The organism is Ruegeria sp. TM1040 (assembly GCF_000014065.1).
Taxonomy (GTDB): domain Bacteria; phylum Pseudomonadota; class Alphaproteobacteria; order Rhodobacterales; family Rhodobacteraceae; genus Epibacterium.
Map to the genome: position 1 here is coordinate 881002 of NC_008044.1, position 115343 is coordinate 996344.

At 61.4% G+C, this 115343-nt stretch carries 97 protein-coding genes and 5 tRNA genes (2 of these 102 only partly in view); 61 read left to right on the forward strand and 41 right to left on the reverse strand.

The genetic code is table 11. The annotated features are described in order from the left end of the window. The 3 genes in view from TM1040_RS08500 to TM1040_RS08510 are tightly spaced (at most 4 nt apart) and all read right to left on the reverse strand, a layout consistent with a single transcriptional unit that may run on beyond the window. Positions 1-653, reverse strand: partial view of an ABC transporter permease gene (locus TM1040_RS08500; RefSeq protein ID WP_011538181.1) — the 5' portion only. The gene continues 148 nt to the left of window position 1, outside the view; only the first 653 of its 801 coding nucleotides appear in the window; its start codon is at positions 651-653; its stop codon lies off the left edge, out of view. Further along, positions 646-1578 (reverse strand): ABC transporter permease, encoded by a 933-nt coding sequence (locus TM1040_RS08505; protein ID WP_011538182.1) that lies wholly within the window; start codon positions 1576-1578, stop codon positions 646-648. The genes TM1040_RS08500 and TM1040_RS08505 overlap by 8 nt, the downstream gene beginning before the upstream one ends. Before the next feature lie 4 nt (positions 1579-1582). Continuing rightward, positions 1583-2662 (reverse strand): ABC transporter ATP-binding protein, encoded by a 1080-nt coding sequence (locus tag TM1040_RS08510; RefSeq protein WP_044026699.1) that lies wholly within the window; start codon positions 2660-2662, stop codon positions 1583-1585. A gap of 590 nt (positions 2663-3252) precedes the next feature. On the opposite strand from TM1040_RS08510, the gene TM1040_RS08515 reads away from it, so the two are divergent. The 3 genes from TM1040_RS08515 (at position 3253) to TM1040_RS08530 (ending at position 13844) form a co-directional block, all read left to right on the forward strand. Beyond that, positions 3253-6036, forward strand: coding sequence for a methyl-accepting chemotaxis protein (locus tag TM1040_RS08515; RefSeq protein ID WP_011538184.1), 2784 nt, complete (start codon positions 3253-3255; stop codon positions 6034-6036). Positions 6037-7174: 1138 nt separating this feature from the next. Then, complete coding sequence (locus TM1040_RS08525; RefSeq protein WP_254658862.1) at positions 7175-8965, forward strand: C1 family peptidase; 1791 nt, start codon at positions 7175-7177, stop codon at positions 8963-8965. A 133-nt stretch (positions 8966-9098) separates the two neighbouring features. Beyond that, a complete protein-coding gene (locus TM1040_RS08530; RefSeq protein WP_254658863.1) occupies positions 9099-13844 on the forward strand; it encodes an OmpA family protein in 4746 nt (1581 codons plus the stop codon). A 42-nt stretch (positions 13845-13886) separates the two neighbouring features. Here the strand turns inward: TM1040_RS08530 and TM1040_RS08535 are convergent, their stop codons facing one another. Further along, the gene (locus TM1040_RS08535) at positions 13887-14774 is read right to left on the reverse strand and encodes a LysR substrate-binding domain-containing protein (RefSeq protein ID WP_011538189.1); all 888 of its coding nucleotides are present in this window, start codon (positions 14772-14774) and stop codon (positions 13887-13889) included. A 116-nt stretch (positions 14775-14890) separates the two neighbouring features. On the opposite strand from TM1040_RS08535, the gene TM1040_RS08540 reads away from it, so the two are divergent. Genes TM1040_RS08540 through TM1040_RS08550 form a run of 3 tightly spaced genes read left to right on the forward strand, consistent with a single transcriptional unit; the run spans position 14891 to position 19154 of the window. After that, entirely contained in the window at positions 14891-16501 is a 1611-nt protein-coding gene (locus TM1040_RS08540; RefSeq protein ID WP_011538190.1) for a GMC family oxidoreductase, read from the forward strand. Continuing rightward, entirely contained in the window at positions 16498-17673 is a 1176-nt protein-coding gene (locus TM1040_RS08545; RefSeq protein ID WP_011538191.1) for a mandelate racemase/muconate lactonizing enzyme family protein, read from the forward strand. Before TM1040_RS08540 ends, TM1040_RS08545 begins: the two co-directional genes overlap by 4 nt. Continuing rightward, complete coding sequence (locus TM1040_RS08550) at positions 17670-19154, forward strand: aldehyde dehydrogenase family protein (protein ID WP_011538192.1); 1485 nt, start codon at positions 17670-17672, stop codon at positions 19152-19154. The genes TM1040_RS08545 and TM1040_RS08550 overlap by 4 nt, the downstream gene beginning before the upstream one ends. Before the next feature lie 223 nt (positions 19155-19377). Here TM1040_RS08550 and TM1040_RS08555 read toward each other — a convergent pair whose 3' ends face one another. Then, complete coding sequence (locus TM1040_RS08555) at positions 19378-20286, reverse strand: LysR substrate-binding domain-containing protein (protein ID WP_011538193.1); 909 nt, start codon at positions 20284-20286, stop codon at positions 19378-19380. Between the two features lie 145 nt (positions 20287-20431). Here TM1040_RS08555 and ugpB point away from each other — a divergent pair, with 145 nt between their 5' ends. The 13 genes from ugpB (at position 20432) to TM1040_RS08620 (ending at position 30306) form a co-directional block, all read left to right on the forward strand. Beyond that, positions 20432-21736, forward strand: a complete 1305-nt coding sequence (gene ugpB / locus TM1040_RS08560) for a sn-glycerol-3-phosphate ABC transporter substrate-binding protein UgpB (protein ID WP_011538194.1) — start codon at positions 20432-20434, stop codon at positions 21734-21736. Positions 21737-21827: 91 nt separating this feature from the next. Next, positions 21828-22709: a sn-glycerol-3-phosphate ABC transporter permease UgpA gene (gene ugpA / locus TM1040_RS08565; RefSeq protein ID WP_011538195.1), complete on the forward strand. Its 882-nt coding sequence runs from the start codon at positions 21828-21830 to the stop codon at positions 22707-22709. Further along, a complete protein-coding gene (gene ugpE / locus TM1040_RS08570; RefSeq protein WP_011538196.1) occupies positions 22709-23560 on the forward strand; it encodes a sn-glycerol-3-phosphate ABC transporter permease UgpE in 852 nt (283 codons plus the stop codon). The genes ugpA and ugpE overlap by 1 nt, the downstream gene beginning before the upstream one ends. 8 nt (positions 23561-23568) lie before the next feature. Then, positions 23569-24624, forward strand: a complete 1056-nt coding sequence (locus tag TM1040_RS08575; RefSeq protein ID WP_011538197.1) for a sn-glycerol-3-phosphate import ATP-binding protein UgpC — start codon at positions 23569-23571, stop codon at positions 24622-24624. After that, complete coding sequence (locus tag TM1040_RS08580; protein WP_011538198.1) at positions 24621-25568, forward strand: glycerophosphodiester phosphodiesterase family protein; 948 nt, start codon at positions 24621-24623, stop codon at positions 25566-25568. The genes TM1040_RS08575 and TM1040_RS08580 overlap by 4 nt, the downstream gene beginning before the upstream one ends. Positions 25569-25571: 3 nt before the next feature. After that, the gene (locus TM1040_RS08585) at positions 25572-26492 is read left to right on the forward strand and encodes an HAD-IIA family hydrolase (protein ID WP_011538199.1); all 921 of its coding nucleotides are present in this window, start codon (positions 25572-25574) and stop codon (positions 26490-26492) included. Positions 26493-26550: 58 nt separating this feature from the next. Beyond that, entirely contained in the window at positions 26551-28197 is a 1647-nt protein-coding gene (locus TM1040_RS08590; RefSeq protein ID WP_011538200.1) for a Na/Pi cotransporter family protein, read from the forward strand. 72 nt (positions 28198-28269) lie between these two features. Next, positions 28270-28845, forward strand: coding sequence for a histidine phosphatase family protein (locus TM1040_RS08595; RefSeq protein WP_011538201.1), 576 nt, complete (start codon positions 28270-28272; stop codon positions 28843-28845). 78 nt (positions 28846-28923) lie between these two features. Then, a tRNA-Val gene (locus TM1040_RS08600) sits at positions 28924-28999 on the forward strand. A gap of 353 nt (positions 29000-29352) precedes the next feature. Beyond that, positions 29353-29429, forward strand: a tRNA-Asp gene (locus TM1040_RS08605). A gap of 82 nt (positions 29430-29511) precedes the next feature. Continuing rightward, positions 29512-29588 (forward strand) — tRNA-Asp (locus tag TM1040_RS08610). 83 nt (positions 29589-29671) lie between these two features. Continuing rightward, a tRNA-Asp gene (locus TM1040_RS08615) sits at positions 29672-29748 on the forward strand. A gap of 147 nt (positions 29749-29895) precedes the next feature. Next, entirely contained in the window at positions 29896-30306 is a 411-nt protein-coding gene (locus tag TM1040_RS08620; RefSeq protein ID WP_011538203.1) for an acyl-CoA thioesterase, read from the forward strand. An 83-nt stretch (positions 30307-30389) separates the two neighbouring features. Here TM1040_RS08620 and TM1040_RS08625 read toward each other — a convergent pair whose 3' ends face one another. Continuing rightward, on the reverse strand, positions 30390-31781 hold the full coding sequence (locus tag TM1040_RS08625; RefSeq protein WP_011538204.1) for a dipeptidase: 1392 nt from the start codon (positions 31779-31781) through the stop codon (positions 30390-30392). Between the two features lie 485 nt (positions 31782-32266). Here TM1040_RS08625 and hemA point away from each other — a divergent pair, with 485 nt between their 5' ends. The 3 genes from hemA (at position 32267) to ispG (ending at position 36090) form a co-directional block, all read left to right on the forward strand. After that, on the forward strand, positions 32267-33490 hold the full coding sequence (gene hemA / locus TM1040_RS08630) for a 5-aminolevulinate synthase (protein WP_044027051.1): 1224 nt from the start codon (positions 32267-32269) through the stop codon (positions 33488-33490). A gap of 128 nt (positions 33491-33618) precedes the next feature. Then, positions 33619-34836 carry a helix-turn-helix domain-containing protein gene (locus tag TM1040_RS08635; RefSeq protein WP_011538206.1) on the forward strand — a complete coding sequence of 406 codons (1218 nt, stop codon included), beginning with the start codon at positions 33619-33621 and terminating at the stop codon, positions 34834-34836. Positions 34837-34956: 120 nt separating this feature from the next. After that, positions 34957-36090, forward strand: a complete 1134-nt coding sequence (ispG, locus tag TM1040_RS08640) for a flavodoxin-dependent (E)-4-hydroxy-3-methylbut-2-enyl-diphosphate synthase (RefSeq protein ID WP_011538207.1) — start codon at positions 34957-34959, stop codon at positions 36088-36090. A gap of 76 nt (positions 36091-36166) precedes the next feature. On the opposite strand, the gene TM1040_RS08645 is transcribed toward ispG, so the two are convergent. Together TM1040_RS08645 and TM1040_RS08650 are read right to left on the reverse strand one after the other, a co-directional pair. Then, positions 36167-36931, reverse strand: coding sequence for a DsbA family protein (locus tag TM1040_RS08645; RefSeq protein WP_011538208.1), 765 nt, complete (start codon positions 36929-36931; stop codon positions 36167-36169). Further along, positions 36928-38373 (reverse strand): M48 family metalloprotease, encoded by a 1446-nt coding sequence (locus tag TM1040_RS08650; RefSeq protein WP_044026701.1) that lies wholly within the window; start codon positions 38371-38373, stop codon positions 36928-36930. Before TM1040_RS08650 ends, TM1040_RS08645 begins: the two co-directional genes overlap by 4 nt. Here TM1040_RS08650 and TM1040_RS08655 point away from each other — a divergent pair. From TM1040_RS08655 to prfB, 4 genes are all read left to right on the forward strand, one after another. Beyond that, a complete protein-coding gene (locus TM1040_RS08655; protein WP_011538210.1) occupies positions 38372-39517 on the forward strand; it encodes a pyridoxal phosphate-dependent aminotransferase in 1146 nt (381 codons plus the stop codon). The two genes, TM1040_RS08650 and TM1040_RS08655, sit on opposite strands and share 2 nt — an antisense overlap. Then, complete coding sequence (locus tag TM1040_RS08660) at positions 39517-40755, forward strand: N-acetylmuramoyl-L-alanine amidase (RefSeq protein ID WP_011538211.1); 1239 nt, start codon at positions 39517-39519, stop codon at positions 40753-40755. The genes TM1040_RS08655 and TM1040_RS08660 overlap by 1 nt, the downstream gene beginning before the upstream one ends. A 386-nt stretch (positions 40756-41141) precedes the next feature. Further along, entirely contained in the window at positions 41142-43649 is a 2508-nt protein-coding gene (locus tag TM1040_RS08665; protein WP_011538212.1) for a penicillin-binding protein 1A, read from the forward strand. Positions 43650-43762: 113 nt separating this feature from the next. Next, on the forward strand, positions 43763-44887 hold the full coding sequence (prfB, locus tag TM1040_RS08670) for a peptide chain release factor 2 (protein ID WP_011538213.1): 1125 nt from the start codon (positions 43763-43765) through the stop codon (positions 44885-44887). Positions 44888-45007: 120 nt separating this feature from the next. On the opposite strand, the gene TM1040_RS08675 is transcribed toward prfB, so the two are convergent. After that, the gene (locus TM1040_RS08675; protein ID WP_044027052.1) at positions 45008-46297 is read right to left on the reverse strand and encodes an MFS transporter; all 1290 of its coding nucleotides are present in this window, start codon (positions 46295-46297) and stop codon (positions 45008-45010) included. 181 nt (positions 46298-46478) lie between these two features. Between TM1040_RS08675 and TM1040_RS08680 the strand changes: the two genes are divergently transcribed. Continuing rightward, positions 46479-47858, forward strand: coding sequence for an amidase (locus TM1040_RS08680; RefSeq protein ID WP_011538215.1), 1380 nt, complete (start codon positions 46479-46481; stop codon positions 47856-47858). A 54-nt stretch (positions 47859-47912) separates the two neighbouring features. Next, positions 47913-48722 (forward strand): DUF2189 domain-containing protein, encoded by an 810-nt coding sequence (locus TM1040_RS08685; RefSeq protein WP_011538216.1) that lies wholly within the window; start codon positions 47913-47915, stop codon positions 48720-48722. Here the strand turns inward: TM1040_RS08685 and TM1040_RS08690 are convergent. Further along, entirely contained in the window at positions 48715-49476 is a 762-nt protein-coding gene (locus tag TM1040_RS08690; RefSeq protein ID WP_044026702.1) for a helix-turn-helix domain-containing protein, read from the reverse strand. The two genes, TM1040_RS08685 and TM1040_RS08690, sit on opposite strands and share 8 nt — an antisense overlap. Before the next feature lie 233 nt (positions 49477-49709). On the opposite strand from TM1040_RS08690, the gene TM1040_RS08695 reads away from it, so the two are divergent. Continuing rightward, the gene (locus tag TM1040_RS08695) at positions 49710-50129 is read left to right on the forward strand and encodes a hypothetical protein (protein WP_011538218.1); all 420 of its coding nucleotides are present in this window, start codon (positions 49710-49712) and stop codon (positions 50127-50129) included. A 186-nt stretch (positions 50130-50315) separates the two neighbouring features. On the opposite strand, the gene ilvN is transcribed toward TM1040_RS08695, so the two are convergent. The 4 genes from ilvN to TM1040_RS08715 all read right to left on the reverse strand — a co-directional run bounded on the left by ilvN (position 50316) and on the right by TM1040_RS08715 (position 55439). After that, positions 50316-50876, reverse strand: a complete 561-nt coding sequence (ilvN, locus tag TM1040_RS08700; protein WP_011538219.1) for an acetolactate synthase small subunit — start codon at positions 50874-50876, stop codon at positions 50316-50318. 65 nt (positions 50877-50941) lie between these two features. After that, on the reverse strand, positions 50942-52693 hold the full coding sequence (locus TM1040_RS08705) for an acetolactate synthase 3 large subunit (protein ID WP_011538220.1): 1752 nt from the start codon (positions 52691-52693) through the stop codon (positions 50942-50944). A gap of 599 nt (positions 52694-53292) precedes the next feature. Next, positions 53293-53937: a response regulator transcription factor gene (locus TM1040_RS08710; protein WP_044027054.1), complete on the reverse strand. Its 645-nt coding sequence runs from the start codon at positions 53935-53937 to the stop codon at positions 53293-53295. Positions 53938-54014: 77 nt separating this feature from the next. Further along, on the reverse strand, positions 54015-55439 hold the full coding sequence (locus tag TM1040_RS08715; RefSeq protein WP_011538222.1) for a cache domain-containing protein: 1425 nt from the start codon (positions 55437-55439) through the stop codon (positions 54015-54017). A gap of 296 nt (positions 55440-55735) precedes the next feature. Between TM1040_RS08715 and TM1040_RS08720 the strand changes: the two genes are divergently transcribed. The 3 genes from TM1040_RS08720 to TM1040_RS08730 all read left to right on the forward strand — a co-directional run bounded on the left by TM1040_RS08720 (position 55736) and on the right by TM1040_RS08730 (position 60277). Continuing rightward, positions 55736-56821, forward strand: a complete 1086-nt coding sequence (locus TM1040_RS08720; protein WP_011538223.1) for a TRAP transporter substrate-binding protein — start codon at positions 55736-55738, stop codon at positions 56819-56821. A 137-nt stretch (positions 56822-56958) separates the two neighbouring features. Next, positions 56959-57906 carry a TRAP transporter small permease subunit gene (locus TM1040_RS08725; RefSeq protein ID WP_011538224.1) on the forward strand — a complete coding sequence of 316 codons (948 nt, stop codon included), beginning with the start codon at positions 56959-56961 and terminating at the stop codon, positions 57904-57906. Positions 57907-57922: 16 nt separating this feature from the next. Beyond that, positions 57923-60277 (forward strand): TRAP transporter large permease, encoded by a 2355-nt coding sequence (locus TM1040_RS08730; RefSeq protein ID WP_011538225.1) that lies wholly within the window; start codon positions 57923-57925, stop codon positions 60275-60277. A gap of 213 nt (positions 60278-60490) precedes the next feature. Here the strand turns inward: TM1040_RS08730 and TM1040_RS08735 are convergent, their stop codons facing one another. The 4 genes from TM1040_RS08735 to TM1040_RS08750 form a co-directional block, all read right to left on the reverse strand. After that, complete coding sequence (locus tag TM1040_RS08735) at positions 60491-60874, reverse strand: VOC family protein (protein ID WP_011538226.1); 384 nt, start codon at positions 60872-60874, stop codon at positions 60491-60493. Positions 60875-60879: 5 nt separating this feature from the next. Next, the gene (locus TM1040_RS08740; protein WP_011538227.1) at positions 60880-61704 is read right to left on the reverse strand and encodes an arginyltransferase; all 825 of its coding nucleotides are present in this window, start codon (positions 61702-61704) and stop codon (positions 60880-60882) included. Between the two features lie 173 nt (positions 61705-61877). Then, complete coding sequence (locus tag TM1040_RS08745) at positions 61878-62309, reverse strand: RDD family protein (RefSeq protein ID WP_011538228.1); 432 nt, start codon at positions 62307-62309, stop codon at positions 61878-61880. Between the two features lie 68 nt (positions 62310-62377). Beyond that, on the reverse strand, positions 62378-62833 hold the full coding sequence (locus tag TM1040_RS08750) for a DUF2852 domain-containing protein (protein WP_011538229.1): 456 nt from the start codon (positions 62831-62833) through the stop codon (positions 62378-62380). Between the two features lie 624 nt (positions 62834-63457). Between TM1040_RS08750 and TM1040_RS08755 the strand changes: the two genes are divergently transcribed. The 5 genes from TM1040_RS08755 to TM1040_RS08770 all read left to right on the forward strand — a co-directional run bounded on the left by TM1040_RS08755 (position 63458) and on the right by TM1040_RS08770 (position 68804). Continuing rightward, on the forward strand, positions 63458-66316 hold the full coding sequence (locus TM1040_RS08755) for a glutamine-synthetase adenylyltransferase (protein ID WP_011538230.1): 2859 nt from the start codon (positions 63458-63460) through the stop codon (positions 66314-66316). Further along, positions 66288-66593 (forward strand): hypothetical protein, encoded by a 306-nt coding sequence (locus TM1040_RS08760; protein ID WP_044026703.1) that lies wholly within the window; start codon positions 66288-66290, stop codon positions 66591-66593. Before TM1040_RS08755 ends, TM1040_RS08760 begins: the two co-directional genes overlap by 29 nt. A gap of 196 nt (positions 66594-66789) precedes the next feature. Further along, the gene (locus TM1040_RS20255; RefSeq protein ID WP_166485537.1) at positions 66790-66930 is read left to right on the forward strand and encodes a hypothetical protein; all 141 of its coding nucleotides are present in this window, start codon (positions 66790-66792) and stop codon (positions 66928-66930) included. A 105-nt stretch (positions 66931-67035) separates the two neighbouring features. Next, positions 67036-68253, forward strand: a complete 1218-nt coding sequence (locus TM1040_RS08765) for an RSP_2647 family RNA methyltransferase (RefSeq protein ID WP_011538232.1) — start codon at positions 67036-67038, stop codon at positions 68251-68253. Between the two features lie 11 nt (positions 68254-68264). Then, positions 68265-68804 carry an RSP_2648 family PIN domain-containing protein gene (locus TM1040_RS08770; protein WP_011538233.1) on the forward strand — a complete coding sequence of 180 codons (540 nt, stop codon included), beginning with the start codon at positions 68265-68267 and terminating at the stop codon, positions 68802-68804. 105 nt (positions 68805-68909) lie between these two features. Here TM1040_RS08770 and TM1040_RS08775 read toward each other — a convergent pair whose 3' ends face one another. The 6 genes from TM1040_RS08775 to TM1040_RS08800 form a co-directional block, all read right to left on the reverse strand. After that, positions 68910-69896: an LLM class flavin-dependent oxidoreductase gene (locus TM1040_RS08775; RefSeq protein WP_011538234.1), complete on the reverse strand. Its 987-nt coding sequence runs from the start codon at positions 69894-69896 to the stop codon at positions 68910-68912. 88 nt (positions 69897-69984) lie between these two features. Beyond that, on the reverse strand, positions 69985-70671 hold the full coding sequence (locus TM1040_RS08780) for a M48 family metallopeptidase (RefSeq protein ID WP_011538235.1): 687 nt from the start codon (positions 70669-70671) through the stop codon (positions 69985-69987). Positions 70672-71011: 340 nt separating this feature from the next. After that, positions 71012-72196: a vWA domain-containing protein gene (locus TM1040_RS08785; protein WP_011538236.1), complete on the reverse strand. Its 1185-nt coding sequence runs from the start codon at positions 72194-72196 to the stop codon at positions 71012-71014. A gap of 31 nt (positions 72197-72227) precedes the next feature. Beyond that, positions 72228-72395 carry a hypothetical protein gene (locus TM1040_RS20120; RefSeq protein ID WP_011538237.1) on the reverse strand — a complete coding sequence of 56 codons (168 nt, stop codon included), beginning with the start codon at positions 72393-72395 and terminating at the stop codon, positions 72228-72230. A gap of 106 nt (positions 72396-72501) precedes the next feature. Further along, positions 72502-73923 (reverse strand): DUF2927 domain-containing protein, encoded by a 1422-nt coding sequence (locus tag TM1040_RS08795; protein ID WP_254658864.1) that lies wholly within the window; start codon positions 73921-73923, stop codon positions 72502-72504. 150 nt (positions 73924-74073) lie between these two features. Then, positions 74074-74913, reverse strand: a complete 840-nt coding sequence (locus TM1040_RS08800) for an AAA family ATPase (RefSeq protein WP_011538239.1) — start codon at positions 74911-74913, stop codon at positions 74074-74076. A gap of 187 nt (positions 74914-75100) precedes the next feature. Here TM1040_RS08800 and dksA point away from each other — a divergent pair, with 187 nt between their 5' ends. The 3 genes from dksA (at position 75101) to TM1040_RS20260 (ending at position 77052) form a co-directional block, all read left to right on the forward strand. Next, positions 75101-75523, forward strand: a complete 423-nt coding sequence (gene dksA / locus TM1040_RS08805; RefSeq protein ID WP_005634254.1) for an RNA polymerase-binding protein DksA — start codon at positions 75101-75103, stop codon at positions 75521-75523. Between the two features lie 92 nt (positions 75524-75615). Continuing rightward, positions 75616-76785, forward strand: a complete 1170-nt coding sequence (locus TM1040_RS08810; protein WP_011538241.1) for an FAD-dependent oxidoreductase — start codon at positions 75616-75618, stop codon at positions 76783-76785. A gap of 93 nt (positions 76786-76878) precedes the next feature. Continuing rightward, positions 76879-77052, forward strand: coding sequence for a hypothetical protein (locus TM1040_RS20260; RefSeq protein WP_166485538.1), 174 nt, complete (start codon positions 76879-76881; stop codon positions 77050-77052). A gap of 35 nt (positions 77053-77087) precedes the next feature. Here TM1040_RS20260 and xth read toward each other — a convergent pair whose 3' ends face one another. Continuing rightward, entirely contained in the window at positions 77088-77894 is an 807-nt protein-coding gene (gene xth, locus TM1040_RS08815) for an exodeoxyribonuclease III (RefSeq protein ID WP_011538242.1), read from the reverse strand. A 453-nt stretch (positions 77895-78347) separates the two neighbouring features. On the opposite strand from xth, the gene TM1040_RS08820 reads away from it, so the two are divergent. The 3 genes from TM1040_RS08820 (at position 78348) to TM1040_RS08830 (ending at position 80714) form a co-directional block, all read left to right on the forward strand. Continuing rightward, complete coding sequence (locus TM1040_RS08820) at positions 78348-78563, forward strand: hypothetical protein (protein WP_044026705.1); 216 nt, start codon at positions 78348-78350, stop codon at positions 78561-78563. Between the two features lie 88 nt (positions 78564-78651). Beyond that, on the forward strand, positions 78652-79716 hold the full coding sequence (locus tag TM1040_RS08825) for a DUF6902 family protein (protein ID WP_011538244.1): 1065 nt from the start codon (positions 78652-78654) through the stop codon (positions 79714-79716). Further along, the gene (locus TM1040_RS08830) at positions 79713-80714 is read left to right on the forward strand and encodes a DMT family transporter (RefSeq protein WP_011538245.1); all 1002 of its coding nucleotides are present in this window, start codon (positions 79713-79715) and stop codon (positions 80712-80714) included. The genes TM1040_RS08825 and TM1040_RS08830 overlap by 4 nt, the downstream gene beginning before the upstream one ends. Before the next feature lie 193 nt (positions 80715-80907). On the opposite strand, the gene TM1040_RS08835 is transcribed toward TM1040_RS08830, so the two are convergent. Next, on the reverse strand, positions 80908-81231 hold the full coding sequence (locus TM1040_RS08835; protein ID WP_011538246.1) for a HesB/IscA family protein: 324 nt from the start codon (positions 81229-81231) through the stop codon (positions 80908-80910). 90 nt (positions 81232-81321) lie between these two features. On the opposite strand from TM1040_RS08835, the gene TM1040_RS08840 reads away from it, so the two are divergent. The 7 genes from TM1040_RS08840 to TM1040_RS08870 all read left to right on the forward strand — a co-directional run bounded on the left by TM1040_RS08840 (position 81322) and on the right by TM1040_RS08870 (position 88845). Next, complete coding sequence (locus TM1040_RS08840) at positions 81322-82464, forward strand: deoxyguanosinetriphosphate triphosphohydrolase (protein WP_011538247.1); 1143 nt, start codon at positions 81322-81324, stop codon at positions 82462-82464. Positions 82465-82638: 174 nt separating this feature from the next. Continuing rightward, on the forward strand, positions 82639-84381 hold the full coding sequence (gene argS, locus TM1040_RS08845; protein WP_011538248.1) for an arginine--tRNA ligase: 1743 nt from the start codon (positions 82639-82641) through the stop codon (positions 84379-84381). Between the two features lie 110 nt (positions 84382-84491). Further along, entirely contained in the window at positions 84492-85826 is a 1335-nt protein-coding gene (locus tag TM1040_RS08850) for an SPOR domain-containing protein (protein ID WP_049763262.1), read from the forward strand. Beyond that, positions 85826-86887 (forward strand): glycoside hydrolase family 3 N-terminal domain-containing protein, encoded by a 1062-nt coding sequence (locus TM1040_RS08855; RefSeq protein ID WP_011538250.1) that lies wholly within the window; start codon positions 85826-85828, stop codon positions 86885-86887. Before TM1040_RS08850 ends, TM1040_RS08855 begins: the two co-directional genes overlap by 1 nt. After that, positions 86880-87677, forward strand: a complete 798-nt coding sequence (locus TM1040_RS08860; RefSeq protein ID WP_011538251.1) for a segregation and condensation protein A — start codon at positions 86880-86882, stop codon at positions 87675-87677. The genes TM1040_RS08855 and TM1040_RS08860 overlap by 8 nt, the downstream gene beginning before the upstream one ends. After that, positions 87677-88357, forward strand: a complete 681-nt coding sequence (gene scpB, locus TM1040_RS08865) for an SMC-Scp complex subunit ScpB (RefSeq protein ID WP_011538252.1) — start codon at positions 87677-87679, stop codon at positions 88355-88357. Before TM1040_RS08860 ends, scpB begins: the two co-directional genes overlap by 1 nt. A 191-nt stretch (positions 88358-88548) precedes the next feature. Continuing rightward, complete coding sequence (locus TM1040_RS08870) at positions 88549-88845, forward strand: hypothetical protein (protein ID WP_254658866.1); 297 nt, start codon at positions 88549-88551, stop codon at positions 88843-88845. On the opposite strand, the gene TM1040_RS08875 is transcribed toward TM1040_RS08870, so the two are convergent. Continuing rightward, entirely contained in the window at positions 88799-89998 is a 1200-nt protein-coding gene (locus TM1040_RS08875; RefSeq protein ID WP_011538254.1) for an MFS transporter, read from the reverse strand. The genes TM1040_RS08870 and TM1040_RS08875 overlap by 47 nt on opposite strands. A gap of 86 nt (positions 89999-90084) precedes the next feature. Between TM1040_RS08875 and TM1040_RS08880 the strand changes: the two genes are divergently transcribed. After that, positions 90085-90609, forward strand: a complete 525-nt coding sequence (locus TM1040_RS08880) for an Lrp/AsnC family transcriptional regulator (protein WP_044026706.1) — start codon at positions 90085-90087, stop codon at positions 90607-90609. Positions 90610-90616: 7 nt separating this feature from the next. Here the strand turns inward: TM1040_RS08880 and TM1040_RS08885 are convergent, their stop codons facing one another. The 8 genes from TM1040_RS08885 to TM1040_RS08920 form a co-directional block, all read right to left on the reverse strand. Continuing rightward, positions 90617-91696, reverse strand: a complete 1080-nt coding sequence (locus TM1040_RS08885) for a 2'-deoxycytidine 5'-triphosphate deaminase (RefSeq protein ID WP_011538256.1) — start codon at positions 91694-91696, stop codon at positions 90617-90619. 165 nt (positions 91697-91861) lie between these two features. Continuing rightward, positions 91862-91938 (reverse strand) — tRNA-Pro (locus TM1040_RS08890). A 101-nt stretch (positions 91939-92039) separates the two neighbouring features. Next, positions 92040-94520 carry a MerR family transcriptional regulator gene (locus TM1040_RS20415; protein WP_085978760.1) on the reverse strand — a complete coding sequence of 827 codons (2481 nt, stop codon included), beginning with the start codon at positions 94518-94520 and terminating at the stop codon, positions 92040-92042. Positions 94521-94621: 101 nt separating this feature from the next. After that, complete coding sequence (gene ihfA, locus TM1040_RS08900) at positions 94622-94924, reverse strand: integration host factor subunit alpha (protein WP_005623412.1); 303 nt, start codon at positions 94922-94924, stop codon at positions 94622-94624. Between the two features lie 87 nt (positions 94925-95011). Beyond that, the gene (locus TM1040_RS08905; RefSeq protein WP_011538258.1) at positions 95012-95983 is read right to left on the reverse strand and encodes a beta-ketoacyl-ACP synthase III; all 972 of its coding nucleotides are present in this window, start codon (positions 95981-95983) and stop codon (positions 95012-95014) included. Between the two features lie 15 nt (positions 95984-95998). Next, complete coding sequence (gene plsX, locus TM1040_RS08910; protein ID WP_011538259.1) at positions 95999-97126, reverse strand: phosphate acyltransferase PlsX; 1128 nt, start codon at positions 97124-97126, stop codon at positions 95999-96001. Positions 97127-97167: 41 nt separating this feature from the next. Beyond that, positions 97168-97374: a 50S ribosomal protein L32 gene (gene rpmF / locus TM1040_RS08915; RefSeq protein WP_005623419.1), complete on the reverse strand. Its 207-nt coding sequence runs from the start codon at positions 97372-97374 to the stop codon at positions 97168-97170. Between the two features lie 290 nt (positions 97375-97664). Next, entirely contained in the window at positions 97665-98213 is a 549-nt protein-coding gene (locus tag TM1040_RS08920; protein ID WP_011538260.1) for a YceD family protein, read from the reverse strand. Between the two features lie 86 nt (positions 98214-98299). Here TM1040_RS08920 and TM1040_RS08925 point away from each other — a divergent pair, with 86 nt between their 5' ends. The 3 genes from TM1040_RS08925 (at position 98300) to TM1040_RS08935 (ending at position 101578) form a co-directional block, all read left to right on the forward strand. Next, positions 98300-98767 carry an outer membrane protein assembly factor BamE gene (locus TM1040_RS08925; RefSeq protein WP_011538261.1) on the forward strand — a complete coding sequence of 156 codons (468 nt, stop codon included), beginning with the start codon at positions 98300-98302 and terminating at the stop codon, positions 98765-98767. A 157-nt stretch (positions 98768-98924) separates the two neighbouring features. Further along, a complete protein-coding gene (locus TM1040_RS08930) occupies positions 98925-99701 on the forward strand; it encodes a GNAT family N-acetyltransferase (RefSeq protein ID WP_011538262.1) in 777 nt (258 codons plus the stop codon). 62 nt (positions 99702-99763) lie between these two features. Continuing rightward, on the forward strand, positions 99764-101578 hold the full coding sequence (locus TM1040_RS08935; protein WP_044026707.1) for an ABC-F family ATP-binding cassette domain-containing protein: 1815 nt from the start codon (positions 99764-99766) through the stop codon (positions 101576-101578). A 183-nt stretch (positions 101579-101761) separates the two neighbouring features. Here the strand turns inward: TM1040_RS08935 and TM1040_RS08940 are convergent, their stop codons facing one another. After that, entirely contained in the window at positions 101762-102517 is a 756-nt protein-coding gene (locus TM1040_RS08940; protein ID WP_011538264.1) for an SDR family NAD(P)-dependent oxidoreductase, read from the reverse strand. A 151-nt stretch (positions 102518-102668) separates the two neighbouring features. Further along, positions 102669-103592, reverse strand: coding sequence for a GNAT family N-acetyltransferase (locus TM1040_RS08945; protein WP_011538265.1), 924 nt, complete (start codon positions 103590-103592; stop codon positions 102669-102671). Positions 103593-103637: 45 nt separating this feature from the next. Here TM1040_RS08945 and TM1040_RS20270 point away from each other — a divergent pair, with 45 nt between their 5' ends. After that, positions 103638-103775, forward strand: a complete 138-nt coding sequence (locus TM1040_RS20270; RefSeq protein ID WP_166485539.1) for a hypothetical protein — start codon at positions 103638-103640, stop codon at positions 103773-103775. A gap of 112 nt (positions 103776-103887) precedes the next feature. Here the strand turns inward: TM1040_RS20270 and tyrS are convergent, their stop codons facing one another. Further along, a complete protein-coding gene (gene tyrS, locus TM1040_RS08950; protein WP_011538266.1) occupies positions 103888-105141 on the reverse strand; it encodes a tyrosine--tRNA ligase in 1254 nt (417 codons plus the stop codon). A 143-nt stretch (positions 105142-105284) separates the two neighbouring features. Here tyrS and TM1040_RS08955 point away from each other — a divergent pair, with 143 nt between their 5' ends. Continuing rightward, on the forward strand, positions 105285-106412 hold the full coding sequence (locus TM1040_RS08955; protein ID WP_011538267.1) for an anhydro-N-acetylmuramic acid kinase: 1128 nt from the start codon (positions 105285-105287) through the stop codon (positions 106410-106412). Positions 106413-106583: 171 nt separating this feature from the next. Here TM1040_RS08955 and TM1040_RS08960 read toward each other — a convergent pair whose 3' ends face one another. Next, positions 106584-107054, reverse strand: a complete 471-nt coding sequence (locus TM1040_RS08960) for a cupin domain-containing protein (protein WP_011538268.1) — start codon at positions 107052-107054, stop codon at positions 106584-106586. Between the two features lie 67 nt (positions 107055-107121). Between TM1040_RS08960 and TM1040_RS08965 the strand changes: the two genes are divergently transcribed. Beyond that, positions 107122-108540: a protein adenylyltransferase SelO gene (locus tag TM1040_RS08965; RefSeq protein WP_011538269.1), complete on the forward strand. Its 1419-nt coding sequence runs from the start codon at positions 107122-107124 to the stop codon at positions 108538-108540. Between the two features lie 254 nt (positions 108541-108794). On the opposite strand, the gene TM1040_RS08970 is transcribed toward TM1040_RS08965, so the two are convergent. Next, complete coding sequence (locus tag TM1040_RS08970) at positions 108795-110132, reverse strand: DEAD/DEAH box helicase (protein WP_011538270.1); 1338 nt, start codon at positions 110130-110132, stop codon at positions 108795-108797. 430 nt (positions 110133-110562) lie between these two features. Here TM1040_RS08970 and TM1040_RS08975 point away from each other — a divergent pair, with 430 nt between their 5' ends. Together TM1040_RS08975 and TM1040_RS08980 are read left to right on the forward strand one after the other, a co-directional pair. Further along, entirely contained in the window at positions 110563-110979 is a 417-nt protein-coding gene (locus tag TM1040_RS08975) for a Fur family transcriptional regulator (protein WP_011538271.1), read from the forward strand. Between the two features lie 159 nt (positions 110980-111138). After that, entirely contained in the window at positions 111139-112032 is an 894-nt protein-coding gene (locus TM1040_RS08980) for a DMT family transporter (RefSeq protein ID WP_011538272.1), read from the forward strand. A gap of 2 nt (positions 112033-112034) precedes the next feature. Here the strand turns inward: TM1040_RS08980 and TM1040_RS08985 are convergent, their stop codons facing one another. Next, positions 112035-113273: an MFS transporter gene (locus TM1040_RS08985; protein WP_011538273.1), complete on the reverse strand. Its 1239-nt coding sequence runs from the start codon at positions 113271-113273 to the stop codon at positions 112035-112037. A 246-nt stretch (positions 113274-113519) separates the two neighbouring features. On the opposite strand from TM1040_RS08985, the gene eno reads away from it, so the two are divergent. Further along, a complete protein-coding gene (gene eno / locus TM1040_RS08990; protein ID WP_011538274.1) occupies positions 113520-114797 on the forward strand; it encodes a phosphopyruvate hydratase in 1278 nt (425 codons plus the stop codon). Positions 114798-114922: 125 nt separating this feature from the next. Next, on the forward strand, positions 114923-115343 hold the 5' portion of the coding sequence (locus TM1040_RS08995; RefSeq protein ID WP_011538275.1) for a GNAT family N-acetyltransferase. It continues 191 nt past the right edge of the window; 421 of the gene's 612 nt are visible here — the first part of the coding sequence; it begins with the start codon at positions 114923-114925; its stop codon lies beyond the right edge, outside the window.

Sequence of the window (115343 nt, forward strand, 5' to 3'; positions counted from 1 at the left end):
GATTTGACGAACTCGGTGATCACCACGTCATCAAGAGAGATCACGAAGGCCAGCATCGCTCCGGCGAGAATTCCAGGCCAGAGCTGGGGCAGGGTGATGTGGCGAAAGACCTGAAACGGTGTGCCATACAGATCAGCGCCCGCGTGTTCGAGGCTCAGATCCATGCCCTGCAATCGCGCACGCACCGGCATATAGGCAAAGGGAATGCAAAAGGCCGAATGTGCGAGGATCAGGTAGCCAAGCCCGGTATAGCCGGTAAAGGATTTGATGCTGGCAAACACAATGAGGAGCGAGACCGCGGTGACGATCTCTGGCACCATCAACGGTTGATTGACCATTGCAAAGACCACGGTCTGCCCGCGCCAGGGCTTGCTGCGGGTGGTGGCCAGTGCCGCTAGAACCGCTGCGGTGGTTGCGACACCCGACGCGCAGGTCGCAAGGATCAGAGAGCGGATCGTGGCATCCTTGACCTGTTCGTTATCCCAGGCCGACGCGTACCAGCGCCAGGAAAACCCTTCCCAGATTGCGATGGAGTCGCCAGCGTTAAAGGAATAGGCGACTAGAAGTAGAATCGGCAGGTACAGCAGCACAAAGCAGGCGATGGCGATGGCTGTGAAGCCCGTCTGGCGGCGAACATCAAATCCTTTAGACATCGCTTTCGCCCTCCCGCCCGATGGCGCGCACGTAGAACACCAGCGCCACCATCACCACCGCCAAAAGCGTCAGCGCCAGCGCGGCGCCAAGGGGCCAGTTGCGCAACTGCCCAAACTGCAGCTCAATGAGGTTGCCCAGCATCAGCTGCTTGCCGCCGCCCAGCACGCGTGGGGTGACATAGGCGCCAAGGCAGGGCACAAAGACAAGAATGGAGCCAGCCACAACGCCAGGTTTCACCAAGGGGAAGATGATGCGCCGCAGTACGTCCAGTCGGCTGGCATAGAGGTCATAGCCCGCCTCCACCAAATCGAAACCGAGCCGCTCCATCGAGGCATAGATGGGCAGGATCATCAGCGGCAGATAGACATAGGTCATCCCGATCAGAACCGAAAACTCTGTGAACAGCATCTGGATCGGCTCATCAATGAGCCCGCTGGCCATCAACAGCGTGTTGATGGTGCCTTGGTTGCGAATGAGCTCCATGATCGCAAAGGTTCGGATCAACAGATTGGTCCAGAAAGGGATCATGATCAGCAGCATCCACATGTCCCGGCGGTGCTGAGGGCGCGTGGCGATGAAATAGGCGGTGGGAAAGCCCACGATCAGACAGAGAAACGCCGTCATCAGCGAGAGCTTGATAGAGCGCCAGAACACCAGAAGATGCGCGTCCGCCAGTTGCAGCTCTTCGGTGAAAAAGTCCCGCTCGGCCACCACGTTGAACCAGGGCTCCAACGTAAAGCGCCATTCAACACCGCCGTAATCACCGGGGGTGAGGAATGAGTAGATCACCACCACCAGCAATGGCCCACTTGCGGCAAGGCTGAGGATTACAAGTGCAGGTGTGAGCAGCAACCACCGGCTGCGCCGCTCGCGCCGGGCGCGCGGATCGGGGTGGGGCGGGGCAGTGAGAGCGGGATCCTGCATGGGCTCAATCCTTCAGGATCTGCGCGGTGTCAGGCGCAAAGCACACCCCCACCGTGTCATTGATCGCCAAGGTCTGCGTTTGTCCCGGCTGGTTTTGCCGCCGCAGGATAAAAGTGCCGCCCCCTTCCATTGTGACGTGATAGTGGGTGTCGGTGCCGAAATAGACCACGTTGTCCAAGGTTCCGATCAACAGCGCGTCTGTACGTTCGCAAAGCCTCGCATGTTCAGGGCGCACCGCCAATGTCACCGCCTGTCCTGCGGAATGGGCGCCCCCTTCCGGAGCCTTGGCCAGGATTTCCTCACCCGATGCGAGCCGGACCAAGGCCCCGCTTTCGGTGGAAGATACCATCTGGGCTTTCAGAAAATTGGTGTCGCCGATGAAGTCGGCCACGAACCGCTCGGCCGGATGATCGTAGATGTCCCGCGGCCCGCCGATCTGCCGGATGGTGCCCGCATTCATCACCGCGATGCGGTCCGACATCGTCAGCGCTTCTTCCTGGTCATGGGTGACAAAGACAAAAGTGATGCCGGTTTCATGCTGAAGCCGTTTGAGTTCGAGCTGCATTTCCTTGCGCAGTTTGAAGTCGAGTGCGGAGAGAGGCTCGTCCAGCAACAGGACCTTGGGGCGCGGCGCGAGGGCACGGGCCAGCGCCACGCGCTGTTGCTGACCACCGGAAATCTGCGCGGTTTTCCGGTCGGCCATCGCCGTCATCTGCACCAGCTCCAGCATCTCCGAGACGGTTGCGGCAATTTCCGCCTTCGGTCGCTTAAGCATCTGAAGTCCAAAGGCGATATTCTCTGAAACGGTCATATGCGGAAACAGCGCATAGGATTGAAACACCGTATTGACTGGGCGCTGATGCGGGGGGTGTCGCAAAAGGTCTTTGCCGTCGAGCATCAATTGACCACGAGTGGGATCCAGAAACCCGGCAATCATGCGCAACAGCGTTGTTTTTCCGCAGCCGGAAGGACCAAGGAGCGTAAAAAATTCATTGGATTGAATGGTGAGAGAAACATCATCCAATGCGGTGAAAGCCTCTGCGCCTTCGCCAAATATCTTGGTTAGGCCATCAATTTTGATCATGCAAACGTCTCTTGTTGGCCGCAAGGACGTCATTCACGCCCTTTGAAGCCTGAAATATTTCAAAATGAACGCCGAGGGCGTCTTACGGCTCCTCTTGGCATCTGCTCTTCCAGCTTGCATTTTGATCAAATTGGGAGTCAATGATTTTTATATTTTACCGCAAAACCCGCAGGAAGGCCCAATCCGGACACGCTTGATGCTGCAATGAGAAGGCCTGCGACCAAAGCCCTGAATAAGTGCCTCCTAAAAGCGTCGCGTGTATTCCATCACAGGTGTAAAAAGATGTCGGCTTTGGATCGTAGATTAGCCTGCCAAATTTGAGAGTGAACCATAAGCGCTTCGCAACGCTAGGATAAAAAAACTCTGATTCCGGGTTTTTATATTGCTGATTTATTAGTCATTAAGCGCTGTGGCGCAGGGTTTCTGATGAGCAAGTGAAACCTCAGCTGCGAATCCGGGAACGGTCGGTCAAAGAACCGATGGCCTAAGGTCCGGGCCTTCGGCCTTCGTTGCGGGCACACAGTCAGTTTTCATGTTCAGTCACATCAAGGCGCGTCGCGCGCCGTTTGGTCAAAAAGTGAAGTGTGAAAATGTCTGATCCGTCTGAAGTCCAATCAAGACCTCGCCGCAAATTTGGTATTTTCCGCAGTGTGCGCTCTAAACTCAGTGCTGTCTTGGTGCTTCTGGCCGCGGGCATTACCCTATTTGGTTATATCACTTATGGGCTGCTCATGCAGGTCTCCGGGCATATTACCGAACTGAATGACGAAAACCTTCCCGACCTCGAAGTCTCGCAAGACATCACCCTTGCGGCCGATATGGCCAAAGACAGCATGATTACCATGCTGGTGGTGGATAATGCCGCGGGCATCGATCAGGCCATGGGCGAGGTGGACGCCGCGCGCACGGCGCTGGGCAGTGCGATTGCAGAGCTCAACGACGATATCGAACCCCAGTTTTCCGCAAGCCTTGATGAGGTGTCTCAGGCTCTTGCGGATCTTGCCGAGGCCCGCAGGGTCACTTTCGCAAGTGATGACCAGATTGAGGCCAGAGTACGCGACATGCAAAGCATCATCAGCGAACTCAGCGTCGTCATGGCGGAACTGTCGCGCTCTGCCGCCATCGAATTGCGACAGGGCGCCGAGGCGACAGATCAGAAAATTGACAATACGGTCACGCGCCTGGTCGAGGTGGATTTTTACAATCAATCGCTCCTGCTGGAGGCCCAGGCCGAACTCAATCTGCTGACCGGCGCCGCCGTGTCGGCCGGAGGGACCAAAGACCCCGAGACCCTGGCCCAGATAGAGGCCATGGCTGAAAAATCGCGCGACCGTCTCTTGGAAATCACCGACATTATCAGCGAACGCGCTCCCGAGATTTTTGACACCTCACTCCTGATTACGGCTGTGTTTACGCTCGAGACGGTGCTGGCGCAGAGCCTGTTTCCCTCCGAAACCCTGCGCAAGGCTGCATTGAGCGCCCGCGCCGACACAGCAAAAGCCATTGATACGGCAATCAACGCCCAGATGCGCAGTTTGCTGGCATCGGTTAACGCGGCGAAGGATGCGAACGGCGATGCGCTCGAGTTGCTGCTCACCAATGAGGTGGGCTTTCTGCGAGAGCTGGTTGAGATCGGGATCGCGATCAACATGTTCCAGGTTGCCGCTCTTGATGCGGCTACTTCCGATGACGAAGCCAGCGTAAGTGACGCCGAGAAGGGAATGGTTGAAGCAGGCGCCCTTTTTGCAAAGTATCAGGATTTTCGCGATGGGCGGGTTGTCGAGTTCCTCTCGCGCCTGAGCGATCTGAATGATCCCGAAACGGGCCTCGCAGCTCTTCAGATCAAAGGCATCAAAGCTGCAGAAGCATCAGACGCGGCCACCCTCAATGCACGCACTTCGGTCGAGGCGATCTCCCAGCGCGCTGCGGAGTTCACCGCCAGCACACTCAGTGAAATCGATGTGATGACGGATGAAATCTTTGATGAAGTCGAGTTGATGGTGCGGGACCTAGTTGTCTCAGCCGCTGTTGCAGGCGTGTGTTTCCTTGCGATATTTTCCGTTATTCAGCTTCTGATCCTGCGTCCGTTGAACCGGATCAGTGCGAGCACGGAACGGCTTGCGGAGGGGGATCGCAGCCCTGTCACCGGGTTTGAACGCACCAGTACAGAGATTTACCGGATCGCGCGCTCGCTGTCGGTGTTCCGCGATGGGATCGTCGAAAAAGAAGAGCTCGAAGAGATGGCGGCCGCCGAACGGCAGGAGCGCGAACGGGTGCAGGCCAAGGCGGTCGAGGCGCTGGGCACGGGGCTGGAGCGGCTCTCCAGCGGGGATCTGACCGGCCACATCCACGAAGAACTCGGCGAGGGCTATGACCGGCTGCGGCTCGACTTCAACCGCACCCTCGACACCTTGAATGACACCGTCGGCCAGGTGATCGACACCTCTGCCTCCATTCGCAACGGCGCCTCGGAAATCAGCCAGGCCTCGCAGGACCTGTCGCATCGCACCGAAAGCCAGGCCGCGACGCTCGAAGAGACCGCCGCCGCATTGGATGAGATGACGGCCAGCGTGACCTCTGCCGCGGAAGGCGCGCGCGATGTGGAACGCACCTCGAACGAGGCGCGCAGCGAGGCCGAAGCCAGTGGCGATATCGTGCGCAGCGCTGTTTCGGCGATGACCGAGATCGAACAGAGTTCGGGCAAGATCGCGCAGATCATCTCGGTGATTGACGATATCGCCTTTCAGACTAACCTCTTGGCACTCAATGCCGGTGTCGAGGCGGCCCGGGCCGGGGAGGCGGGGCGTGGCTTTGCGGTTGTGGCCTCCGAGGTGCGGGGCCTTGCGCAGCGCTCTTCGGATGCGGCGCTGGAAATCAAGAATCTGATCAGCGACAGCTCGAAACAGGTGGAGCGTGGTGTTGATCTTGTGGGCAAGGCCGGTGAGGCGCTGGACAACATCCTGAACCGCGTGAGTCATGTCTCCGAGCTGATTTCCGGGATCGCCACCGGTGCGCAGGAGCAATCCACGGGGCTCTTGGAAATCAACACGGGTATGAACCAGCTGGATCAGGTGACCCAGCAAAACGCTGCCATGGTCGAGGAGGCCACTGCGGCGAGCCAGCTCCTGAACACGGATGCGGAGACGCTTGCGGATCTGGTGGCCCGGTTCCAGACGGCAAATACGGCGCGGACCCCTGCCGCGGGCGCTGGGGATGTGGGCGAGGACGCCGGATCAGAGGCGCTTGCTCCCACAAGCTGGGGCGATGCACAGGACATCGAGTGGGAGGCCACCGAGGTCGAAGAGCCCTTTGTCCCGGAGCAGACAGACTGGTCCGACTTTGATGGCGACGACACTCAGGCAACCGGGACGTAAAAGACCCTTTGAGGGCCTGACTCGGGTTGCGCCGGGTGCTCGAATGCGTCGACCCTATTGGGCATTTTGAAACGCGCGTAGCTGATCAAAGTTTGAGGAATGTGATGCAACAGCGCCTCAGCGCGAGGTGACTTGGCGCAGACGGGCAACGTGATGCCCATCGTTCAAAACTCTGCATCATTGCGTCACTTCAGGTGAACCAACCAGATACTCCAAGTGCCGGATGCTGATACTTTTCGCGATTTTCTTTGAGAACAAGACACGAGGAATACGTAAGCCTATCCTCGCGTCATTGGGCCGCCAGCGACACACATGGTGTTTTCGAACCATGATGCGATCTTTAATGCTCACCTTGGGCCCATTGGTGCGAGGAAATTCACTGATCATAGGAACCTCGAAGCGCAGGCCTATGGAAGTCAAAGGTGTTGGGGCATCGTCTGGGTCGCGAAGCTGAGCCGCTGCAAGAGGTGCGCGGTAGACACCAGAGAATCGACCAAAGATTTCTTTCTAAGAATTGTCCATTGGCTTTGCTTCGTTTGCCCCCGCTTGGGGGGGCGAAAGCAACTCGGGCATTTCGCATTTGCCGCGCAGAGGCGCGTTAGCAATCCAGTCTTTGTCTCGGCTCAGACCAGGTCGGTTCTGAGCGTTTCCGAATTGGTGGAAAGGCTTCAGTTTGGTACTGCGACGTGAAGCTGTGCCCGAGGTCCCGAGCCTTGCGAACTCCGTGGCAAGCCGAAACGGATTGTCTGTATGGACGCCATCAAGTTTCCCAACCGCAGGGCGCGCAGCTTCGCATCACGCGGTATCGCGTTGTTCCTCATATCTTCGGCCAGGTGAGGCAAGGCGTGCAAATTCTTGACCTGACGTAACAGAGCCGTAAGGATAGAAAGCTGGGACGACGCAAAGATACACAAACGGGGGATGGTTTATGGCGATTGTCGATCGGGGTGCATCCAAAGCGGCCGGGTAGAATATACAGTCCGGCGCTTGCCTGTCGTTTCAGGGTGCAAGCGCCATTTTGGTTTCATCCATCACGTTTTTGCTCCCCAGCACCTGTTCTACTCATCCCTTTCTCGCACGCTGGGCTACGTCGCCTATGGCGGTCTGAGCCCGAGACGCTCAATTTGGAAGGCAAATTTTGGTTTCTTCTTCGACGATCCGGGGCCTTGGTCGTACCGCGCAATCTGCGGCGGTTTGTCTGTCGCTTGGCCTGGCCACCTGTGGGCTCATGTCTTTGGGTCTATCCGCGCTGGCCCCATCGAAAGCGCAGGCACAGACCTATAGTCTGGGTGCTGTCGCCGATCCAGAGGTCTATGCGGCGGTGCCAAAGTCCGCACCGCTTGCGCGGGGCGATTATCTGAGCGCCCCACCTCAGCTGTCGCTCAAACGATTTGTACCCCCGGTGGGCGATCAGGGCCAGCAGGGCAGCTGTGTGGGCTGGGCCACCGCTTATGCGGCGCGCACCTTGCTCAAGGCCAAGGATCTCGAGGTTGAGAACACTGATCGGCTGCGCGACCTGGTGCTGTCGCCGTCTTATGTGTTCAACCAGATCCACCAGCCTGGCTGCAACGGGTCTTATGTCGCAGAGGCGTTGACGCTGATGCAGCGGCAGGGCGTGTCGCTCTTGCGCGACTTTCCCTATGATCAATATTCCTGCACGGCACAGCCTTCGGCGAGCCTGCGCGACAAAGCGAGCCAGTTCCGGATCAAAGGCTATTCACGCCTCTGGGGGGGCTATGGCCGCAACAAGCACGTCGCAACCCGGCGCGCGCTGGCCAATGGCAATCCGGTTGTGATCGTCATGGGGGTGGGCGACGGGTTCATGCGCCACAGCGGCAGTGGCATCTGGGAGCCAACCTCTACTGAATGGAGTGAGCTGCGCAGCAACACGCTGGGGGCGCATGCGATGACCGTGGTGGGGTATGATGACACCCGCGGTGGCGGCGCTTTCGAAGTGGTCAATTCCTGGAGTGCGGGATGGGGCAACCGCGGCTATTTCTGGATTTCATACGAGGATTTCAACGCTTTCGTCTATGAGGGCTATGAGGTGCTGCCGCCCGATCCACCTCCGCCGCCTCGGGTGGTCGATATGGCGGGCAGCGCACGGGTGCTGCATCTCTCGGGCAATGAGCTGGACGTGACGCGCAGCGAAGGCGGTTACAAAATCCGCAAACCCCTGCCATCGGGCACGCGCTTTCGGGTCGAGGCCTCAAGCAAATTCAACGGCGCACTATATGTGATCGGGGGCGATTCCAGCGGCGACTATGTGAGCCTGTTTCCCCGCGGCGACCGGGTGACGCCCTATACCCATGGCGGAACCACGATGCTGTTGCCGGGGCCGACAGAGCAGCATTTCACCCGGCTCAATGACACGGTTGGAACCGATTACTATGTCTTGCTTTACGCGCAGGAGCCGCTCGATCCGGAAACCATTGCGATGCGTATGGCGCGCGGATCCGGCAGCGTGGAGGCACGGCTGCGCAGTGCGCTTGGCAACCGTCTCGTGCCACAAGATGAGATGGAGTTGCTCGCGTCAGGCATCGGTTTCGAAGCCGCAAGTGGAGAGGCGGATGTGGCGGCTCTGGTCCTGAGCATCGACCACATTGCCCCGGATCCCGCGCAAGCCGATCGCGAGGCGCCACTGATTGTGCTCACCAACCCGGCGCCCGAGGCCTTTGACAGCGCGGATGCGGTGATCCCCGTGCAAAGCCGTCTTTTCCGCCTCGAGGGCATGGCGCAGGATGAAAGCGAGATTGCTTCGCTGCGTGTCAACGGATCTCTGAGCAGCCGCTATTCCTCGCGCGGACCGTTTCGCGCCGAGATCGAGCTCCCCGAAGGGCCCGGTCCCCATTCCATCGAAATTGAAACACGCGACGCAGCGGGCAATGCCGCGCGCCGGAGTTTTCAATTCAGCCTGACTTTCAACTGATCCTTACAGGAGACGTTCCGTGATCCGAACTGCCCTATTCCGAGCCATACTTTTGCTGACCTTACCCCTATCGTGGGGGGGCTCCGTGCAGGCGCTGGAGTGCCGATATTGCGAAGGGAAGGATCTTGGCGCATTGATCGAGCTGTCCGTCTCGCGCGACAGTGGCGCCTTGCGGGCGCAGATCCGGGGCTGGATTGCCGAGAAACACCCCGATACCCCGGCTGGGTATGTGGCGCGGGCCTGGGCGTTGGATCAGAGCGGCGGGGATCTCAAAGACGTCGAACAACTTTACAAAGAGGGCATCAGGCGCGACCCCTCGCTCGGTCTTGGTTTTACCAACCTCGGCTACACGCTTGAGCGCCAGAAACGCTATGAAGAGGCATTCGACTACTACTTGGAAGGGGCCAAAGCCTGGCCGCATCACGCGTTTTTTGTGCAATACGCCTTTTTTAACCTCAAGAACCGTCAAGGCGAGGCGGCGGCGCTTGATTGGCTTGCAACCTACGAACGTACCGGGCCAGCGCAGGATTGGGTCTATGATTATGTGCGCGGGGTTCTGGCACGCAGCAACGGGGATCGCCGTGCGGCAGACCGCTACTTTGAGCAGGCCCTGCGCCGCTCGACGCAGCCGGATGCTTTGACCGCATGGCTCGACAATCGTCTGCGCGTGCTGAGCGCGGAGCGGGCCGATCGCAATACCCGTCTCAATACCATTCGTGAGGCAATCGACTGGGCCAATACCAACCGCAGCGATGGCGCGCTGCGCCATATCGGAAAGATCCTTTGGGAAGATTTCAACCTGCCGCGGGACGCCCATAGCCTGTTTCGTGCAGCCTATCAGATGAACCCATCGCCCGAGGCTGCGCATGATGCCTTTGGTTCGATCGGCAATGACGACTTTGACGCGGGGATTGCGGTCCTGAACCAGGGGCTTCGGGATTTTCCCAACAACTATCATGTCTTGATCGCCGCCAACTGGGCGTGGAGCGAATTCAAGTTCGATCCCCAAAAGGCCGAGGGCTATGGGATGCGCGCGATCGAGATGGCGCCAACGCAGGGGGAGTTGGACAATGCGATCAACCAATATGCCCGCTTTGCCAATGAATCCGCGCAATATGACAAAGCAGTTCCGGTCTTTGAGAAATACCTCTCCTCGGTGAATGGCAGGGCCTATCGCAACATTCTGGGCGATTACGTCGACAACCGTGTCCACGCGCGTGATTTCGATCAGGCCAACCGGCTCTTGCAGCGCGCCAAGGACTATGGCGGCTTTTCGGAAAACTGGATTGCGGGGCGCGAGAACCGTATCCGAAATGCGTTGCGGCTTCAGGGGCAGCGGGATCGCTTTTTTGCAGAGAATCCCTTTCTCAAGGACTGGGAGCAGCGCTTTGGCGACAGCTTGCGTGTGACGGTGGAGTTCGCCACCGGAAAAGCGGATATTCGCGAGGCAGGCCTTGGTGTGCTGCGCGAGGCCGCCGATGCGCTGAAAGCGCGCGGTGCAGAGAACTACGTATTTCTCATTGAGGGCCATACCGACAGCACCGGCAGCGACAAGATCAACCTGCCGCTGAGCGACGCACGCGCCAAATCGGTTGAGCGCTATTTTGTCGAGAATGCGGGCATTGCGCCGGAGCGGTTGCAAACCGTTGGATATGGTCCGCGCATCCCGCTTGCGACCAACGCGACAGAGGGCGGCAAGCAGATCAACCGTCGGGTTGAAATCCGTCCCTACGGCAATATCTCGGCGCCGCAGATCTCGACCTCAGGCTGGCTTGATGCGCGGTCGCTTACGCTGAGCCCGGATGGCCGGTTTGCAGTGACCGGCAATACGCCGGCACAGGTCTGGGACCTGGAACGCATGCTTCGGGTTCACCAGCTGCCTATTGGTGGCAGCTCGCGCGAAATCTCGCCCAATGGGCGCTATATCGCGGTCAAATCGTCCTTTGTCGGGGTGACGGGGGTCACGGACAATCTGCTTTATATCTACGATATGCGCACCGGGCTCATGCACAGCCAATTGCCCAACGCGCTCGAGATTGATGAAATCTCCTGGTCACCCTTTTCGGATGCGGTGGCCTTTAGTGATCGCAACGGCTACCTGCGGGTCTATGACATGGCCACGCGCCAGTTTCGCGCGGTCACCAAGATGGGCACCATTCGGGGATCCGAGCAAATCATCTGGACCGGGGATGGCGCGCATATCGTGACCAAGTCGCCGCGCACGTCAACGGCGGTGGTCCGCGATGCGCAATCGTTGCGGCCCGTCACCACCCTGCGCAACGCGGGCCGCGTGCATGGGTTCGCGAACACACCGGATGGGAAGTATCTGGTGGGCATGAACAACAGTTATGAGCTGATCGTCTGGGCAACTGCAGATTGGCGCGAGGTCGCGCGCAAGCGGATGCCTGCGATGACTTTCAATCTCATTGCGCATCCCACAGAGCCCAAGGTTATGATCGCCGATACCTTCACCAACACCACCCGGCTGGCGCTCGTGGATGTGCCGAGCCTCAAGGTGACCGCCACATTTGAGGGCGACCCGGAAAAGATTCACTATGGTGGCTTCACGCCGGACGGGCAGCATTACGTCACTACGCTGGATGATCAGATTGTCTATCTCGACACCCAGAACCTGCGTGTTGATCAACGCAAGGACGGCGCGGCGCACAAGGGCCGTGGCCTCACCATGGTGCCCTCACAGGATCTGGTGCTCTCACGTGACAGCGAAGGCACAAGCGTCTGGAACATCAAGACCGGCCGCCGCGTGCACCGGATCGAAGGGGAGGTATACCAGACCTGGAAGCCGCTCAGTGCGGATGGCTCGGTTCTGTTTACGTTCGACGAAGATGGGCGGATGCTGCGCTTTGACACCACCACCTTCCGCAGCGAGGTGGTGAAGCAGATCGACGGCACGCCCTACAGCATGCGTGAAAACGACACCCACATTGCTGTGGGGACCGTGCCGCAAGGGGAGGGGCCGTTCCAGCGCCCGGTCTCCAACATCTATGTGATCGAGAAGGCAACGCTCAATGTGGTGATGCAGAAGCGCTTTGACATCGTGTCAGAGCCTGTGCGCTACAATGATATCTATGATCCGGCCGTCTATGTCCGCCTGTCGGACGATGGCAAGCTGGCGGTGACCTCGTCCTGGATGGCTGGGTTCAAGCAGGGCACCACCAATGGCCGCGTGGTCACCATCTATGATCCCCAGCGCAACAGCGAAGTGACCAGTTTTCAGGCGGAGGCGCGGTTCTTCCAGATGGACTGGGCCGAGGGGGGCGAGGCGCTCAAGTTCCGAGGCAAGGGCCGCTGGTATTTGCATGATCCCAACACTGGCAAGAACACGGGCCGCGAGACACCCAGTGCCAATTACGAAATCGCGCTTGCCGACGGCCGTACGCTGGAGTGGTTCTGGGATCATGTGGCGCTCGACGGCAAGGAGCTGACCTTTCCGCATAACCTGCGCCATCTGGAAACCCACGAAGATCGCAATCTGGCAATCGGTCTCACCACGGGCAACGAGCTGATCTTTATTGATCTGAACCAAATGCAACAGGCGCTGACCATTGCACCGCGCAAGAACGGCGAATGGATCGCCTATACCCCGGACGGGCGCTACACAGCGTCGCTGGCGGGCACCGAGGATGTCTATTGGTCACTTGGTGACAACTACCTTCCGTTCTCGGCGCTTTCGGAGAACTATGAGCGCCCCGGCCTGATCCGCAACCTGTTGGAGGCCATCGCTCAGGGCGAGGCGCTGCCGGATGATGGTGTGGACGTGGATGCCGATGTGTTTGAGGCGCCCTATGCGGTCCGATTGATCTCGCCTCAGCGCAGCACGACAGAGGAAGAGACCTTTGTGGTCGAACTTGAGGTGGTCAAGGACAGTGTGGACCTCGCAGACCCCGAGATCGAATATACGCTCAACGGGCGCCGGGTTCTGAAATCTCGCGGGTTTGAGGAAGAGGCGTTCTTTGACGGGCAGGAGACCGTGGGTTTCAGTCGTCGCTTTGACCTCAATCCGGGTCGCAACGTGATCGAGGCCTCGCTGGTATGGCGCGATGCGCGCATCCAGACGCAGACGCTCGAAATCATGCGCGAAGGCGGCGAGGCCCCGGACGAGAAACCCTCTGGCCAAACGCTCTGGTTCTTTGGGGTTGGTGTCTCGGACTACGAACGCTCAAGCCAGAACCTCAACTTTGCCGACCGCGACGCAACCGAGCTGGCCAAGCTGATGGAAGCGCAGGAGGGCAGGCTGTTTAACAGGGTCGAGACCAAGGTTCTGACCGACGCCGAGGCCACAGAACGCAACGTCCGTATCCAGATGAACGAGTTTCTCGATCAATCCTCAGATGATGATGTCGTGGTGCTGTTTCTGGCCGGGCATGGCGTGGTCGACGAGGAGCAGGAGCTCTACTTCATGACCCACGAGGGCGATTTGGCCAAACCCTATACCGGCATGAGCGTGGACCGGTTCCGCGACTACCTCGAGAACCGCCCGCTCAATCAGAATGCGCTGATGTTGCTCGACATCTGCCACTCTGGCGCGGGCAGCGAGCGGGTGGTGGCCGAGGATGCGGTGCAAAACCTCACAAAGGGCACAGGTGCCGTAGTGTTTGCCTCTTCCTCCGGCTCAGAGCTCAGCTTTGAAGACGAGAGCTTTGGCGGCGGACACGGCGCCTTTACGGCGGCACTTCTCGAGGGGCTGCGTGGTCTTGCAGACAACCGTGTCGGGGATCGTAACGGGTTCAATTCTCTGCAGGAACTGGTGCTGTTTACCTCCTCGCGGGTGCCGGAGCTGACCGAGGGCCAGCAACGCCCACAGATCCCGGCGCTTTCGCTCAACGTGGACTATCCGCTGAGTGTTGCGACAAATTGATGAAGCCAGATCTCTCCCGGTGCGCCTCTGCGCCGGGGGAGATCAACAGCCTGTTTGCGCGGCCTCCTGCAAGAGCCAGTCTTTGAGCGCCGCGACTTCCGGGCGAAAGTGATTGCGGGCCTCCGGCTGCACGATGTAGTGCCCCTCGCGCGCGGGCAGGGCGAGGTCCGTCGCCTCCACCAAGGCACCGCTCTCCAGATAGCGCTGGGCAAAGACACGGGCGATCAGCGCAACGCCCATGCCACGCGTGGCGAGCTCAAGCGCGATCAGCGATTGGTCGACCTTCAACGCCGGCCCAGAAGAGGGAGGTGCGAGCCCATGCAGGGCAAAGAAGTGATGCCATGTGTCGGTGACGCCAATCACCTCAATCAGCGGGCAGGACGCAATCGCCTGCGGATCGGGGCCGGGATGCAGCGCAGGCGCACAGACAGCGAGCACCTCGTGATGCATCAGACGCGTCACCTCGCCATCTGACCAACTGCCATTGCCATAGCGAATGTCGATGTCGATCTGCAGCGCCTCTGGGGTCTCACCCCAAAGCGCCGAGAGCACCCGCAGGCGGCAGTCCGGGTGCTGCGCCTGAAAACGCGAAAGCCGCGGCGCAAGCCACAGCATGTTGAGCGAACTCAGGCACCTGAGCGTGATTTCTTGCGCAGCACTCTTGCCAAAGAGGTTCGACGTGGTGGCCTCCAGATCGCCAAATGCCTTGCTCACCACGGGCAGGTAAGCCTGTCCCAGCCGTGTCAGGAATAGCGATTTTTGCTTTCTCACAAAGAGCTTGTGGCCGAGCGTCGCCTCAAGTCCACGCACCTGGTAGCTGACTGCAGAGGGCGTCAGCCCAAGCTCCTGGGCGGCGAGGGTGAAGTTTCCAAGCCGGGCGCTGGCATCAAAAGCGCGCAGCCATGGCAGAGGGGGCAATTCCTGATACATGGTTTTGCTCTACACCAATCTGCGAATATTTTTAAGGTTACGGCGAATTATTTTTCGTTATGGGGATTGGAGCCGGAGCTGTAACGCTGGCGCGATGAATGGAGACCAACATCGCGATGCGTGACTTTGACTATATCATTGTGGGAGCCGGATCCGCGGGCTGTGTGCTGGCCGAGCGCCTGAGCGCCAATGGCCGCCATAGTGTGCTTGTGCTGGAGGCCGGAGGTCGCCCGCGCACACCATGGATCGCGTTGCCGCTTGGCTACGGCAAGACCTTCTATGACCCGGCGGTGAACTGGAAATATCAGACTGAACCCGAAGAGACACTGGGCGGACGCGCCGGATATTGGCCGCGTGGCAAGGTCGTGGGGGGATCGGGTGCGATCAATGCGCTTGTCTACGCCCGTGGCCTGGCGCGCGATTTCGACGATTGGGAAGAGGCGGGCGCGACGGGCTGGAACTGGGACGCGGTCCAGAAAACCTATGAGCGCCTTGAGAGCCGCTTTGATGTCGATGGCACCCGCACCGGCGAGGGGCCGATTCACGTTCAGGATGTCTCGGACCAGATCCACCGGGCCAACCGGCATTTCTTTGCCGCAGCGAAAGAGCTGGGTCTGCCACGGACACCCGATATGAACGGTATCACCCCCGAAGGCGCGGGCGTCTACCGGATCAACACCAGCGGTGGGCGCAGGATGCATTCGGCGCGCGCCTGTTTGGCTCCTGCGCTCCGGCGCGCAAATGTGACGCTGATGACGGGCGTTCTGGTGGAGCGGATCGGCTTTGAGGGAAAGCGGGCCACCTCCGTCGAGGTGGTCCACAAGGGGCGCGCGCAGTCCTTGCAGGCCGGGCGAGAGATCATTCTCGCGGCAGGGGCTGTAAATTCACCGCGCATCTTGCAACTCTCGGGGCTTGGCCCCGCGGAGCTGCTGCGTGAGCATGGGATCGCGCCGCTGATGGATGCGCCTCATGTAGGTGGCAACCTGCAGGATCATCTGGGCATAAACTATTATTTCCGTGCCACCGAACCCACGCTCAACAACGTGCTGAGGCCGCTCCATGGCAAGATCCGCGCAGCGCTGCAATATGCGCTCACGCGGCGCGGGCCGCTCGCGCTCTCGGTCAACCAATGTGGTGGATTTTTTCGCTCGGATGCGGGGCAGCGGGCGGCTGATCAGCAGCTTTACTTCAACCCCGTGACCTATACCACCACACCGGACGGCAAACGCACGGTGGTGCAGCCCGACCCCTTTGCGGGCTTTATCCTTGGGTTTCAGCCCACCCGGCCCATCAGCCGGGGGCGAATCGACATTTCCGCCGCCGACGCGCTTGCGCCGCCCCGGATCAGGCCGGACTCGCTGGCTGCTCAGGAAGATCAGGCGCAGGTGATCGCAGGCGGGCTGCTCTGTCAGAAGATCGCCAAGACCGAGGCGCTCAGCCGCTTGATCGCCGCGCCCATGGGCGAGGATCTGCGCGAGATGACACCGGAGCAGATCCTAGCGGACTTTCGCGAGCGCTGCGGCACCGTGTTTCACCCGGTCGGCACCTGTCGCATGGGTGCAGACAGCACCAAGTCCGTGGTTTGCCCTCGGCTCAAGGTGCATGGGGTCGCGGGGCTGCGGGTCGTTGATGCCTCGGTCTTCCCGAATATCACCTCGGGCAACACCAACGCCCCAACCATGATGCTTGCCACCCGCGCGGCCGGTCTCATTCTGGAGGACGCATGAGCACGCCTTATTCCACGTCCGGCGCAATGCCGGTGACACATGCGCGCGGTGCCGACGACACTGGCCCGCGCATCAGCAAGATCGAAACCTTCTGCACGCCGCTCATTGGCTTTGTGCGGGTGACTGCGGAGGATGGCAGCCAAGGCTGGGGGCAGGTCTCCACCTACAACAGCGATCTGACCTCGGAGATCCTGCATCGGCAGGTCGCGCCCTGGGCACTCGGGCGGGGTATGGATGCGCTGGAAGAGGTGATTGCCGAAATTCCCCTGCGCGAACATAAATTCCCCGGCACCTATCTGCGCCGCGCCATGGCCGGTCTCGACACCGCCGTGTGGGACTGGCGCGGCAAAGCTCAGGGCAAGCCGGTGGCAGAGCTTTTGGGTGGGTCTGCAGGGCCGGTCCGGGCGTATGCCTCCTCCATGCGCCGCGACATCACCCCAGAGGCCGAGGCCGAGCGTATGCAGAGGCTGCGCGACGCGCATGGGTTTGACGCCTTCAAAGTCCGTGTAGGGGCTGAATGCGGTCAGGACCGTGACGAATGGGAGGGTCGCACCGAGGCGATCATTCCCGCCATGTGCAAGGCGATGGGAGCGCAAGCTGCCTTGCTGGTCGACGGCAATTCTGGCTTCAGCCCCGCCCGCGCGATCGAGGTCGGCAGAATGCTGGAGGCCAACGGATACGAGCATTTTGAAGAACCCTGTCCCTATTGGGAGCAGGAGCAGACCCGCGAGGTCACCCAAGCGCTTGGGATCGATGTGGCGGGGGGCGAGCAGGACTGCGATCTGCAGCACTGGAAGCGTATGATCGAGAACCGTGTGGTCGACATCATCCAACCGGATATCCTCTATCTCGGCGGGATGGTGCGCAGCATGGAAGTGGCCCGCATGGGCCATGCGGCAGGGCTGCCCTGTACGCCCCATGCGGCGAATCTTTCGCTGGTGACGCTCTTCACCATGCACCTGATGCGTGCGCTGCCCAATCCCGGTCGCTATCTGGAGTTCTCCATCGAAGGCGACGACTACTATCCCTGGCAGCGCACCTTGTTCGCAAATGATCCCTTTCAGATCACCAATGGCCAGGCGCTTGTCACCGACGCCCCCGGTTGGGGCGTGGAGATTTGCCCCGAGTGGCTGGCCAAATCCACCTACAAATGCAGCGAGGACGACCAATGAGCGTTGACGCCTTAATCTCTACCTATTTCGCCAACGGGCGCCTGTCGGATCTGCCGCGCGATCACTTTATCGACGGTCGCCTTGTTCCGGCTGAAACCGGCAACCGGATGGAGAGCTTTGATCCCGGCAGAGCCACCGCCTTTGGGGATTTTGCCGCTGGCACCGCTGTGGATGTGGACCGAGCGGTCAGCAGCGCTGTGGCGGGGTTTGCAATCTGGCGCGACACCGCGCCGGCGACGCGCTGTGCGGTGTTGATGGAGGCCGCACGCCTGATGCGCGCCGAAGCTGACTGGCTGGCTGTAATCGAGAGCCTTGATAGCGGCAAAACGCTGGCCGAAGCCTACGGCGACGTGCAGGGCTCGGCGCGGCTCTTTGAGTATTATGCCGGCGCGGCAGACAAGCTCGATGGGCGCAGCGTGAACCTCGGCAATGACAACGCGGCCTTCACCCTGCGCGAACCAGTCGGTGTCACGGCGCATATCGTGCCGTGGAACTATCCCACCTCGACGCTGGTGCGCGGGATCGCGCCGGCGCTTGCAGCGGGGTGTTCGGCGGTGGTGAAACCGGCCGAAACCACGCCCTATACGGCACTGATGATCGCAGAGCTGTTGATCCGCGCCGGGCTGCCTGCGGGCGTGGTGAATGTTGTGACCGGCACCGGACCGGAAGCAGGCGCGCCCTTGGTGCGCGATCCCCGGGTGCGCCATGTGACCTTTACCGGTTCGGTGCAGACCGGCGTTGGCGTGATGCAGGCCGTCGCCCCCAATGTCACCGGACTGACGCTGGAACTCGGCGGCAAATCCCCGTTGGTGGCCTTTGCAGATGCAGATGCCGAGAAAGTGGCCGAGGGCGCGCTCTGGGCGATCTTTTCCAACGCGGGGCAGATCTGTTCGGCGGGTTCACGGCTGGTGGTTCACCGCGACCTCCATGCGCAGGTGCTCGAACGTCTGGTGAAGAAGGCCACGACCCTGCGGTTCGGTCATGGGCTGCACAACCCGGATATGGGGGCACTCAACTCCGAACGCCATCAGGCGGCAATCAGCGGCCACGTTGAGCGCGCGCGCGCCCGAGGCGTCGAAATCCTTTGCGGCGGTCAGGCAACCACAGACCCTGCCACGGGCAAGGGTTGGTTCTTTGAACCGACAATTCTGGACGCGCTCTCTGCGGATGACCCGGCCATCCAGCAGGAAATCTTCGGTCCCGTGCTCGGCGTGCAGGTTTTCGACGACGAAGACGAAGCACTTGCTCTGGCCAATGGTACAGAGTTTGCGCTGGCGGCGGGGGTCTACACCAAGGACACTTCAACCGCCCTGCGCATGGCGCGCCGCATTGATGCGGGGCAGGTGACGGTGAACGACTATTGGGCAGGGGGCATCGAACTGCCCTTCGGCGGCAATCGCAAGTCTGGCTTTGGTCGCGAAAAAGGGCTGGAAGGTGTTGATGCCTACACCCGCGCCAAGGCAATCACCCTCGCGGTATAACGCCCCTCTGCGCCCCGCTCGCCATGTGGGTGGGGCGCAACGCCGCTTTGAGTTCCATTACGTCTGCGGCGCACTGGCACATGTCCCAACTTATGTTTCGGGGGAAATAGGCCCGCGTGCGACGGCATGTCCGGCGCCGAGGCCCGAGATGACAGGCCTCCCCCGGTTTCTCACACCACAATCGCGACCACTTAGACAGTCTCTAGTCGCATGCCTCCCGCGCCTATTTCGGTGCGGGCGAGGCCAGCACCGGGGAGAGGCTTTCGACAAAGACATCCATAAAATCACGCACCACGCGCGGCACGCTGACGGCGCTGGGGAAGAGGATCGACAACCGGTGGTGGATCTTTGGCTCGAAAGGTTTGATCACAATCCCTCTGTCGCGAAACCCCTCAGCGTCCAGCGCACTCACCACCGAGGCCCCCACGCCCTCGCGCACCATGAGGCAGGCAGTGGTAAACTGGCGCACCTCAATGAGGCTGTTCATCTCCGTTTCATATTCCGCAAAGGCCCGGGACAGACGACGATAAAAGCCGCTGTCGCGCCGGGTATGAATGAGTTTTTCACCGGCCAGATCGCGCGGGGTGATGATGGTCTTGTGCTCGAGCGGATGCCTTGGAGGCAGGATGCAGGCCGAACGCACAAAGAGATCAATGCTCTCGGTGGCGGGGTGGCCGGCAAAGTCATCCGTTATACCACAGTCATATTGCTCTCCTATGATCCACTCCAGGATGCGCTCGGGGCGGTCGGGTTCCAGCGCCACGGTGACGCCGGGGCGTTCCTTCATAAACTGGGCAAGAACCTGAGGCAGATGAGAGGTGGCAAATCCCGGCAGGCAGGCAATCCGCATGTGCCCGCCCGTGCGTTCCTTCAGATCGCGGCGCAGATCTTCTAGGTGATCAAGCCCTGCGAGAATCCGGCGCACCTCGGTCAGAAGATGGCGAGAATCGCTTGTCGGTTCGAGGATGCCGCGGCGGCGCTGGAACAATTCCAGGTCCATGGACGCGGAAAAATCCGAAATCAGGCGACTCACTGCAGGCTGCGAGACGCCAAGCGCCTCTGCCGCCTTGGTGATGCTGCCGGTTTCCGCAACGGCCCTGAAAGCCTGAAGCTGGCGGAGTTTAAACTGCACTGTTGCGTCCTTCCTGCGGTGAATTTTCCGAGCCTGATGACAGTATTTATAATATACTGTTATGTCACTGTTGTGAAACTTTCACTTGAATTATGACGCATCCTGTCAAATGCTGCCCCTCGAACGACCTTTGGAGGAGATAACAATGGGTGTTTCAAAAATTGCACTGAGCTGCGCACTGGCGACCGCTCTGACCGCCGGGGCCGCCTGGGCCGAGACCGAAATCCAGTGGTGGCACGCCATGGGCGGCGCCAATGGCGAGCGCATCGACAAGATGGCGGCAGACTTCAACGCCAGCCAGTCCGAGTATAAAATCGTGCCCACCTACAAGGGCAACTACACTGAAACCATGACCGCCGCCGTGGCCGCGTTCCGCGCGGGTGAGCAGCCGCACCTTGTACAGGTGTTCGAAGTGGGCACCGCCACCATGATGGCTGCCAAAGGGGCGATCTACCCCATCGAGCAGATGATGTCCGATGCGGGCGAAGCCTTTGACAAATCCGACTATCTGCCCGCGGTGATTTCTTATTACCAGACCCCCGAGGGGGAACTGCTGTCGATGCCGTTCAACAGCTCGACACCGGTTCTGTGGTACAATGCCGATGCCTTCAAATCCGCAGGCGTCGATGTCCCGGAAACCTGGGATGACGTGAAATCCGCTGCTCAGGCGCTGGTCGACAACGGCATGGAGTGCGGCCTGTCCTTCGGTTGGCAGTCCTGGGTGATGGTTGAGAACTTCTCGGCTTGGCACAACATCGAGATGGGCACCAAGGAAAACGGCTTTGCCGGGTTCGACACCGAGTTCACCTTCAACAACGAGCAGGTTGCGGCCCGCCTCGAGGACATCGCCTCCATGAGCGAGGGCAACCTCTTCAAATATGGCGGTCGTCGCGGCGACAGCCTGCCGCTGTTCACCAACGGTGAATGCGGGATGTGGATGAATTCCTCGGCCTATTACGGCTCCATGGTCGAGCAGGCAGAGTTCGAATTCGGCCAGACCATGCTGCCGCTCGACACCTCGGTTGCGGACGCGCCTCAGAACTCCATCATCGGCGGTGCGACCCTCTGGGCGCTGGCCGGTCACGAGGCCGAGGAATACAAGGGTCTGGCGCAGTTCATGACCTATCTTTCCTCGCCCGAAGTTCAGGCATGGTGGCACCAGGAAACCGGCTATGTGCCGATCACCACTGCCGCGTATGAGCTGAGCAAGGAGCAGGGTTTCTATGACGAAAACCCCGGCACCGACACCGCGATCAAGCAGCTGAGCCTGAACGCGCCGACGCCGAACTCCCGCGGGATCCGCTTTGGCAACTTCGTGCAGGTGCGTGACGTGATCAACGAAGAGCTCGAAGCGCTCTGGGCTGGTGACAAGACCGCCTCCGAAGCCCTCGATGCCGCCGTTGAGCGTGGTAACGCGCTGCTGCGCAAATTCGAGCGCTCCGCGAAGTAATCGCCCAAAGGCTCTACCCGGTCTCGCAGCATTTGCGGGGCCGGGTAGGGCCGTTTTCTATCCTTTTTCTAGAAAGGACCATGAGGCGCCTATGCTGAAACGCGTCCATTTCCCATCTTCCCTGCTGCCCTACCTACTGGTCGCGCCTCAAATCGCGATCACTTTGGTGTTTTTCATCTGGCCCGCCGCACAGGCGGTCTATCAGTCGTTCCTCATCGAGGATGCCTTTGGTTTGTCGACCGAATTCGTTTGGTTGGAGAACTTCGAGCTGTTGTTTGAGGACGATATCTACCTGGCCACCTTTGGCCGGACGATCTTCTTTTCCGCTGCCGTAGCGATCCTGTCTATGTCGCTGGCCCTGATTCTTGCGGGCTTCGCGGACCGGGTGGTGCGCGGCGCGACGGCCTATCGCACACTCCTGATCTGGCCCTACGCCGTGGCGCCGGTTCTGGCGGGTGCGCTTTGGGTGTTCATGTTCAACCCGACGCTGGGGATCTTCCCCTATATCCTTGATTTTGTCGGCGTGGACTGGAACCACTATCTCAACGGCAATCAGGCGATGGCTCTGGTGGTCTTTGCCTCCGCTTGGAAGCAGATCGCCTATAACTTCCTGTTCTATCTTGCGGCGATGCAGGCCATTCCGCGCTCGGTGATCGAGGCGGCGGCGATTGATGGGGCAGGCCCGATCCGCCGGTTCAAGGATTTCATCTTCCCGCTGGTGTCTCCGACCACCTTCTTCCTGTTGGTCATCAACGCGGTCTACGCCTTCTTTGACACCTTCGGCATTATCCACGCGGTGACGCAGGGCGGTCCCGCAAATTCCACCACGATCCTTGTTTACAAGGTGTTCAACGACGGCTTTGTCGGGCTTGATCTTGGCGGCTCTGCCGCACAATCGGTGATCCTGATGGTGCTGGTCATTGCCATGACCGTGGTCCAGTTCCGCTTTGTCGAGAGAAGGGTGCAGTACTGATGGTTGAAAATAGACCCATCCTGAACATCGTCAGCCACATTATCCTGATCCTCGGCATCGCGATCGTGGCGCTGCCCATCTGGATTACCTTTGTGGCCGCCACCCATGATGCGGTGCGCATGACACAGGCACCTATTCCGCTTTTGCCGGGCAGCTACTTCTGGGAAAACTTCAAGCAGACGCTGTTTGGCTCGGGGCTTTCGGGCACCGAGATCGCCCCGGTCTGGCGGATGTTGTTGAACTCTCTGGCGATGGCGATGCTGATCTCTCTGGGCAAGATCGCGATCTCGCTCATCTCGGCCTTTGCCATCGTCTACTTCAAGTTCCCCTTCCGCATGGGGTTCTTCTGGCTGATCTTCATCACGCTGATGCTGCCGGTCGAGGTGCGTATCCTGCCAACATTCGAGGTGGTCGCGGATCTTGGCATGCTCAACAGCTACTGGGGTCTTTCGATCCCGCTGATTGCCTCCGCCACGGCGACCTTCATGTTCCGGCAGGTGTTCCTGACGATCCCTGATGAAATGCTCGAGAGCGCGCGCATTGATGGCGCTGGGCCGATGCGGTTCTTCTGGGACATCGTGATCCCACTCAGCCGCACCAATATCGCGGCGCTCTTCGTGATCTTGTTCATCTACGGCTGGAACCAGTATCTCTGGCCCTTGCTGATCACCACCGACACTGACATGACCACCATCGTCATGAGCATCAAACAGATGCTGGAGGCCGCAGAGCAATCTCCGCAATGGAACATCATCATGATGACGGCTCTTTTGGCGATGATCCCGCCGGTCTTCGTCGTGATCGCAATGCAGAAGCTCTTTGTTCAGGGCCTCACCGAGACAGATAAATAGGCATCCCCATGGCAAGCATTACTCTCAAGGATCTTGTGAAATCCTACGGTGACACCGAGGTCCTCCATCACATCGACGGTGAAATCAACGATGGCGAGTTCATCGTGATCGTCGGCCCGTCGGGCTGCGGTAAATCCACCCTCCTGCGCATGATCGCAGGGCTTGAGACCGTCACCTCTGGCGACATCAAGATCTGCGACCGGGTGGTCAATGATCTGGAACCCGCCAACCGCGACATTGCGATGGTGTTTCAGAACTACGCGCTTTATCCGCATATGTCGGTGCGCGAAAACATGGGCTACGGTCTCAAGATCCGTGGCAACAGCAAGGCGGACATCAACCGCCGCGTCGAAGAAGCCGCCGAGATCCTCGAGATCGGGCAGTATCTCGACCGCAAGCCGCGCCAGCTCTCGGGCGGGCAGCGACAGCGTGTGGCGATGGGACGCGCCATTGTGCGCGACCCGCAGGTGTTCCTGTTTGACGAACCCTTGTCGAACCTCGACGCCAAGCTACGGGTGCAGATGCGTCTTGAGATCCGCAAACTGCAGCAGCGCCTCGGCGTGACCTCGATCTATGTGACTCACGATCAGGTCGAGGCCATGACGCTTGGCGATCGGCTGATGGTGCTCAATGGCGGCTATGTCGAACAGTTCGGCACCCCGATTGAGCTTTATGACCGTCCCGCGACGCTCTTTGTGGCTGGGTTCATCGGCTCACCTTCTATGAACTTCCTGCCTGCTGAGATCGACGCCGGCATGGTCACGCTCGAGAATGGAGCGCGGCTTGCGGGCGGCGGGTCGGCCGCGGGCAAGGTGACATTGGGTTTGCGCCCGGAGCATCTTGTGGCAGATGATAACGGCCCCGTTGAGGTCAACGTGCAACTCTGCGAGCAACTCGGCGCGATCACGCTTCTGCATGGCCACCTCAATGGCACCGATACAGAATGCGTCGCCAGCATGCCCGGTCATGTAACAGCCGCCCCTGGCACCCTGATGCGGTTTTCAATCGCGCCGGAGAACCTGCATATGTTTGATCCCCAGACCGGCAAGCGGGTGGCGGAATGACCGCCTTTCCCCAGGTCGACGCCTATCGCGGCGGCGCGGGGCTGATCCGTGTGATCGGCCACCGCGGCGCGCGCGGTGTCATGCCCGAAAACACTCTGGAAGGGTTTCGTTTCACTTTCGACATCGGCGTCGATGTGCTGGAGTTCGACGTCGTGATGTCATCCGATGGCGTGCCGGTCATCACCCACAACCACGCCTTGTTGCCGTCAGCGGTGCGGGACGGGCAGGGGGCTTGGCTGCAACGCGAAGACATTAAGGTTGCGGATCTTACCCTGAAAGAGCTGCGCGATCTGGATGTGGGCGGGCTTGATAGCCGCTCCGACTATGGACGCCGCTTTCCGGATCAGGCCTTCTTGAGTGGCGCGGTGATGCCCACGCTCGCAGAGCTCTGTGCCCTCGTCCAAGAGCCGCAATACGCCCATGTCTCTCTGCTTCTGGAGCTGAAAACAGACCTCAGTGATCCCGACATCGACGCCTTGCGGAGCGCACAGGTTGCTGCCGTCGTGGATGTGGTGCGCGCGCATGGTCTGACGGGACGGACGGCACTCCACAGCTTTGACTGGGCGCTCCTTGATGAGTGTCGCCGCCAAGCGCCAGAGATGCCGACCTCCTATCTATCTGAGGCGCCGCGCGGAGAGGGGGCCAGCTGCCAGCCGGACGGTGTCACCAAGGCAGGCAACCTGCCAGAGGTGGTGGCCAAGGCCGGAGGGCAGATGTGGTGTCCCTGGTTTGAGGACGTCACCCCCGAGCTGTTGGACGAGGCGCGCGCCTTGTCGCTGCCGGTTGTTGTCTGGACGGTCAACGAGGTGGACGACATTGTGGCCATGATCGAGGCCGGTGTTGATGGCATCGTGACCGATTATCCGGGCCGTGTGCAGCGCCTGCTGCTCGAGCGCGGCCTTGGTTGGAGCGCGCGAGTGTCGACCCCGCCGGTCGCGGTCTGATCCATGGCAGGCCAAAGTACAGATATCGGCACTGACTGGGCGTTTCAGCGCTATGAGAGCGTGCGTGCAACCCTGCCCGAGGCCAGTTTTGCGGCGGCCTCACGGCGGGGAGGAGATCTTGGCGACACCGTCGGAGATTTTGACGCCTATATCCTCGATGCCTTTGGGGTTTTGAACCGGGGCGAGACCGCAATTGCGGGCGCGGTGGAGCGCATGGCAGCACTCAGGGCGCTTGGTAAAAGGCTGGTGGTGCTGACCAATGCGGCAAGCTACACGCGCGCAGAGGTGCTGGCGAAATATCACCGGCTTGGCTTTGACTTCGACGCGTCAGAAGTGGTCTCAAGCCGCGATGTGGCCTTTGCCGGTCTGCCCGCACTCCCGGCCGGCGCATTTTGGGCCGCCGCTGCCGCAGCAGGTGATGATTTCAGTGATGCCCCCAGCGGCGCTGAAATCGCGCATCTGGCAGAGCGGCCGGAGCTCTTGCAAAGCGCGGGTGGCTTTCTGCTGCTGTCCTCTGCACGCTGGAGCGCGGCCGAAACAGACGCGCTCACCGAGGCATTGTTGGCGTCTCCGCGTCCTCTGGTGGTCGCAAACCCCGATCTCGTCGCCCCGCGCGAGGATGGCCTTTCGATGGAGCCGGGCCTGATCGCGCAGGAGCTGACCGAGCGCACCGGTCAGCCTGCAGCGTTTTTTGGCAAACCCTTTGGCAACGCCTTTGACGCGGCACTCGCGCGGCTCTCTGGCATTGAGCGCACGCGTATTGCAATGGTCGGCGATACGCTGCACACGGATGTTCTGGGAGGCGCGGCTGCAGGGATCGGCTCCATCCTGATCACCGATCACGGCCTTTTTAAGGGCCATGATGTCGCGCCATACATCGAAAAGAGCGCAATTCGACCGAGTTGGATCGTCTCGACAACATAAACTCGTCGAAAAATACGTTGGGCTGTGACCCAACCCAGAACGAGGACGGAAGACAGGATTGACGGCATTTTTGATTCAGATCGCGGGCGCTGCGGCGCTATTGTTGTGGGCGGTGCGTCTGGTGCGCACCGGCGTGGAGCGAGCTTTTGCCACACAGCTGAGACAGGGGCTAAGGCGCGCCTCTGACAATCGCCTGCTGGCCGCTTTTTCGGGGCTGGTGTCGGCGATGATGCTGCAGAGCTCCACCGCCGTGGCCATGCTGGTATCGAACTTTGCCAGCAAGGGCGCGCTCAGTATCGCGGTTGGGATTGCCATGTTGCTCGGGGCGGATCTTGGCTCTGCCCTTGTGGCGCAGATCCTTCTGGCCCGTCCGGGCATTCTGGTGCCTGCGCTCCTTCTGGTGGGGGTGGCGCTGTTCCTGCGCAGCGAACAGCGTAAACTGCGCCAGACCGGGCGTATCCTGATCGGGCTTGCGCTGATTTTTGTCTCGCTCGACATGCTGCGCACCGCCACAGCACCAATCATCGAGAGCAAGGGCGCTGTCGCGGTACTGGGGTATCTCGATTCCGACCTTTTCACGGCCTTTATTCTCGGGGCGATCTTTGCCTGGGTGGTGCACTCCAGCGTTGCGGCGATCTTGTTGTTTGTCACCATGGTCGCCCAGGGCGCGCTGCCGCCGATGGCGGCGATGGCGATGGTGCTTGGCGCCAACCTTGGCGGCGCCATGATCGCCTTTGTGCTGACGCTTGCTGCCGATGTGCGCGCGCGGCGTATCGTGAGCGCCAATCTCGTCTTGCGAGGCGGCGGAGCGCTTGCGGTGCTCTTGGCGCTGAACCTGAACCTTCTGGACCCCACGTGGCTCGGGCAGGCGGCTGCCGCTCAAGTGATGGGGCTGCATCTGGTCTTCAATCTTGTGCTCTGTCTGCTGGCGCTGCCCTTTGTGGGGCTCATCGCCCGCATGAGCGAGCGGGTGATGCGCGACCCCAATGTGCAATCTCTGGGGCGCGGGATGACGGCCTTGGACCCCGCCGCGCTCGAGGACCCGCCGCGTGCGCTGAACTGTGCCGCGCGCGAGCTGTTGCGCATGGGTGAAGTCATCGAGAAAATGCTGGTTGCGGCCATGGGGCTCTATGAAGTCTGGGATGACCGCGTCGCCGAGGCGATCCGTGACGAGGATAAGGCACTGCGGCAGATGCATCTCGACCTCAAGCTCTATCTGGCGGGGATGAACCGTCACAAGCTGGATGACAGCGCCGTCAATGGCGCGATCGAGGCATCGCTCATGGCCGCCAACCTGGAGGCGGCCGCCGATCAGGTGGCCCGCAAAATGACCGATCTGGCGCGCAAGCTCTCGCTTGAAGGGATCAGCTTTTCCAAGAGTGGCCAGCAGGAAATCAACGATTTCATGGACCGCATTCAAGCCAATGTTCAACTCGCGCTAACGGTCATGATGACCCGCAACCCCGATGATGCGCGCGAGCTGGTGGCCGAAAAGGAAAGCATCCGAACCGCCGAACAAAAACTGCAGAGCAAACACCTGTCGCGCCTTCGCGAAGGCGTCAGCGAAAGCATCGAGACCAGCGCAATCCATCAGGAAACCTTGCGCATTCTCAAACAGGTCAATACCTCTTTTGCGATGGCAGGGTATCCGATCCTCGACGAATCCGGTGATCTGCTGTCCAGTCGCCTGTCCTCGCAGGGCTGACCTGTCTGCAGCCGCCTGCCTCCTGTTCCCTCTGATGCGGGAGCGGGCGAATTTCTATAGCAAGGTATTGAAATGAAAGACTTCCCAAAGATCTGGTTCCTGCGCCATGGCCAGACCGAATGGAACGCAGAGCGTCGGGTGCAGGGGCAGTTGGAATCGGATCTGACGGAGCTCGGTATCACGCATGCTCACCGCCAGGCCGAGCTCATGACACCGATCCTGCAGGCGCATCAGCCGCCTTGCTTTGTTTCGCCGCTGCGCCGGGCACAGCACACAGCCCGTATCGCGCTTTCAGGGCGGGGTTATGAGACTGAGCCAGCCCTCGCAGAAGTGCACGCAGGCCGGTTCCAGGGCCTTACCATTGACGAGATCGCGGCGCAGTTTCCGCAGGTCGATGCCCAGGCCATGACGCATCTCGACCTCTTCTGCGCGGCCCCCGAAGGCGAGGGATATGCGTCCCTGCATGATCGGGTGCTTGCCCTGTTGCGGCGCCTCGAGCAGCCAACCGTTCTGGTGGCGCATGGGCTCTTGGGGCAGGTGGTGCGGGGCCTCATCTGCGGACTTGAGCGGGACGAGATGGCAGCTCTCCCCAATGAGCAGGGCTGCGTCTATGTGCTTGAACAGGGGCAGGAAACGGTCCTGCGTTAGGGGCGGGCACTTTTTCTCAAAAAACCTCGCGATGCCCTCTTGCACTTTCTTTCAGCATTCTCTAAATCCCCGCTCACCGGGTCGTTAGCTCAGTTGGTAGAGCGCTTCGTTTACACCGAAGATGTCGGGAGTTCGAGCCTCTCACGACCCACCATTCCTACCTTTCATTGATGCGCTCTATACCGAAGTATCGCTTCGATGTTGTGACGTGCGAAGTGCGCACTTGCGAGCCGCTGTAGAGGTGGGTCCGCAGTTCCGTCGAGGCCGGCTCCAGCATATGTTCGATGTTTTTGCCATCACCACGCGGGTAGGGCGGCAGAGTTTCAGGTGTCCTCATCAGGTGCACGGCTTCGAGCGCGGTATTTGCAATTCTTTTCAGGCGCTTATTTCCTTTCGTCATTTTTTTCAGTGGAAAGCTCGGAAAATGGCATTTCTGCGCTTGACGCCCCCCGCGACCTGCGAATATTACACCCCAACGTTCAGACACGGCGCTGGACGCAACAGCAAGCGGTTGTAGCTCAGTTGGTTAGAGTACCGGCCTGTCACGCCGGGGGTCGCGGGTTCGAGCCCCGTCAACCGCGCCACTGTTGCCCTGCCTGAAGGGCCTCGCAAGAGGGTCAGGACCGTCCCGGAGGGAACGCGCTGGCAAAGGTCAGCATTGAAAGTGCGGTTGTAGCTCAGTTGGTTAGAGTACCGGCCTGTCACGCCGGGGGTCGCGGGTTCGAGCCCCGTCAACCGCGCCACTTTCACCCCGCCTGGGGGCCTTGCAAGAGGAACAGGACCGTCCCGGAAGGGAGTCGCTGGCCGAGGTCAGCACTGAAAATGCGCGGTTGTAGCTCAGTTGGTTAGAGTACCGGCCTGTCACGCCGGGGGTCGCGGGTTCGAGCCCCGTCAACCGCGCCACTTTCACCCCTTTCCAATTCTCTGTTGCTAGAATTCCGGCGGCGCAAGAGAGCGCCGTGAACCGGTTTTGTCTTTCCCCATGTACGGTCTGGCGGCACAGTGACCTAAGCCCCCTGTGATCCTTCCCGAACAGACGAGAGTCCGCCGATGTCCACATCTCAACCAGATACTGCCCCGCAAAATCCGCCCGAGACCCAACCGACAATCCGCGTCATCGCGATGCCCACGGACACCAACCCGGCGGGTGATATCTTTGGTGGCTGGCTCATGAGCCAGATGGATCTTGCGGCAGGCACCATCGCGGCAAGGGTATCCAAGGGGCGGGCTTCAACCGTCTCGGTCGAGGAGATTCAGTTTCATCGCCCCGTTCTGGTGGGCGACGAGGTCTCGCTATATGCGGAGATGCTGAAAATCGGGCGCACCTCGATGCGCATCCGTGTGCGCGCCTGGCGTCGCGCCCGCCATCAGGAAGAAACCCAGCAGGTGACAGAAGCGATCTTCACCTTCGTGGCGCTGGACGACCATGCGCGGCCGAGGCCGGTGCTGCGCGAGGCGTAAAACGACACAGCCCCCGCAGAGGCTGCGAGGGCTGGTCTGATCGTTTCGGGGAGAGGGCAGGGCGCCACTGCGCCCTGAGCCCCTCAGGCTTTGCTCAGGGCGTCCAGCACCCGCGCCCAAGAGCGGATCCCCTTGTGGAAGCTCTCGAGGTCGTATTTCTCATTGGGGGAGTGGATCGCGTCATCCTCATTGGCAAAGCCAATCAGCATCGCGTCCATGCCGAGGATCGATTTGAAATAGCCCGCCACCGGAATCGACCCGCCCATGCCGGAGAACACCGCCTCGCGGTTCCATTCCTCGGTCAAAGCGCCGCGCGCGGCCTCGAACTCGGGCCGGGTGGTGTCGATCACATAGGCGGGTGCGCCATCCAGATCGAGGTCCCATTTCACGGTGCAATCCGTAGGCAGGCGGTCTTCGACATGTTTGCGAATCTTCTGGCGCAGATCGGCAGGGTCCATGTCGCCCACCAGGCGGCAGGTGATCTTGCAATGCGCCTCTGAGGGAATCACCGTCTTGGTGCCTGCGCCCTGATAGCCGCCCCAAAGCCCGTTGATCTCGAGGGTCGGACGCGCCCATTGCTGCTCCAGGGTGGAGTATTTCTTTTCGCCATGCGCCTCGGTGTAGCCCGCGTTGGAGAGATAGTCCTTCTCGTCAAAGCCACAGCCTTCCCACTGTCGCAGGATATCCGCCGGCACCTCCGGCACGCCCTCGTAAAAGCCCTCCACGGCCACAGCGCCGGTGTCGGGGTCATGGAAGGATGCAATGATGTGGGAGATCTCGCGCAGCGGGTTCAGACCAGGGCCACCATAGTGCCCCGAATGCAGGTCGATCTTGGGGCCGATCAGGGTGAATTCATCCTTCATCATGCCGCGCAGCTGCGACGCCACCGAAGGCACCCCGCGCGCCACCATAGACGTGTCGCAGATCAGCGCGATATCGGCAGAGAGCTCTTCTTTGGCGGCCTCGAGGAACGGAATGAGCGAGGGCGACCCTGATTCCTCTTCGCCCTCGAAGAAAAAGGTGATGCGGCAGGGCAGGGTGCCATGCACCGCCTGCCACGCCCGGCAGGCTTCTACAAAGGTCATCAACTGACCCTTGTCATCCGATGCACCGCGGCCGCGGATCACCGTGCCATTGGGCGTTTCTTCAAGCTGAGGCTCAAAGGGTGGCGTGTTCCAGAGGTTCAGCGGATCGACGGGCTGCACATCATAATGGCCGTAAAACAGCAGATGCGGGCCTTTGGTGTTTTCCTCGCCCACATGGCCCACCACCATCGGATGGCCGGGTGTTTCGCGCTTCTCAGCCTTGATGCCGATGGAGTTCAGATCCTTGACCAACCAATCCGCAGCGGCGTCGCAGTCGGCCTTGTAGGCGGGATCAGTGGAAATGGAGGGAATGCGCAACAGTTCCAGCAGCCGGTCGGTGGCGGCGGAAACATCGGAATCGATTTTGTCGAGAACAGGGGTAAGGGACATGGGTCTCTCCTGAAATAGTGCCGTGTTGCCCTTGGGCCGTGATGAGCTTCAACAGGGCAGGGCGGGTCCGTGGCGGAGCCTAACAGCGCTGCATGACAAGGGCCAGTCGCACGATTGTATTAGAACATCACCCGCCCGGATGAGGCGCACGCCGGGCCTGTGTGCCTGCTGAAGCCGTTTCAGAACAAAGGTTTCCGATCCGCCACATTCCCTCTGGCCCTGCGGCGTTTTGCGCAGGGGGGGGCATGTCTGCTTTGATGCTGCCGCGCTTGCCTGAATTTCAGAATGCTTCTAAAAGCATCGAAAGGTTTATTTGACCTGTATCAAGGATGATGGGTGGCGTGACACTCTATCACGTTGATCAGGACAAGGGTGCCGGTTAGACACCGCGAGATAGATCGCGGGTGTGGATGCTCCACGGGGCAGGTCGGGATCAAGACGCAGCCAAGCCGGACTGGCATCGGCACAAAGCTATGGAGATGACGGTGGACTATACCGCACAACTCGACGCAGCGATTGAACGCCTTCACGAAGAAGGCCGCTACCGGACGTTCATTGATATCGAGCGTCGCCGGGGGCAGTTTCCGCATGCGGTCTGGACCCGTCCCGATGGCAGCGAACAGGACATCACCGTCTGGTGCGGCAACGACTATCTCGGCATGGGGCAGCACCCGGTTGTGCTGAAGGCGATGCGCGATGCAATTGATGCCACTGGTGCGGGCTCTGGCGGGACGCGCAATATCTCCGGCACCACTGTCTATCACAAAGAACTCGAGAGCGAGCTTGCCGATCTGCACGGCAAGGAAGCGGCGCTTTTGTTCACCTCCGCCTACATTGCCAACGATGCCACGCTGTCGACCCTGCCGAAACTGCTGCCGGGTCTCATTATCTATTCCGACGCTTTGAACCACGCGTCCATGATCGAGGGTGTGCGCCGAAATGGCGGGGCCAAGCGAGTCTTTCGCCATAATGATGTCGCCCACCTGCGCGAACTCCTCGAGGCTGACGATCCCGCCGCGCCCAAGCTCATCGCATTTGAGAGCGTCTACTCGATGGATGGCGACTTTGGCCCGATTGCGGAAATCTGCGATCTCGCCGATGAATTCAACGCGCTGACCTATATCGACGAAGTCCACGCCGTCGGCATGTATGGCCCTCGCGGCGGTGGCGTCACAGAGCGTGACAACCTCGCCCATCGTATCGACATCATCAACGGCACGCTCGCCAAGGCCTATGGCGTCATGGGCGGCTATATCGCCGCCTCTGCCAAGATGTGCGATGCGATCCGGTCCTATGCGCCGGGCTTTATCTTCACCACCTCGCTTGCGCCTTCGATTGCGGCCGGGGCCGCGGCCTCCGTGCGTCATCTCAAGACAGCGCAGGACCTGCGCGATAAGCATCAGGAGCAGGCGCGCTATCTCAAAACCCGCCTCAAGATGATGGGACTGCCCGTGATCGATCACGGCAGCCACATCGTTCCGGTGATCGTTGGCGATCCGGTTCATACCAAGAAACTGTCGGATATGTTGCTCTCGGACTTTGGTATCTATGTGCAGCCGATCAACTTCCCGACCGTGCCGCGTGGTACAGAGCGCCTACGATTCACGCCATCGCCAGTGCATGGGCCCAGCGAAATGGACCATTTGATCCGCGCAATGGATAAGCTTTGGTCGCATTGTGCGCTGAATCGCGCCGAATTGGCCGGATAAGCCCAAGCTAAGTGTTCATTAAACGGAATTGTGTTATTCTTTCATCAATGAAACCACGCTGACGAATCGGGAATCGGTTTGTACGGTGCGGATGTCGCAAAACGGCAGGACTTGATGGGACAGCAGGCATGATCGGGCGCCTTACGCAGCGCACTTTTGGACGTCGTGATGAAACCCCGGAACCGCCACGCGGTTTCGATGATTTCGAGTTGCGTCTTGGCGATATGATGCGCGGCGAACGCGCTACCATGGGCAAGTCGCTCCTGGATGTACAGCGCGAGCTACGGATCAAAGCCTCCTACATCGATGCCATTGAAAACTGTGACCCTTCGGTCTTTGACACGCCCGGTTTTATTGCCGGGTATGTGCGCTCTTATGCGCGCTACCTCAACATGGACCCCGAAAAGGCCTTTGGTGCCTTCTGCGCCGAGAGCGGTTTTTCCGTGGCCCACGGCATGTCATCTGAGGCCTCCGTACGCAAACCCCGCGATATATCCGCCTCCAGCAGCAAAGGTCTCGGGGGCGATGCATTCAGCAATTCCGCCACGCCATTTGTCCCGGTGTCTGACGGTGTCTTTAGCCAGATCGACCCGCGCGCGGTGGGCTCCGTCCTCGTGCTGGCCAGCGTCATTGGCGGGCTTGCCTTTGGCGGCTGGAAGATCCTGCACGAGGTGCAGCAGGTCACATTCGCCCCGGTCGAGCAAACACCGGAGGTGCTTGCGGAGCTGGACCCGCTCGAAACCGCATCTCTCGTCGCATCGGACCTGACCGAGGACCCCGCAAGCGAGGCTTTGGATCGCCTTTACCGCCCTCAGGCGCTGGATGTGCCGGTTCTGGTCGCCCGCGATGCGCCCATCTCGACGCTTGATCCGCGCGCGCATGGGAATTTCGCAGGCTTCGAACAGCCTGGTATTTCATTGGCAGATGCCATGGTGCCCGCAAACGAACAAACCGACCTCGCAGTGCCGCAGGTGCTCGAAGCGCGCGCCCCTTCGGTCGAGATGATCGCCGTGCGCCCCTCCTGGGTGCAAGTCAAGGCCGCCGATGGATCGGTGATCTTCGAGACGATCATGGAGCCGGGGCAAACCTTTGACGTGCCTCTCACCGAAGACGCCCCGCGTCTGCGCACCGGCGAAAGCAGCGCGATCTATTTCGCGGTGAATGGCGAACACTACGGCCCGGTGGGCGGTCGCGGTCAGGTCACCAAGGATGTGGAACTCTCGCCAGATGCGCTCAGCGGCCGCTTTGAGATCGCCGATCTGGAGGCCGAGCAGAACCAGGCGCTTGCCACCATGGTCGCCCAGTTGCGCGCCACGCAACAGACCCCGGTAGACAGCGCCGACTGACGAGACGGCAGAGGACGCGCTCAAAACACCCATGGATTCGCAGAACGCCCCGGACAGCCATTGCAGGCTCCGGGGCGTCGGCCTATCTAAGGGGCAAGCGACACGCAGGACGAGGCAGCCATGTCCATGAATCATATCCGCCCTTGGCGGAACATCGAACGCCGCAAGAGCCGCCAGATCCATGTGGGCAATGTGCCCGTAGGGGGGGATGCGCCAATTGCGGTGCAGACCATGACCAACACGTTGACCACCGACATCAAAGGCACCATCGCACAGGTGCAGGCCGCCGCCGATGCGGGCGCCGATATAGTGCGTGTCTCGGTCCCGGACGAGGCCTCTGCCCGCGCGCTCAAGGAGATCGTGCGGGAAAGCCCGGTGCCGATCGTGGCCGATATTCATTTCCACTACAAACGTGGCATCGAGGCCGCCGAGGCCGGTGCCGCCTGCCTGCGCATCAATCCCGGAAACATCGGCGACGAAAAACGCGTGGCCGAGGTGATCAAGGCCGCCCGCGACCACAATTGCTCGATCCGTATTGGCGTCAATGCTGGCAGCCTCGAAAAACACCTCCTCGAAAAATACGGCGAGCCTTGCCCGGACGCGATGGTCGAATCCGGCCTTGATCACATCAAGATCCTTCAGGACCACGACTTTCATGAATTCAAGATCTCGGTCAAAGCCTCCGACGTCTTCATGTCTGCCGCCGCTTATCAGATGCTTGCGGATGCGACCGACGCCCCCATCCACCTCGGCATCACCGAGGCTGGTGGGCTGATGTCCGGCACGATCAAGTCTGCGATCGGCCTCGGACAGCTCTTGTGGATGGGCATTGGCGACACCCTGCGCGTAAGCCTTTCCGCCGATCCGGTTGAAGAGGTCAAAGTAGGCTTTGAGATCCTCAAATCCCTCGGCCTGCGTCACCGGGGCGTCAATATCATCTCCTGCCCGAGCTGCGCGCGTCAGGGGTTTGACGTTATCAAAACGGTCGAAACCCTCGAAGAGCGCCTCGAACACATCAAAACCCCCATGAGCCTCTCGATCATCGGCTGCGTTGTGAATGGTCCGGGCGAGGCTTTGATGACCGATGTCGGCTTCACCGGTGGCGGCGCGGGCTCCGGCATGGTGTATCTTGCGGGCAAGGCCAGCCACAAGATGTCCAACGACCAGATGATCGATCACATCGTCGAAGAGGTCGAGAAAAAAGCCGCCGCTCTCGACGCGCAAGCGGCTGAGGACATGAAAGCGGCGGAATAACCCCGCCTTCATCTTCTTGGAAATATCCCGGGGGAGGCCCCGAAGGGGCCGGGGGCAGCGCCCCCGGTACGGGCGCTCAGCTGCGCCCGGCGCGTATGTCCTCCACCATGATCTGCAACTGATCTGCGGGCAGGTAGCCGCGCAGCATCTCGTCTTCCAGAACAAAGGTGGGCGTGCCAGAAATGGACAGCGTCTGCGCCAGGCTGCGCGTGCGCTGGATCTGCTCTGTCACTTTTGCGTCGTTCATCTTGGCGAGGATTGCATCCGCGTCAAGCGACAGCCCCTCCGCCATACGACGCAACGCCACCTCATTGGGCTCGCCCTGAAACGCGATCAGCGTGTCATGCACGCTCTTGTAAGCGTCATCACCAGCCACAAGTTTGGTGGCAATCGCAAACCGGGATGAGAGCACAGACGCCTCGCCGAGGATTGGGAACTCTTTGATGACAAAACGAATATTCTTATCCGCCGCCAAAAGAGCCTCGATTTCGGGCACCGCCTTGCGGCAATAGCCACAGCGGTAATCCATGAATTCAACCAGCGTCACATCGCCTTCGGGGTTGCCGCCCACCCAGGAATAGCCATCGTTCTGGATTTCCTGCAGGTTGGCGCCCACCAGCGCGTCATCGCGCGCGGCCTCGGCCTGTTGCTGCTGTTGTTCGAGGACGTCCACCGCCTCCAGGATCACCTGCGGGTTCTCCAGGAGATAGCTGCGCACGGCATCGCCAAAGGCGGCCTTTTCGCTGTCGGACATGTCGTTGAGGTCAAGCGCCCGCGCTGCCGGAGCAGAGAGAGAGAGCGCGCAGGCCGCGATCAGGGCCATGCGTGTCGGGGCAATCATTTTTGGTTCCTTTTCTCGTCTTGTTCAAAGGCAATTAGAACATCCTGGGCCCGGCGCCAGGCCGGGGACCCTTTGGCCAGAAGGCCGGTTGCGCGTTTGGCATGTGGTCCTGCATCCTTGAGACGCCCCTGAAGCGCATAGCGCTCGGCGGTCACAAGCGCAGCCATGCCGGTCTGATTGGTTTGCGCATAGGCCAGCGACATATCGCGCAAGAGGGTTGCATTGCGAAAATCAAGGCCTCGGGCCTTTTCCATCGTCTTGAGGGCGGCGCGGGGATTGCCCGCTGCCAGCTGCGCGCGCCCGAGGCTTGCGAGGATCAAAGGCTCGTTTGGGGAGAGGCTGGCGGCTGTGCCAAAGGCCGAGACTGCAGCGCCCCAGCGGCGGTTTTCATAGAGGATCTGACCCCAGAGCTCGTGGTAATAGGCGTCCTTCGGGCGTGTGGCCAAAAGCGCCTGCATTTCCTTTTGCGCGCGGGAGAAACTGTTTTGCCGGTGATGCGCCACCGCAAGACGCATGCGTTTGACATCCGCATACCCTTCGGAGGCGACCCGTCGCTTGGTCCAGCTTGGCGCGCGCGTAAAGGCAGAAAGCTTGCCCTGCACCCGCGCCAGCCAATAGGCGGCGGCAGGGTCGGAGGCCGCCGCGGCGCCCGCGCTGGCCACATAGGCTTCTGCGGCGCGCATCCGGTCGCGTGTCAGCGGGTGCGAGCGCATATAAGGATCTTGCGAACCTGTGCTCAGGACCTCTTGGCCAGCAAAAATCCTGTGCAGTTCCACCATGCCCTTGGGATTGACCCCGGCGGCTGTCATGAACCCGATGGCGGAGCGGTCGGCAGAGGCTTCTTCGGCGCGGGTGTGCGACAGGAAATTGCGCAGCGCCGAGGATTGCACCCCAAAGGCCACGCCCGCGCCTGCCTTGCCGCCCCCTGCGGCCGATGCCAGCAGCCCGAGCGCAACCCCAAGGCCTGCGGCCGTGCTCGCAGAGCGCATGTTCTGCACCCGCCGCCCGATGTGGCCATTGGCGATATGGGCCGCTTCATGGGCGATCAGCGCCTGCAGCATCTCTGGGCTCTCGGCCTTCAGGATCAGACCGTAGTTGATAAAGATCGCCCGGTGGTCGATCACGAAGGCATTGAAACTGCTGTCATTCACCACAAGGATGCGCACCCGTCGCGGGCTCAGACCGGCGGCGGTTAGAATGGGGCGCGCAAGCTCCGTCAGCCCGTGTTCGATATCGGCGTCGCGCAGAAGGCGAATGGATTGCGCCTGCGCCGCGATCGGCGCAAAGGCCAGCACGGCGGCAAGACATGCTGCCAGCACCGGCCCACGGCCGCACCCTCTGCCCACCGCTGCGGCCAGAAGACGAAACAGACGTGCGCACGGGATTGACGCCAGAGAGAATACGCGCTCAAAACTCATGGCCGCACCATGGGAGATCAACATGCGAAACTCAAGCCGGTCCAAGGTCGATCCCTTCATTGTGATGGATGTGATGGAGGCCGCCCGCAAGGCGGAAGAGCAGGGCCGTCATATCATCCATATGGAAGTGGGCCAGCCCTCCACGGGCGCGCCCGAGGCCGCACGGCGGGCCCTTGCCGATGCGCTCGAGAGAGATTCCATGGGATATACTGTCGCGCTGGGTTTGCCCGCGCTGCGCAAACGCATCGCCGCGCTTTACGGGGAGTGGTACAACGTCGACCTCAACCCCGAGCGCGTAGTGATCACGCCCGGCTCTTCGGGGGCGTTCATCCTGAGTTTCACCGCGCTTTTTGACAGCGGGGACCGCGTGGGCATCGGCGCGCCGGGCTATCCTTCCTATCGCCAGATCCTGAGCGCCCTGGGCATGCAGCCCGTGGATATCCAGACCGCGCCCGAGCACCGCCTGCAGCCGGTCGCCGCCGACATTCGCGACCAGAACCTTGCCGGTCTCATGGTGGCAAGCCCCGCCAACCCCACCGGGACAATGCTCGACAAACCGGCGCTCTCGGCGCTGATGGAGGCGGCGCAGGCCGAGGGCGCGAGTTTTATTTCCGACGAGATCTACCACGGCATCGAATATGAGGCCAAAGCGGTCACCGCGCTTGAGATTTCGGATGAATGCTATGTCATCAACTCCTTTTCCAAGTATTTCTCGATGACCGGCTGGCGCGTGGGCTGGATGGTGGTTCCCGAGGATCACATCCGCACGGTGGAGCGGATCGCTCAGAACATGTTTATCTGCGCACCCCATGCCAGTCAGGTGGCGGCGCTGGCCGCAATGGATTGCCGCGATGAGCTGGAAGCGAACCTCGCGGTCTATGCCCGGAACCGCGCCCTGATGCTCGAGGGGTTGCCGAAGGCAGGGTTTAGCAAGATCGCACCTCCGGATGGGGCGTTTTATGTCTATGCGGATGTGTCGGACCTCACGCAGGACAGTCGCGCCTTTGCAGCGGAAATTCTCGAAAAAGCCGGGGTGGCGGTCACACCGGGGCTCGATTTTGACCCAGTGCGCGGGGCCACCACGTTGCGATTTTCCTATGCCCGCTCCACCGCCGACATCGAGGAGGGGCTGGCGCGCCTCAGGGCCTTTATGGAGGCGCGGGGCTGATGCGCGCGCTTTTTGCAAAGCTCTGGCTGTGCCTTACGCTGGTCCATCTGGCGTTGCTGCCTGCTGCCGCCGCGGCGCAGGGGTTTTCGGCGCTCGCGCGGGTTTTGCCCGAAGACAGCAGCCTTTGGGACACTGGCGCAGGCGTGGAGCTCGAGCTGGGTCTGAGCCAGGGCGTGCCCTACCGGATCTTTGCGCTCGATGATCCCTATCGTCTGGTGCTCGACTTTCAGGAGGTGGACTGGACCGGGCTTCAGGCCGAGGATTTTGACCGCTCCGAGCTGATCGAACGGACACGTTTTGGGGGCTATGTGCCGGGGTGGTCGCGGATGGTTCTCACCCTCACAGAGCCGATGCAATTGCGCACCGCAGCGATGGACATTGACCCTGAGACCAGCGCGGCGAAGCTGAAACTTGCCCTTGCCCCCATTGATGCCGAGACATTTGCGGCGACTGCTGGGGCGCCCTACGATCCGCGTCTTGATCTTCCGATGCCGGCCGAGCTCAAGCCGCGTGCCCCGCGCGATGACGATGCGCCGCTTGTTGTGATGATCGACCCCGGGCATGGCGGGCTCGACCCCGGAGCCGAGGCCGAAGGCGGGATCGCCGAAAAGGACCTGATGCTGGCCTTTGCCTACGATCTCGGCGAACGGCTGGTGCGCTCAGGGGCCTTTGAGGTGCTACTGACGCGAGAGGGAGACTACTTTGTCTCTCTCGAGCGCCGCATTGCCATGGCGCATCAGCAGGGGGCTGATGTGTTCATTTCGCTTCATGCCGACGCGGTCACAGAAGGCATGGCCCATGGCACCGTGGTCTACACACTGTCTGAATCTGCCTCTGATGTGGCCTCGGCCAAGCTCGCCGAACGTCACGACCGGGCCGACCTGCTGTCTGGCAGTGACCTCAGCGCTGCTGATGATGTGGTTACGGATGTGATGCTGGATCTCGCCCGGCAGGAGACCCACCCGCGCAGCACTGCTTTGGCGCGCTCGGTGATCGAGGCGCTCATGGAGGCGGGAGGGCCGGTCAATCGCCGCCCGCTGCGCTCGGCGGGGTTTTCGGTGCTGAAATCCGCTGACATCCCGTCGATCCTGATCGAGCTGGGCTTCATGTCGAGCCCAAGGGATCTTGAGCTGCTCACGGATCCCGACTGGCAGGCCAAAACCGCGCAAAGCATCCTGAACGGGCTGCTGGTTTGGCGGGAAGAGGACGCCGCGCGGCGCGCATTGGTGCGCCAATAGCGCCCATACCGCCAATAGCGGCAGTCGAACAGCAAACGGCGGGCTAAGCTTGCGCATGAGGCCCCCTGTGAAAAGGGAAGTGCTGCGCCGCGCCAGCCCCTGCACCGCACGAGCCGGTTTGCTGCCTCCAACCCCCATGTGCGCCCTTAGTGATGTCGCGGGTGATGCAAGGGGGGGAGTTCTTCCCCCTAGACCTGCGCGTGTTTCGCTGGTTTTTGCCGGTTTCACCCCCCATATCCCAATCTGAGGATACAGGTGCGCGCGCTTCTGCTAAACTGGGCGCCACCTCCTAACCGGTGGGGCCCTCGGGCTGCCGCCATAACACGTTTTGACCCTTGTCACCTTGCCCCCTATAAGGGCCGCATCGTGCGAGAGAGGCCCACACTGTGATCAGATTCATTCTGTCGATCTTTGGATCCATATTCAGTACCATCACCCTTGGCATCGGGGTGGTAGCCCTGTCCATTGGGGCGATCTTCTGGGTCTACGGCCGCGATCTGCCGAGCCATGAGTCGCTGGCGCAGTATCAGCCGCCCACCATCAGCCGGATCTTTTCGGGCGAGGGACAGCTGATCGACGAATTCGCCAAGGAACGACGCCTGTTCACACCGTCCGAGGAAATCCCGGCGCTGGTCAAACAAGCCTTCATCTCGGCGGAGGACAAGAATTTCTACTCTCACGCGGGCTATGACGCACGCGGTATTCTCGCCGCCGCGGTCGAGGCGGTGAAATCGCGCGGTGAAAACGTGCGCGGGGCCTCGACGATCACCCAGCAGGTGATGAAGAACTTCCTTTTGTCCGGCGACCGTCGCGCCGAGCGCAAGATCAAGGAAATCATCCTCGCCACCCGCCTTGAAGAAACGCTCTCCAAGGACAAGATCCTCGAGCTCTACCTCAATGAGATCTTTCTCGGTCAGAACTCCTATGGGGTGACGGCAGCCGCACAGACCTATTTCAACAAGACCCTCGGCGAGCTGGAGCCGCATGAGGCCGCAACCCTGGCCTCGATGCCCAAAGCGCCCTCGGATTATCACCCGGTGCGGCAGCGCGAACGCCTTCTCAACCGTCGCAACTATGTGCTGCGCGAAATGAAAGAGAACGGCTACATCACCGAAGCCGTCTACGAGGTGGAACGCAACCAGCCGCTGCGCTCGGTTCAGAACGGTGATTTCGACGCCTTCCGCACCGCCTTGCCGCCGCGCGATTATTTCACCGATGAAATCCGCCGACAGTTGTCAGTCGACTTTGGCGAGGGCGAGTTCTTTACCGGTGGTTTCACCATCCGCGCCACCATCGACGAGGAAATGCAGGACGAAGCAGCGCTTGCCATGCGCAAGGGGCTTGAGGAATTTGATCGCAGCACGGGGATCTGGCAGGGTCCGATTGCCGAGATCGACCCCGCGCGCCTTGCATCCGAGGAGAGCTGGCGCGAGGCGCTGAGCGAAGCCGAAGCTGCCCGTGATATCATCACCGAGGATGGCGCCTGGCATCCGGCTGTTGTGCTCAAGGTCGAAGACAATGCGCTCACGGTTGGGGTCGAGGGCTTTGGCGGCACCGGCACCATTCCACGCTCTGACATCAAGTGGATGAAGGGCAACTTCTTCGACAACTTCAAACCCGGCGACGTGATTCACGCCATGGCGATCCGCGAGGGCGAGGCTGTCAAACACTGGTCGGCGCGTCAGGTGCCCGAAGTGCAGGGCGGCTTTGTGGCGATGGATGTGAACTCCGGCCGCGTTCTGGCCATGCAGGGGGGCTTTTCCTACCAGCACTCGGTGTTCAACCGGGCCACGCAGGCGCAACGTCAGCCGGGTTCGAGCTTCAAACCCTTCGTTTATGCGGCGGCGCTCGACAGTGGCTATAGCCCCGCAACCATCGTGATCGACGCCCCGATCGAGATCAACACGCCCCAGGGTGTCTGGCGGCCCAAGAACTCCACCAATAAATTCTATGGCCCCACACCTCTGCGCACCGGCATCGAGATGAGCCGGAACCTGATGACCATCCGTCTGGCGCAGGAGGTGGGCATGCCGGTTGTGGCGGGCTACGCCGAGCGCTTTGGCGTCTATGACAACATGGGCACCTTCCTTGCAAACTCGCTCGGCTCTGAGGAGACGACGCTGTACAAAATGGTGGCTGCCTATGCGATGTTTGCCAACGGGGGCGAGCGTGTCGAACCCACGCTGGTGGACCGTATTCAGGACCGCTTTGGCCGCACCATCTACCGTCACGATGACCGCGATTGCGTTGATTGTAGCGCCACCGAGCTTGAGCAAGGGATCGCGCCCAAGATCGTGACCAACCGCGAACAGGTGATGGACCCGATCACCGCCTATCAGCTCACTTCGATGCTAAAGGGCGTGGTCGATCGCGGCACCGCGTCAAGCGTGATCAACCTGCCGGTGCCCGCAGCGGGCAAGACCGGTACCACCAACGACGCGCGCGATGCGTGGTTTGTGGGCTTCACCTCCAACATCGTGGCGGGCTGCTACTTTGGCTATGACAACCCCCGTCCCATGAAGGGCGGTCGGGGGTACGGCGGCACGCTCTGCGGTCCCGTGTTCCAGCAGTTCATGCAGAAGGCGACCGAGAAATACGGAGGCGGCCCGTTCGACGTGCCCCCGGGTGGTCACTTCATCAAGATCGACCGCTACACTGGCGGACGTCTTCCCAACGAGGCAGGCGGGGCAAATGTGGTCGCCGAGTATTTCCGCGATGGTGAGGAGCCGATCTTTGGTCTCACCTTTGATGGGGGCTTTGGCATGGGGTCGAACCTGCCGCTCTTTGAAGAGGTCACCGAATCCGGCCGTCAGGTCACCACCTCCAGCGGCGGAACCGCCGTCCTCGGCCCAAAGGCGAGCTTCGGCGACGTCAGCTCTGGCGGGCTTTACTGACACAGTCTTACATTTGAGGCGGGCAGGCGGGTGATCCTCGCTTGCCCGCGCTCTTGTAGTGGTCCCGGACGTGCGGTATCACCCATCTTCAAACCAGACTTCAAGGAATGCCCATGCGCGCCGAGATCCAGACCATCGTGGCCGATATCGAAAAATCGCTCGACCTGCTTGCCCAGCGGATGAACTGGGAGACGGCGGAATTCCGGCTTGAGGAATTCAACGCGCGGGTCGAAGATCCCAACCTCTGGGATGACCCTGCAGCGGCGCAAAAGCTGATGCGGGACCGTCAGTCCCTCGTGGACGCAATGGACACCTACAAGAGCATCCGCCAGGACCTTCAGGACAGCGTTGAGCTGATCGAGCTTGGCGAGATGGAAGAGGATGCCGAAGTCGTCAAAGACGCCGAAGACACCCTTAAGGCACTGAAGGAAAAAGCCGCCCAGAAAGAGCTTGAAGCGCTTCTGGACGGTGAAACCGACCCCAATGACGCCTTCCTCGAGATCAAGGCGGGCGCGGGCGGCACCGAGGCCTGCGACTGGGCGTCGATGTTGGCGCGCATGTATGTGCGCTGGGCCGAGAGCCGAGGCTTCAGCGTCGAGCTGCAGGAAGAGCAGGCGGGCGCCGAGGCCGGCATTAAATCCGCCACCTATCAGATCAAGGGTCACAACGCCTATGGCTGGCTGAAGTCCGAGAGCGGCACCCACCGTCTTGTGCGGATTTCGCCCTTTGGCAAAGGCACGCGCGAGACGTCATTTGCCGCCGTGGGCGCCTATCCGGTGATCGATGACAACATCGAAATTGAGGTCAACCCGGCCGATATCCGCATCGACACCTACCGTTCGTCAGGCGCGGGCGGTCAGCACGTCAACACCACCGACTCGGCGGTGCGGATCACTCACGAACCCACGGGCATTGTAGTGACCTCCTCGGAGAAATCGCAGCACCAGAACCGCGACATCGCCATGAAGGCGCTGAAATCGCGGCTCTACCAGCTCGAACTTGATCGCCGCAACGCCGAAGTAAACGCGCTGCACGAGGCAAAGGGCGATGCGGGGTGGGGTAACCAGATCCGATCCTATGTGATGCAGCCCTACCAGATGGTCAAAGACCTGCGCACCAACCATGAGACCGCCGACACCAAAGGCGTGCTGGATGGCGACCTTGATGGGTTCATGGCGGCGACGCTGGCGATGAAGGTTGCCGGCAAAAGCCGCGCCGACGCGCAGGGCGAGGATTAAGCTCCGCGTCCGGCAGTCGCCACAAAGATCATTCGTTGAACAAGGCCCCTGACCGTTTGGTCAGGGGTTTTTTGTCTGGGATTGGGGGCGGGTTTTGGACGTCACCCCGACGCGGATGCGCTAGCGCCCGGAACCCGCGAGGCGTTTGGCCAAGATCAGGCACAGCCCCACCGCAATCAGCAGGAACACCGCCCCAATGATCCAGGCGAGCGAGGTCGTGTAGATCTCAGCAAGGCCTCCAGCCATTAGCAGCCCAACCGCCGCCCCAAGCTGCTGGATCAAAGAGCGCAGCGACAGCATGGTGGAGCGCTGACGGTCCGCCACACACGCGTGCAACAGGCTGCTTGCGGGTGTCTCGCTTGCGCCCAGCAGGACCGCGTAGATCAGAAACATGCAGACAAAACCAGCGACACTGCCTTGGATCGCAAGGACGACCTGCGCAGCCGCAAGACAGGCAAAAAGCGCGGCCAGCACGACCGCAGAGCGCCGCCTGAACAGTCGACTGATCCGGGGCGATATCCCCGCGCCAATGGCGATCGCAAAGAAGTACCCCGCCGTCAGTGCCCCAATGAGGGTGTTGGCATAGTCCGCGTCCAGCATTGGTTTGGCATAGGTCGGCCAGAGCACCTCGACCGGGTTGGTCGCCATCAGGAACAGCGCCAAAGCCGTCAACAGCAGCGAGAGCACCGGATGCTTCAGCGCCAGGGCGCCGGCCTCTGCAATCACCGCAGGCACGCGTACAAAGCCCTGCTGGAGCGCCCGCGCATCTCGTGGGCGCGGTGGCTCAATGATGACGCGAAGCGTGTAGGCAAACACGCCGACCATGACGGCAAAGCTTGCCGCGTAGGACACATCATAAATGCTGATCCCATACCTGATGCCAAGGGTGCCAACGGCGTCCGGCAACAGACCACCCATAACCGCCCCCACGGCAAGCCCCATCGCATTGGCCCATTGCGCCTTGGCCAGTGCGGGCTGCACATCCACGTCGGGGGCATGGGCCCTGAACCCCTCAACAAACCACGCATCAAGCGTGCCAGACCGCAAGGCCCGCCCCACGCCGACAAAGGCGAAGGACATCGCCAGCACAGCAAAATCGCGCGACAGCAGAAACAGGGCCAGCGCCATCAAACTGGCGCCCACAGCCCCGAGAAACACGGGCTTGCGCCCGATACTGTCGGCCAAGCCGCCAAACGGAAGTTCCGTCGTCATGGTCGTCAGCGAGTAGATCCCAAAAAGCAGCGAGATCTGGAACAGGTCCATACCCCGATCCGTAAGCGCAAGCGCAACCACCGCCACCGTGAGCCCCATGGCAAAGCGGTCCAGAAACTGATGGATCTGAAACACGCGAATATGCCGGCGCGCCGCCTCGGGCAGGGTCTCAAAGGTGAATGCAATGTCGTGGGTCATCGCCACAGCATCCGCCGTTGCACCGTCGGGCGCAATGGCGCATTTCATGCGTGGGCGCTCTTGGGTGGTGTCGGGCGCTGTCCTTGATGCGCATGAAAAAGGTGCGGAATTTTAGGGTCTTTTCAGACCGTTATCCGCAGCCTAGGCTGACCGGCAATAAGACCCAGAGGAACTTCAGATCATGCTTTGCGACAGAACGGCCAGCGACATTCTAAAAGACCTCGCCAGAGGCGCGCTCACGGTCGAGGCCCTGATGCAGGCAACGCTCGACCGCATTGGCGAACGCAACCCGGCGCTGAACGCGATTGTTGCCCTTCGCCCGACCGAGGATCTGATGGCAGAGGCCCGCGCCGCGGATGCGGTGCCACGGGCCGAACGCGGCCCGCTCCATGGTCTGCCAATGGCAATCAAGGATCTCTCGAATGCCAAGGGGCTGGTGACATCCCAAGGCTCGCCGATTTTTGCAGGGCAGGTGGCACAAGAGGACGATATCTTTGTGGCGCGGTTGCGGGCGGCAGGGGTGATCGTGATTGGCAAGACAAATACGCCCGAGTTCGGGCTTGGGTCTCACACCTATAATCCTGTCTATGGCGCCACCGGCAATGTGGTGGACCCCAGCCGCTCTGCGGGCGGATCGTCAGGAGGCGCTGCGGTGGCGCTGGCGGCGGGAATGGTGGCGCTCGCGGATGGCTCTGACATGATGGGCTCACTGCGCAACCCGGCCGGATGGAACGAGATCTACGGCTTTCGTCCCACCTGGGGCTGGATCCCTTCCGAGCCCGTGGGCGATGTGTTCCTGCACCCGCTCTCAACCAGTGGACCGATGGCGCGCACGCCAGAGGATCTGGCGCTTCTTCTGGATGTGATGTCCGGCAGTGATCCGCGTTTGCCGCTCGCGCGCGGTGCAGAAACGGTCTCTCCGCTGAAGGCCCCAAAGCCACTGCGGCTGGGCTGGCTTGGCGATTGGGGCGGGGCTTACCCAATGGACGACGGCCTCCTTGAGACCTGTGATGCGGCGCTTCAGACCTTTGTGGAGCAGGGCCACACGGTAGAGCGGATCGCGCCGCCATATCCTGCAGAGAAGATCTGGCAGAGCTGGATCACCCTGCGCTCCTTTGCGGTGGCGGCGGGGCTTCGCGGGTTGAACAACCGGCGCGCGGATCTGAAAGAGGCAGCGCTCTGGGAGTTGGACCGTGGGCTAGGGTTCAGCGCGCAAGAGGTGCAGGAAGCCTCCGATCTGCGCTCGGGCTGGATGCGCGCGGCTGCACGGATGTTTCAGCGCTATGACGCGGTGGTGTTGCCCACTGCGCAATGCTGGCCGTTTCCGATCGACTGGGACTACCCAAAGGAGATCGCCGGCAAACCCCTGGACACCTACCACCGCTGGATGGAGGTGGTGGTGCCCGCAAGCCTGTTGGGACTGCCTGCCTTGGCGGTGCCTGCCGGGCGGGGCGGGGCGGACCACTTGCCCATCGGGCTGCAGATCATCGGCCCGCACGGCAGCGACGGGCAGATCCTCGGGCTTGGGCAGGGATATCACACCGCGCGCGCCGCGCTCTAGCTCCGGCACCCGATCAGATCGCATGTGCATTGCATAGGGAGGCTCTGCAAGACGATGACGCAAACCACAGAAACACCGACCGCGCCTCTTACGCGACCGCTTGGGGTGCCGGACCTCAGACCCGTGAGCGCTGGCACCCTCAGAGACGCGCTCAGGGCAGGCTGGCGGGACTTTTGCGCCAAACCCATCTATGGGCTCATCTTTGCGGGGTTTTATGTGCTCGCAGGCTGGGTCATGGCCTGGGTGACGCTGCAAACGCAGACAAGTTACTGGCTGGTTCTCGCGGCCATCGGCTTTCCGCTGATTGGTCCTTTTGCAGCGGTTGGGCTTTATGAGGTCTCGCATCGGATCGAAGCAGGGCGCAGACTGGACGCCGGGCGGATCTTTGGCGTGATCTTCGAGCAAAGCCGCCGCCAGCTGCCGTCGATCTGCGCCATCATCATCGTTGTATTTCTGTTCTGGTTCTTCCTCGGGCATATGATTTTTGCGCTGTTTCTGGGCCACATGCCGATGGTCAATGTCTCCACCTCGACCGAAGTCTTCCTCACCCCGCAGGGGCTCATGATGCTCGGGGTCGGAACCGTTGTCGGTGCGCTCTTTGCACTCCTGATTTATATGATCACCGTACTCGGGCTGCCGCTTCTGCTGGACCGTGAGATCGACTTTGTCACCGCGATGATCACCAGTTTTACCTATGTGCAGGCGAACCTCCTATGGATGCTTGCCTGGGCCGTGCTGATCGCCACGCTCACCTTTGTCGCGCTTTTGCCGGGGTTTTTCGGGCTCTTGGTGGTGCTGCCCTGGCTGGGGCATTCGAGTTGGCACCTTTACCGGCTCCTGCGCGTAGAGGAGGACCCTACCTGAAGGGTTTGCCGAGCTGCAGAAGCCGCCGGTGAAAGGGGATGATCTCGGGTGCGGTGGTGAAACCGCAGCCTCTTGCGGCCTTGATCGCCGCGCTTACATCGGTCCCGAGGTACTCATAGATCATACGCAGGGCGCGATCCCCGCTCTCGCTCTCACGGATCGTGCGGGTCACATAGCCGGTCCAGAGACTGTTTTCAGCCGCAGACACCCGGGCGAGGTAATTGAAAGAATAGGTCAGCGTATTGCGCCGACTGAGTACAAAGGCCACGCCGTCCTCGTGACAGGTCATGTAACCACGGTATTCGCGTGAGGGGCCATCCGTGGACAGCCCCTGGTATCGCATACCCGCGCGGGGTTCATAGCCGCGCACATAGGTGACACCGTCGATGCGTTTGACGTGAACGATCCCCAGCACATAGCTTTCATCGCTGATAAAACTGCGCCGCGTGAAGCGATAGAAGCCGCTAGGAAAGACCTTTTCGGTGACGCGCATCAGACCCGCGTCGATAAAATCCCGAAGGTAATCGCTCTGCAGGGGGCTGCCATCGGGACGGTCAAGGCTTTCGACCGGCTCCAGCAGGATACGCGCATCCACGTCAAAGAAGCCACAAATCCGGTCAAGCACGTCGGGGCGCGGGAAGCTCTCTCCCGACAGGTAGCGGTTGAACTGGGTGCGGTTGATGCCAAGGCGCCGCGACAGCTCGGAAATGGAGGGGTAGTCTTTGGCAAGTTTGCGCAGATTGTCTCCGAACACTGTTCTTAATTCAGCAGGCGATCTGGAGCGTTTCAACATGTTTGTTCCGAGAAAATGGCGTCATGCCTCATATGGGCATCAATGGCTGACGCGGAATAGGTTCAATAACGGTTGATCTGACGCTGGAGAGTATCAACGCCGACACAAATTGCAATTCCCTATTCCTAACTTTGGGATGTTTGAGAATCCGGTTTTGACGCAGAATAGAGACGGGCAAAAAAACGGGGTCCGCAATGATCGGTGTTGTCGTCTGGGCCGATACCGCAAAGTTAAAAGCGGTAATCTGGTGCGAAGATCAAAGAGATTTGGCCTATTTTATTCAGCGCGAGGAGCACGCGCAGACGGTCGCGCTCAACAAGGGCGACCTGGTAAAGTTTGAGAGCCGCTATGAAAGCGGACTGCGGATGGCAGGCCGGGTGCAGGTGGTCGAACCCTGCGCGGAGCCACATCTGTCGGATGCGTTGCTGGATCAGCCAGCCCCGACTCCAGAGACCGTCACAGAGAGCGAGATCTGCGAAAACGCTCATCAGGGCGCAGAAGTCGCCTGTCTCTCGATCCCCGACCGCATTAAATCGCGCAGCGACGGCCACCGCCCGTCAGCAGAGCGCAAAAGCGCCAAGATCCTGGCCTTCCCGGAACGTTTGCGGGCCTGAGGCATGTAGTGGCACCCGGGTGCCCGAAACATGTTTCAGCGTGCCCTAGATCAAAGCCTCAGCAGTCAAATACGCCCGAGCAAAAAGGGGCCGCCCAGCCCTCCTGACATGTCTCAAGACCGACCCAAAGACAAAAAAGCGCACCCGCAGGTGCGCTTTGGCGTTACTGGCTGGTACTAAGGCGCGTCACTCGCCGCGCAACAGCGCCGCAACCCCGGTACGCGCGATCTTGGTCATGCCAAGCGGGCGCATCAGATCGGCAAAGGCGTCGATCTTGTCGGGCGTGCCGGTGATTTCAAAGATGAAGCTGTTGAGCGTCGTATCCACGACCTTTGCGCGGAAAATATCCGCAAGGCGCATCGCCTCGACGCGCTTTTCGCCTTCGCCGACCACTTTGACGATGGCCAGTTCACGCTCCACAAAGGGGCCGGCCACGGTGAGGTCGGTGACCTCATGTACGGGCACGATGCGACCAAGCTGCGCTTTGATCTGTTCGATCACCTGTGGCGTACCAGTGGTGACCACAGTGATGCGCGACAGATGCCCGGTGTGGTCTACTTCGGCCACGGTGAGGCTGTCGATGTTGTAACCGCGGCCCGAAAACAGCCCGATGACGCGCGCCAGCACGCCAGGTTCGTTTTCCACCAGAACGGTGATCGTATGGCGCTCCTGCGTGTCGGAGAAATTCGGGCGTAGGTTATAGGCGGAGTGCTTGGTAGCACCTTTTTTGATGTGTAGGGCAGACATGTCAGTCCCTTTCCTCGAAATATCGGGGCAAGGCGCGATACGCCTTGCAATCAAACCTCAGATGATCAGACCAGAACCGCGCCGCCGGACTGGATCACGCCCTGCGTTTCAGCCGCGCCCAACAGCATCTCGTTGTGAGCCTTGCCCGAGGGGATCATCGGGAAGCAGTTCTCGTGCTTTTCCACCAGACAGTCAAAGATCACCGGCCCGTCATATTCGATCATCTCCATGATCGCGTCATCCAGATCCTTGGGGTCCGAGCAGATGATGCCCTTGGCGCCAAAGGCTTCGGCGAGTTTGACAAAATCGGGCAGCGCTTCGGACCAGCTGTGCGAGTAGCGCTCACCATGCAAGAGCTCCTGCCACTGGCGCACCATGCCAAGGCGTTCGTTGTTGAGGATGAACTGTTTCACTGGCAGGCGGTACTGGGTCGCAGTGCCCATTTCCTGCATGTTCATCAGCCAAGAGGCCTCGCCCGCGACGTTGATCACCAGCGCATCGGGATGCGCGATCTGCGCGCCGATAGAGGCAGGCGTACCATAGCCCATGGTGCCAAGCCCCCCGGAGGTCATCCAGCGGTTGGGGTCTTCAAAGCCCAGGAACTGTGCTGCCCACATCTGGTGCTGGCCCACTTCGGTGGTGATATAGCGATCCCGACCCTTGGTCAGCGCCTCGAGACGCTCAAGCGCATATTGCGGCTTGATGGTGGTTTCGGACATCTCATAGGTCAGGCATTTCACCGCGCGCCATTCGTCGATCTGGCCCTGCCATTTTGCCAGTGCTTCGGCGTTGGTCTTGCGCCCGCGGCTCTTCCAGACCTTGAGAATGTCCTCAAGCACATGGCCAACGTCCCCGACAATCGGGATGTCCGCCTTGATCACCTTGTTGATCGAGGAGGGGTCGATGTCGATATGGGCCTTGATGGATTTCGGGCTGAAGGCGTCGATGCGACCGGTGATCCGGTCATCAAAGCGCGCGCCGATGTTGATCATCAGGTCGCAGTCATGCATCGCCATATTGGCCTCGTAGAGACCATGCATGCCAAGCATCCCAAGCCACTGCTTGCCCGACGCGGGATAGGCACCGAGACCCATCAGGGTCGAGGTGATCGGAAAGCCGGTGGCCTCCACCAGTTCGCGCAGAAGCTGGCTTGCGGCCGGGCCCGAGTTGATCACGCCGCCGCCGGTATAAAACACCGGGCGTTTGGCGGTCTCCATCGCGGCGACCAGCTCGGTGATTTCTTCCATGTCGCCCTTGACGACCGGCTGGTAATGCGAAGCCGAGGGTTTCTTGGGCTCATAGGTGCCGGTGGCAAACTGCACGTCCTTGGGAATGTCGATCAGCACCGGGCCAGGGCGGCCAGAGGTTGCGACATGGAACCCTTCGTGGATGGTGGAGGCGAGTTTATCGGTGTCCTTCACCAGCCAGTTGTGCTTGGTGCAGGGGCGGGTGATGCCGACGGTGTCGGCCTCCTGAAAGGCGTCAGAGCCGATCATGAAGGTCGGGACCTGCCCGGTGAGAACCACCAGCGGGATCGAGTCCAGCAGCGCATCCGTGAGGCCGGTCACCGCGTTGGTGGCACCGGGGCCAGAGGTCACAAGCACCACGCCGGGTTTGCCGGTCGAGCGCGCATACCCTTCGGCGGCATGCACTGCGCCCTGCTCGTGACGGACCAGAATATGGCGAATGTCATTTTGCTGAAAGATTTCATCGTAAATGGGTAGGACAGCGCCTCCGGGATATCCGAATACCGTGTCCACGCCCTGCTCCTTGAGGGCTTGGACAACCATTTTTGCGCCGGTCATTTCACGTGTCATCTGCTTTGCTCCAGTTCACGACATCGTCTTTCTTTGCGTCAGTCTAACGTCAGTGTGTATCGCATAAAAAAGCCCCCGATTTTGAGGATCGGAGGCGCATGGGTTCGATTATGGTCTACCGTTACCGGCCCATGCGCGTGTGTCCTACAATTACGACTAGCCGAGCCATCGTCGGGGCCTCCATCATGCATTGGAGGCGACATTATGGGGCAGGGCCGGGAGGGTCAACCGCAAAAAGGCGGTTTTTGCGCCTGGTTTTGAATTTATCTTACGCATGGAGGTGGTATTTGGAAATTAATGACAACATCGGGCGTTGAATTTGTAACGGGGCTATGTAACCCCGGGATGCGGAGTGCCCTGAGGGGGTAGCTTTCTAGGGCGAGACTGTGCGGGGCGCCTCCGGCGCGCAGGTTTACCCCGCGCTGCCACGCGGGGCCGGGGCGAGGCGCTGCCTCGCGCTCCGGGATATTTCAGTTAGAAGAAGGGGCGGCGGTCACTGGAGCCCTATCGGGCGGGGCGGGCATGCAGCGCAATGGGGGGGCGGAGAGGCGTGGCTAATGCGAAGGTTTCAGAGCCTCTGGTGCGCTGGGCCCTACGGATCAGATACCGCGGCCGGTGCCTTGCAGGACACCGTGTTCCAGCGCATAGCGGGTGAGCCCCGCGGTCGAAGAGATCCCAAGTTTGCGCTTGATGTTCTTGCGGTGGGTTTCCACCGTGCGCACGGAAATATCGAGCGCTTGCGCCACTTCCTTGTTGGATTTGCCCTGCGCCAGTTCCAAGAGGATCGTCTGCTCGCGCCCTGTGAGCGCTTCACGGCTGGTCTGGGATTGCGGCGAGAGCGACCCGGCGGCGCCGGTGCACAGGTATTGTTCGCCGCGCATCACCGCGTCGATTGCGGTCTTGATTTCTTCGGGCTGGACATCCTTCAGAACATAGCCAACCGCACCGTGGCTGAGGGCGGTGGTGATATATTCCGGGCTGTCGTGCATCGACAGGATCAGCACCCGGATTTCAGGGCAGCGTTCCTGAATGATCTCGGTCGCGCTAAGGCCGCCCACATCAGGCATGTTGAGATCCATCAGGATGACATCCGGCACGAGAGCCTCGGCGCGGGCAATGGCCTCACGCCCGCTTGAAACGGCCCCGACCACTTCGATGTCGCCGTAGCTTTCGAGGATCGACTGGATCCCTTCGGCGACCATCGGGTGGTCATCGACGATCAGAACGCGGATTGGGCCATTCATCTCTTGTCTCCCGATGTTGTCGGTCTGGCGTTCTTCATCAGAGGCCCTCCCTGGCATCTGCTGTGTCCTGCTGGCTGTCAGGGCAGGCGATGCGCTGCAAGCTCGTCGCCCGGCGGGAGCAGGTGGCTCAGGGGCAGGCTGGCGATGATGACTGTGCCACGGTCGCGGCCTGCGCGAAATGACAGAATGCGCAGGGTGCCGTCAAGCTGTTCCATACGCTCTTGCATGTTGCGCAGTCCAATCCCGGAGCGGCTGCGCTCCTCTTCGGTGGGCAGGCCAGAGCCATTGTCTGAGATGCGCATGGTGGCGCCGTTTTCATGGCCGCGCAGATCCATCGTCACCCGCGTGGCACCCGAATGGCGTTCGATATTGGTGAGCGCCTCCTGGGCAATCCGGTAAAGCGCAATCTTGGCCTCCTGATCGAGGCGGTTGCGAAAGACCACAGTAGTGAAATCCGTTTCGATCCCGGTGCGGGCTGCAAAGTCATCCGTCAGCGCCTTGAGCGCGGGGCCAAGCCCGAGATCATCCAGCACGCCGGGGCGCAGATCACGGCTGATGCGGCGTACTTCGGTGATGGCGGTCGCCAGACCTTCGACGCCCTTGTCGAGCGGCGCGGCGGTGGTCTCGAACTCGCCCCGCCCGATGCGCCGCCTGACGGTTTCCAGCGCATAGCGTACCCCGACCAGCAACTGGCTGATCGAATCATGGAGCTCGCGCGCCACCCGCCCGCGCTCTTCTTCCTGGGCATCAAAGACCCGCTGCGTGAGCTCCTTGAGCTTGGCGTCGGCCAGACGCCGCTCGCGGATGTTGAGGAGCATCCCAGAGCCAAACACCGCGATCAACGCCACAAGGGTAATCGCACCTATATAGAGGAATGTGCGACGCACCCGGTTTTCGACCTCCTGACGCGAGCTGGCAATCGAGGCGATCACATCGTCGATAAAAACCCCGGTGCCCACTGCCCATTGCCAGTCTTGAAGCCCGACCACATAGGCGATCATCTGCGCCTCTTCACCGGTGGAGGGCTTTTCCCACATGAAACTGTGCCAGCCGGCACCCTGACGCGCGATGTCGATGAAAGTGTTGACCACCGGCACGCCATTGGCATCCGTCAGTCCCGCCCAGTTGCGGTTGATAAACTCGGTCTGACGCGGGCTGACCAGGTTGGTGCCATCGTAATCATAGACAAAAAAGAACCCGTCCTGGCCGTAGATCATGGCGCTCAGGATCTGGGTGACCTTGCGCTTGGCCTCGGTGTCGTCCGGGGCGGCGGGGCCATAAATATGCATAAAGCCGTTGCGGGCCTGGGTGACGTAGTTGCGCAGTTCGGCCTTCTTGGCCTCGATCAACTGACGCTCCAGCACCTGAATTTCGCGTTCAGCCATGGCGCGGGATTGATAGGCCACCAGGGTCGCGATGCACAGGCAGGCCACGATTAAGGGCAAAGTGGCCAGCAGGGACAGTTTTTGGGCGTAATTCGGGCGGAACATGCGCCGGATCATCGTTTCTGGTTCCTGAAAAGGCCATCGGGAGCGGCGACGGGGCCGTTTCGAATCGTTACGGCACTGAGGTCGAGAATCAAAGCCCTGAAACGGCCGGGCGCAGGCCAAAGGCAAGTGAAGAGTGCCCTGATCCCCCCGTTTGCGGCCCGGATGGCTCAAAAAATCGGCGTTTCTACGTAGTACTTGGTATTCACATGTTTGGTGGTCCGGTTAGGGTGTTGGGACTTTAAGGCGGCCACGGGGACGGGGGATCCCCTAACCCACGGTGGCCACACGTTTTGGGAGGAACCAAAAACATGGATCGCAGATCCTTTCTGAAAACATCCGCAATCGGTGGCTCCGCAGCCGCCGCATCCGCAGCTCTCGCCGCACCGGCCTACGCACAGGGCAATCGCACCCTGACCATGGTCACCACCTGGGGCCGTGGCCTTGCTGGTGTGCATGACTCCGCGCAGCGCGTGGCAGACAGCATCACCGCCATGACCGACGGCGCTCTGACCGTTGACCTCAAAGCCGCTGGCGAACTCGTTGGCGCGTTCGAGGTGTTTGACGCCGTGACCGCGGGTCAGGCCGACATGTACCACGGTGCCGACTATTACTTCGTGGGTCAGCACCCGGGCTATGCGTTCTTCACCGCCGTGCCTTTCGGCATGACCGCGCAGGAACTGGCCAACTGGTACTACCAGGACGGCGGCATGGAGCTCCACGACGAGCTGGGTCAGATCTTTGGTCTGAAGTCCTTCCTCGGCGGCAACACCGGCGCGCAGGCCGGTGGCTGGTTCTCCAAGGAGATCAACAGCCCCGACGACTTCAACGGTCTGAAGTTCCGTATGCCGGGTCTCGGCGGTAAAGCTCTGGGTAAACTGGGCGCATCCGTTCAGAACATCCCCGGCTCCGAAGTGTATCAGGCGCTCTCCTCCGGTGCGATCGACGGCACCGAGTGGATCGGCCCCTGGGCAGACGAGAAAGCGGGCTTCCAGGAAATCACCAAGACCTACTACACCGCTGGCTTCCACGAGCCGGGTGCGGGTCTCTCCGTTGCGACCAACCGCGACGTGTTCGAGAGCCTCACACCGGGTCAGCAGAAGGTGATCGAGATCGCCTCTGCCGAAGCACACCAGTGGAACCTGAGCCAGTTCCTCGCCAACAACGGTGCAGCGCTGCAGCGTCTGCAGGCCGGTGGCGTGAAGGTCATGGAATTCCCCGACTCCGTCTGGGATGCCTTCGGCAAGGCCTCCATGGAAGTGCACCAGGAAAACATGGGCGACGATCTCTACAAGAAGATCTACGACAGCGCCATGGCCTCCATGAAAGCCTCCTCCGGCTGGATCAACCAGTCCTCCGGCACCTATGTGGCACAGCGCGACCGCGTTCTGGGCTAATCCCGGACCTCTCGCTTGAATTGGATCCCCCGCGCCAGATGCGGGGGATCTCTTTTGCACTCGCGGTCCAACGAGCGTCGCCGGAGCCTTCCGCGCAAAGACGTGCCCGACCGCCTGCTTGAACTTCCGGGGGAGCCATGCAGGACGACATGAGTATTTCCTTTTTTGGCGCGATTGGTGGCTTCCTTTGGTGGCTCGCCTCAAACGTATTTGGCGCCTTTTATAACATCGGCTATGCCGTCACCCATCCCGAGCTGTGGCTCGACTGGCTGACATGGGCCGGCACACCAGAGGACAAGGCATCGGTGATGCGCTTTGTCTACTATGGTGGTTCGGTCGAGTTCTTCTTTGTGGTCTTCACCACACTCCTCGTCCTCACGGGGCTCGGCATCTATTACCGTGGCTTCATGTGGGGGATGGTGCGCGGGCTTGAGGGCTTTGCCAACACCTTGGGGCGCTTCTTTGCCTGGGCCGGTCTCTTGATGGTCCTGCAGCAGATCATCATCGTGTTCATGCAGCGCGTCTTTGCCCGCCCCGATATGAGTTTCGGGCTCGGCATCGCGCTGGAAAAGGACATCTCGTGGTTCGCAGAAGAGCTGAAGCTCTATAACGCGCTCGTGGTGTGTTTCTGTGTCACCTACACCTTTGTGCAGGGCGGCCATGTGCGCGTTGACCTGATCTATGCGGGCATCTCGCATCGCGCCAAACGCGTGGTCGACATGGTTGGGTCGCTGATCTTCATGATGCCCATGGCGGTGATCACCTGGATGTACGGATGGTACTTCCTGTGGCGTCACCTGATCGTGCCAAAACCCTCCGCCTCCGACCAACTGGATCGTCTGGTCATGAAAGCGCGCGCCTTGCGCTGGAACGTGGAGACCATCGGCTTCTCGCCCAACGGCTTTAACGGCTATTTCCTCTTCAAGATCCTGCTGGTCGCATTTGCGGGCCTCGTGTTCCTGCATGCGGTGGCGTTCTTCTACCGCTCTCTCCTCGAATATATCGAAGGCGAAGAGTCGGAAGGGAAATACCTCGACAAAGATACGCTTGGCGAAGGCGAAGAAGCCTATGAAGGCGCTCATTAACTAAGGGACAGCACCCATGCTATTCGGACTTGATGGCGTCGAAATCGGCCTAATCATCGTCTTTCTCTGCCTCTTCGGGGGCATTCTCTCGGGCTTTCCGGTGGCCTTTGCCATCGGGGGCGCCGGGGTCATCTCCTTCGGGATCATTGCCGCGCTCGACAGTGCGGGGCTTCTGATTCACCAGGCCATTGACACCTCCAGTCAGGCCTATCGAGATATCGTCAGCTCCGGCGTGAAGCCGGATGTGATTTCCGTATTCCGATACCCGGACTTGCCAAGGATCGCAGAGCCTGTGTTCCCGCAGGGCTGGGAAGTTGCGATGGACCGCAACGTCTCCTTCATCGTGAACCGGATCAACGAGCGGGTTCTGGCCGGCGCCTCCATCGAGACGCTGCTGGCAGTGCTGATGTTCGTTCTGATGGGCATCACGCTTGAACGCTCCAAGATCGCAAACGATCTTCTGACCACCATGGCGCGTGTCTTTGGCCCGCTGCCGGGCGGTCTGGCTGTGTCCATCGTGGTTGTGGGCGCGTTTCTTGCGGCGTCCACCGGGATCGTGGGCGCAACGGTTGTGACCATGGGGCTTCTGGCCCTGCCGACCATGCTGCGCAACAACTACTCGCCGGAACTGGCGACAGGTGTGATTGCAGCCTCGGGGACGCTTGGTCAGATCATTCCGCCCTCGATCGTGATCGTTCTTCTGGGCACGCTCGCAGGGGATCTCTACTCCACCGCGCAGGAAAACCGGGCGCAGGAAGCGGGCTGTACGGATGCGCTGACGTATCTTGGCGAGCCTGCGGTTGTGTCCGTGGGCACATTGTTCCAGGCGGCCTTGTTGCCGGGCATCATGCTTGCGCTTCTCTATGCGCTCTATGCCTTTGGCTACGCGCTCCTTAATCCGCACAAGGCTCCTGCCGTGCAGATGGGTGCTGCCAATGAAGAGCCGATCACCCGCGCAGAAAGCCTCACATGGTTCCTCGGCGTTCCGGCGGCTCTGATCGTTGGCACGGTGCTCTTGAACAGCGTGAACCTCGTGGGCAGCCAGAACATCACCGTTTCGGCCTTCTCTGATGCGGGGCAAACCGCAAGCCTGCGCACCAACGTGGGCCCGGAGTGTCAGGCGGCGATGATTGACCTGCATGGTCAAGAAGCCTGGGATGCCGCCGTGGCTGAGCAGGTCGAGATCGATGCGGCGGGCGGCGTGGCTGAAGCCACCAAGCTTTCTGAAGAAGAGCTGGCCCAGGCGCTGGAGCAGAAGATCGCCAATGCGGCGCCCATCGGCACCGGTATTGCGACCATCATCGTGCTTCTGGGGCTGACGCTGGCCGTGGGCCGGGGCGTGGCGCCGTCGCGTGATGCCAAGCCGTTGATCGTTGGTGCCATTGGTCTGTTGCTGCTGGCGCTGATTGATGTGATCGCGATTGGACCCACCACCTCGGCCTCGGCCACGGTGGCGTGGATGCTGCTGCCTGTCCTGCTTGCGCTTTATGGCTGCAAGGAAGCGGCGGCGCGCTGTGCCCGCAACGATCTGATCCGGGTGGTCTTCCCGCCGCTGGTTCTGATCGTGGCGGTGCTGGGCTCGATCCTGGGTGGGATCACCAACCCGACGCCCGCTGCGGCGCTTGGGGCCGGTGGCGCCATCATGCTCGCGGCCTACCGTCGCCTGAAGGATGAGGGTCAATCCGGCAATATCATCATCTGGGCCACCTTCGCGGTGATCCTGGCGATCCTCACCGGTATGAACTTTGACCTTCGGATCAATCAGGACGTGGTTCCCGCAGAAAGCTACGCGGCATTCTTCTTTGCCTATTCGTGCTATCTGTTTGCGCTCTTTGGCCTGCTCTACGGGATCTGGGTGCTCTTCAAAGGCGGGGTGATGACACCGATCGTGCGGGAAACCGCCAAGGTGACGTCGATGGTCTTTACCATCCTCATCGGCTCGCAGCTGCTGAACCTGGTGGTGATCTCCTTTGGGGGCGAGCACTATATCCAGCAGTTCCTGAAGAGCTTTGACAATGAGCTCACCGTGTTCCTCATCGTGATGCTGGTGCTGTTCATCCTCGGGTTTGTGCTCGACTTCCTGGAGATCATCTACATCGTGATCCCCATTGTCGGCCCGGTGATCTATGGCGGATCTTTTGATCCCAAATGGGTGACGATCATGGTGGCTGTGAACCTGCAGACGTCCTTCCTCACGCCGCCCTTTGGCTTTGCGCTATTCTATCTGCGCGGCGTGGCGCCGAGGGAGGTCACGACTGGCCATATCTACCGTGGTGTGTTGCCCTTCGTGTTGATCCAGGTGCTTGGGCTGGCGATCCTGTGGTTCTTCCCCTCGATCGTGACCATTGTACCGTCGCTGATCCCGAACTGATCGCGCAGAAGGTTCCAAAAGAGAAAAGGCCCCGCCATTGTGTGCGGGGCCTTTTTTAATTGTGCCGAGAGAGAAAGGGGCGCTGCCCCTCTTGGCCTGCAGCCAATTCACCCCGGGATATTTTGAGTTAGAAGAAGGTAGAGAGCGCCCTTGAAGGGCGGTTTGGCCCCGCACACAGGTTGTGCAGATCCGGGACGGCAGGCGTGGTGGCACCTAGGCGAACTGGATCAGGTCCCAGCGATTGCCAAAAGGGTCGCGCCAGACTGCAACGGTACCATATGGCTCAACTCGCGGGGCCTCCTCAAAGAGGACACCGGCGGCGGTCATGGCGCGGTGATCGCGGGCAAAATCATCCGTTGCCAGGAAGAGCCCGACCCGTCCGCCAAACTGGTTGCCGATGGCGGCCTCCTGGGCAGGGCCCTCGGCGCGTGCGAGGATCAGACTGCCCGCAGTGGCGCCCGGCGGCAGAATGCGCACCCAGCGCTTGCGGCCCTGATCCACATCTTCGGCCAGGGTCCAGCCAAGTGTCTGGCAGTAAAACGCAATGGCCGCGTCGTAATCGGGCACCACAAGGGAGACGGCGTGGAGAAATTGCACGCGGTTTACCTTTTTTTGGGGGAGGTACCCTGCGGCAGCTGGATATTGGCCACCTGCTCGGCCACCGGCGCGGTAGAGAGAGGGTGATCCTCGGCGGTAAAGCTTTCGGGGTCCTTCAAGGGAGTCCATTCGCCGCCGAAATAGACTTCAAGGCCGGAGAACTTGGCCTTGTACCCCATCTTCTGACTGCCAGGGACCCAGTAGCCCAGGTAAACATAGGGCAGCCCGGCCTCGCGCGCGATCTCGATGTGATCAAGCACCATGAAGGTGCCGAGCGAGTTCTGCGGCAGGTTGGGCGCATAGAAGGAATAGACCATGCTCAGCCCGTCTTCGAGCACATCGGTGAGTGAAACAGCGGTGAGCGCATTGGTGTCCAAGTCGGTGTATTCCACCACCCGCGTCCGGATCGGGGTTTCCTCGACCATGGCGGCATATTCAAAGACATCCATGTCCGCCATGCCACCGTCGGCGTGGCGCTGGTCGAGATAGTCTCGAAACAGCGCGTATTGATCCTCGGTCGCCCAGGGCGAGGTGGCGCGCCGGTCCAGGTGGCGGTTGCGATTGAGCGTCTTGCGCTGGCTGCGGGTCGGTTTGAAGTCGGCAACGCTGATGCGTGCGGACATGCAGGCCGAGCAGTCGGAACAGGAAGGACGGTAGAGCACATTCTGCGAGCGCCGAAAGCCCTGCTGGCTGAGCGAGTTGTTCAGCTGCTCCACACCGTCGCCCTGCAGCGAGGTGAACAGTTTGCGCTCCATCCGGCCCTCAAGGTAGGGGCAGGGCTGCGGCGCAGTCACATAGAACTGAGGAGCGATCGGTAGAGTGTGGCGCATATGTGAGGTCAGCGGCTCTCGTAAACGTAGGAAGGACCGTCCCTCTTGGACGGCCCGGCATCAGTGTCGTTGAATATGTGATGATAGCGACCGACCCGGTGCTGGCAAGCCTCCTTGTGCAAATTGGATTAACGCGCAAGGGGGGCGGGTGCGGGGCCGCATCAGAGGCTGCGTCAGGCGCGGCGGCGCAGCATTGCGGTGCCCAGCAGATGGTCGCTCAGGCCCTGACCGCGCGCGGTGGTCAGCATCAGCAGGATCGAGATGATCTGCAGAACCGGGACCGCCATAGAGACGGTATAGCCCACGGTATGCAAAAGCGCGCTGCCGCCGTCGAGCCGGGCGCCGGAGTGTTCGCGCAATTCGATCCCACAAAACCGCATGCCCAAGGTGGCCGACCCGTTTGCCAGCGTTGCAACACGATAGACAAACCCCACGGTCAGATAGAGCATCGGCCAGACCAGAAGGCCCAGAAACGCCGTAAAGGGGACGATCACCGCCGCGATGGCAAAGATCAACGCGGTGTCGATCAAAAAGGCAAACAGACGCTTGGCGGTGACGCCGGAGTAAAACTCGGCCTGCAAGTCTGGATCGGGGAGGGCGGTCATTCGGGGCTCCTGAGAGTGGCAGGGTGGGGGGATGCTGCCCGGGGGGAGCCGGGCAGGGAGTGATGGTGTCAGGCTTTGGACGGGCGAGCGCCATCCTGGGGTGCGTCGTCTGCGTCATTGGCCTCGTCGGGGCGCGCGGCGCGCTCATCCATGAACTGATCGAATTCAGCTTTGTCCTTGGCGGCGCGCAGCCGGCCGAGGAAGGCTTCGAAATCGGTCTGCTCTTGTTCAAGCCGCGCCAGAGTGTCGGCTTTGTAGGCGTCGAACGCACCGTTACCACTGCTTTTCATCGCATGAAAGCCACGGTGCATATGGGTCGAACGGCGGCGGCAGGAAGAATTGAACATGCGTTTGCTCCAGATCATGTAGGCGAGGATTGCAAGGCCGACGGGCCAGACGAAGACAAAGCCAAGGACCATTGCGGCGATCCACGCGCCTTTGCCTTTAGAATCGAGCCAGGATTCGCTTCGGGCGAGCCAGCCCTGTTGCGGGGTCGGCGGCAGATTGGTCGAGTAACTGGTCATTCTGGGTCTCCACGGTGCTGGTTGAATGTGAATTCAATTTACATCACCGATATGTGCAACGCTGCCAGTGCCTTCAAGGGCGCATGTAAATGTTTTTCACATTTACTTTGAGGGGCATTGATTTTGAAGGGAAAAACATGTGTGGATGGATGGGGGAGATGGCCGGGAATGTGATAGCGGAAAGAAAACGCCAAAGGCGTCAACCGATTTTGACGAGTGGAGTAGGGTGCGGCCACGCGCCCCAAACCTTGTGTCATCACTACCAACCCTATCTCCGGTAACATACCGCAGCACCGCCAGATCAGATCTGGGCAGACGGGCAACTCTTAATCGCATCACTCGGTCCCCGAAAAGGGAACGTGACCACCCTACAATTCTACCCCAAAACCAGAAGTTGCGAAAGCGCAGAACGAAAATCGCCGTAAACAATTGTTTCACGGACGCTCACGAATTCGTGAGCGTCCAGAGCGACAGTCTGATTAAGGCCCCCGGGCGGGGCGGTCTTATACCGGCGCCGCGCATGCTGAGGTCTGGCCCTGCAGATGCGCTTTTGGCACACGGGCACAAGCGCGCAGGCGGCGTTTTGGGATTGACGCACCGGAGCAGGACACACAGTCTCGCGCCATGTCTCAATCGCTGTCTCATTCGCTCAAACTGCACCGTTGCCCCAGACCCTTTGATCCCGCCATTAGCGCCGAGGTGGTTGCGGAATTTGCGCATCTCTCTCCTGAGTTTCAGGCGCTCCTTGGGGGGACTGCGGGCAGCAGCCCCTATCTCAATACTCTGATCCGCTCCGAGCAGGCGTGGCTCGAGGGGGCGCTTCTGAACCCCGAAGCCGCTCGGGACGCTGAATTCCAAACCTGTCGCGCGGCGCCACCCGATCAGGTGAAATCCATCTTGCGCGCGGGCAAACGCCGGATCGCCCTCTTGTGTGCGCTGTGCGATCTCTCCGGGCATTGGCCGCTCGAAGAGGTCACAGGCACGCTCACCCGGTTTGGTGAACTGGCGGTGGATGTGGCGCTCAAGGCCGAGATTGCGCTCCTGATCAAGCGCAACAAACTGCCCGGCATGGGCGAAGAAGACATCGCCACCGCCGCCGGCATGAGTGTTTTTGCGATGGGCAAGATGGGCGCCTACGAGCTGAATTACAGCTCTGACATTGATCTCATCTGTCTCTTTGACGAGACCCGTTTCGCGCGGGATGATTTTCTGGATGCGCGGCAGGCCATGGTGCGCGCCACCCGCAACATGAGCGCCGCCCTCAATGACCGCACCGCCGAGGGCTATGTCTTTCGCACCGACCTTCGGCTCCGCCCGGACCCTTCGGTAACGCCGGTTGCCTTGGCGATGGCGGCGGCCGAGCACTACTACGAGAGCCTTGGCCGAACCTGGGAGCGCGCCGCCTATATCAAAGCCCGCGCCTGTGCTGGCGACATCGCGGCGGGCGAGGCGTTCCTCAAGACCCTCACTCCGTTTGTATGGCGGCGGCATCTTGATTTTGCTGCCATTGAGGACGCGCATAACATGCGCCTGCGCATTCGTGAAAACAAAGGCACCGGCGGCCCGATCACCGTGCTGGGACACGATATGAAACTCGGGCGCGGGGGCATCCGCGAGATCGAGTTTTTCACCCAGACCCGCCAGCTCATTGCCGGGGGGCGCGACCCGTCGCTCAGGGTGCGGGGCACCGTCGAGGGGTTGGAGGCGCTTGCGGCAGCGGGGTGGATCACCTCCGAGGTGGCCGCAACCCTGGCCGGTCACTACCGCGCCCATCGTGAAATCGAACACCGCATCCAGATGGTGCATGACGCGCAAACTCATCGCATGCCCACCTCGCAAGAGGGGCTGTCGCGGGTGGCCTGCCTCATGGATGTCGAGGCTGAATCCTTTGTGAGCGGGTTGCGCGACCGGCTGTCGGAGGTGCATCGCCTCACCGAGGATTTCTTTGCCCCGGGCAGCAGCGCGAAACCCGCAGAGCCCTTGCCCGAGGCACTCGACCAATCGGTGATCGCGCGTTGGCCCAGCTACCCGGCGCTACGCTCGGATCGTGGTGCGCGGGTGTTTGAACGTCTCAAACCCGAACTCCTGAGCCGTCTCGCCCGCACCGCCAACCCCAAAGAGGCGCTCTTAGCGCTGGATGGGTTTCTGGCCGGGATGCCCGCTGGGGTACAGCTGTTTTCGCTCTTTGAGGCCAATCCGCAGTTGATTGATCTTCTGGTCGACATCGTTGGCACGTCACCAGCGCTGGCCAACCACCTGTCACGCAACGCATCGGTGTTTGACGCGGTGCTGGATGGCGGGTTCTTTGCAGAATGGCCCGGACGCGACTGGCTGATTGCAGACCTGGAACAGGCCCTGGATGGCGAGGGGGATTATGAACGGCAACTGGATCTGACACGGCGCTGGCACCGCGAATGGCATTTTCGCACCGGCGTGCATCACCTGCGCGGGCTGATCGGGGCCGAGACCGCCGGGCAGCAATATGCGGATCTCGCGGATGCGGTGATTACCGCGCTGCTGCCCAAGGTGGCCGCGCAATTTGCCAGCAAACATGGCCCCATGCCTGGACGGGGCTGTGTCATTCTCGGCATGGGCTCCTTGGGCGCGGGGCAGCTCTCGGCCACCTCTGATCTTGATCTCATCATGATCTACGACCCACTCGAGGAAGACAGCTCCGATGGCAAACGCCCGCTGGCGGTGCGCCCTTATTATGCGCGCCTCACGCAGGCCATGGTCACAGCGCTGAGTGCGCCGATGTCCCAAGGTCGGCTCTACGAGGTCGATATGCGCCTGCGCCCGTCGGGCAATCAGGGGCCAGTGGCAACCAGTTGGCAGAGCTTTACCCAGTATCAGGAACATGACGCCTGGGTCTGGGAGCATCTGGCCCTGACCCGCGCCCGGGTGGTGGCAGGCGAAGAGACGCTGGCCCGCGATCTTGAGACCTTCCGCTGCGCCTTCCTCGCAAAACCCCGCAGCCGTCAGGAGGTGCTCTCGGAGGTGATCGAGATGCGCCGAAGGCTGGCCGCGGCCAAAGCCCCCGAGGGGGTGTGGGACGCCAAGACCGGCCCCGGACGCATGCTCGACATCGAACTTATTGCGCAGGCCGGGACGCTTCTGGCCGGGCGGTCCACGCGCGCGGTTGCCGAAGGGCTCAGCGCCGGTGTCGCCAGTGGCTGGTTAAGTGACGCGCAGGCTCAAGGGTTGCGTCGCTCGTATGCGTTATACTGGTCGGTGCAAGGCGCCACGCGGCTGATTGCCGGGAAAGGGTCAGATGGGGCGGTGCGCGGCGAAGGGGGGGCGGCCTTCCTGCTGCGCAGCACCGGGTTTGACGATCTTTCCCTGCTGCAACAGGCGCTGGAAGATGCCTATGCCGAGGCGGCCGCGATCATCGAGGCCGCGCTTGGCCCTGTATCGCAGAACCCTGACGCACAAGAGCCGGAGTCCCAGAGCAACGATGACCAAGATGACACCCCCCTCAGCTGACCGCGCGTCTTTGGATCCCAAGGGCCTGTTTCGCGAAGCCTATCGCATGGACGGGCTGGATGGCGCGCAATGCCGCAGCATCTTTCTGGATTGGGCCCTGTCGACCCCCGTCGATCTGGACACGGAGGCCGCGCTCTCGGAGCTTCTGGCGCACTACGGCGAGGCGTTCCCCGATCACCCGATGACGCAGGTCTTGCGCGATGGTCTGCAAGGGGGAGCGCGCCCCAAGCGACGCGGCGGCTGGCGCTCGCGCGAGCGGGCTCCGTTTGAGGATTAACTCGAACGCGCCGCAGCACCACCCCTGAGCGCCAGACTTGGTTTGGGGGCGCGTGCTGCCCCTCGAGGGCGAGCCGTTCAGGGCCGAAAGGTTAACAACTCCTTAAAAGGTACGGATTGCGCCAGATTTCCGCCCCTTTTACTCGCCACAACGCAGATGTGGACAGCGAGCGCTGCCGGGTATTAGGGAGATCATCGTGCGCCTTACATCTATTGTTTCCGCAGGCCTTCTGGCCCTGACACTGGCCGCCTGTAGCACGCAGGAGCAGCCAAGCCGCAATGCCTTTTCCGAGCCTCTGACCCTGATCGCCCCTGCGATTGCGCCGTTTCCCGAGTGATCTCGGCATCGGTCGCTCCGCCTGCTGTGACCGGAACTTGACCTCGACCTCAGGGAACGGCGTTTTCGCACTTGGGGCAGCGACGGAGACGCGCTATGTGGGGCCATGACAGACGCTTCCCTGACCCCGCCCGCGCGCCCGCGCGTCAAAATGAAACCCAAGTCAAATGCCCGTGCGATCCGCCACGGCTTTCCTTGGGTCTATGCCAACGAACTGGTCACTGACCGGCGCACCAAGAAGCTCGCGCCCGGCAGCCTCGCGGTGCTCGAGGATGAAGCAGGCCGCAGCCTCGGCCTCGTGGCCGTCAATCCCGAGAGCAAGATCATTGCCCGGATGCTCGATCGCAACCCGGAAGCCTTGATTGATGCAGAGTGGTTTGCCGCGCGCCTGTCGCGCGCCGCAGCTCTGCGTGGCCAGCTTTATGACGCGCCTTTCTACCGACTGGTCCATGCCGAGGCCGACGGGCTGCCGGGCGTGGTGATTGACCGCTTTGGCGAGGCCTGCGTTGTGCAGCCCAATGCCGCCTGGGCAGAGGCCCATCTTGAGGCGCTGACACAGGCGCTGGGCGAGGTGACGGGCTGCACGGTGATCCTGAAGAACGCATCGGGCCGCACCCGTGGGCTTGAGGGGCTTGATGATGAAAACGCGGTGCTCAAAGGTGCCGCACCCGAGGAGCCGGTCCCGGTGGTGATGAATGGTGCCACCTATATGGCGGATCTCACCGGCGGGCAGAAGACCGGCCTGTTTTACGATCAGCGTGACAACCATGCCTTTGCCGCACGTCTGGTAGCGCCGGGGGCCGAAGTCCTCGATGTGTTCTCGCATGTGGGCGGCTTTGGCCTCGCGATGCTGGCGGCGGGCGCGGGGCAGGCGACTTGTGTCGATGGCTCTGCGGCAGCCCTTGATCTTGCGGCAGCGGGCGCTGCGGCCTCCGGCCACGGCGACAGGTTTACCGCCCGTCAAGGCGATGCCTTTGACGTGCTGGCAGCGCTTGGTGCAGAAGGCGCAAAGTTTGACGTGGTGATCTGTGACCCGCCCGCATTTGCGCCCTCAAAACAAGCGCTTGAGGCTGGTTTGCGCGCCTATGAGAGGGTCGCGAAACTGGCCGCGCCCCTGGTAAAGCCCGGCGGCTACCTAGGCTTGTGTTCTTGTTCGCATGCTGCGGATCTGACGCGCTTTCGCAATGCGTCTGCACGCGGGATCGGCAAGGGCGGACGTCGCGGACAGCTCTTGCACACCGGCTATGCGGGGGCGGACCATCCGCAGATGCCGCAGCTGGCCGAGAGCGGCTATCTCAAGGCCGTGTTCTTCCGGCTCGACTGAGGTCTCTGACCGTGAAGCTGCTGCTTGATACCTGCGTGCTCTACCCGACCGTGATGCGCGAGATGCTGCTGGGCGCGGCGCGCGCGGGGCATTTTGTGCCGCTCTGGTCGGCGCGGATTTTGGGCGAGTGGGAGCGCGCGGCAGTGAAGCTCGGCCCCGCCGGCGCGGCGCAGGCCACAGCTGAAATTGCGCTCCTGAAGGCGGCGTGGCCCAAGGCGGAGGTCGCGCCAGCCCCCGGTCTCGAGGCCCGATTGTGGTTGCCGGATCAGCATGACATTCATGTGCTTGCTGCAGCGATTGCAGGCCATGCGGATGGGATCGTCACCGTCAACGCAAAGGATTTCCCCCGCCAGACGCTGGCGGAGGAAGGGCTGACGCGCAGCGCGCCCGATGAGCTCTTGTATGACTTCTGGCTCAAACATCCCGAGGGGATCGAGGCCGTTGGGCAGGCTGTACTTGCGGAGGCCAGAAGGCTCTCGGGTGAGGACTGGCAGATGCGGGCGCTGTTGAAAAAGGCGCGTCTGCCACGGCTTGCCAAGGCTTTGGCCTGACTTGAAAAAAACTGAGGGCAGAGTTCGACCGCGGGCGGAAGCAAAGCGCCCGCCCATGGGGGCGGTCGGGCGCTGCCCGGCCTGTCGTCCGGGCAAAACTGAACTCTAGCTGTTCCCCAGGATCTCTGCCGCGATCTCAAACGAGCGCAGCCGCGCGTCATGGTCATGGATCTGCCCGGTCAGGATCACCTCGTCGGGCTGGTAGGTCTCAATGAGCCGTGCCAGATCTTCGCGCACACTGTCCTTTGCGCCAACCGCCGAAATCGTCAGCGCCTGATTGACCCCGGCAAGAATGTCCGGCGTCAGCACATCTGCGATATTCTCTACCGGGGCAGGCAGCTTGCCCGGGGTGCCAAGGCGCAACCGGGCAAAGGCTTGCTGCATGGTGGTGCGCAGCCGGATGCCCTCTGCATCCGTGGCGGCGGCAAAGACGTTGACCGCCAGCATCGCATGCGGCTTTTGTAGCGTCTTTGAGGGGCGAAACTGGCGGCGATAGACCTCAAAGGCCTGCGAGAGCGCTTGGGGCGCAAAATGCGAGGCAAAGGCATAAGGCAGCCCCAGCATGGCGGCGAGCTGTGCCCCGTAAAGGCTCGACCCCAGCATCCAGACTGGAACCTCGGTGCCCTCACCGGGGATGGCGCGCAGATTGCTCTCTGTGCGGCGGGGGCCGAGATGGGAGATGAGCTCCTGCACGTCCTCGGGGAAGCGATCGCCGGAGTCCTGCAACCCGCGCCGCATCGCCCGCATCGCCGCCATATCCGTGCCCGGTGCGCGCCCAACGCCGAGGTCGATCCGGTCGCCGTGAATTTCTACAAGGGTACCAAAGGCTTCGGCCACCATGTAGGGCGCGTGATTGGGCAGCATGATGCCGCCCGCGCCAACCCGGATGGTCGAGGTTGCCTGTGCAATATGGCCGATCATCACCGCCGTTGCCGCGCTCGCAATGCCGGGCATGTTGTGATGCTCCGCCAGCCAGTAGCGGTGATAGCCCCAGCGTTCGGCGTGTCGGGCGAGGTCGGCGCTATTGGCGAGCGCCTCTGCAGTGGTGGCGCCTTCTGGCACCGGGGCGAGATCGAGGACGGAATAGCGCATAAAACCTTCTCCTTGCGGGAAGGTTTAGGTAAGGGCTCGCGTCAGGCTGCACAAGAGGGGCGTGGAAAAACATCCAAGCTCAGGGCGCTCAGGCCTCGCGCCACTTGTCCTCGAGCCGCTCCAGCGCGGCGATGCGTTCCTCGGTCTTGGGGTGACTCATGAGCCATGCGGGGGCCATCCCGGCCCGAGAATTCGTGAGCTCTTCGAGTTTGCGAAACAGGTCTTTCTGCGGCTCGACACCGATACCGGCCTTGGTCAGCAGGGCGGCCGCATATTCGTCGGCCTCATATTCATCCCCCCGCGACAGGCGCGCGGCCAGAAGGTTGGTGAGAACCCCCGCGATCCATGGTCCGACAAAGGGAATATAGCGCCCGATGACCATCATCAGCACCGTGCGCAGCGCGTTCTGGCCGGAGAAATCGATCATCCGTTTCTTGGCATGTCCAAGCGCCACGTGACCAAGCTCATGGGCGATCACGCTCGCCAATTCGGCATCGGTGACCTCGCCGGACTGGAATTTGCGATAAAAGCCACGGGTGATGAAAATCCGCCCGTCGGGCGCGGCAAGGCCATTCACCGGGTCGATCTCATAGATGTAGACCGGGATGCGCGGCAGCTCGAGCGCGGCCGCAAGCCGGTCGGTCATGCGTTTCAGATGCGGGTCCGCAAGCTCTGTAGAGCGGGCGCTCAATTCGCGGTGGGTGCGCCAGACGGAGAGGCGATACATCACCAGCCCGTAAATCACCGCAAGAAGGATCGGAGTCAGTCTCAGCATCTCTTTGATATGGGCGGGTTGACGGCGCAGGACAAGCGGATTGCGTAAATTCCTGAGGCGGGAGAGCTGTAAACAGACGCACGGTGGGAATGCGTTTCAGGGGGGGGAGACTTCAATGGACTTTGGGGCTGGCCGGTGGCGGCTGGTGTCGGGGAGCCTTGTGACACGGGTGGCAGAACGCGCGCCGCGGCTTTAGGTCCGTAAGGCTGACCTAATGTTTCGCATGCGAAACACTGGGGCAGGAGGGCTGATACTTTTTGTTGGGGCAGGCCGCAGGTCGCCCCCCAGATCCGGGTTGCCTACGCGGAGAACGGTTACATTACAGCATGTTAACCGAAGACTAGCGGGTGAGCTCCCGCATGCCGCGCTCCAGCCCGTCGAGCGTCATCGGCACCATGCGATCCTCAAAGATCTCGCGGATCATCTGGATCGAATGGGTATAGCCCCAGTATTTCTCGGGCACCGGGTTGATCCAGAGATGTGAATTCCATTGGTCGCGCGCGCGCTCCAGCCAGACCTGACCGGCCTCTTTGTTCCAATGTTCATTGGCACCGCCCGGATAGGAGATCTCGTAGGGCGACATCGACGCATCGCCCACAAAGATGCACTTGTAATCCGGTCCATAGGTGCGCAGCACCTCATGGGTCGGGGTCTGCGCGTCCCAGCGGCGGCGATTGTCACGCCAGACGCCTTCATAGAGGCAGTTGTGGAAGTAGTAGTACTCCAGATGTTTGAACTCGCTGCGGGCGGCGGAGAACAGCTCTTCGACGAGCTTGATATGCGGGTCCATCGACCCGCCCACATCGAGAAACAGCAACACCTTGGCGGCGTTGTGGCGCTCGGGGCGGGTTTTCACGTCGAGATAGCCGTTTTCGGCGGTTGCGCGAATGGTGCCGTCCAGGTCGAGCTCTTCTTGTGCGCCCTCGCGCACCCAGCGGCGCAGGCGCTTCAGCGCAACCTTGATATTGCGGGTGCCCAATTCAACATCGCCATCGAGGTTCTTGAACTCGCGCTTGTCCCAGACCTTGACCGCGCGCTGATGGCGGCTCTCTTTCTGGCCGATGCGCACGCCTTCGGGGTTGTAGCCATAGGCGCCAAAGGGAGAGGTGCCGGCGGTGCCGATCCATTTGTTCCCCCCCTGATGGCGGCCTTCTTGCTCCTTCAGGCGCTCCTTGAGTGTCTCCATCAGCTTGTCAAAACCGCCCAGAGCCTCAATCTCGGCGCGTTCTTCAGGCGAGAGATGTTTCTCCGCCATCTTGCGCAGCCACTCTTCGGGAATGTCCACGGCGTCCATCACAGCAGAGGCGGGGATCTGGTCGAGGCCTTCAAAGGTGGCGGCAAAGGCGCGGTCGAATTTGTCGAGGTTGCGCTCGTCTTTGACCATGACGGCGCGCGCGAGGTAGTAGAACGCCTCCACGTCATAGGTGACGAGACCCGCCTTCAGCCCTTCGAGAAAGGCGAGATATTCGCGCAAGGAGACCGGCACGGCGGCGTTGCGCAGGTTCTCGAAGAAGGGTTGAAACATGGGGGCTCCGTCGGTTTGGGGCAGGTCAGCGTCAGATCATCATGCGGTGGGTGACGATGGTGGCGAACAGGCCGAGAATACCAAAGATCATGCCGTAGACAGCCCCGTATTGCAGCATATCGGCAAGATTGCCGCCACGTTTACGGGCCTTATAGGCGCCAAGGGCAGCACCAACGAGCAGGGCGAGGATGACGATCATGTAACACAGGTCCAAAATTCGGGGTGTCCGGGTCTGCGATAGGCGACACGAACGACCGGTGGGGCTTTGGCGTGGATATAGCCCGGCTTTGGCGCAGGTGCAAAGGTCAGCGACGCCGGGAAGGACCGGCTGCGGCAACCTCACGCGGCGTCATCGCGATGACCGCGCCCGGACCATTGCCATAGAGTGCCCATCCGGCACTCTCTGCGCGCAGGGCGGTCGCGCGGCGACGGTCGCCGCGGCTCTCGGCGATATGCGCCTTCAGGGTCAAAAGCGTGGCCATCAGGGCGGCGTTCTGGCTGGTTTGCGCAGCGCCATAGGCGGTATCGATCAACTGTTCGGCGCGCGCGATATTGCCCGCGCGCAGCGCATAGGCAGCAAGGCGGGACTGGTTGAGGGCGCGATGCGGCGCGGTGTCCGGCCCGGTGCCGAGGTAATTGAGCGCGGTGCGAAAATGCGCTTCGGCCTGCTCGGGGGCAGATGTTTCCAGCGTCCGCCCGATCAGGAAATGCCCAAAGGCGCGGCGGTGATCCTGCCAGCCCTGCGCCTCGGCGATATGGGCAGCCGTATGGGCGGCGCGCACGCGCTGGGCGCGTGTTGCGGAGCCACCGAGCGCAGTCTCGACCGCCGAAGTCCAGGCGCTGGGGGTCTGGGGCAGCGGGGCTGGGGCGCGGCGGGCGCCGGCAGGGTTGAGCCGCGAAAGGATCGCGGGCAGGCGCGCGGCGACCTCTTCGCGAGTCATGCCGGTTTTGAGGGAGGGGTCGTAGGTTGCGCGCAGCATCAGCATGTCAAAGCCGGTCAGCACCGCATGTACATTGTCGTCGTTAAAGACCGAATCTCGCAGGCGATAGAGGTCATTGAGCGGCCCCAGCGCCTGCGCCAGTTCCTCGTGCAGGCAGTCGCGCAGCTCTTGCGGGTTCACATCATTGGGCACAAAGATCGCCAGCCGCTCGCGGTTGCGCAGGTTTTTCCAGTCGGTTTGCGGCAGGCGGCGCGCGCGGCGGTATTCCTCGATCGAGCTGACATTTGGTACCACGAAACAGGCGGCATGCGGCAAAAGACGTTGAATGCGCGCGCGGCTCACGGCCTCGATGGTCACGGAGGCGGGCACCTCGCCTTGCGTGCGCAGGCGGACGTTGATCCCGGCCTCGCGGCGCAGGCGCGTCAGCAGTGCCTCAAGATCCATGCGCAGCGTGGCGGGGGCGGTGCCGGTGACCGCGACGCTCACCGGGCCTTCGAAACGGGTGAAGACCGGCATGGTGGTGCCGCCCTCAAGACGAAAATGCAGATCGAGAAAATCCCGCGCCATATCCGCATTGGAGCGCAGCGGCGGCGAAGCCGCGCGGGTGGCAAAGGTGCGGATGGGGGGCAGGTCCATCGCCAGTGAGGCCGACGCGCGCGAGGGCGGCGTCTCGGCGGGGGTGCAGGCCAGCAGGAGCGCGCAGCCCAGAAAAACCGTCTTGAGGCGCAGCGCCCGGAGCGAAGGCAAGACGCGTTCGAGCGCGCCCCAGGGGGAAGAAAAGGTCACATGCACGTCTCTGGTCCGCCTTGGCAAGATCCGGGATCATCTCCCGGCCAAGACACCCAGTATGAACATGATTTGGGCAAAAATTTGAAGTCGGGTCCGATTTTGATGGCAGATAGGGCCGGTGTGCAGCCGGCCCGCATCAGATCATCATCAGCGCCCACGTCGCGCCATAAAGGCGAGGCGTTCAAACAAATGCACATCCTGTTCGTTCTTGAGCAAGGCACCGTGCAGTTTTGGCAGCGCATTTGCTCCGTCGCGTTTCAGATCCTCGGGGCTCAGGTCTTCGGCCAACAGGAGTTTCAGCCAGTCGATCACCTCCGAGGTGGAGGGTTTTTTCTTGAGCCCCTGTGTGTCGCGGATTTCGTAGAATTGCGTGAGCGCCGCCGACAAGAGGTCGGGTTTGATGTCGGGGTGATGCACTTCGACGATTTTCTTCATCGTCTCGGCATCGGGGAAGCGGATGTAATGGAAGAAACAGCGCCGCAAAAACGCGTCGGGCAGCTCTTTTTCGTTATTGGAGGTGATGATCATCACGGGGCGATGTTTGGCGCGGATGGTTTCGCCGGTCTCGTAGACGTGAAACTCCATCTTATCGAGTTCCTGCAAGAGATCGTTGGGAAACTCGATATCGGCCTTGTCGATTTCATCAATCAGGAGCACGACTTTCTCGTCGGCCTCAAAGGCCTCCCAGAGCTTGCCTTTCTTGATGTAGTTCTTGACGTCATGCACGCGCTCTTCGCCGAGCTGGCTGTCACGCAGACGTGACACCGCATCGTATTCATAGAGCCCCTGCTGCGCGCGGGTGGTGGATTTGACGTTCCACTCGATCATGCGCAACCCAAGGGCGTCTGCCACCTGTTTGGCGAGCTCGGTCTTGCCGGTGCCCGGCTCGCCCTTGACCAGCAAGGGGCGCTCCAGAGTGACCGCAGCATTCACTGCAACTTTCAGGTCTTCGGTTGCCACATAGTCCTTAGTGCCCTGAAATAACATGAACTCTCCCTCCGGTTGCGCCTTAGTATTGCCGAATTGGCATGTCAGGCTCCGGTATAAGCACAGCGAGTGACTATTGTGTAGTGACATTCGCGGCACTTGGGATTAAACGCTGCGGCATGGGGGAGCCAGAATGCTTGGAAAATTTGAAGAGACCAAGATGATGGGCCAGACCGAAGGAGCCGAAATGAAGCAGGACGTGTTTCTGCCGGAGGACTATCGCCCGGCCGAAGACGAGCCGTTTATGAATGAACGGCAAATGGAGTATTTTCGACGCAAGTTGTTGAATTGGAAAGCCGAGCTTTTGGATGAAAGCCGGGATACCATCGAGGGCCTGCAGGAAAATACGCGCAACATTCCCGATGTGGCAGATCGTGCCAGCGAAGAGACCGACCGGGCCCTGGAGCTGCGGACGCGCGACCGTCAGCGCAAGCTGGTGGCCAAGATCGACGCTGCGATCCGCCGGATCGACGAAGGGGAATATGGCTATTGTGACGTGACCGGAGAGCCGATCTCCCTGAAGCGTCTCGATGCCCGACCGATCGCCACCATGAGCCTTGAGGCCCAGGAGCGGCACGAGCGGCGCGAGAAGGTCCATCGCGACGACTAATTTCAGTCATCCACAAGATTATAAAGCGCCGGGTCTTTTGATCCGGCGCTTTTTTGTTATGAGCTAGTTAACGGGGTTCGGGCATTGGGCGCATGAAGTTAGATAAACTCAGAGTAACGGTCGTTGGCGCCGGGATTGGCGGTCTGGCTGCGGCCTACCTGTTGCAACGCGCGGGCGCGCAGGTGACGGTGCTGGAGCAGGCCGAGGAAATCTCCGAGGTTGGCGCGGGCCTGCAGGTGACGCCCAACGGGGTGGCCGTGATGCGCGCGATGGGGCTCGCAGATGACCTGGCCTGGTGTGCGCAGCGTGCCCGTGCCGTGGTTCTGCGCCATCACCGTGAAGGGCGCGAGGTACTGCGGCTCGATCTTGATCAATACGCCCATGACCTGCGCTATTACTTTGTGCATCGTGCGGATCTCATCACCCTCCTGGCGGATGCGGTGCGCCGGTCAGGTGTTCAAGTGCGTCTGCTGCAAAAAGTGAACGCCGTGGTGCCGGGCGCACGTCCCAAGGTGCAACTGGCCAATGGCGATACCTGCTGCGCCGATCTGGTGGTCGGGGCCGATGGGCTGCATTCGCGTGTGCGACCTGCGCTCAATTCCGTGGCAGCGCCAAAATTCACGGGTCAGGTGGCCTGGCGGGCAACAATCCCCAACCGGCTGGATCTGGCCGCAGAGGCGCAGGTCTTTATGGGGCCTGGGCGGCATCTGGTGGCCTATCCGCTCAAGGATGGCTCCTTGGTCAATCTTGTCGCGGCACAGGAGCGGCGACAATGGGCAGAAGAAAGCTGGAGCCACGGAGACGATCCCGAGAACCTGCGTCGGGCGTTTTCCATGTTTGGTGGCGCTGCAGCAGAGCTGCTTGCGGATGTGCGTGACGTCAAGCTCTGGGGGCTGTTTCGTCATCCGGTGGCGCAAAGCTGGGGCCGCGACGGTGTGGCCTTGCTGGGGGATGCGGCGCATCCGACGCTGCCCTTTATGGCGCAGGGGGCCAATATGGCGCTCGAGGATGCCTACGCCCTGGTGCAGAGCCTTTTGGGGGCAGAGGGTTTTGAGGCGGGGCTTTCGGCCTATCAGGCGCGCCGGCACCAGCGGGTGTCAAAGGTGGTTGAGGCGGCAAATGGCAATGCGTGGAAATACCATCTGCGTTCCCCGCTGAGCTGGCCAGCGCATCAGATCCTGCGAGTAGCCGGGGCGCTGGCACCACAACGGATGGTCAGCCAGTTCGATTGGATCTATCGCCACGACGAGACGGCGGTTTGAGCGGGTGATCCTGAGCGGTCGAGTTTGACCGGGTTCGGTAAGTCCCTGATAGTTATTTTTTAATGTGCATGTCCATGTATGAGGTGTTTCGCTTTGGGCTTTGCCCAAAGCGACCCGCGCCGCGCAGGCACGCCTGCGCGGCGCTTGGCCCAATGGGAGCGCGCGCATCTTGATGCGGGCAGGGACGGGCGGGAGTTCATCCAGCAGGAAGACGCGGGCGCGCGTGCACGGCGCGGTCGTGCCGGTGCGACAGGGCGCATCGCCTGACGACCTGTCAGGCCGCCTGCGGCGCAGCTCAGGGTTCAGAGATCGAGATCCACCCAGATTGGGACATGATCGGAGGGTTTCTCGCGCCCGCGAATATCCTTGTCGATCTGGCAGTCCCGCAGCAGGTCTGCCGCCTGCGGTGTAAGCAGGAAATGGTCGATGCGGATGCCATCGTCCCGGTTCCATGCACCCGCCTGGTAGTCCCAGAACGTATAGTGCCCCGGGCCGCGTGTGCGCGTACGAAACGCTTCGGTGAAGCCAAGGTTCACAATGCGCTGGAAGGCGGCGCGGCTCTCTGGGCGGTGCAGTGCATCCTCCCGCCAGGCTTCGGGGCGCTTGGCATCTTCGGCCTGCGGGATGATGTTGTAATCCCCCGCCATCAGCGCAGGCATCTCTTCTGCCATCAACTCCGCGGCGCGCGCCTTCAGGCGTTCCATCCAACCGAGTTTATAGGCGTATTTGCCACCCTCAACCGGCGTGCCGTCGTCGTTCAGTTCGACCGGGTTGCCATTGGGCAGGTAGAGACCACAGATCCGGAGCGCTTGTTTGCCCACCACCGTGGCTTCAATCCAGCGCGCCTGCTCGTCGCTCTCGTCCCCGGGCAGGCCCCGGCGCACATCCTCAAGCGGCAGTTTCGACAGGATCGCCACACCATTGAAGCTTTTCTGGCCGTGGGTTTCCACGTTGTAGCCGCGCTCTTCGAAGAGCTCGCGCGGGAACGCCTCATCCACCGATTTGATTTCCTGCAGCACTGCCACATCGGGCTGGGCCTCGTCGAGCCAGTCGGTCAGGGCGTTCACACGGGCCTTGATGCCGTTGATGTTGAAACTGGCGATCTTCATGGCGGTCTCCGTTCTGTGCGTCCACCTGTCTATCGCCGAATTCGCCCGCTCCCGCAAGCAACAGGGCATGTGTTGCACGTCATCCACGAGGCGCAGTGTTCCGACCAGCGCCCTCCGGAAAAAAGGGTCCGAACGCTTGCGACTCGCTTGATGGATCAGGGTGCGGGTCGAGGCGAAGAATCAGCGTAGAGATCCGCCTCCAGACCCCGGCGCCGCAAGTTTTCCTGTGCAACCAAGGGTATACATCATTTCGCTTTGCAATACTGCGCGTGTGAATAAACCTGTGCAAATATTGTGGGTAACTGAAATTGCATTTTTGAATCAATTAGATGTTAATAAAAATTAATGAAGAGTGAATGCGTTTTTATCCGCATGGTGTTGGAATTCTCTTGTTTTATTTTTTTCAGGTGGCAGGTTTTGGGTGTCTATTACTTTGAATGAAGGAGAAGTCCCGTGAGCGCTCTGAAGAAAACCGTTGCCGATATTGCAGAAAATACAGGTGCATTTGCCGGTGAAAGCGTGGGTCTCGTCAGCTCCACCTGTTTCGATCAAAAGCACGCAGGTGCTCAGATATCGCTTTACAGTTCCACATGTATTTCCGAAGCCGCCACCGATGCGCTGGTAGGGGATGCAACCCATATGGTCTCTTCGACCTGCATTGAGAGCTGAGTTTTACTCCGTCTCGATTGAAATGCGTTTCGGTGACCCAATTGTGTTGGGTTGCCGAAGATCAATTTAATGATCTTGAGGTCTATTCATGGGGCAGGTGCTTTCATTTCGCAATGCGCAAGAGAAAAAAATCCGTGAAGGAGCGCCTTTTCTTTTGAATTCATTTGGCTCTTTTCGCAAAGATCCACTGGATGTTTTGTGGATGAAGGAAAATGCAGAGCTGCTCAATGTGTTGGAAACCACAGGTTGCACTTTAAATGAGGGTGCATTGGAGCCGCTTTTGCCATTTTACGAAGGCAGCCTGCGGCACCTGAATTTCTTCCGCCAGTATTATCGTTTCATCCTGTCGATCTGCCTCGATCTGGAGGATCTCGGGGTGCCGGGTCAACGAGCCGAGATCATGTCCGATTGGATCATGCGTCAAGACGTGGCGGCGGCTGAACTTTCGGATTTGCAGCGGGCCGAGGCGCGACGCCTTTTGGCGCGGCGCGGGTTCGAATTGCCCGACGTCGAAGGGCTGGATGACCGGCTGCGGGCCTTTATGCAGCGCTCTGGCGGATTTGCGGTGCCCAATCGCAAGGCTGCCTATGAGTTGACCCATATTGTCTTTTACCTCACCGAATACGGTCGCGCGCCCCTCGAACTGGAAGAAACAGAGCGTCAAAGCCTGTTGTTTGCCGGGTTGATCGCCTTTCTCGATCAGGATGCGGATCTTCTAGCGGAAATCTGCATCGCGCTTCGTTTCTGCAATGAGGCCCCTCCACAGGAATGGAGCCGTTGGCTGGAGCAACACACAGGGAAATTTACCCTGCGCGCGGCGCCCGGACGAGTGGGGCAGGACGACTACCATCCCTACCTTATGTGCAATTGGTTTCAACTTCTGGTTGGACGGACTGGGTTTTCTGAGGCACAGTGCGAGGGTTCAGTTGTGATTGAAGGGCCGGGGCGTCCCGGCGCGTTACGAGGCATGTCGATGGCACTCTATACCCTGCTTGATCAGGCGCCCGGGACCTGGGCGCGGGTGCGCGCGCCTCTATTGCAGTCGCTCAGTTCCGAAGAGGGGGAGGTTCTGCGCCGCGCTGAGGAAAGCACGCCCTTGTTCGAGCCCTTTTTCGAGACATTTTCGCGCTTTGGCCAGGTGAGTAGCGCATGAGCCCTGTCGCCACAGGGGTCCTGGCCGTCTTGCTCTATACGGGGCTGATCGCGGCGGCGGATGGGATCGTGAAACTGATGGCTGGGGGATTTGCTCCGGCGCAGCTTTTTGCTTTGTCGGGTCTTTTGGTGGCGGGGTTCTGTGTTATCGCGGGGCGGCTGCAGGGGCATCCTGACGGTCTGCGCACCAACTGCAAACGGGCGATGTTGCTGCGATCGGGCGCAACTGTGCTGTCCTGCACTTCCTTCTTTTTTGCGTTTCGCTATCTGGCATTGGCCGAGGTGTTTGTCTTTATCGCGCTGATGCCGCTGATGGCGGCGATGATGTCGGGGCTGATCCTCAAGGAGCGCATCCGCCCCGTTGTCTGGCTGGCGCTGAGCCTTGGGGTGATCGGCATTCTGGTGATGCGTCCCACGGTGCAGGTCGGAGGGGCTCTTGGGTCGGCGCTGGCGTTGAGCGGGGTTGGGTTTGGGACGCTGTCGATCATCATGGCGCGCTACATCAGCCGATACGAGAGCAACGTGCTGGCGCAGGTCTTCTATCCGAACCTGACGCTTGGGCTGGTGATGCTCTGTGTGTTGCCACTGGTCTGGCGACCGATGACGGCAGCTGATCTGGCGCTGGTCGGGGCCTATGCGGTCCTGCTGTTTGGGGCGCGTTGGCTGTTGGTATTAGCGCTGCGGCAGCTGCCGGCCTATACGGTGACACCGCTTCTCAATCTGCAATTTGTCTGGATGGCGCTGATCGGATTGATGTTCTTTGGTGAAGTGCCATTTGTATCAACCTATTTGGGCATGGCGGTTGTTGCGGCATCGGGTCTCTTTTTGGTCTGGGATCAGGCTCAAACTCAAACACCCGTCCGCACTGAGGCGCCTATGGCGACGATTGCCTCGGACAAATATCGTCGTGGGAACAGGGCGCCTGCACGCGGCGTTCGGCGCAATGACCGGCGCAGTGGCGCTTGGCGCACGCGGCGCCGGGTGCAGTCCGGCCGCTAAGTGCGTCGCGCGCGCGAGTGATGTGCGAGATTGTGTGCGCTGGCCGGGGGGGGCAGCGCGTAACTTCAATTCTTCGTAGGTCCGATGCCCAAGAGGGAACGCGCCCTGGGAGACATCAGACTCAAGATTCAGGCTGAGCGATCACATCAAGCACCCGCGAACGGGTTCGGGATGAACGCACGCCGAACGGGGGTCACATGGAAAACGAGGTGCCGCAGCCACAGCTGGAGGTGGCATTGGGGTTTTCGATCGTAAAGCGCGCGCCGATCAGCTCTTCGGTGAAGTCGATCACGGCATTCTCGAGAAACGGCAGCGAGATTTCATCGACCACGACTTTCTGGCCTTTGCCCTCAAGCACCAGGTCGTCGGATTTGGGCGTGTCGAGCGCAATCTCATATTGAAAGCCCGAGCAACCGCCGCCTTCGACCGCGATGCGCAGGGCCTGGCCTTGATCTGCAGCGCCGATTTCGGCGAGCCGGTCAAAGGCGCGATCCGTCACTTTTGGGGGCAGTTGCATGTTGGTTTTCTCCGATGGCGTGTTGCAGCGTCAGTGCAAATATAGAAAGGTGCGCGCGAGGCGACAAGATTTGCCGGAGAAAAGAAACACATGTACGCGCCCTATGCCACCATGCCCGACCGTTCGCGCGGGCGGGCTGTTCCCGAAGAAGAGAGCAGTTTTCGGTCTCCCTTTCAGCGCGATAGGGACCGGATCATCCATGCCAGCGCCTTTCGGCGCCTGAAGCACAAGACGCAAGTGTTTGTGGAGCATGAGGGCGACAATTATCGCACCCGGCTTACCCACTCCATCGAAGTAGGACAGGTGGCGCGCACCATTGCAGGCGCGCTGGGGCTCAATCAGGAGCTCACCGAGGCCGTCGCGCTGGCGCATGATCTTGGTCATACGCCCTTTGGCCACACCGGCGAGGACGCGCTGCATGAGATGATGGCGCCCTATGGCGGATTTGACCACAACGCGCAGGCCATTCGCATCGTGACGGCGCTGGAGCGTCACTATGCAGAGTTTGATGGTCTGAACCTCACCTGGGAGACGCTGGAGGCGATTGCCAAGCACAATGGCCCGGTTGTGGGGGAGCTGCCCTGGGCCTTGGCGGCCTGCAACCGGGGCATCGATCTGGAGCTGCACACCCACGCCAGCGCCGAGGCGCAGGTGGCGGCCCTGGCGGATGACATCGCCTACAATCACCACGATCTGCACGACGGTTTGCGGGCCGGGCTTTTCACGGATGACGATGTGTGCAGCTTGTCGATCATCGCGCCCGCTTACGCGGAGGTGGATGAGATCTATCCGGGGCTGGATCATAATCGCCGTCGCCACGAGGCGCTGCGGCGGTTCTTTGGGGTTATGGTCAGTGATGTGATCGAGACCTCGCGGCGTAAGATTGCGGCCTCTGGTGCGCAGTCGGTGGAGGAGATCCGGGCGCTGGATCATGCGGTTGTGACCTTTTCGGATGAGATCTGGACCCAGCTCAGAGAGCTGCGGGCCTTCATGTTCACCCGCATGTACCGCGCTCCTTCGGTGATGGTGGTGCGCGAGCGTGTCGCCGTCGTGGTGAAGGCGCTGTTTGCCTATTACCTCGAAAACACCATGGCGATGCCCGAGCGCTGGCATGGCGACATTCGCAAGGCCGAAACAGAGACTGACCGGGCGCGGATCGTATCGGACTATATCGCCGGGATGACGGATCGTTTTGCGCTGCAGCTCTATGATCGCTTGGCGCTTGGGGCTTGAACGGCGATCTGTGAGCGCGGCCGGGGATGCGAGGCTCTGCCTCGCGCTCCGGGATATTTGGGGTTAGAAGAAGGGGTGCGGTCGCGTGGCCTTTGGGGCGCGTAGGGCTTAGGCGGTTGACCCTGAGCGCGCCCCTCGGTATCCGCTGTGGCTGATACCTATGGGACGCCAGATATGAACCTCTTTACCGATATCCGTACGCTTGTGATCGACAGTCTTGCGGCCATGACGGCCGAAGGGGCCCTGCCGGAGGGGCTCGACTTTGCCAATGTCACCGTGGAGCCGCCGCGCGATGCGGCGCATGGGGATATGGCGACCAATGCGGCGATGGTGCTGGCCAAACCCGCCAAGATGAAGCCGCGCGATATTGCCGAGGCGCTGGCCGCGAAGCTGGCGCAGGACAAGCGCATCACCTCTGCGGAGGTGGCCGGGCCGGGGTTCCTGAACCTGCGTCTGGATCTGTCGGTCTGGCAGGACGTGCTGGGCAAGGCGCTCAATGCAGAAGAGGCCTATGGCCGCTCTGACATGGGGCAGGGCAAGCGGGTCAACGTTGAATATGTCTCGGCCAACCCGACAGGGCCGCTGCACGTGGGACACACGCGCGGTGCCGTCTTTGGTGATGCGCTGGCGAGCCTTCTGGATTTTGCAGGCTATGATGTGACCCGCGAGTATTACATCAACGATGGCGGTGCGCAGGTCGATGTGCTCGCGCGGTCGGCCTATCTGCGCTACCTCGAGGCCCATGGGCAGAGTGTGGAATTCCCCGATGGCACCTATCCGGGCGAGTACCTCAAGGATGTGGGCGCTGCTTTAAAGGACAAATTCGGCGATCGTTTTGTCGGCCAGCCCGAAGAGACCTGGCTTGAGGAGGTGCGCAACTTTGCCACCGACATGATGATGGATCTGATCCGCGAGGATCTGGCACTTCTGGGCGTGGAGATGGATGTTTTCTATTCGGAAAAATCCCTCTACGGCACCGGGCGCATCGAAGCGGCGCTGGAAAGCCTGGATGCCAAGGGGCTGATCTATGAAGGCGTGCTGGAGCCGCCGAAGGGCAAGAAGCCTGACGATTGGGAGCCGCGCATCCAGACCCTGTTCAAATCTACCGAACATGGTGATGACGTGGATCGTCCGGTGAAGAAATCCGATGGTGCATGGACCTATTTTGCCCCCGATATCGCCTATCACTATGACAAGGTCAGCCGTGGCTTTGACATGTTGATCGACATCTTTGGGGCTGACCATGGTGGCTATGTCAAACGGATGAAGGCGGCCGTGTCGGCGCTCTCGGATGGCAAGGTGCCGCTGGATGTCAAGCTCTGCCAGTTGGTGAAGCTTTTCAAGGACGGGCAGGAATTCAAGATGTCCAAGCGGGCAGGAACCTTTGTGACCCTGCGCGACGTGGTGGATGCGGTGGGCGCAGATGTGACCCGCTTCATGCTGCTGACCCGCAAGAACGATCAGGGGTTCGATTTTGACCTTGATAAGGCGCTGGAGCAGTCCAAGGACAATCCGGTGTTTTATGTACAATATGCCAATGCGCGCATCCACTCGACCCTGCGCAAGGCGCGCGAGGCGGGGATCGCTTGTGATGAGGCGACGCTGAGTGGTGCGGACCTGAGCCTGCTCACACATGACGCACAGCTTGCGGTTGCGCGGAAAGTCGCCGAATGGCCGCGCCAGGTGGAGATCGCCGCGCGCACCAATGAGCCGCATCGGATCGCCTTTTTCCTCTATGAGTTGGCGTCAGATCTGCATGGTTTGTACCACCTCGGCAAATCTGAAGAAAGTTTACGATTTGTTAACGAGAGCAGCGAATTGGCAACACATGCCAATTTGGCGCTGGCGCGGGCTGTTTCGATTGTCATTTCTGCCGGTCTTGGTATTCTTGGCGTCAAACCGGCGCAGGAGATGTGACACTAAAGTCGCCCGAACCGCCGGTCCGAGGCAGATCAAGAGACCCTACGTGCAGATGTCCCGCCCTGAATTGGGCGGGCTGTCTGGCACAAATGGGCAGTGAGGCGGATATGGCATATTTTGCACAGGTGGGCGCAAGCACCCCCTCTTCAAATAGCGATGGCGAACGCGGTGGGACCGCATTCGACCCGTTCTCCTCTCATCAATATTCGCGCGCACCCGATCCGGTGCAGAGTGCTCCGGCCGCAGCTGAGGCGGCACCGGAACCATCCTATCCGAGCTTTGGGATCAATCCGACGCAATCGGTAAATGTCGGCACGTTTTCGGGTGTTGGCGCCGCGCAAGCGAGCCTGACAGCGACACAGGCGGGCTACGCGGGCGGTATGAGCGCGCCAAGCGTCGCGCCCGAGGCGGGCTATGACTATGTGTCCGACTACGGCGATGCCTATGGCGGCGACGAGGATGAAATGTTTGCACCGCCGCCGGGCGGGCGCAGCGAGTTCGGCCGTATGGCCGCGTTTCTGGGCGCTGCGGCCTCGCTGGCACTGGTGGTGAGCATCTCCATGTGGGGCTACAAGCTGATCATGCGCGATGTCTCCGGCGTGCCGGTGGTCAGCGCGCTTTCGGGGCCGATGCGCGTGGCGCCGGAAAACCCGGGCGGGGAACTTGCAGACAATCAAGGGCTTGCAGTGAACTCCGTGGCCGCAAACGGGATTGCCGAAGATCCCGCCGACCGCTTGCAGCTGGCACCGCAGGCGATTTCGCTCACCGAAGACGACCAGCCGATCCCGGTTCTGACAGAGGCCGCCGAAGCCCAGGCCGCACTGGAGGCCGAAGCGCTGGCCCCGGCGGTTGAGCGGGAAACCGCAGCGATTGAGGCGGGCAATGATGTCTCGCCGCTCGAGCAGCGCAGCAATGATATCGACGCGTTGGTGGCATCGCTCACCGAAGGGGCGGTTCCGCTTGAGGATCTGCGTGAGACTTCGGCATCGATCACCCAGCCAGAACCGCTTGCGGCGGCTGAGGTTGCGGCGATCACCACGGTACCGGCGGCTGTCCGCAATGCGCCCGGCGTGCGCGAAACCCCGCGCCCAATGGTGCGCCCGGCGCGGTTTGCGCCTGCGCCCGCAGCCAGTGCAGACACCACACAAGCCGCGCGCGCCGCGGTTGATATTGACCCCAAGAGCCTTGAGGTCGGGACCCGTCTGGCACAGCTAGGCGCCTATGAGAGTGCCGAGGTGGCGCGCAGCGAATGGACCCGCATCAGCGCCAAGTTTGGTGACTTCTTTGACGACAAGGCCCGCGTGGTCCAGCGCGCCGAGAGCGGTGGGCGAATCTTCTACCGGTTGCGCGCACATGGGTTTGAAGACCTGTCGGACGCGCGCCGCTTCTGCTCGGCGCTGGTGGCGGGCAATGCAGATTGTATCCCTGTGACGATGCGCTGATGCGGTTCGGGGCGACCATTCTGGACGCAGAAGGACTGCGTCTCACCGCCGATGAAAAGGCGCTGTTTCGCGAAGCAGCGCCTTTTGGCTTTATTCTCTTTGCGCGCAATATCGAGAGCGGCGATCAGCTGCGCGCGCTGTGCGACGAGTTTCGCGAAGCCGCCGGGCATGACTGTCTGATTACGATCGACCAGGAAGGCGGGCGCGTGCAGCGGCTTCGTGCGCCGCTGGCGCGGGAGTTTCGCCCGGCGCTCGATCATGTGGAGGCGGCCTCGGATCCGGTGAGGGCGATGTATCTGCGTGCGCGCCTCATCGCGGCGGAACTGCGCGACTATGGCATCGACAGCAACTGTGCGCCGCTCGCTGATGTGGCAACTGCAGAGACCCATCCGTTCCTGCGCAATCGCTGTTACGGATCCAACGTCGAGAGCGTCGCCGCCATTGCCCGCGCCTGTGCCGAAGGACATCTGGATGGTGGCGTGGTGCCGGTGATGAAGCACATCCCCGGCCATGGGCGATCAACGATGGACAGCCACCATGATCTGCCCCATGTGACCGCCCCCGCGGACCTTTTGCGCGCGGAGGATTTCGCGACCTTTGCCAAGCTCCGGGATCTGCCGATGGCGATGACGGCGCATCTGGTCTACGACGCCTTTGATCCGCGCCCGGCGACGCTTTCGCCGGTCATGATGGAGATCATCCGCAATGAGCTGGGCTATGATGGTCTGGTGATGACCGACGACATCTCGATGAAGGCCCTATGGCAGGACGCGGCCCAAGATGAGGCGCGCACCGCTGGCGGGCCATATCCCGACGACGAAGTGACCTGGAGTGCCCGATTGGCGCGTCAGTCCCTTGATGCCGGCTGTGATGTGGCGCTTTTCTGCAATTCGTCACTGGCGGCACGCGCCGAGGTTGTCGCGTCCGCTGGGCAGATGACTAAGGCCGCTCAACGGCGCGCCGAGGCGGCCCTGGCCTGCCGCAAGCCCCCTGTCGTGCTTGACACTGAGGCCGTGGAAGCGGAACTATCTGCCCTCATGGGCGGACAGGTTTATGGCTGACGAGAACACGCTTTTTCCAAAAGAGACACAGACGGTCGAGGAGCGGCTTGAGGCCGAGTCCCTGATCGTGGATGTGCAGGGCTTTGAAGGGCCGCTGGATTTGCTGTTGACGCTCTCGCGCACACAAAAAGTGGATCTGCGCCAGATCTCGGTCTATGAACTCGCGCGCCAGTATCTGACCTTTGTGGAACGCGCCAAGGAGCTGCGCATCGAGCTTGCCGCCGATTATCTGGTTATGGCCGCGTGGCTGGCGTTTCTGAAGTCCCGTCTGCTGCTCCCCCCCGATCCCGAAGAGGATGGTCCCACGGGCGAGGAGCTGGCAGCACATCTGGCGTTTCAGCTTGAGCGGTTGCAGGCGATGCGCGATGCGGCCGCCCGGCTAATGGGCCGGGATCGGCTGGGGCGCGATTTCTTTGCCCGTGGGCAGGCCGAGGACGTGCAGCGCATCAAGACGGTGACCTATACCGCCAACCTTTTGGACCTGATGCAGGGCTATGCGCGCATCCGCACCAAGGATGAGTTCCGCCCCTTCGTGATGGACCGCGAGAGCGTGTTCACCATGGAAGAAGCGCTCGAACGTATGCGCGGGCTGCTTGGATTTACCGGCAGCTGGACCGATATGTTGAGTTATTTGCCAGATGGGTGGCACAGCGATCCGGTCAAACGGCGCTCGGCCACGGCCGCAACATTTGCCGCGTCGCTGCAATTGGTTAAAGAAGGCAAGATGGAGATTCGCCAGACCGACAGTTTCGCCCCGATCCAGCTGCGCAACCGGCCCGAGGATAGCTAATGGACGACCACACCCTCAGCGATACGGCCTCGCCAGAGCGTTCAGACAGCGACAGCCTGTTTGACGCGCCGCCCATGGCCGAGCAGGAGCGTATGGTGGAGGCGGTGCTCTTTGCCAGCGCCGAGCCGGTGACGGTGCGCGATCTCATTGCGCGCATGCCGCATGGCTGCAGACCCAGCGAGGCTCTGGAGCATCTGCGCAAACGCTACGAGGGCCGTGGGGTGCGGGTGGTGCAGGTTGGCGAGGCCTGGGCGATGCGCACGGCGCCTGACCTTGGCTACCTGATGCAAAAGGAAACGGTGGAGACGCGCAAACTCTCGCGTGCGGCCATCGAGACGCTGGCCATCATTGCCTATCACCAGCCGGTGACGCGAGCAGAAATCGAAGAAATCCGCGGTGTGTCGGTGTCGCGCGGCACCATCGATCAACTCCTTGAGATGGAGTGGATCCGGCTGGGACGGCGCAAGATGACACCGGGACGGCCAGTGACCTTTGTGGTGACGCCGGTGTTTCTGGATCACTTCGGCCTCGAAAGCGCGCGTGATCTGCCCGGTCTCAAGGAGCTGCGGGCTGCAGGGCTCCTGGAAAACAGGCCACCGCCGGGGGCCTTCCCGATCGGTCAGGGCGACAGCGAGGATGAGCGCCGTGATGAAGAGCAGGCGGAGCTGTTCGAGGACTGACCCTGCACGCAAAAGCGCGGTAGAGGACGGTCCAGTGCGCGAGGGAATGCAGTGCCTCCCACAGCCCGCGCAAGAGACCCCGCACGTCGGAGCCTGTCGCGCGCCCAGAAAACGCCGTACTCCGCCATTATGGACTGCAGAGGAACCCAAAACTCAGTGAGGATCGGATGGGGTTTGAGCGGATCGCGAACATGGTTCTGCGGCGACTGATTGGACGGGCGGTGAATGCGGGCGTAAGCGCAGGTATCAAGGCCGTCGCCAAACGCAGTCCAGCCAAGGGAGGTGGACGCCACACCACAGGGGCCCCTGTGGGTCACCGCCCCGGCGCGCCGGTGAAGGCGGAACCTGATAGAAACCCAGATCCGCAGACCGAAATCCTGACCGAGGCGCAGGTCCGGGCCGCAGCCGACGCAAAGGCCGAGCGCGCGCGGATCCGAGAGATCAGGCAGGCGCGTCGGGCGCGCCGGGCTGGGCGGGATCCGTCGTAAAGGGCAGGCTGCTGCGCCGAAGGCTCAGTGCCTCGACCGCAGCAAGGGTGGTGAGCGCCGCCGAAATAAGCACACAGCCCATGATCCCGAGCGCTTGAAAGCCGATACCGCCGACAAAGGGCGCGGCAAAGACGCTGAGGTAGGTTGTGGTCGAATAAAGACCCATGATCGCGCCGCGTTGGCGCACATCCAGCACGGTGAGCCGCGCCACAAGAAGATTCAAGCCAAAGTGCTGGAAGATCCCCCACAGGGCTGCCAGCGCCAGAAAGAGCATATAGCTGGCGCCCAACACGCCCATGGCGAGATAGACAAGGCTCAGCGCGAGGAAAACCGGCGTGGTGGCGCGGGCCATCCCGATACGGTCCAGAATCGGGTCGAGCAGCACCGCACCGCCAAACCCCAGTCCATAGATCAGTGGCAAAAGCCCAGCCTGACCGGTGCTCAGGCCAAGGCTTACCGTGGCGTGGGCACCGGTGTAGGAATAGGTGACATAGAAACTGAGCATCAGCCCGACCGAGGCAAAGATGCCGCGCGCCATGCCCGGCACTCGCAGCGCGCTGAGGGGGGAGCTGGCCGCGCCGCCCGGCTCATCCAGACGCGCAAGCGGGGCGCTTAGGGTCCAGATCAGCGCACAAAGCGCCGCCAAAGCGCCATAAACAGCCCGCCAGCCCACAAGCTCTGCGCTCCATGCGGCGAGGCTTACGCCCAGGACCAGCGACAGGGTCCAGCCGGTGAGCACGGCCCCAACCACGCGGGCTTCGCGCCCCTTTGGGGCAATCACGGCGGCCATCGTGTAGATCGAGGGCAGCGCCGCGCCACCTGCAAGGCCGCAGAGCACTTGCGCCGCGATCAGTGCCGCTAGTGACGGGGCCAGCGCGCTGGCAACAAAGCCAAGGGTCAGCACCGCCAAGGCCATACGCAGCAGACGCCCCGCGCCGATGCGGTCGCCGATCGGGGCGATCAGCAGCGCCGCCGCTGCCACCCCAAGCCCATAGCCGCTCGAGGCCCAGAGCACCTGCGCCGGGCTGGCCGCGAGGTCGGCTCCGACGGTTTGCACCAGAGGCGACAGCAACAGCGCGTTGGTGCCCACGATGGCAATGGCGCACATCAGGGTGGCGATGGAGATCCAGAGCGGTGGGGCAGAAGAGGGCATGACAGGTCTCGTGAGGGATTGAATTTCATTCGGCAGTTCGGCCTAATTGGTGAAACTCATTCTGTGAAGATATGAAAGGCCACGGTATGGAAAAAACAGAGACCATTCGGAGCTCCGCGCGGGCGAGCCGTGGTATTGATGCATTGGACCGAAGAATATTAGGTGCGCTCAGCCGGGATGCCACCCAATCCTATGCCACGATCAGTGAACAGGTCGGGCTCTCGGCACCGGCGGTGCATGAACGTGTGAAACGTCTTCGGGCCTCTGGGGCGATCAAGGCCACCGTCGCACAGATCGACGGCGCGCAAGTGGGAAAGCCGATCCTCGCCTTTATCCATGTCGACACCATTGGCTGGGGTAAAACCCGCGAGATCATGGCGCTCGAAGAGTTTCCCGAGGTGGAGGAAATCCACTCCACCACCGGCAATACCTGTCTCATAATGAAGGTGCGTGTGGCCAGCCCACATGCGCTCGAGGGGCTCTTGTTCAAGATCTACGATATCGAAGGCGTGCGTGGCACCAGCACGTATCTGACGCTTTCGACGGTGCTTGAACGCTCTGCGCAAGCGGATGTCACCGCCGATCTTGAAAGTGTCAGCTACCCGCGCTGACCCATTGTCAGCTGGGGCTGCGGAAATGTTTCGAGAGTTTCAGCCCCTGGCCCTGATAGTTTGAGGCAATCCCCGCGCCATAGAGCTGCTCTGGCAGCTCGGCCATGCGCTCATAGACCAGACGGCCCACCACCTGCCCGTGTTCGAGCACAAAAGGCGCCTCGTGACAGCGCACCTCCAGCACGCCGCGAGAGCCAGCCCCACCGGCCGCGGCATGGCCAAAACCGGGATCAAAAAAGCCCGCGTAATGCACGCGAAACTCGCCCACCATTGCAAGGTAGGGCGCCATCTCAGCCGCGTATTCGGGCGGGATATGCACCGCCTCGCGGCTCACGAGGATGTAGAACGCACCCGGATCAAGGATGATCCGGCCCTTGTCGCTGCGCACTTCCTCCCAATAGTCGCGAGGATCATAAGCGGAGATCCGGTCGAGGTCGATCACGCCGGTGTGCGGTTTGGCGCGGTAGCCCACCAGATCGGTGCCGGGCAGGCGCAGATCGACAGAAAAGCCAAGCCCATCCTCGATCACGGCCTCGCCATCCACCAGTGGGGTCTTTGCGTGGAGATCCGCGAGCGCCGCGTCATCCAGCACGGATTGCCCGTCGCGAAAGCGGATCTGATTGAGCCGCATGCCGGGGCGGGCCAGCACAGAAAAAGAGCGCGGGCAGATCTCGGCATAAAGCGGGCCAGTGTAACCGGCGCGGATGCGGTCGAACTCCTCCCCCCCATCGGTGATGGTCCGGGTCAGCAGGTCGAGCCGCCCGGTGGAGCTTTTGGCATTGGCTACGGCGCTTACTGTATCGGGCAGGTCGAGTGCTTCCATCAGCGGCACCACATAGACGCAGCCTTTTTCCAACACGGCACCTTCGCTGAGGTCGATGCGGTGCATCTCAAACTCTTCGAGGCGCTCGGCCACGGTGCGCCCTTGGCCCGCAAGGAATGACGCGCGCACGCGATAGGCGACCTTGCCCAGACGGAGGTCAAGGCTTGCGGGCTGGATCTGACCTTCGCTCAGCGGCGCGTCGATTTTGATGTCTGCACGCGCGAGCATGGTTTCGATCGTCTGGCTGGGCAAAACACCGGTCATAGCTGCGGTTCCCTGATGGCGTCCCTGTCCCGAGGGATGCTGACGCATATTCTGTCATGCCACAATACGCAGAATGCGCGTTGCGAATTCTTTTGGAAAACCAACGGCAAAGCAGGCGGCGGATACACAAACGCCCGAGCGTTTGACCGCTCGGGCGTTTTGTTATGGTCGGGCTAGCAGGACTCGAACCTGCGACCTTCCGTCCCCCAGACGGACGCGCTACCAGGCTGCGCCATAGCCCGTTGTGGGAGCTTTCTACTGCTTTTTGCGGCAGGGGCAAGAGGCGAAATTTATTTTTTCTCGCTTTTTCAATGCGCCTCTCATTGGACCCAATGCTCCCCGATCAGTGCCGGGAGGCGATCTCGCGCAAAGCGGTTGCAATCTCGCGCAACGCGCCTTGTTGCGCTGCCGTCAGTGTACCGAGGCGCGAGAGGCGCTGAAGAGGTCCGGCGGCAAAGCTGCCCTCAGGGGTGTCGGAAACCTCGATCACCCGCGGGCGCGGCGACTCCGCTGTGGGCGTCGAGTCAGCCGCCAAAGGTGTGCGCTCTGTCTCTGGGAACTGATCCAGGGCTGCGGCGTCTTCGGCCTCATCTGTGACCGGGGCAGCGGCGTCACGTTCTTCGGCGGTCTCCGCATTGTCCTCAAAGGGGCCTGCATCAGGCGCGGACTGCGGGTCTGCCTCTGGTGCGGCCTCGGCTGCGGTGTCCGTCATCGCATCGGTCACATCCAATGCGGGGGCGGGATCCTGATCCGAGGTTTCGGTATGCGAATCGGACGCCTCGACCTCGGCGTGAGGCATCTCAGACGCGGGTTCTTCTACTGCGGACACATCGCTATCGTCCGCGCCCGTGATGTCGACATCTGAGGGAGCGGATTCGGTGGTCTCAGCCACGGGAGCGGTGGCCTCTGCCAGGGCGCTGGCCATCTGCGCTGCCGGATCGGCGTTTGTTTCCTCTATGGCCGCCAAGTCCGAAGACACTGGCTCGTCGGAGACAGGTTGAACAGGCGCGGGTTCGTCGGCGGGCGGGTGTTGAGAGCCCGGCGAGTCGAATGCGGGCGCGTCCAGTGCGGGCTCAGAACTGGGGTCGTCCGAGGCAAGAGATTGGATCGCCGTCTCGTCGACGCCTGCACTGCCCTCAATGGGTTGCAAGGCCTCGGGGGTTTCAGTCACAGAATCAGATGCTTGAACCGTATCGGGTTCTTGCGTCGTCCCGGCGAAGAGAGCATCTGGCGCTGACGCCTGAGCCGCCATCTGCTGCGGTGCTTCTCCTGTAAAAGAGACCTCGGTTGAAATCTGGTCAGACGTAAGGTTGGCGGGGCGCGCGTCTGCAACCGGCGCGGTTGATCCCTTAGAAACAGCCTCTGTCGACTCCGCATCGGTTGCAGATCCGTGAACTGTCTCCGCCTGATCCGCGACGGGATCGCCTGCGAGATCGTCCGCAGGTGCATCCGCAACCGGTGCCTCTGCAACCAGATCCTCGGCAGGGGGCGTCCCGACAGGCGGCGCGGACATCTGTGACTCTTGTTGCGCCAGTGGATCAGGCTGCGCCGGGGCGGGCTGAGTTGGGTTAGGCGCAGGCGGATCGGAGGCAACAGCTGCGCTGTCGGACGCCGGTGCTTGCCCGGCGTTTTGCGCATCTGCGGCTGCGGCAAAGAAATCCTGCTGGTCGGAATTCGATGCCGAAGAGGGGGCAACAGTGGCAGAGGAAGGTGTTGTGGCCGCACGCACGGCCTGGGCCTGTGAGGCCATATCCCGTTGCGGTGCGGCGGCATTTGGAAGGTCCATGGGCATCGCCATTTGACCTGCGGATGTCTGCGGCGTCTGCGCGCCGCCCACATGGGCGCGCGCGTGATCGCCTTCCTGTGGCGCACTATCCTCAGCAGCGCCTTCCGGTGTGGAAGGGCTGCGCACGGCTGGCGCAGTATCGCTGGTGGGGGCAAACTCACTCGGTGTTTGGTGCAAAGATGCGGCGGCGGCCTCCGAGGGGGCAGCGGAGGAAGCAGGAGCGGCAGGCGGCGTTTGCGCGGGCGGCGTGGCTGGTCCTGCGTCAGCGGGCGCAGGCGACGGCGCGGCAGGCGGTACAGAAGGCGGTGTGCCCAGTGGGGCCGCGTCCGCGTCCTGACCAGCGCCAGCCTCCGCCCCCAGTGAAGGGGATGCCGCAGGAGGAGTCGTAGGCTGGGACGGGGTCTCGGTGGACGCCGGGCTCTCGGCAGGCCCCGAGGAAGCTACGTTCTCCGCCGGGGCAGATGTTGCCGCGCTGGATGCATTTGCAGAGGCGGCTGCGGGTGTCTGGCCCTGAGGCGGGGCCATGCTGTCGCCCGGCGCAACGGGGGGCGTAGCCGCTGCAGGCGTCACGGGAGCGGTCGGCGCGGGCGGGGTTGCGGGGTAGGGCGGTGGCGGTGGCGGAGCCGCTTTGCGCTCCGATTGCTCTTCGGCGCCGGGGGGATCGCGGTCTACCAGCGGGGCCTTGGGCTTTTCGACCTCAGATGGCTCAACCCATTTGCTCGCTGGTTTGGCCTCAATCGCTGATTCGTCCTCTTGGTCGCCGTCGAGCGGCTTGGAGAGCGACTGCACATGCTGGATGCCCTCTTCGCGCAACAGGGCTTGTGCCTCTTTGATCGACAGACCTTCTTCGTGCAGGAGGTGCTGAATACCGCCCAGAAGCAACATATCCGTTGGGCGATAGTAGCGCCGTCCACCGGCGCGTTTGACGGGTTTGACCTGCGTGAACTTACTTTCCCAGAACCGCAGCACATGCGCCGGTACATCCAGCCATTCTGCTACCTCGCTGATGGTGCGAAAGGCGTCAGGGGACTTGGACATGGGGCGACCCTTTATTGGCTGCGGCGCATCGGTCTTGCGCATATGGGTATGGCCCCGCAAACGGGGGCCGGTGCTTCATTTGGTATGATCGGCGAAGACGGTTAACTTTTGTTGCCGTCCGCGACGCGATCTTTCATCAGGTGCGAAGGGCGGAAGGTCAGCACACGGCGGGGCTGGATCGGCACTTCTTCACCGGTTTTGGGATTGCGTCCGACACGGGCGGATTTATCGCGCACGCTGAAGGTTCCAAAAGAGGAGATCTTTACCTGTTCGCCGCGCACCAAAGCGTCCGACATGTGCTGAAGCATGCTCTCGACGAGCTGCGCGCTTTCGTTGCGTGACAGACCAACTTCGCGAAACACCGCCTCGCTCAGATCCATTCTCGTAATCGTTTTTTCAGTCATAGCCATCCCCGTTGTTTCTCAAAACAATAGGAGGTCAGGAATTTCCCTGTCAATATCAATGAATTGGAAGGTGCGGTTTCCCCCGCATTACCACCGCAAAACCACAGCACCCCACGCCAGACCGCCACCAATGGCCTCGGTAACGATGAGATCGCCGGGTTTGATCTGGCCGCGCTCAACCCCGACGGACAGGGCCAGCGGGATGGAGGCAGCGGAGGTGTTCCCGTGATCCTGAACGGTCACGACCACCTTGTCCATGGGCAGGCCCATTTTCTTGGCGGTGCCCTGAATGATGCGGATGTTGGCCTGATGGGGGACGATCCAATCCACCTCGTCGGTGCTGGCACCGGCGCGCTCCAGAGCCGTATGGGCTGTGGAGGCGAGTTTTTCGACTGCGTGGCGGAAGACCTGGTTGCCCTGCATGCGCAGATAGCCCGTCGATTGGGTCGACACGCCACCATCGACATAGAGCAAGTCCTTGTAACGACCGTCAGAATTCAGATCCGTCGCCAGAATGCCGCGATCCTTGGAGGTGCCTTCGCCCTCCTGCGCCTCCAGCAGAAGCGCGCCCGCGCCGTCTCCAAAAAGCACGCAGGTCGAACGATCCGTCCAGTCCATGATGCGCGAAAACGTCTCGGCACCAATGACCAGAACGCGATCGGCCTGACCAGAGGCAATCAGCGCGTTGGCGTTTGAGAGCGCATAGACAAAGCCCGCGCACACCGCCTGCACATCAAAGGCAAACCCCTTGGTCATGCCAAGCTGCGATTGCACCATGGTTGCGGCGGAGGGAAAGGTCAGATCTGCCGTCGATGTGGCCAGAACAATGGCGTCGACATCATCTGCGCTGCGTCCTGCGGATTTGAGCGCGGCCTCGGCGGCACGAGTGGCCATGTGCGAGGTGGTTTCCCCTTCGGCGGCGAAATGGCGGCGTTCGATCCCGGAACGCGAGCGAATCCATTCGTCAGAGGTATCCAGCGTAGCCTCGAATTCAGCGTTCTCTACAATGCGGTCTGGGAGGTAGTGCCCTGCGCCAATCACAACTGCGCGTCGCGTCATTCGTTTGCCTGCCTTCTAGTTCGTGCTCCCGGTCTCAGAATCGCCGGGTGCGTCCGCGTCTGCGGACGTTGCGTCATCTTGGGCAAGCTCTACGGCGGATGCAACCCGGGCTGCAAGCTTTTCCGCAAATCCTTGTTCTGCAAGAAGAAACGCAAGTTTCACGGCAGCCGAAACGCCCGTGGCATCGGCGCCGCCATGAGATTTCACAACGGTGCCATTGAGGCCGAGGAAAACGCCACCATTGACCCGGCGCGGGTCGATCCGTTTGGCAAGGCGGGACAGCGAGGTATAGGCCAAGAGGGCCGCCAGACGGGATAGGATAGAATATTCAAAGGCTTCGCGGATCGCCGAGCGCAACAGGCTGGCGGTGCCTTCGCCGGTTTTGATCGCGACATTGCCGGTAAAGCCGTCGGTGACGATCACATCGGCGATGTCTCCGGGGATGTCGCTGCCCTCGACAAAGCCGACGAATTCGAAATTCGCCTTCTCTGCGTTCTGAGAGATCAGCGCGTAGGCTTCCTTGAGTTCCGCGCGGCCCTTGTGTTCCTCGGTCCCGACGTTCAACAGCCCCACACGCGGGCAGGGCAGATCCATCGAGTTTCGGATGTAGGAGGTGCCCATCAGGGCGTATTGCAACAGATCCTCTGCATCGGCGCGCACATCGGCGCCCACGTCGAGCATGACGTTAAACCCTTGTGGGTTACGCGAGGGCCAGAGAATCGCAATGGCCGGGCGATTGACCCCGGGCAGCTTGCGCAGGCGCAGCATCGACAGCGCCATCAAGGCGCCGGTGTTACCGCAGGAGACAACGCCATCAGCCTCGCCAGAGCGCACGGATTCAAGGGCCGACCACATCGAGGTGCCCTTGCCGTTGCGCATGACTTGGCTTGGCTTGTCTTCCATCGTGACCACATCGCGTGCGTCACGAATCTCCACGCGGCCCTTCAGGGTTTTCCTGCGGGCCACAAGGGGTTCTAACTCTTCAGCGGGACCATGCAGCAGGAACCCGATATCGGGGTTCTTGCTCGCGGATTTGGCGATGCCTGCGACCACAACGGCCGGGCCGGCATCGCCACCCATGGCGTCCACCGAAATCACGGTGCGGCGGGCATCTGCCTGCGATGGAGCGGTGTTACCCGTCATACGACTGCGTGCCTGCCTGGCATACGTGATCCCGTTTCGACTCAGGCCGCGTCTTCGTCCAGGTCGATCTCGTCGGCCTGTGCTACGATCTCTTTGTCGTCATAGTGGCCGCAGGAGGGGCACACGTGGTGGGGACGACGCAGCTCACCGCAGTTGGAGCATTCGTTCGGGTTTGCAGCAACCAGAGCATCGTGCGCGCGGCGGTTGTTGCGGCGCGATTTGGATACTTTGTTCTGTTGGACAGCCATGTCTCAACCTTTGTCTAACTAGGGCCATCAAGCAGCAGAGCCGTCAGGCGCGTTTCATGTTTCCGTGTCAATCGGTGTGACGTCCGGTGTGACCGTGCGTGTAGGCCGCAGTCGCTCCGATGTCCAACCAAAAATTCCGATGAGCGCGCGAAAATACTGCGAATCTGCGTTTGCGCAAGCGATTTCTTCGTGCTCAGTGGTCGTCAATGCCAGCCTGCCCCCGAGTCGAGAAAAAATTCTGCCTCTTTCGGGGGGCGCATGCCTCTGTGCAGAGGCGGCGCGGCTGGACCTCAGGAGTCCTTGTCGCCGGGTTTCAGCAAATCTGCAAGCCCGGCAAAGGGGCGGGTGTCCTCATCCGTCATCGGCGCTGTGCCGGGTTCGGCGTGAATGTGCTGGCCCAGTTCGGCGCCTTCCTTGCGCGGATATTGCGGCAGATGGAGCGCCACGCTTTCGAGCATCACGTCATAGGGAGAGATGAATTCGCCCAGCTCGTCGATATTGTCGTCATCGCTCATCTCGACCTCTGCTTCGTCGGGAATGGCGATCTCTGCGAGAAACAGGCGCTCCACATCGGTGTCGATGCGGGTGGTGACGGGGTCGAGCGTGACCACGCACGGCTGCGTTACCGTAAAGCCGAGTTTGCCCTTCAAAACCCAGTCACGCTTGCCGCGCGCCTTGATCTCGCCCTCGAACCGCAGCTTGCGCAGGGCATCGACGCCGAGTGCGCTGGCGATCCCGACCAGGGCTTTGGCCTCTGGCGTCAGCGTGAATCGCGTCGGGCGATTCTGGGGCAGATCGGCAACCCGCAGGGCGGCGGTCTCAGAGGGGGTGGAACTCACGAGCGTACTTTCATTTCTTGAACCATTAGCTCGAGTTAGGTAATCGGGACTTCAGTCTTTATCAACCCGAACCGCAGGGGAAGCGCATGATTGCAAGTCCGAAGACCGTAAAATCCGCAATGCGGAGCGCGCTTCTCGTTGGGGTGTTGGTGGCGGTCACCGCCTGCACGGCCCAATACCGCAAGCATGGCTGGGTCCCCGGACCTGATCTTCTCAACGAAGTTGTGGTCGGTGTCGACACGCGTGATTCGGTTTCAGAGACCATCGGCGAGCCCACCATCGACTCGCTGGTGGACGACAGCGGCTATTATTATGTCAGCTCGCGCATCAAACGCTTTGGCCCCAAAGAGCCGGAGGTTGTCTCGCGCGATCTCGTGGCGATCACCTTTGATGGGCGCGGCGTTGTCGACAGCGTGCAGCGCTACACACTGGCGGATGGACGCGCCGTCCCGCTCGAGCGCCGCGTCACCGACTCGAATCTCGAGGACAAGACGTTCCTGCGCCAGTTGATCGGCAACCTTGGCAACTTCAACCCAAGCAGCTTCCTGCAATAACGTCGGTAGCGGTCGCTCCGAGGAGCGGCTAGCAGTCTAAAAGTGGCCCGGGGGATGAATTCGTCACCCGGGTTACACATGTTTTGTGCTAGCAAGAGCCGAGCGTGCCCCAAAAGCGGGGCGCGGCGCACAGAACAGAGACAGACACGAGCAGGCCATGGCGATCCCTTCCCGGTCCCAATCTTCCGACCCAGCGCCGCGCGCAGGTGATCTTTTGTCCAAGGGGCGCTATTGCGCGCGTCTGGCGGCGAATGACGGTGATATCGCCGCCGCGCAGGCCCTGCGCACCTTGTGTTTTGGCACGCTGGATGTGGACCGGGACCATTTTGACGACAGCTGTGCCCATGTTCTGGTCGAAGAACGTGCAAGCGGCACGCTGGTCTGCTGCTTTCGCATGTTGGTGCTGGCGGGCGGGGGCGAGGTCGCGCGCACCTACTCGGCACAGTACTATGACCTTTCCGCATTGGCCGATTTCGACGGGCGCATGGTGGAGATGGGGCGGTTTTGCATCCACCCGGACTGGAGCGATCCGGACATCCTGCGGGTTGCATGGGGCGCGATGACCAGCTTTGTGGACCGCGAGGAGATCCAGATGCTCTTTGGATGCTCGTCCTTCGCGGGAACAGAGACGGCGGTCTATCTGGATGCCTTTGCGATGCTCAAACACCGTCACCTGGCCCCCAAACGTTGGCTGCCCCGCGTCAAGGCCCCCGATGTGTTCCGCTTTGCCGCACGGCTGCGGCGCAAGCCTGACGCCAAGAAGGCGATGCTCCGGATGCCGCCCTTGCTGCGCACCTATCTGATGATGGGCGGCTGGGTCAGCGATCACGCGGTGGTCGACCGGCATATGAACACGCTGCATGTGTTTACAGGGCTGGAAATCGGCGCGATTCCCCCTGCGCGCAAGCGTTTGCTGCGGGCGGTGGCGGGCTAGGCCGCGCCCCCCGGCGCCATGATACATTGACGAAGAGAGCGGCGCGGTTTAGCTCCGCTCTCATGGCACGTATTCCTCTTTTGCAGATGTCCGGGATTTCGCTGACCTTTGGTGGCGATCCGGTGTTTTCCGACCTCGACCTCGTGGTGCAGCCCGGCGACCGGGTTGCGCTTGTGGGGCGCAATGGCTCGGGTAAATCGACCTTGATGAAAGTCATGGCCGGTCTTGTGGAGGCGGATGCCGGCTCCATCGTGATCCCGCCCGGAAATTCCGCCGGCTACATGGAGCAAGACCCCAAGATGGAGGGCTTTGCCACGCTGGGGGATTTTGCGGCCTCGGCACTGGAACCCGGCGAGCTTTATAAAGTGGAGCGCGCAGGCGAGGGGCTGAAGTTCGACCCCGCCCGCCCGGTGGAAACCGCTTCGGGCGGGGAACGTCGGCGCGCGGCGCTGGCGAAACTCATGGCCGAGGCGCCCGAGCTGATGCTCTTGGACGAGCCGACCAACCACCTTGATATCGAAGCGATTTCCTGGCTCGAGGGTGAGCTGGCCTCAACCCGTGCAGCCTTTGTGCTGATCTCGCACGACCGCGCGTTTCTGCGCGCTCTGACCCGCGCGACCCTCTGGGTGGACCGCGGTCAGGTGCGCCGTCAGGACAAGGGGTTCGAGCATTTTGAGGCGTGGCGCGACAAGGTTTGGGAAGACGAAGACATGCAGCGCCACAAGCTCAACCGCCTGATCAAATCCGAAAGCCGCTGGGCGGTCGAAGGCATCTCGGCCCGGCGCAAACGCAACATGGGTCGGGTGCGCGCTTTGCAGGATCTGAAATCCGAACGCGCGAGCCAGATCAAACGACAGGGCGCGGCGGCGATGGAGCTGGAGGCGGGGCCAAAGTCCGGCCGCAAGGTTATCGAGGCCGAAGGTATCACCAAACGCTTTGGCGACAAACAGATCCTCAACCACTTCTCCCTGACGGTGCAGCGCGGTGAGCGCGTCGCCTTTGTGGGGCCGAACGGCGTGGGCAAGACGACGCTGTTGAAGATGCTTCTCGGGCAGGAAACGCCGGATGAGGGCACAGTCAAACTGGGCACGAATCTGGAGGTCGCAGTCTTTGATCAGACCCGCGATCAGCTCGATGGCGATTCGAGCCTGTGGGAGAACCTCACCGCGGATCCCTTGATGGGGATTTCTGGCAAGGCAGATCAGGTGATGGTGCGCGGACAGCCCAAACATGTGGTGGGCTATCTGAAGGAGTTCCTTTTTGATGAGCGCCAAGCCCGCGCACCGGTGCGCTCGCTCTCGGGTGGGGAAAAGGCCCGGCTTCTGCTCGCGAAACTCATGGCGCGCCCATCGAACATGCTGGTGCTGGACGAGCCGACCAACGACCTCGACGTGGAGACGCTTGATCTGTTGCAAGAGCTTCTGGACGCCTATGACGGCACCGTACTGCTGGTAAGTCACGACCGAGATTTCCTCGACCGGGTTGCGACGACCTCGGTTGCCATGGAAGGGCAGGGGCAGGCCACGGTCTATGCGGGCGGCTGGAGCGACTACCTCGCGCAGCGCTCCCCCAAAGCGGCGCCTGAGAAGGTCGAGAAATCAAAACCGGCAAAATCGAAACCAAAACCAGAGGCGCAGGCACCCAAAGAGGCGTTGAGTTTCAAGGAGAAACACCGGCTCGAGGCGCTCCCGGACGAGATTGACCGTCTTGAGAAAGAGATCGCCAAACTCGAAGAGCTGATGGCCGATCCCGAGCTTTTCACCCGCGAGCCGGTGAAGTTCAAAAAAGCCACAGAGGCCCTGGTGGAACGTCAGGAAAAACTCGCTGCTGCCGAGGAAGAATGGCTGACGCTGGAAGAAAAAGCGGCTCAGGCTTGACGCGTCACAGGCATTCTCTGGTCTGCAGGGGAGGTGTTTCGCTTCGGGCAGAGCCCGAAGCGACCCGCGCCGCGCGCACCCCTGCGGGGCGCGCGCGGCGCGCGGCCCAACCGGATCAATCCGTCCCCTCAGGGGGCGGTGAGCACAGGCGGGAGAGGTCTTAGATCGCAGGCGCAGTTGTCCTCAGCGCATCCGCAGCGCGCCATCGAGGCGAATGACCTCCCCGTTGAGATATCCCATTTCGACAATGAACCCTGCCAGACGTGCGTATTCCTCGGGCTGGCCCAAACGCGCCGGGTTTGGCACATCAGCGGCCAGCTGCGCCTGTGCCTCCTCTGGCAGTCCCGCCAGCATCGGCGTCATAAAGATCCCCGGTGCGATGGCCATCACGCGGATGCCCGAGGACGCCAGATCGCGGGCCATGGGCAGGGTCATGCCCACGATGCCGCCCTTGGAGGCCGCATAGGCCGCCTGGCCCTTTTGGCCGTCAAAGGCTGCGATCGAAGCCGTGTTGATGATGACACCGCGCGCGCCATCCGCCTCGGGCGTAGACTTGCTGATTTCTGCTGCGGCGAGGCGCGCCACGTTGAAGCTGCCGACCAGATTGATGTCGACGGTTTTCTGAAACGCGCCCAGCGGATGCGGACCATCCCGCCCGACGGTTTTGATCGCATGAGCAATGCCTGCGCAATTCACCGCTGCGCTCAACCCGCCCATTTTGTCGACCGCATAGGCCATCGCCGCCGCAACGCTTTCTTCGCTGGTGACATCGGTCTCGACAAAATGGGCTCCGATTGTCTCCGCGATCTTGGCACCCCGATCACCATCGCGATCCAGAATTGTGACCTGAGCGCCAGCGTTACGGAAATGACGGGCGGTGGCCTCGCCGAGACCGGATGCGCCGCCCGTGATCACAGCGCGCGTGGTTGCGAGTTTCATCTGTCCCGCTCCTCCCATGAAATGAACATACGTTCAAATAACCACGGCAGAGCCATTCTGTCCAGTCCCGCGCCATTGTCAGTTCTCGACAATGCATGCGGTCTCGATAACACCTCCTGAGGATGCTAAACCACGCAGAAAGGAGCCGCGATCAGCCGCCCATCAGCCTACGATCCAGAGCAGCCAGAGGAGCGAGGCGGCGTCCAAGCGGGGGCCAATAGAGCCATGTCCCCCCGAGTTGCGAGAGCCGTGCGCCTGTTCCCAGCTTGAACCGTGCAAGCCCACTTGCGTCCTCGGTGTTGATCACGCCGAGATCCAATCGTCGGATGCCCTTGGCGGCAAGCCAGTCCATCGCATTCCACATCAAGAGATTATGCGCGGAGAGCCTGCGCCCGCGCTCCGTGCTATGGGCGATATGATAGGTCGCGCCTTCACCATGGGTCAGAACCAGGATACCGGCCACTGTCTCACGCCCCTCATGCGCTTCAAAGAGTTTTGCCGACCCACGATTTGCTTGCGCATAAGCCAGTGTCAGCGCGGCAGGCCAGCTGCGATAACGACGTTTTTGCTGTTGCGCCGCATCGGCGCGTAAAATCCAGTGATCGGGCGCAATCGGCATGTTCTGTCGCGTTACCCGCAAGGCCTGCGCCTCCGCATGCGACAGGCGGTTGCGCCACTTCTGCGCAAGCCGGTCCCGCTGCGCTGTACGATCTGCAAGAATATCCAAGAGCCCCACGCTGGCCGGCGTCATCAACGGCAAAGCCCCGAGACGGCCAAGTTCGGGCACAGGATGCTCGGGTGACAGGAGCACCGGGGTCCGCCGTAACCCTTCTTCTTGAAGAATTTCAAGCAAACGCAAAGGTTTAGGCAATTCTGCGCGGTTGACCATCGCGACCTCGACACCCCAGAATTTGCGCCGCAGCACAAGCATGTCTTGCAGGCGATCCAGATGCAGCGGTGTCTGTCCAACCAGGTTCAATGCGCGCGAGAACTCGGGCGATTGCGCGAGTGTACGGAGTGAAGCGCTGCGTTGAATAGGGCGGGGCATGGCGGGGGTGGAACCAAGATCAAACATACCGCCATTAACAAGATGGAAACCTAATTGATGGTTAATGAAATCATGAAAAAGACCGTTAAAATCTACGGGCGCAGCGCCGCTGGCGCGCGCATGACAAAATGTGCGGCGCTGTTGATTGCCACCGCCCTGTCGATCCCGACCTTCGTCATTCTCACCGTGATCGAGGTGGTCTTTCTCTAGGCACGCCTATTGCCCAACAGGACAGACCGCTGGCTTCTTCTAACCCAAAATATCCTGGGGTGAATTGGCCAGGGGCCAAGAGGGGCAAAGCCCCTCTCGTCCTCTGTTTCCATCAGCCCTCGAGCTGCACAAGCGCGTGACGCTTTTTACCTGCCGACAGTTTGATCGGGGAGGCCAGCGCAGCGGCGTCGATCATCAGACCGGCATCCGTCAGCGGCGCATCGTCAAGCTTGGCGCCATTCTCAGAGATCAGGCGCTTTGCTTCCTTGCCGGATTTTGCGAGCCCGGATTTCACGATCAACTGTACGATCGACATCCCGTCGCCAAGCTCCGCGGGCGACAGCGACAGGGTCGGCAGGTCATCGCCCACACCGCCCTTTTCGAACACTTCGCGCGCTGTCGCCTCGGCAGCGCGCGCCGCCTCGGCCCCATGCAGGAGCGTCGTGACCTCATTGGCAAGGATGATCTTGCCCTCGTTGATCTCAGACCCCTGAAGCGCGCCCAGACGGTCGCATTCTTCAACCGGCAGCTCGGTATAGAGCTTCAGGAACCGCCCCACATCCGCATCGGTGGTGTTGCGCCAGAATTGCCAGAACTCATAGGGGCTCAGCATCTCGTCATTGAGCCAGATCGCGCCGCCTTGCGATTTGCCCATCTTGCGCCCGTCCGAGGTTGTCAGCAGCGGCGAGGTCAGGCCATAGATCTCATTCTCCAACACCCGGCGCGTCAGGTCGATCCCGTTGACGATATTGCCCCATTGATCCGAGCCGCCCATCTGCAACACACAGCCATAGCGGCGGTTCAGCTCCAGGAAATCATAGGCCTGCAGGATCATGTAGTTGAACTCGAGGAAGGACAGCGACTGTTCGCGATCAAGGCGTGATTTCACGCTCTCGAAGGACAGCATCCGGTTCACCGAGAAATGCCGCCCGATGTCGCGCAGGAACTCAAGGTAATTGAGCCCATCCAGCCATTCGGCGTTGTTGAGCATCATGGCGCCATTTTTGGCGTCAGAGTAGTCGAGGTATTTAGCAAACACCTTCTGCATGCCTGCAATGTTGGCGTCGATCTGCTCCGGCCCCAGCAGCGGGCGTTCATCCGAGCGGAACGAAGGATCGCCCACCTTGGTGGTGCCGCCCCCCATCAGGGTGATCGGGCGGTGGCCGGTTTTTTGCAGCCAGCGCAGCATCATGATGTTCAGAAGGTGCCCCACGTGCAGCGACTGCGCCGTGGCGTCATAGCCGATATATGCCGTCTGTGTACCGCTCACCAGTGCCTCATCGAGACCCTGATAATCGGTGCAATCCGCCAGGAATCCGCGTTCCATCATGATGGCGATGAAGTCCGATTTCGGATGGTAGGTCATAGCATGCCTCGGCTTTTGAATATGCAAGCGGCTGTATAAATCGCATCGACACCGGTGGGAACCTGTTTTCGGGACAAAATGTGCGGTGTATCATGTGCCGCAACGGGCGGGACGGCCCGGTTTTCGCAAGGAAGAGTGCAGAGATGGGCAGAGCCATATCCAAGTCAGGCCCGGTGCGGGCCTTGGGCGCCATGAGCGGGACATCGCTTGACGGGGTCGACGTCGCAGTTCTGGAAACCGACGGGCGCGACATTCTCGGCTTTGGAGAGACGGGCTACCGCGCCTATTCGGACGCGGAGCGGGAGGTGTTGCGGGCCGCGCTGGGCCAGTGGACCGGCGATGCAGTCGCGGCGGCGGCGCGGGTGGTCGAGGCGGCGCATATCGAGGTGATGACGGACCACGCCGATGTGGATCTCATCGGTTTTCATGGCCAGACCGTTGCACATGCCCCGCGTCTTCAGGGCACGTTGCAGGTTGGCGATGGTGGTGTGCTGGCCGAGGCCTTGGGGCGGCCTGTGGTCTGGGACTTTCGCTCTGATGATGTGTCGATGGGCGGCGAGGGCGCACCGCTCGCGCCTTTCTTCCATCATGCCTGCGCGCGCTATATCGGCGCGACAGAGCCCTTGTGTTTTCTGAACCTCGGCGGGGTCGGCAACGTGACCTATGTTGATCCCCGCAAGGCCCGGCCCGAAGACGAAGGGGCGCTTCTGGCGTTCGATACCGGGCCTGCCAATGCGCCGATCAACGACTTTCTTCAGTCCCGTCTCGGTCTTGCGATGGACGAAGGCGGTAGGATTGCATCCGGGGGCGCGGTGGAAAACGGCGCGCTGGAGCTGTTTCTCGCCGAGCCCTATTTTGCGCGGATGCCACCCAAATCTCTGGATCGAAACGATTTCCCCGAGATGATCGGACTCGTGACCGAGCTCAGCGATGCGGATGCCACCGCGACACTTACCGCCATGTGTGCTGCAGCCGTGGCGCAAGGCATGGAGCATTGTCCCAAGGCACCGTCAAAGGTGCTTGTCACCGGCGGTGGGCGGCACAATCCGGTGCTGATGGAAATGCTGCGGGTGTCGCTTGATTGCCCGGTAGAGCCGGTGGAAACGGTGGGGCTCGATGGGGACATGTTGGAAGCGCAGGCGTTTGCCTACCTCGCGGTCAGGGTGGCGCGCGGCCTTCCGACCTCAGCGCCCAGCACGACCGGCGTGCGCGCCTGCGTCGGCGGCGGGACGGTGACCGTTCCCGAAGGATGGACAGCGCGCAAAACCTGATCGTTTAACTTCGGGGTATACCTGCAATTAGTTTGGCGGGCCAGCTCCCGCCCGTCGCGGGCTGCATATGAAATGCACCCGCTCCCGATGGGCCAGGCGCCACGCAGCCGGACCAGCTGCGTGGCGCGGGTCGCTTCGGGCTGAGCCCGAAGCGAAACACCTCTCACGCGATCAGGCGCGGGGGATGTCAAACCCTTCAGTGGCGAGGGTGAAACCGGAAAAATCAAATCCCGGAGACACGGTGCAGCTGACGAGTGTCCAATCCCCCGTGCTGCGCGCCGCCTGCCAGTGGTCTTTGGGCACGATCAGCTGCGGGCGCCCCTCACGCAGGTTCGGGGTCAGCAGGTGATCCGTTGCCGGCCCCTGATCTGTGGCGGCAAGCGATAGCACCAGCGGCGCGCCCGCGTGATAGAGCCATATCTCGGTGGCATCGACCCGGTGCCAGTGGCTCTGCTCGCCTGCGCCAAGCAGGAAATAGATGCAGGTACCAGACGGGCGTCGGGGTGCGCTCCGACCTGCGTTGCCTCCGGACGCCGCATCCACCGTGTCCTCGACCCAGGTCTGGCGATACCAGCCCCCTTCGGGATGACGCTCCAACTGGAGGGTCTCGATGATCTCTTGTGCGTTCATGTCCTGCATCATGCGGCTGTGCTCCGGTCTGGTTCTGATTGCGGCTGGTAATTCGCGTGGGTCACCATATGTTTGCCCCATGACCCTCGATATCCCGTTTGACAATACATACGCGCAACTCGCGCCCGAGTTCTACACGCGACAGGCGCCCACGCCGGTAAAGGCGCCGCGCCTTCTGGCCTTCAACGACGCGCTTGCGACTCTTCTGGGGATCGCGCGAGGCACGGACGCAGAGCTGGCCCAGGTTTTTGGCGGCAACGAGCTACCAGAGGGGGCTGACCCGTTGGCGCAGCTTTATGCCGGGCATCAGTTCGGCACCTACAATCCCCAGCTCGGCGACGGGCGCGCGGTGCTCTTGGGCGAGGTGGTTGGGACCGACGGTCTGCGCCGTGACATTCAGCTCAAGGGCTCTGGCCCCACGCCCTATTCCCGCCGAGGGGATGGGCGCGCTTGGTTGGGTCCTGTGCTGCGCGAATATGTGGTTTCAGAAGCGATGCATGCGCTGGGCATTCCGACCACCCGCGCCCTTGCAGCGGTTGAGACAGGCGAGACGGTCTGGCGCGAGGGTGGATTGCCGGGGGCTGTGCTGACGCGGGTGGCCTCCAGTCATCTGCGTGTTGGCACGTTTCAGATCTTTGCGGCGCGGGGCAACACGGAGGCGCTGCGCAGCCTTACGGAGTATGCCATCGCGCGCCACTACCCAGAGGCCAAGGGGGCGCTTGGTCTGTTGCGGGCCGTGCGGGACGCCCAGGTGGAGCTCGTCTCGGCGTGGATGAGTGTTGGCTTCATCCACGGGGTGATGAACACGGACAACTCCTCAATTGCGGGAGAGACGATCGATTACGGACCCTGCGCTTTTATGGACGTGTATCACCCCAATCGGGTGTTTTCCTCGATCGACCGGACAGGGCGCTATGCCTATGGAAACCAACCACAAATCGCGGTGTGGAACCTCGCACAGCTTGCGACGGCGCTGATCCAGCTTGAGGACGATCCCGAAAGCGTACTGGAAGAGGCCACCGAGATCGTGCATGCGATGCCGGAGCTGCTGGAGGACGCGTGGCTGCGGCGGTTCCGCGCCAAGATCGGCCTTCGGGAGGTCGCAGAGGGCGATCTGGAACTGGTGTCGGATCTCTTGGGGATAATGGCGCAGGGGCAGGCGGATTTCACCAATACCTTCCGGGGGCTGCTGGACGGCACCGCGCGGGATCAGTTTCTGGAGCCCGAGGCGTTTGATGTCTGGGAGAGCCGCTGGAAGGACCGCCTGTCGCGGGAAGCGGACCCGGAGGCGCTCATGGCGCGCAGCAACCCGGTTCTGATCCCGCGCAATCACCGGATTGAGCAGATGATCGCTGCAGCCGTCGGGGGAGATTATGCTTCGTTTGAACGTCTGATGGATGCGCTGTCGCACCCGTTTGAGGCGCGGGAGGACTATGCCGATCTGCGCCGCCCGCCAGCGGAGGATGAGGTGGTACAGGCGACGTTCTGCGGCACCTAGCCCGCTCAGGTTTTGGCGGTTCAGGGACCAATTCTGTAACAGGAGCGTTTGCGCCGCGTTGCGCGTCGCCCGGGGCGCAGGCCGTTCTTGATGTTGGCCGAGCAGTACGGAACAAGCGCTGAGACATGCCGGGTTAAAAAAACGGGCTCAAGATCGCTGTCTTGAGCCCGCGTTGCGATTTCTCATTTGCGATCAACCAGATGTGCTGGCGCCGCCTTTCCCCGACAAAGACAGGTGAGTGGCACCAAGGTCGATCAGGACTTGCGCCGCTGCCGTCCACCCGCACCAGCGGCACCACGGGATTCGCCTGCGCCCCCCGAGGGGGCTGCGGATTTGCCACCGCCAAAGCGACGACGACCGCCGCCAGGCTTGCCACCGCCTTTGCCACGGCCACCGCCGCCGCCGCCGGGGCGACCGCGTCCGCCACCGCGTGCGGGTTTGGCTGCGGGGTCCGGCAGCTCTTCCCAGGCGCGACCAGAGGCCACGGGGATGGTGATGCCCATGGTTTTCTGGATCGCCTTCAGATCGCCAATCTCATCCGGCGCACAGAAGGCGACGGCCTGACCGTCTTTGCCTGCACGTGCGGTGCGACCGATGCGGTGCACATAGGCATCCGGCACATTGGGCAGCTCGTAGTTGTAGACGTATTTCACATCGGGAATATCAAGCCCGCGCGCGGCCACATCGGTGGCCACAAGCACGGTGATTTCGCCCGATTTGAACGCTTTCAGCGCGCGCTCGCGCTGGCCCTGGCTCTTGTTGCCGTGGATCGCCGCTGCCTTGAAGCCTGCCTTGTCCAGCACCTTCATCAGCTTTTCCATGCCATGTTTGGTGCGGCCAAAGACCAGCGTGCGCTCGCCATCATGGGCAGAGAGCAGCTCTTTGAGAAGGCTCAGCTTTTCCGCCTTGGCGATGAAATGAACCGATTGTGTGACCTTGGCGGCGGGTTTGCCCGGAGGGGTCACTTCGATGCGCACGGGGCTCTTGAGATAGGCGTTTGCGATCTCGTTCATCTGCTTGGGCATCGTGGCCGAGAACAGCATGGTCTGGCGCTCTTCGGGCAGGAGGGCCGCGATCTTGCGCAGGGCGTGGATGAACCCGAGGTCGAGCATTTGATCGGCCTCATCAAGAACAAGAAAGTCGCAAGACCCCAGATCCAGCGCCTTGCGGTCGAGGATGTCGAGCAGTCGGCCGGGGGTGGCCACCAGAATGTCGGTGCCTTTGGACAGGCGGTGGATCTGCGGGTTGATCGACACGCCGCCCACGACGAGCCCGGTCTTCAGCGGGCTGCCTTCGGTGAGACCGCGCAGGGTCTCTGCGATCTGATTGGCCAGCTCGCGGGTCGGAGCGAGGATCAGGCCGCGCACTGTACCGGCCGCAGGCTTGCGACCATATTCGAGCATCTGCGCCACCAGCGGCACGCCAAAGGCCGCGGTCTTGCCGGTGCCGGTCTGGGCCAGGCCCAACACGTCCTGACCATTCAGCGCATGGGGAATGGCGCGCGCCTGAATCGGGGTGGGTGTATTGAACCCCATCGCTTCCATGCGGGTGTGCAGGTGCTTGGGAAGGTCCATAGAGGAGAATTCGGTCATTCAAAGTCCTTTCGACGGCTGCAGCCTCGAGGCGCGCAACCGTTTCGGGCAGGGCCAGATGCCGCATACCCGATCATTCAGTGGGGCGGAGACCTCAGACCCAGACGGCCGCATGCCGTTCGGTCGATCTGCCGCAACTAGCCCCACGCGTGATCTTGGAACCATGGCATCCCCGACAAGATCCGGTGAACATGCCCCGCGCTTGCAAGAGTGCAGCGGCGGTTTGGGGCAGGGTGGCCATGTCGCTTGCGACGGGCCCGCTCGGATCTCTGCTCACGCGGCAGAGGGTATGCCTGAGGGGCACATGGCGTGGTGTGGGTGAAATGTCAATGGTGTGCGGGCAAGATGGCTGTTTGCTATGCGTCTTGCATTCGCTAAAAAGAAACGCCAAGCAAGGGACCCCGCATCGAACGACAGGGACAGATCAGGCATGACCGACACGATAATCTCGCGCTGTGAGGCCCATGGCCTGCGTATGACCGGCCCGCGCCGCACCATTGCGCGTGTTCTGGAGGAAAGCGACGATCACCCCGATGTCGAAGAGCTGCATGCGCGCGCCAATGCGCAGGATTCGGGGATCTCGCTGGCGACGGTCTACCGCACCGTCAAACTCTTTGAGGAATCAGGCATTCTGGAACGGCTCGAGTTTGGCGATGGCCGGGCGCGCTATGAGGATGCCGACCGCGATCATCACGACCATCTCATTGATCTGAACACGGGCGAGGTGATCGAGTTCTGTGATCCGGATATTGAGGAGCTGCAGGAACGCATTGCCAAAAAGCTCGGCTATGAGCTGCGCGGTCATAAGCTCGAACTCTATGGCGTGCCGATCAAAAAGGGCAGCTGAGCGGGCGCGGTTCGGGTCGCAGCCTGAGGGTCTCATCACCATCGTGAATAGAAAACCTCACAACTTCTGCTGAGGCAGGTGCGATTTCACGCTTGCGTCATGTGGTCGCATCGCGCCATGGCTGGGGTGTATTCAACGCCCCGCCAAGGACGCACGCCCATGGATAATGTCAAAGGTATTTTGCTGCTGCTGGTCGCGATGGTCGGCTTCACAGTCGAGGATCTCTTTATCAAGCAGCTCTCCGGTAGCCTGTCGGTGGGGCAGATCCTGGTGTTCATCGGGCTGGGGGCTGGGCTGTTGTTCTATGTGGCGCTGCGCCTGCAAAAGCAGCGCCTCTGGACCCGGGAGGCCTGGCAGAGCATGCCCGTGCTGCGCGCATTGGCCGAAGGGGGCGCGGCCATGAGCTTTGCCACCGCGCTGGCGCTGGTGGACATCTCGGTGGTGGCGGCCGTGTTTCAGGCGACGCCGCTGGCGATCACCATGGGGGCTGCGCTGTTTCTGGGAGAACAGGTCGGCTGGCGGCGCTGGAGCGCGATTTTTGTCGGCTTCATGGGGGTTTTGATCATCATTCGCCCAGGTCTTGACGGGTTTGAGCCCAACGCGCTTCTGGTATTGATCTCGGTGTTCTTTGTGGCGGCGCGCGATCTGATGACACGGCGGATGCCTGCGAGCATTCCTTCCTCCGTGGTGAGCGTACAGGCCTACCTCGCGGTGGTTGTCGCCGGCGGGGTGATGCTGATGTTCACACCGCAAACGCTGGTTGCGCCAACGTCCTTTGAATGGGCGATGCTGGCGGGGGGGACGCTTTTTGGGGTGATCGCCTACTATGGCATCGTCACCGCCACGCGGATTGCAGATGCCGCTGTCATCACGCCGTTTCGCTACTCGCGACTGGTGTTTTCCATGATCGGCGGCGCGATTGTGTTTTCGGAGCGCCCTGACGGGATGACGCTGCTCGGCTCCGGGCTGATTATCGCAACCGGGCTCTATACCTTTGTGCGCGAGCGCCGTCTGGCGCGTCAGGCCGCGCGACTGGCGGCACAGCCCGCCTGAGATCAGGCTGCGCGTGGGGTCAAGCGCTGTCGCGCGCCGCGCACGCCGACCCAGATGCAGAGTGTTGTTAGCAGGAAGTAGACCGCGATGCCGTAGCCTTGGGCGTCGAAATCAAGCCCGAGGTCGATAAGCGCTCCGGTCAGGCCCGGGCCGATCGCGGTGCCAAAGACCATCACCGCCATGACCAGCGATTTGATCGCACCGATATAGCGCGTGCCATAGGCCTCGGCCCAGAACGAACTTGGTAGTACCGCATGCGCGCCTACCGAGAGCGCCATTGCAAGGAAACCCGCTGCCATGCCGATACCGCTGGCGGTGGTGGCAAAGATCGCAAAAGCCGCAACCATTGGCAGCTGATAGAGCGGCATCAGCCGCGCCGCGCCCCAGCGATCCAGTGCCCAGCCCGCAACCAGCATGGCAAGAACGGACATCACTGTGAAAAACGGGAAATAGGCCACCAGCTCCAACAGGCTCCAGCCTTTGGTGGTGGCGAAATGCAGTTGATGAAAGAAGAAGGCGGTCGAAAAGGCCGCCGGACCCAGAATCGATGGCACCATCAGCCAAAAGAGCGGCGTGCGCAGCACCTCGCCGCGGGACCAGTGGCGGTTGTCCATGCCGGTGCTGCTCACGTCCTGAGAGGTGGCACGCGGTGTGCGCTCTTGTGACAACAGATGCAAGAGCAACGGCGCACCAAGCAGACAGATCGCCGCGCTCAGAAGCCAGAGCATGCGCCAGTCAAAGCGCACCATCAACGCCACAAAGATCAGCGGCAGGAGCGCCTGACCAAAGGATACGCCCAGAGCCGCAATCGACAGCGCCCGTCCGCGCGTGGCCACAAACCAGCGCGCCATGGCAACCACCGCGAGATGAGTGCTCATACCCTGTCCGAAAAAGCGCAACGCAAAGACAGAGAGCGGCAGGACCCAATAGTTGCGATTGAGCGCCATCAGTACGCAGGCCGCCGCCAGTCCACAGAGCACAAAGGCCCCGAGCTGGCGCACCCGCAGCACATCCGACAGACCACCTGCCGCCACCATCACAAGTGCAGAGGCCGTGGTCCCCACCATGTAGATGGCACCCCATCCGGCGTGGCTCAGACCAAACTCTGCCTGAATAGGCCCGGCAAATACCGAAATGAAAAAGGTCTGACCAAAGCTCGACAGGAACGTCAGCAAGACCCCTGCCGAAAGATAGGGGGCGTTGCGCAACAGAAATTCGTGGAATCGCAGGGGGGCAGCCATAGCGACAGCTTTACCTGTTAAGGATCTGACGCAAGGGTGAGCGCTATCATCTTGCGGTATCGCGTGGACGGCGCGTCTTTTTTGTCGCGCCATGAGCCAGGGGGCGAAGGCCTATGCAGAAAAATTCCCGATGTTAGGGATAAACCTCTCGAATAAGAGCCGTTAGCGGTAACGCTTCCGGTTTACTTTTTGCGCGGGCTTGCTATGACCGGGGGCAAATCGTGTCACAGTGAGGGACCATTTGCGATGAGCACCATTATCGACATTCACGCCCGCGAGATCCTCGACAGCCGGGGCAACCCCACCGTCGAAGTCGATGTCGTTCTCGAGGACGGTACCATGGGCCGCGCGGCCGTGCCATCGGGCGCTTCGACCGGTGCCTATGAGGCCGTGGAAAAACGCGACGGCGACAAATCCCGCTACATGGGCAAGGGTGTCCTAGAGGCCGTTGCGGCCGTCAATGGCGAAATCGCTGATGAGCTGGTGGGCTTTGATGCGACCGAGCAGGTCTCTATCGACCGCGCGATGATTGAACTCGACGGCACCGAGAACAAGGGCCGCCTCGGCGCAAACGCGATCCTTGGCGTGTCGATGGCCGTGGCCAAGGCTGCCGCCGATTTCACCACCCAGCCGCTCTATCGCTACGTGGGTGGCGCTGCGGCGCGCATCCTGCCGGTGCCGATGATGAACATCATCAATGGCGGCGAGCATGCCGACAACCCCATCGACATCCAGGAATTCATGATCATGCCGGTGGCCGCGGAAAACATCCGCGACGCGGTGCGCATGGGCTCTGAAGTGTTCCACACGCTGAAAAAAGAGCTGTCGGCGGCGGGTCTTTCGACCGGGATCGGCGATGAGGGTGGTTTTGCCCCCAATATCGCGTCCAGCCGTGAAGCGCTGGATTTCATCCTGAAATCCATCGAGAAGGCAGGCTACAAACCCGGCGAGGAGATCTATCTCGCGCTCGATTGCGCGGCGACCGAATACTACAAGGACGGCAAATATGTGCTGTCGGGCGAAGGCAAGACCCTGACCTCTGAGGAAAACGCTGCCTATCTCGCCGCGCTGGTGAATGACTACCCGATCATTTCGATCGAGGACGGCATGTCCGAGGATGATTGGGACGGCTGGAAGGCGCTGACCGATCAGATCGGCGACAAGGTGCAGCTCGTTGGGGACGACCTCTTCGTGACCAACCCGGTGCGTCTGGCAGAGGGCATTGAGCGCGGCTGTGCGAACTCCATGCTGGTCAAAGTGAACCAGATCGGCTCGCTCACCGAGACGCTGCAGGCGGTCGATATGGCGCATCGTGCGCGCTATACCAATGTTATGTCGCACCGCTCGGGCGAGACCGAGGATGCGACCATTGCCGACCTCGCCGTGGCCACCAACTGTGGTCAGATCAAGACCGGCTCGCTCGCGCGTTCTGACCGGCTTGCAAAATACAACCAGCTGATCCGGATCGAGGAAACCCTCGGTGAAATCGCGGAATATGCGGGTCGTTCGATCCTGAAGGGCTAAGGCCTTCTCAAAGCCGACCAACCATGCGCCCCGGGTCACACCGGGGCGTTTTTCTTTGGGGTTGCCGCAAGGAACGGGGCTTCGTAAGGAGGGTGGATTGGATACAAAATTATCGGAGGAATGCCATGGTGGCCAACCCAGCCCTGCCGGAGGGTATCAGTGATCTGCCTGCGGGCACGCTGGCCTCTGTTGTGACCTATCTCGAGATGAAGACACCGCCGCCGATCAAGGGGCTGGAGACGCCGCCTGGGCTGCGTTTGTTGCGCCATGATGCGCCTGACGTGGAGTGGTACTGCAGGCTCTATCGCCTGGTGGGAGAGGACTACCTGTGGTTCTCGCGTCTGATGTGGGACTATGCGACGCTTGCGGCGCATCTCGCCTCTGATCGGGTCGAGGTTTGGTCCCTACAGAAACAGGGGGTGGATCTGGGGCTGTTGGAGCTGGAGTGGATGCAGGATGGCGACTGTGAGCTGTCGTTTTTTGGCCTCTCCAAAGAGCTGATCGGCGCTGGCGTTGGGCGTTGGTTGATGGAGCATGCCACCGCGC

Excerpts from the sequence above, each read along its gene's own strand:
- TM1040_RS08505 (WP_011538182.1), bottom strand. The coding sequence starts at position 1,578 with ATGCAGGATCCCGCTCTCACTGCCCCGCCCCACCCCGATCCGCGCGCC.
- TM1040_RS08510 (WP_044026699.1), bottom strand. The coding sequence starts at position 2,662 with ATGATCAAAATTGATGGCCTAACCAAGATATTTGGCGAAGGCGCAGAG.
- TM1040_RS08515 (WP_011538184.1), top strand. The coding sequence starts at position 3,253 with ATGTCTGATCCGTCTGAAGTCCAATCAAGACCTCGCCGCAAATTTGGT.
- TM1040_RS08535 (WP_011538189.1), bottom strand. The coding sequence starts at position 14,774 with ATGTATCAGGAATTGCCCCCTCTGCCATGGCTGCGCGCTTTTGATGCC.
- TM1040_RS08540 (WP_011538190.1), top strand. The coding sequence starts at position 14,891 with ATGCGTGACTTTGACTATATCATTGTGGGAGCCGGATCCGCGGGCTGT.
- TM1040_RS08545 (WP_011538191.1), top strand. The coding sequence starts at position 16,498 with ATGAGCACGCCTTATTCCACGTCCGGCGCAATGCCGGTGACACATGCG.
- TM1040_RS08550 (WP_011538192.1), top strand. The coding sequence starts at position 17,670 with ATGAGCGTTGACGCCTTAATCTCTACCTATTTCGCCAACGGGCGCCTG.
- ugpB (WP_011538194.1), top strand. The coding sequence starts at position 20,432 with ATGGGTGTTTCAAAAATTGCACTGAGCTGCGCACTGGCGACCGCTCTG.
- ugpA (WP_011538195.1), top strand. The coding sequence starts at position 21,828 with ATGCTGAAACGCGTCCATTTCCCATCTTCCCTGCTGCCCTACCTACTG.
- ugpE (WP_011538196.1), top strand. The coding sequence starts at position 22,709 with ATGGTTGAAAATAGACCCATCCTGAACATCGTCAGCCACATTATCCTG.
- TM1040_RS08575 (WP_011538197.1), top strand. The coding sequence starts at position 23,569 with ATGGCAAGCATTACTCTCAAGGATCTTGTGAAATCCTACGGTGACACC.
- TM1040_RS08580 (WP_011538198.1), top strand. The coding sequence starts at position 24,621 with ATGACCGCCTTTCCCCAGGTCGACGCCTATCGCGGCGGCGCGGGGCTG.
- TM1040_RS08585 (WP_011538199.1), top strand. The coding sequence starts at position 25,572 with ATGGCAGGCCAAAGTACAGATATCGGCACTGACTGGGCGTTTCAGCGC.
- TM1040_RS08595 (WP_011538201.1), top strand. The coding sequence starts at position 28,270 with ATGAAAGACTTCCCAAAGATCTGGTTCCTGCGCCATGGCCAGACCGAA.
- TM1040_RS08620 (WP_011538203.1), top strand. The coding sequence starts at position 29,896 with ATGTCCACATCTCAACCAGATACTGCCCCGCAAAATCCGCCCGAGACC.
- TM1040_RS08625 (WP_011538204.1), bottom strand. The coding sequence starts at position 31,781 with ATGTCCCTTACCCCTGTTCTCGACAAAATCGATTCCGATGTTTCCGCC.
- TM1040_RS08635 (WP_011538206.1), top strand. The coding sequence starts at position 33,619 with ATGATCGGGCGCCTTACGCAGCGCACTTTTGGACGTCGTGATGAAACC.
- ispG (WP_011538207.1), top strand. The coding sequence starts at position 34,957 with ATGTCCATGAATCATATCCGCCCTTGGCGGAACATCGAACGCCGCAAG.
- TM1040_RS08645 (WP_011538208.1), bottom strand. The coding sequence starts at position 36,931 with ATGATTGCCCCGACACGCATGGCCCTGATCGCGGCCTGCGCGCTCTCT.
- TM1040_RS08655 (WP_011538210.1), top strand. The coding sequence starts at position 38,372 with ATGCGAAACTCAAGCCGGTCCAAGGTCGATCCCTTCATTGTGATGGAT.
- TM1040_RS08650 (WP_044026701.1), bottom strand. The coding sequence starts at position 38,373 with ATGTTGATCTCCCATGGTGCGGCCATGAGTTTTGAGCGCGTATTCTCT.
- TM1040_RS08660 (WP_011538211.1), top strand. The coding sequence starts at position 39,517 with ATGCGCGCGCTTTTTGCAAAGCTCTGGCTGTGCCTTACGCTGGTCCAT.
- prfB (WP_011538213.1), top strand. The coding sequence starts at position 43,763 with ATGCGCGCCGAGATCCAGACCATCGTGGCCGATATCGAAAAATCGCTC.
- TM1040_RS08675 (WP_044027052.1), bottom strand. The coding sequence starts at position 46,297 with ATGACCCACGACATTGCATTCACCTTTGAGACCCTGCCCGAGGCGGCG.
- TM1040_RS08680 (WP_011538215.1), top strand. The coding sequence starts at position 46,479 with ATGCTTTGCGACAGAACGGCCAGCGACATTCTAAAAGACCTCGCCAGA.
- TM1040_RS08685 (WP_011538216.1), top strand. The coding sequence starts at position 47,913 with ATGACGCAAACCACAGAAACACCGACCGCGCCTCTTACGCGACCGCTT.
- TM1040_RS08695 (WP_011538218.1), top strand. The coding sequence starts at position 49,710 with ATGATCGGTGTTGTCGTCTGGGCCGATACCGCAAAGTTAAAAGCGGTA.
- ilvN (WP_011538219.1), bottom strand. The coding sequence starts at position 50,876 with ATGTCTGCCCTACACATCAAAAAAGGTGCTACCAAGCACTCCGCCTAT.
- TM1040_RS08705 (WP_011538220.1), bottom strand. The coding sequence starts at position 52,693 with ATGACACGTGAAATGACCGGCGCAAAAATGGTTGTCCAAGCCCTCAAG.
- TM1040_RS08710 (WP_044027054.1), bottom strand. The coding sequence starts at position 53,937 with ATGAATGGCCCAATCCGCGTTCTGATCGTCGATGACCACCCGATGGTC.
- TM1040_RS08715 (WP_011538222.1), bottom strand. The coding sequence starts at position 55,439 with ATGATCCGGCGCATGTTCCGCCCGAATTACGCCCAAAAACTGTCCCTG.
- TM1040_RS08720 (WP_011538223.1), top strand. The coding sequence starts at position 55,736 with ATGGATCGCAGATCCTTTCTGAAAACATCCGCAATCGGTGGCTCCGCA.
- TM1040_RS08725 (WP_011538224.1), top strand. The coding sequence starts at position 56,959 with ATGCAGGACGACATGAGTATTTCCTTTTTTGGCGCGATTGGTGGCTTC.
- TM1040_RS08730 (WP_011538225.1), top strand. The coding sequence starts at position 57,923 with ATGCTATTCGGACTTGATGGCGTCGAAATCGGCCTAATCATCGTCTTT.
- TM1040_RS08740 (WP_011538227.1), bottom strand. The coding sequence starts at position 61,704 with ATGCGCCACACTCTACCGATCGCTCCTCAGTTCTATGTGACTGCGCCG.
- TM1040_RS08745 (WP_011538228.1), bottom strand. The coding sequence starts at position 62,309 with ATGACCGCCCTCCCCGATCCAGACTTGCAGGCCGAGTTTTACTCCGGC.
- TM1040_RS08750 (WP_011538229.1), bottom strand. The coding sequence starts at position 62,833 with ATGACCAGTTACTCGACCAATCTGCCGCCGACCCCGCAACAGGGCTGG.
- TM1040_RS08755 (WP_011538230.1), top strand. The coding sequence starts at position 63,458 with ATGTCTCAATCGCTGTCTCATTCGCTCAAACTGCACCGTTGCCCCAGA.
- TM1040_RS08760 (WP_044026703.1), top strand. The coding sequence starts at position 66,288 with ATGACCAAGATGACACCCCCCTCAGCTGACCGCGCGTCTTTGGATCCC.
- TM1040_RS08765 (WP_011538232.1), top strand. The coding sequence starts at position 67,036 with ATGACAGACGCTTCCCTGACCCCGCCCGCGCGCCCGCGCGTCAAAATG.
- TM1040_RS08775 (WP_011538234.1), bottom strand. The coding sequence starts at position 69,896 with ATGCGCTATTCCGTCCTCGATCTCGCCCCGGTGCCAGAAGGCGCCACC.
- TM1040_RS08780 (WP_011538235.1), bottom strand. The coding sequence starts at position 70,671 with ATGCTGAGACTGACTCCGATCCTTCTTGCGGTGATTTACGGGCTGGTG.
- TM1040_RS08785 (WP_011538236.1), bottom strand. The coding sequence starts at position 72,196 with ATGTTTCAACCCTTCTTCGAGAACCTGCGCAACGCCGCCGTGCCGGTC.
- TM1040_RS20120 (WP_011538237.1), bottom strand. The coding sequence starts at position 72,395 with ATGATCGTCATCCTCGCCCTGCTCGTTGGTGCTGCCCTTGGCGCCTAT.
- TM1040_RS08800 (WP_011538239.1), bottom strand. The coding sequence starts at position 74,913 with ATGTTATTTCAGGGCACTAAGGACTATGTGGCAACCGAAGACCTGAAA.
- dksA (WP_005634254.1), top strand. The coding sequence starts at position 75,101 with ATGAAGCAGGACGTGTTTCTGCCGGAGGACTATCGCCCGGCCGAAGAC.
- TM1040_RS08810 (WP_011538241.1), top strand. The coding sequence starts at position 75,616 with ATGAAGTTAGATAAACTCAGAGTAACGGTCGTTGGCGCCGGGATTGGC.
- xth (WP_011538242.1), bottom strand. The coding sequence starts at position 77,894 with ATGAAGATCGCCAGTTTCAACATCAACGGCATCAAGGCCCGTGTGAAC.
- TM1040_RS08825 (WP_011538244.1), top strand. The coding sequence starts at position 78,652 with ATGGGGCAGGTGCTTTCATTTCGCAATGCGCAAGAGAAAAAAATCCGT.
- TM1040_RS08830 (WP_011538245.1), top strand. The coding sequence starts at position 79,713 with ATGAGCCCTGTCGCCACAGGGGTCCTGGCCGTCTTGCTCTATACGGGG.
- TM1040_RS08835 (WP_011538246.1), bottom strand. The coding sequence starts at position 81,231 with ATGCAACTGCCCCCAAAAGTGACGGATCGCGCCTTTGACCGGCTCGCC.
- TM1040_RS08840 (WP_011538247.1), top strand. The coding sequence starts at position 81,322 with ATGTACGCGCCCTATGCCACCATGCCCGACCGTTCGCGCGGGCGGGCT.
- argS (WP_011538248.1), top strand. The coding sequence starts at position 82,639 with ATGAACCTCTTTACCGATATCCGTACGCTTGTGATCGACAGTCTTGCG.
- TM1040_RS08850 (WP_049763262.1), top strand. The coding sequence starts at position 84,492 with ATGGCATATTTTGCACAGGTGGGCGCAAGCACCCCCTCTTCAAATAGC.
- TM1040_RS08855 (WP_011538250.1), top strand. The coding sequence starts at position 85,826 with ATGCGGTTCGGGGCGACCATTCTGGACGCAGAAGGACTGCGTCTCACC.
- TM1040_RS08860 (WP_011538251.1), top strand. The coding sequence starts at position 86,880 with ATGGCTGACGAGAACACGCTTTTTCCAAAAGAGACACAGACGGTCGAG.
- scpB (WP_011538252.1), top strand. The coding sequence starts at position 87,677 with ATGGACGACCACACCCTCAGCGATACGGCCTCGCCAGAGCGTTCAGAC.
- TM1040_RS08870 (WP_254658866.1), top strand. The coding sequence starts at position 88,549 with ATGGTTCTGCGGCGACTGATTGGACGGGCGGTGAATGCGGGCGTAAGC.
- TM1040_RS08875 (WP_011538254.1), bottom strand. The coding sequence starts at position 89,998 with ATGCCCTCTTCTGCCCCACCGCTCTGGATCTCCATCGCCACCCTGATG.
- TM1040_RS08880 (WP_044026706.1), top strand. The coding sequence starts at position 90,085 with ATGGAAAAAACAGAGACCATTCGGAGCTCCGCGCGGGCGAGCCGTGGT.
- TM1040_RS08885 (WP_011538256.1), bottom strand. The coding sequence starts at position 91,696 with ATGACCGGTGTTTTGCCCAGCCAGACGATCGAAACCATGCTCGCGCGT.
- TM1040_RS20415 (WP_085978760.1), bottom strand. The coding sequence starts at position 94,520 with ATGTCCAAGTCCCCTGACGCCTTTCGCACCATCAGCGAGGTAGCAGAA.
- ihfA (WP_005623412.1), bottom strand. The coding sequence starts at position 94,924 with ATGACTGAAAAAACGATTACGAGAATGGATCTGAGCGAGGCGGTGTTT.
- TM1040_RS08905 (WP_011538258.1), bottom strand. The coding sequence starts at position 95,983 with ATGACGCGACGCGCAGTTGTGATTGGCGCAGGGCACTACCTCCCAGAC.
- plsX (WP_011538259.1), bottom strand. The coding sequence starts at position 97,126 with ATGACGGGTAACACCGCTCCATCGCAGGCAGATGCCCGCCGCACCGTG.
- rpmF (WP_005623419.1), bottom strand. The coding sequence starts at position 97,374 with ATGGCTGTCCAACAGAACAAAGTATCCAAATCGCGCCGCAACAACCGC.
- TM1040_RS08925 (WP_011538261.1), top strand. The coding sequence starts at position 98,300 with ATGATTGCAAGTCCGAAGACCGTAAAATCCGCAATGCGGAGCGCGCTT.
- TM1040_RS08930 (WP_011538262.1), top strand. The coding sequence starts at position 98,925 with ATGGCGATCCCTTCCCGGTCCCAATCTTCCGACCCAGCGCCGCGCGCA.
- TM1040_RS08935 (WP_044026707.1), top strand. The coding sequence starts at position 99,764 with ATGGCACGTATTCCTCTTTTGCAGATGTCCGGGATTTCGCTGACCTTT.
- TM1040_RS08940 (WP_011538264.1), bottom strand. The coding sequence starts at position 102,517 with ATGAAACTCGCAACCACGCGCGCTGTGATCACGGGCGGCGCATCCGGT.
- TM1040_RS08945 (WP_011538265.1), bottom strand. The coding sequence starts at position 103,592 with ATGTTTGATCTTGGTTCCACCCCCGCCATGCCCCGCCCTATTCAACGC.
- TM1040_RS20270 (WP_166485539.1), top strand. The coding sequence starts at position 103,638 with ATGAAAAAGACCGTTAAAATCTACGGGCGCAGCGCCGCTGGCGCGCGC.
- tyrS (WP_011538266.1), bottom strand. The coding sequence starts at position 105,141 with ATGACCTACCATCCGAAATCGGACTTCATCGCCATCATGATGGAACGC.
- TM1040_RS08955 (WP_011538267.1), top strand. The coding sequence starts at position 105,285 with ATGGGCAGAGCCATATCCAAGTCAGGCCCGGTGCGGGCCTTGGGCGCC.
- TM1040_RS08960 (WP_011538268.1), bottom strand. The coding sequence starts at position 107,054 with ATGATGCAGGACATGAACGCACAAGAGATCATCGAGACCCTCCAGTTG.
- TM1040_RS08965 (WP_011538269.1), top strand. The coding sequence starts at position 107,122 with ATGACCCTCGATATCCCGTTTGACAATACATACGCGCAACTCGCGCCC.
- TM1040_RS08970 (WP_011538270.1), bottom strand. The coding sequence starts at position 110,132 with ATGACCGAATTCTCCTCTATGGACCTTCCCAAGCACCTGCACACCCGC.
- TM1040_RS08975 (WP_011538271.1), top strand. The coding sequence starts at position 110,563 with ATGACCGACACGATAATCTCGCGCTGTGAGGCCCATGGCCTGCGTATG.
- TM1040_RS08980 (WP_011538272.1), top strand. The coding sequence starts at position 111,139 with ATGGATAATGTCAAAGGTATTTTGCTGCTGCTGGTCGCGATGGTCGGC.
- TM1040_RS08985 (WP_011538273.1), bottom strand. The coding sequence starts at position 113,273 with ATGGCTGCCCCCCTGCGATTCCACGAATTTCTGTTGCGCAACGCCCCC.
- eno (WP_011538274.1), top strand. The coding sequence starts at position 113,520 with ATGAGCACCATTATCGACATTCACGCCCGCGAGATCCTCGACAGCCGG.